A 112,923-nucleotide genomic window follows, 5' to 3' on the forward strand; every position below is an offset into this window, starting at 1 on the left:
TGCGGCCGAGGGAGAGGCGCTGCTGGCCGTCCGCCGGGCGATGCACCCCGCCATGGAGACGCTCGGGACGACGCTCATCGAAGACGTCTCGGTCCCCCGCAGCGTCCTGCCCGACATGTTCGACGAGATCGCCCGTATCGAGCAGCGATTCGGTCTCGTGATCCCCGCGGTCGCCCACGCCGGCGACGGCAACCTGCACCCGAACTTCGTGTTCGAGGGGCCCGAGGTGCCCGCGGTGGTCTGGGCGGCCGCCGAGGAGCTGTTCCGCGCGGCGCTCGCCCTGGGCGGCACGCTCACCGGCGAACACGGCATCGGAGTGCTCAAGCGCCGGTGGCTGGCCGACGAACTCGGCCACGACCAATGGCAGCTGCAACGCGACATCGCGCGCGTGTTCGATCCGCTCGGCATCCTGAACCCGGGCAAGGTCTTCGCGCCCTGACCGCGTCGCGGGGTCGGCGGCGGTGCGCGGGGCCCGTGGCCCGGTGCGGCCGGTGGCGGTGCGCGGGCCCCTCGCTGCCCGGCGGGCCGGCGGCGCGGGCCCTTCGTCGCCCGACAAACCGACTGCGGTGCGCGGGGCCCGTGGCCCGGTGCGGCCGGCAGCGCACGGCCCGGTGTGACCAGACCGTGACATGCCCTCCCGGTGAATGCGCAGCACGGTCTAATAACATTGGAAGACTGACTACCGGGGGGTTTCACTCATGACCGACGGCACCGACGGCGCGACCTACGCCTGGGCTCCGGCCGAGCCGAAGAGGCGCAAGAACCGTTCCGGCCTGTGGATCGGCATCCCCGCCGGAGCCACGGCCGTGGCGCTCATCGCCGCCTCGCTCGTGCTGATCGCGCCCGGCGCCTCCGTCGCCGGTGTGCAGATCGGCGGTCTGACCGCCGGCGCTGCGGCACAGGCCATCGAGACCCGTCTCGCCGAGACCCGAGTCACCGTCGACAGCCCCGCCGGCGAGATCACCGTCACCGGCGCCGACCTCGGTGCGACGGTCGACGCCGCCGCCCTCGCCGACAAAGCGTTCTCCGACAACCCGATGTGGAAGCCCGCGTCGTGGTTCCCCGAGGGCACCGGCGTCTCGATCGAGGTCGACGCCGCCGAGGCGGCCGCGGCCCTGAGCGAGCGCTCCCCCGGTGCGTTCCGCGCCCCCGTCGACGCCTCGCTCGCCTACGACGCCGGCGCGGAGGCCTACGTGACGACGCCCGCCGAGGCGGGCGAGGGCATCGACGTCGCCGCGGTCACGGCCGCGCTGCAGTCCGCATTCGACGCCGGCACCCCCTCGACCACCGTGCAAGCGGGTCTCGTTCCCGTCGACCCGCCCGTCAGCACCGAAGAGGCCGATGCTGCCGTCGCGAAGCTCAACGGCATCCTCGACGCCGCCGGCTTCTACATCGGCGACGAGCGGACCGTGCCCGTCGACCGCGCGACAGCGGCATCCTGGATCACCGTGACGCCCGACGGCACGGGTGAGTTCGCCATCACCGCCGACGAGGCGGCCATCCAGAAGGCGGTCAGCGGCCTCGCCGGCAGCGTCGACCGCAGCGCCGTCAACGCCGACGTCATCGTCGACAGCGGCGGAGAGGTCATCAAGGCCCTCACCGAAGGTCAGACGGGCCGCACCCTCGGCGACACCAGCGGCATCGCCGCCGCCTTCGCGTCGCAGCTCGCCGACGGCGACGCGCGCTACGCCCTGACGGTAGCTGAGACGCCCTTCGACACAAAGAAGACCGAGCGTCGCATCGACGTCAACCTCAGCGCGCAGACGGTGACCCTCTACGAGAACGACCAGGTCTACCGGAACTGGTCGATGTCGTCGGGCAAGAGCGGCTGGGAGACCCACACGGGCAACTACCGCATCGGTTGGAAGACCTCCATGCAAGACATGGGCTGCGTGCCGGGTTACGACTGGTGCACCAAAGACGTCCCGTGGGTCGCGTACTTCAACGGTGACGAGGCGTTCCACGGCACCTACTGGCACAACAACTTCGGGACGCCGATGAGCCACGGCTGCGTCAACCTCACGGTCAGCAACGCCAAGGAGCTCTACGACTGGGCGTACAAGGGCACCGAGGTCTCGGTCCACTACTGAGGCCGGTTCTGACAGAGGGGCGGATGCCATGGCATCCGCCCCTCTGTCGTCTCCGCGCGTCCGCCGACCCCGCACCGCCCCTCGGAGCTGATCCGCACCACGCTTGCCCCCCCTCACTCGCCCGTCGCTGACTTGCGCCCTGTGCTCGCCTCCCCCGTGACTTTCGCCCTGTGCACGCCGGACACCCGCCCCAGCGCGCGAACGCCGCGACTCACGGGCTGAACACGAGCACGAGCGCCTCTCCCCTCCCCCGTGACTTGCGCAATGCGTACGCCTTCCCGGTGACTTGCGCCCTGTGCTCGCCGAACACCCACACCAGCGCGCGAACGCCGCAAGTCAACGTCGGCGAGGTCGCACGCCACCGGCGACGGGGCAGGAGCATGGGCCCTCGCGGCTGGACGCGCGCACGGGCCTCGCACGCCGGCACCACCACCGGGCGCACACGAAAGAAGGGCGGATGCCGTGTGGCATCCGCCCTTCTCGGGAGTCGCGTGTCAGCGCAGGCCGTCGACCACCGCGTTCAGCGTGGCCGAGGGGCGCATGACCTTCTCGACCAGCTCGGTGTCGGGGCGGTAGTACCCGCCGATCTCGGCGTGGTGGCCCTGGACAGCGTTGAGCTCGGCGACGATCGTGTTCTCCTCGGCCGCCAGCTTCTCGGCGACAGGGGCGAAGACGGCGGCCAGCTCAGCATCCGTCGTCTGCTGCGCCAGCTCCTGCGCCCAGTACAGCGCGAGGTAGAAGTGGCTGCCGCGGTTGTCGATCGTGCCGAGGGCGCGGCCGGGCGACTTGTCGTTCTCGAGGAACGTGCCGGTCGCGGCATCCAGGGTCTGTGCGAGCACGCGGGCACGGTCGTTGCCGGTCGTGTCGGCGAGGTGCTCGAGCGACGCCGCGAGGGCGAAGAACTCACCCAGCGAATCCCAGCGGAGGTAGTCCTCTTCGACGAGCTGCTGCACGTGCTTGGGAGCCGAGCCGCCGGCGCCGGTCTCGAACAGGCCGCCGCCCGCGAGCAGGGGCACGATCGAGAGCATCTTGGCGCTCGTGCCGACCTCGAGGATCGGGAACAGGTCGGTGAGGTAATCGCGCAGCACGTTGCCGGTGACCGAGATGGTGTCCTCACCGCGGCGGATGCGCTCGAGCGAGTAGGTCGTGGCCTCGGCGGGGGCGAGGATCTCGATGGTGAGGCCCTCGGTGTCGTGGTCGGCCAGGTACTCGTTGACCTTGGCGATGAGGTTGCGGTCGTGGGCGCGGCTCTCGTCGAGCCAGAAGACAGCCGGAACGCCGGTGGCGCGGGCGCGCGTGACGGCGAGCTTCACCCAGTCGCGGACGGCCACGTCTTTGGTCTGCGTCGCGCGCCAGATGTCGCCCGCGTTGACCTCGTGCTCGAGCAGGACGTCGCCGTTCGACGCGACGACCTGCACGCGGCCGGCGGCCGGGATCTCGAACGTCTTGTCGTGGCTGCCGTACTCCTCGGCCGCCTGCGCCATGAGGCCGACGTTCGGCACCGAGCCGATGGTGGCCGGGTCGAGGGGGCCATGAGCGATGACGTCGTCGATGGTCGCCTGGTAGACACCGGCGTACGAGGAGTCGGGGATGACGGCGAGGGTGTCGGCCTCTCCCCCGTCGACGCCCCACAGCTTCCCGCCGTTGCGGATGAGCGCGGGCATCGACGCGTCGACGATCACGTCGGAGGGCACGTGCAGGTTCGTGATGCCCTTGTCGCTGTTGACGTACGACAGACGCGGGCCGTTCTGCAGCGCCTCGTTGATCTCGGCGGCGATCGTCTCGCCGCCCTCGACGTTCGACAGACCCGCGAGGATCGAGCCGAGACCGTCGTTCGGGGTGAGGCCGGCGGCGGCGAGCGCGTCGCCGTGACGATCGAACACATCGGCGAAGAAGGCCTTCACGACGTGACCGAAGATGATCGGGTCGCTGACCTTCATCATCGTCGCCTTGAGGTGCACCGAGTAGAGCACGTCGTCGGCCTTCGCCTCGGCCAGCGTGTCGGCGAGGAACGCGTCGAGGGCCGCGGCAGAGAGGAAGGTGGCATCCACGATCTCGCCCTGGAGGACCTTCAGGCCCTCCTTCAGCGTCTTCGTGGCGCCGTCGGCGGCCACGTGCTGGATGGTGAGCACGTCGTCGTCGGCGATGACGACCGACTTCTCGTTCGAGCGGAAGTCGTCGTGGCCGAGGGTCGCCACGCGGGTCTTCGAGCCGTCGGCGAACGCCTTGTTGCGGTGCGGGTGCTTCTTGGCATAGTTCTTCACCGCGAGCGGGGCGCGGCGGTCGCTGTTGCCCTCGCGCAGGACGGGGTTCACGGCGGAACCCTTGATGCGGTCGTAGCGGGCGCGGACGTCTTTTTCTTCGACGCTCGCAGCCTCATCGGGGTAGTCGGGGACGTCGTAGCCCTGCGACTGCAGTTCGGCGATCGCGGCCTTGAGCTGCGGGATGGATGCCGAGATGTTCGGCAGCTTGATGATGTTGGCCTCGGGCAGCGTCGCGAGGCCGCCGAGTTCGGCGAGGGCGTCGCCCACCTGCTGCTCGGGGGTGAGACGCTCGGGGAAGGCCGCGAGGATGCGGCCGGCGAGCGAGATGTCGCGGGTCTCGACGTCGACACCCGCCTGCTTCGTGACGGCCTGCACGATGGGCAGGAACGACGCGGTGGCAAGTGCCGGCGCCTCGTCGGTGTACGTGTAGATGATGGTGGAATCGGGCACGTCAGATCTCTCCGTAGAGGCGGCCAGGGTGGTTCCCCAGCCTATCGCACCGCGGCAAAGTCTCTTGATGTCGAGATAGTTCCGGGGTCCTTCCCGCTGCGCGTTCGCAGCGGTGGCGGGGGTGAACGCGCGGCGGCGCGATGGCGACGTGCAGGTGACGCCGAACGCATGCTCGGGCATGCGATCTTGGGACTGAGGGGGCGTGCCGCTAGCCTGGGCGCATGGCTGACCTGCGTCTCGTCGAACTGTCCGCCGCCACGATCGTGGCCGTGAACACCCTGTCGCTCAAGCCCGGGCAAGAGCAGTTCCTCGCGCCCGTCAGCTACGGCATCGCCGCGACGGTGAGCAATCCGCAGACCTCGTGGCAGCGCGTGGTGCTCGACGGCGACGAGGTGGTCGGGTTCGTCAGCGCCAACTTCGACCCCGACGCGCACGAGGAGCACTTCCGCTCCGTCCTGTGGCGCATCAACGTCGACGCCGACGAACAGGGCCGCGGTGTCGGCAGCTTCGCCCTCGCCGCTGTGCTCGACGAAGCCCGCAACCGCGGCATGGACCACGTCGACGTCATCTACGAACCGGGCGTCGGCGGTCCCGAGGCCTTCTTCGAGCGCGTCGGCTTCACGGCGGTCGGCGAGACCGAGTACGGCGAGGTCATCGCGCGCATCGGCGTCTGACAGCCGGCGCAGCGCGGGCGCGGGCGCGGGCGCGGGCGCGGCACGCGGCACGCGGTGGTACGGCCGGGGCCGCGGAACCGGAAAGGGGCGTCGGATCCGGACGGATTCGACGTGTACGTCCGGATCTGCAGCACATGACCGGATCTGATGCACGGGTCTTGCTGCCCTGCACGCTTCTCCACAGCCGGTTGATTCGTCACCGAGACCACATCTCGAGAGCAGCTGCCGGAAGAGAGACCTGCCGCCGGGGCATATTTGCGCCATGGACATCGCGTCGTGGGTGGCGGCCCGGGGCGGCATCGTGCACCGCCAGCAGATTCTGGACGAAGGGGTCTCTCCCCGAGCCTTGCGTGCAGCACTGGCCCGGGGCGACGCTGAGCGAATCCGACGTTACTGGGTGGCGACCGCGTCGGCTCCGCCTCCACTCGTCGCCGCCGCGCGCGCGTCCGGGCGACTGGCGTGCGTAAGCGCCGCCGCACATCGGGGGTGGTGGATGCCGGAAGGCACCACGGAGACGCTTCACCTCACCGTCCGACAGGATGCGAAACTGCCGGGCGGGACGAACGCGATCGTGCACTGGTCGAGGCCGCTCGTTCCGCAGCCGCCGCACCGTCTGATCGAATCCGTGCCGGACACGCTGGAGCACATTGCCGGATGCCTGCCTCACGAGCAGGCGCTCGTCGTCTGGGAATCAGCCTGCGCAATGGATCGGCTGCATCCCGAGGTACTCGCGCGCATCGCATGGCGGACGACGAGGGCCCGCCGGCTGACATCCGCCGCACAGAATCAATCGGATTCCGGCCTCGAGACGTTGTTCGTCGTACGCCTCACCCCGTGGGGTGTCGTCATCCGGCAACAAGTGTCGATCGCGGGTCACGATGTGGACGTTCTGATCGGCGATCGCCTTGTCGTGCAGCTCGACGGCTTCGCCTTCCACTCCACCCCAGCCGACCGCCAGCGAGATCTCGCTCATGACCGAGAGCTGCGGGCGCGCGGGTACACGGTGCTCCGTTTCACCTACCGCGACGTCGTCACGGACTGGGCACACGTGGAGGCGGTCATCACACGACACCTAGCTCAAAGGAATCACCTCGCCCCCTGACGAGTCCAACCGGCGTCGTCAGGGGGAAATGGATCCGGAGATGGGCAGCAGGTCCGGATGGTCTCGGCGCTTTCTTCCGGATCAGTTACCTCTTTCCGGATCCACAAGGTGTTGCGCGCGGGCAGCCCGCACGGACACCACCCTCGACGGCAGCGGGGGCCGCGGGTTCCTGCTCGCCACCTTGGGACTCGGCGGCGCGGGCTGCCGGCTCGAAGCGGGCCCGAGCTGCCGGCTCGGCCAGCGGGGCCCGCTTGGGAGGTGGATGCCGCGCCACCTCACACAGGAGGGCGTGGCATCCGGATGATCAGACGAGCGACTCCTGCCAGGCGGCGTGCAGCTGCGCGAACTTGCCCGTGGCGGCGATGAGCGTGGCGGGGGTGTCGTCCTCGATGATGCGACCGTGCTCCATCACCAGCACCCGGTCGGCGATCGCCACCGTCGAGAGGCGGTGGGCGATGATGATGGCCGTGCGGTCGGCGAGCAGGGTCTGTAGAGCGTCTTGGATGAGGCGCTCGCTCGGGATGTCGAGCGACGCGGTCGCCTCGTCGAGGATCAGCACCGACGGATCGGCGAGGAACGCGCGGGCGAACGAGATCAGCTGGCGCTGGCCCGCCGAGACGCGACCGCCGCGCTTGTTCACGTCGGTGTCGTAGCCGTCCGGCAGCTTCGAGATGAAGCCGTCGGCACCAACGGCGCGGGCGGCCGCGCGGATCTCGTCCATCGTGGCATCCGGCTTGCCGAGCGCGATGTTGTCGGCGACCGTCCCGCTGAACAAGTACGCCTCCTGCGTCACCATGACGATCGCCCGACGGAGGTCCTTCGGGTGCAAGCGGCGCAGGTCGACGTCGTCGAGGGTCACCGCTCCCCGCGTGGGGTCGTAGAAGCGCGACACGAGTTTGGCGAGCGTCGACTTGCCGGCGCCGGTCGTGCCCACGAGGGCGATCGTCTGTCCCGCGGGGATGTCGAGGGAGAAGTGCGGCAGGATGACGCGTTCGTCGGAGTAGCCGAAGGTGACGTCGTCGAAGCGCACGTGGCCCTTCGCCGTCCACAAGTCGACCGGCTCGGTGGGGTCGGGCACCGTCGGTTCCTCTTCGAGGACGCCCGACACCTTCTCGAGCGCTGCCGTCGCCGACTGGTAGGAATTGAGGAAGAACGCCACCTCCTGCAGCGGCGAGAAGAAGTTGCGCACGTACAGCACCGCCGCCGTGAGCACACCGATCTCGAGCGGGCCGGCGATGACGCGTCCTCCGCCCCACAGCAGCACGACCGCCACCGAGACGGCGGCGACGGCCATGATGCCCGGCTCGAAGGTGCCGAACAGTTTGATCGAGCGCATGTTGACGTCGCGGTAGCTGGCGGCGAGGGAGCCGAACTCCTCGTCGTTGCGGGGCTCCTTGCGGAATGCCTTGACCGCGCGGATACCCGTCATCGTCTCGACGAACTTCACGATGACCTGGGCGCTGACGACGCGCGACTCGCGGTAGATCACCTGGGAGCGCATGTAGAACCACCGCATCAGCAGGTACATCGGGATTCCCATGACGGTGAGGATCACACCCGACTGCCAGTCGATGAGGAACAGCGCGATCAGGGTGAACAGCCCGTACAGCACGCCCGAGACGAGCTCGTTGAGCCCCCCGTCGAGCAGTTCGCGGATGGTGTCGAGGTCGCTCGTCTGACGCGAGATGATGCGGCCCGAGGTGTACGACTCGTGGAACTCGAGGCTGAGCCGCTGCGTGTGCAGGAAGATGCGCTTGCGCAGGTCGAGCATGACCGCCTGCGTCAGGCGCGCGGCGACGACGACGTACCAGCCGATCAGCACGGCACCGCCGATGCCCGCGAGCAGATAGATGCCGACGACGCCGATGGTCGGCATCCAGTCGCTGCGCTCGATCACGGCGGGCAGCGCGTTGTCGATGCCGTAGGCGATGAGGGCGGGTCCGGCGACGCGAAGCGCCGTCGACACCACGAGCACGGATGCCGCGAGCACGAGCTGCAAGCGCAGGGGCGACACGAGGGAACCGAGCAGACGCAGCGAGCGCTGACGGATCGCGCGGCTCTCCTCCCGCGTGTAGTCGGAGCGGTCCTCGCCGCTGGTTCCGGAGACGGTCGCGGTGGTCATCGGGGCGTCTCCTTCTGGGTGCGAGCGTCGGAGCGGTCGTTGGACGCGGCGGCATCCGGGGTGCCGTCGTCAGTCGAGCGGATAACGGGGATGGCGCCGGTGCGCGCTTCGCGCTCGGCCTCTTCGAGACTCGAGATGACGTAGCGGTAGTGCTCGCTCTCACGCAGGAGGTCGGAATGCGTACCGACGGCCGTCACCCGACCGTTCTCGAGCAGGGCGACGCGGTCGGCGAGGGTCACGGTCGAGGGGCGGTGTGCGACGACGAGGGCGGTGGTCTCGCTCAGCACCTCGCGCAGAGCGTCTTCGACCAGGGCCTCGGTGTCGACGTCGAGGGCCGACAGCGGGTCGTCGAGCACGAGCACAGCCGGTCGCGCAGCGACCGCGCGAGCGAGGGCGAGGCGTTGACGCTGACCGCCGGAGAGGCTGAGGCCCCTCCTCGCCGATGACCGTGTCGAGCCCGTCGGGAAGGTCGTAGACGAACTGCGCCTGCGCCACCTGCAGCGCCTCACGCAGGATCTCCTCGGCCTCGGGCGAGCCCGCGGCGAGGTCTTCGCGTCCGAGCAGCACGTTGTCGCGCACCGTCTGCGAGAACAGCGTGGCGTCTTCGAAAGCCATGCCGACGTGGCGACGCAGCTCGGCCAGGGTGAGCTCGCGCACGTCAACGCCGTCGAGCAGCACGCGTCCGCCCGTGACGTCGTAGAGGCGTCCGGGCAGGGTGGTGAGCGTCGTCTTGCCCGAACCGGTGAGCCCGACGAGGGCCACTGTCTCACCGGGGCGCAGCACGAGGTCGACCCCGTCGAGCAGGTCGGGCTCGGTGTCGGCGGCATCCTGATACCGGAAATGCGCGTTCTCGAAGGCGAGCTCGCCGCGGGGGGCGTCGATGGTGCGCGGACGCTCCGGGTCGACGATCGTGTTCTCTTCGTCGAACACCTCGAAGATGCGGTCCGTGGCGGTGCGCGCGTCGAGGAGGAAGGAGAAGAGGAAGCCGATCGACTCCATCGGCCATCGCAGCACGGTGGCCATCGCGAAGAAGGCCACGAGCTCGGCGACCTGCAACTGCCCCAGTTGCGTGAGCACGATGCCCGCGCCCAGGCACACGGCGAACGCGATGTCGGGGAGCAGGACGAGCCAGAACCAGATCCACCCGATGGCGCGCGCTTTGTCGATCTCGGTCTCGCGCAGCGACTCGGCCTGGCGCGTGAATTTCTGCAGCGCGTGCTTTCCGCGCCCGAAGGCCTTCAATACGCGGATGCCGTGGACGCTCTCCTCCACCGAGGTGGCGAGGTCGCCGGCTTGGTCTTGGCTCTGACGCGTCAACGCCCCGTAGCGCTTCTCGAACCGGAAGCCGACGTAGATGACGGGCGCCGAGGTCACCAGGAACAGCGCCCCGAGCAACCAGTGCCAGCGGAACAGCAGCACGGCGCCGATCACGATCGTGAGCATGTTGACGACGAGCAGGATGACGCCGAACGCGAGCCAGCGGCGCAGCATGCTGATGTCTTGCATCATGCGCGACAGCAGCTGCCCCGACTGCCAACGGTCGTGGAATGCGACGGGCAGGCGTTGCAGCCGCGAGTAGAACGACTGACGCAGGTCGTACTCGACCTTCGTGGCCGGCGCGAGCACGAGCCACCGGCGCAGCCACACCATCGCGGCTTCGGCGAGACCGAGACCGAGGACGGCGAGAGAACCCCAGACCAGCGCTGCGGGGTCGAGGGAGGCGATGGGGCCGGCGACGATCTGCTCGAGCACGAGCGGGATGGCGAGCGCCAGCAGGCTCGCGACGAGCGCGGTGGCGGCGCCAGCGATCAGGCGTGGCAGCACCGGACGCGCGATGGGCAGCAGACGCGCGAGCGCGCGCGGTGTCGAAAGGCGGGGTGGCGGCGAAGCGGTGGTCATGATCCTCGTGGGGTCGAAGCGGAGGCCGGGATGAGGCGCGGAGAAGGATGCCGGAGGCGCGGCGAAGATCGTCGGTCGGGGCGATGCGACTGCGCCGGAGCGCGACGCGCGGCCCTACGAGCGTCGGACGGGGCGCGCCGCGTGGGAGGACGCGGCGACCAGAGCGACGAGGGCGTCGGTTCGGTGCATGGCATCCTCCTTCATCGTGTGGAGCTTCCGCCGGGGGGACGGCAGCCCTCCAGAGTATCCCCGACCGAACGGCCGCGGCAAGAGTACCTTTGCTTCTCGCCCAGATCAGACGGCGGATTCGCGCGCCAGCAGACTCCGCTTCACCCCCGTTCCCCACGCGAACCCGCCCATCGTTCCGTCGCCGCGCAGCACGCGATGACACGGAACGAACAGCGCCACCGCATTGCGTGCGCAGATGGATGCCGCCGCGCGAACGGCGGTCGGCGACCCCAGGGCGCTCGCGAATCCCGCGTACGTCAGCGGGGAGCCCGGACGGATGCCGCGAAGCGCGTTCCAGCCGGCGAGCTGAAGCGTCGTTCCGCTCTGGGCGACGGCGACGGCGTCGATCGCGGCGACATCTCCGGCGTAGTACGCCCGCACGGCGTCGGCGGCGGACGTCTCCCCCGCCGTGACGTCGATGGGACGCCGGTCGGGACGTAGACGCGCCAGCACCGCTTCGGCGTCGGCGGTCCACCCCGACACGATGACGCGATCGGCGTCATCGGCGAGGATGGCGAACGGGCCGTCGGGGGTGTCGACGAACTGCAGGGTCGCGTGGGTCATGGGGCGGTCTCGCTCTCTGTGTCGGAAACGGGGGATGCCGCGGCAGCGGCGCGCGAGCCGCGAGGAACAGCGGCGGCGGCGCGGGAACCGGCGGGAACGGCGGCGGCGCGCGAATCGCGAGGAACGGCGGCGCCGGGAGAACCGGCGGGAACGGCGGCGACGGCCGCGGGATGCGCGCGCGAACCGTCGACCGCGGGCGCCGCACCGGGACCGGCGGCGTCGGAAACTGCAGCCCCTGCAGCGGCGCGCTCGACCGTCACCTCGCTCGCGACGACGTCGACGGGGGCCGCATCCGATCGCCGCCGCCGTTCGGGAACTGTCGCAGCCGCCGCGGTCTCGGCCGGAGAACGCCACGCCTGGGTCACGGGCGCGGCGTACCAGTAGTGCGCCATGGCATAGCTGCGCCACGGCGCCAGTCGCTCCGACCACGCGGTGAAGCCCGCGGGGTCGGACGGCAGACCGAGGGCGGCCGCCCCCGCGCGCGCCGCGACGTCTCCGGGCAGCAGCACGTCGGGGTCGCCGAGGACCCTCATCCGCACGTAATCGGCGGTCCACGGGCCGATCCCCCGCATCGCGAGAAGGCGCTCCCGCTGGGCGGCGCCATCGTCGCCTGGACTCAGGTCGAGCGACCCGTCGGCGAGCGCCGCCGCGGCCTCCACGATCGCCCGCATGCGCGCGGCGGGACCGCGAAGCACCTCGAGTCCCCGCTCGGCGATCACCGCAGGCTTGGGGAAGAGCATCATGGGCTCGGGTCCGACCTCGACCGTCTGCCCCAGCTCGGCCGCCAGCCGCCCCTGCATGGTGCGCGCGGACGCGACGCTGATCTGCTGCCCGATCATCGCGCGCAGCAGCATCTCGTGCGCGTCGATGGCTCCCGGCACGCGGACGCCCGGGATCGCCGCGACAGCGGGCGCGAGCTCGGGGTGTCGGGACAACGCCTCATCGACAGCGAGCGGGTCGGCGTCGAGGTCGAACAGCCGCCGGACGCGCGCGATGAGCGTGCCCAGATCGGCGAGGGCCGTCAACCGGGCACGAAGGCGCAGGCGGCCGTCGTCGGCCAGACGCACCTCGAACCACGCGGGCCCGCCGGGAAGGCGGACGACCCGAGCGAACGAACGGTCGTCGCCGACTTCGACCCCGGGGATCGCGTGCGCGCGCATCCAGCCGAACAGTCCGATCGTGTCGATCGGGCCGCGAACCGGAAGCGCCAGGTCGATCTCACCGGCGGACGCCTCCACTCCCGCGGCCCGCGAGCGGCGCGCGCGCAGGTCGCGCGGCGGCATCCCGAACACCTCGCCGATGGTGTCGGTGAACTGGCGGATGCTGGAGAAGCCCGCCGAGAAGGCCACGTCGGCCGACGACAGATCGGTGCCGACCAGAAGGGCTCGCGCCGTGTGCGCGCGGTGCGCTCGGGCGAGGGCGAGCGGTCCCGCGCCGAGCTCGGCGTGGAGCAGTCGCGTCAGGTGCCGCGACGAATAGCCGAGGCGGCGCGACAGACCGGGCACGCCCTCGCGGTCGACGACGCCGTCGGCGATCAGTCTCATCGCCCGCGCCGCGACGTCACCGCGGACGTCCCACAGCGGGGAACCGGGGGCGGCTTCGGGGAGGCAGCGTTTGCATGCGCGGTAGCCCGCCTCGTGCGCGGCGGCGGAGGTTGCATAGAAGGAGACGTTCTCTTGCTTCGGGGTGCGTGCGGGGCAGCTGGGTCGGCAGTAGACGCCCGTCGACCGCACGGCCGTGACGAACTGCCCGTCGAAGCGGCGGTCACGCGACTGGATGACGCGGTACCGTTCGGCGAATGCCGGGGAGTCGGCGGTGGTGAGGGTCATGGCATCCACCCTGCCATCGACCTCCGACATCGACCGGCGGAAATCGGACACGGCCGTGCGCGCATGCTCGCGCCCTCGCGAGACGCACGACGGCGGCGCCGATCGGACCCCCCACGGTCCGACCGACGCCCGTCATCACCGCCGGGGAGCGGGTCTCACCCCTCCGCGATGGCGAACCCGCCGGCGGGGATGACCACCGACACCGCGCCGTCTGTCGACGTCGCCCGCACGAGCGAACCGGCGGTGTCGTACACCTTGACCGAAGAGCGCACCTTGTCGGTGCCGATGATGGAGAGCTGCGGCGCGATCGCGCTCGAAAGGACGAGCTCGCCGTACGCGTCGCCGCCCAGCACGAGACGCGAGATCCACGGCCGCACGATGAGGCCGTCGAGGGTGAGGTCTCCGCGCAGCGCCGTGACGCGGAGATCCGACGCCGCTACCGCGGCGGGAAGGCCGTACGGCAGCAGCGCGCCAGGGGCGGGCGAGATGCCCTGCTGCGGGCCGGTGATGCTCAGCACCCCGCCGCCGCGCCAGACCGACTGCGTTGCGACGCCGGGCACCGTCGACACGACCGGTTCGATCCACCGTCGGGTGTCCGACGGCCCGAGGTCCCACGTCGCGCTCTGTCGCGGCGTCAAGGTGAGCCCGTCGCCCGACCAGCGGGACTCCCCCGTCCACAACGACTCCGGTGCGAACACGGTGCCGTCAGTGCTCGTGGCATCTTCGGCCTCGACGTACTCGAGACCCACCCGGTTCTCGACGCTCGACAGAGCCGTGGCCCGCGCCGCGACGGCGGGGTGCGCGTCGAGAGCGATCGCCGTCAGCACGCCGTGAATGGTCGACTCGGCGCCGCTGTCGCGGTCGACGGTGCCGTCGGGCTGCAGACCGTCATAGGTGACGCCGGTCGCCGGGTCGTACATCTGCGCGCCGGCGTGGTTCGCGCCGAAGAACCACGCCGCGTGCAACCCGGCGAGCTGGGCGAAGGACTCGGCACCGGTGGTGTCGGCGAGCGCGAGCAGCGACTGCACGCGCGAACCCGCGCCGGAGGCGATCTGCACGCGGTCGGTCGGGCTGGGGTACCACCCGATGTCGGGACCGCCCGCGGTGAGCAGCGTCGTGGTGAAGCCGGTGGCATCCGCGATCGCCGGTTCGACCAGCGCGTCGTCGTCGAAGATGTCACCGGCAGCGGCGAGCGCCGCGGGCGTCTGCGATCCCTGCGCGTGCCACATGGCGGGCGACTGCGCCCGCGGGAGAAGCGCGCCGTACGGCCACTGGCGGGTGGATCCGGATGCCATGGCCGCCACGCCCTCGGCGAGCTGACGCGCCGCGGTGGCCGAGCTGTCGTCGCCCGCTCTCACGGCGGCCGTGAGCCCGAGGACGGCCTCGGCCGCGGCATCCGCGCCGTCGGCGACGAGCCAGGCCGGCACCTCGACCCCGTCGGACTCGACGTACTGTCCGTACGACGTCAGTACGTCGCGCTCGATCGCGCCGCGCGAGAGGGCGAGCCGGTCTTTGAGGAACGCCGCGAACGCCGGGTCGTCGTCGACGAAGGCCGCGTAGCCCTCGCCGAGCGCCCATACCGTCCGCGCCGTCCAGGAGCCGGGTCGGGAATCGGAGGGGCCGGGCAGCTCCATCGGCTCGGCGGAGGGGTTGAGGTCTCCGTCGGGCTGCATCCACCGCACGACCTCGCCCGCCGAGGGACCCTCGGTCGTCTGGTGGTAGGCGACCGTGCGCAGCAGTTCGTAGGCCTTCCGACGGCTCTCGGCGTCGCCGGTCTGCTCCCAATCGCGGATGTACACCACGGCCGCCCGGGTGGTGTCGTCGGCGGTGAACGCGCCCTGCCCCCAGTCTCCGGTCGCCGGATCGAGCGGACCACCGCCCATGCGCTCGAAGGTGCCGCCGTCGCGGGCGTCGGCGGAGGTCCACGGGGCCAGGAGCGTGGGCTCCTGGGCCTGCCGGTAGGTCGAGTGCCCGGTGACACCGACGGGCGGGGTCGCCTGGTCGAGCAAGAAGTCGAGGTGGTCGAGGTTCGTCAGCGTGCCGGCCGAGGGGACGGCGGCGGCGGCCGGGACGGCCGTCAGCGACACGACGAGGGCGGCGGCGCCCAGCACCGCCGGGATGCGCGCACGTCGTCGTGCGTTCATGGGGGATCCTTCCGATCGAATACAGGATGCAGGAGATATGGGCCCCGCAGAAGGGCGGATCACGGAATTCCGCGGTGAGCGGATGCCGTGGGAGGGCATCCACTGCGTCGACTTCGTCCTGTTCGTTCGGCGGTGGCCTTCGTCGCCCGCCGGATCGTGCCCGCTCCGCGCTCGCAGCCGCGGTCGGGCCGCAGCACCACGCCCTCGCACTCGACGACGACGGGCGTGCCGTCTTCGAGCGCCACGCGGGCCGGGCACAGGCGCGAGCCGACCGCGCAACCCCCGCGTGATGTCGGTGGCCGTCGCTAGCGTGACAGCATGAGCGAACGCGAATACGACCTCATCGTCATCGGCGCCGGCCCCGTGGGTGAGAACGTCGCCGACCGCGCCGTGCAGGCCGGACTCACCGCCGTGATCGTCGAGTCCGAACTCGTCGGCGGCGAGTGCTCGTACTGGGCGTGCATGCCCTCCAAAGCCCTTCTGCGCAGTGGCGCAGCCCTTCGCGCCGCGCGCGACGTCGACGGCGCGAAGCAGGCGGTCACCGGCGACCTCGATGTCGCCGCCGTCCTGCGCCGCCGCGACACGATGACGAGCGACTGGAACGATTCCGGCCAGGTCGAATGGCTGCAGGGCGCGGGAATCGACCTCGTGCGCGGCCACGGGCGCCTCACGGGCGAGAAGACCGTACGAGTCACCGCCGACGACGGCACCACCACCGATCTGCGAGCGCGCCACGCGGTCGCCGTGTGCACCGGTTCGGCGGCGCTGCTCCCCGACATCCCCGGCCTGGCCGACATCTCGCCGTGGACCAGCCGTGAGGCCACCGCGGTCGAGCGCATCCCGGACTCCCTCGCGATCATCGGCGGCGGCGTCGTGGGGGCCGAGATGGCCACCGCATTCGCGAGCCTCGGCGCCGCGGTGACGATCATCGCGCGCTCGGGACTGCTCGGCGGCAACGAGCCGTTCGCCGGCGAACTCGTCGCGACGTCGCTCCGCGACCGCGGGGTCACCGTCAAGACGGGGGCGGATGCCACGGCCGCGCGCCGCGACGATGACGCGCGAGTGGTGCTCGAGCTCTCCGACGGCACCACCGTCACCGCCGATGAGGTCCTCGTCGCCACGGGCCGCGTACCCCGCACGGGCGATCTGGGGCTGGAGGCCGTCGGTCTTCAGGCCGGCGAGTGGCTCGACGTCGACGACACCCTGCGTGTTCGCGGGTCGGACTGGCTGTACGCCGTCGGCGACGTCAATCACCGCGCCTTGCTGACCCATCAGGGCAAGTACCAGGCGCGGGCCGCGGGAGACGTCATCGCCGCCCGCGCCCAGGGCGAGGAGATCGACGATGCGCCGTGGGGCGCGCACGTCGCCACCGCCGATCACGACGCGGTGCCGCAGGTGACGTTCACCGACCCCGAGGTCGCGTCGGTGGGGCTCACCGCCGCGAAGGCCGAGGAGAAGGGCCTGAACGTGAAGGTGGTCGACTACGACCTGGCGAATGTCGCCGGATCGAGCGAGCAGTCCGACGCCTATACCGGGCGCGCCCGCGCCATCGTCGATCTCGACCGCGGTGTGCTCGTCGGCGCGACCTTCGTCGGCCCCGACATCGCGGAGCTGCTGCACTCCGCCACCATCGCGATCGTCGGCGAGGTCCCCGTGAAGCGGCTCTGGCACGCGGTGCCGTCGTATCCCACGGTCAGCGAGGTCTGGCTGCGGCTGCTCGAGACGCTCGGCCGCGACAGCGCCTGAGCGACTCTCGCACACGGTGTCGTCGCATCCCGGGGTCAGCGAGGTCTGGTCTCGCGTGCTCTAACACTCGCCCGTGACGGCGGCTGAGTGGCTGCATCCGTCCACGCACCCGCCGGCAGGCCCGAGAACCGCGCCGCTGCACACGCGCGGCTCCGCGAACGCGTAGCCTCACACGCATGCCCCGCTCCGTCGCCCTCATCCGCGGCGTCGGCGGCCCCACCGCCCTGAGGATGCCCGCGTTGCGGGAGGTTCTGGCATCCGCGGGATTCGGCGAGGTCGTGACGCTTCAGGTCGCGGGCAATGTGGTCCTCGATGCCGGCTCCCGCTCCCCCGACGAGATCGCCGCCACGGTGCGCGCGGCCGTCGGCAGCGCGTTCGGCTTCGACCTGCCCGTCGTCGTGCGCTCGCACGCCGAGCTCGCTGACGCGGTGGCCCGCAACCCCTATGCCGGCGCCCCCGAGGGGCGTTGGGTGCAGACCGTCTTCCTGGACACGACGCCGACCGCGACGCTCACGCTGCCCGATGGCATCCCCGAGGTGGCGGTGCTCGACGGACGCGAGGTGTTCGTCCGGTACCCCGAGGGCATCGGCGGGTCGAAGCTGCACGCGGGCTGGTTCGAGAAACGCCTCGGGGTCACGGGCACCGCCCGCAACGCCAACACGATCGCGAAACTCGTCGCACTCAGCGCCTGACGCGCGGCGCGGCGGCGCGCGCAGCGGAAGAGCGCACCGCGGCAGAGCGCGCGGCGACGGGCCGAGCCGTGGCAGGCCCGCGGCTCCAGAGCGCGCGGCAACGGGCCGCCGCGACAGAACGCCCGGCGACGGCCGCGGCGACAGGCCCGCGGCAGCGGAGCGCGCGGCGACGGGCCGCTGCGACAGAGCGCGCAGCGACGGGCCGTGCCGCGGCAGGCCCGCGGCTGCAGAGCGCGCGGCGACGGGCCGCTGCGACAGAGCGCGCGGCGACGGGCCGTGCCGCGGCAAGCCCGCCGCGGCAGAGCGCGCGGCCACCGAGCCCGCCCCTACACAGCGATAAACGCCCCGGCGAGTGAGACACGCCACCGCGCGGCGTTTCTCACTCGAAACAGCGTTTCTCGCCAAGGAACCGGCACCCACCCCCACAGCAAACGGCGTTTCTCACTTGAAACAGCGTTTCTCGCCAAGGAACCCGCGCCCACCCCCGCAGCAAAGGGCGTTCCTCACCCGAACCGCGTTCGCATCCGAACAACGGCCGGCCACACGGCACCGCAGGGCGCTCGCATGCACCTCACACGACGGCGCCGCCACGACCGAAGCCGCGGCGGCGCCGCACCCGCGCGCGAGACACGGCGCGTCCGCGGCGGCGCCGCACACGCGCGCGGGACACGGCGCGTCAGTGGAAGAAGTGGCGCTCCCCCGTGAAGAACATCGTCACACCCGCGGCGCGCGCGGCGTCGATGACCTCGGCATCCCGCACCGAACCGCCGGGCTGGATGATCGCCGAGATCCCCGCGTCGATCAGCACCTGCGGACCGTCGGCGAAGGGGAAAGAACGCATCGGATGCCGCGATCGAGCCGCGCGCGCGGTCACCGGCGCGCTCCACGGCGAGACGGCACGAGTCGACGCGGTTGACCTGGCCCATGCCGATGCCGACGGTGGCCGAGCCCTGGGCGAGCACGATCGCGTTGGACTTCACGGCGCGGCACGACTTCCACGCGAAGATCAGGCTCTCCATGTCGGCGTCGGCGGGGCGCTCGCCCGAGACGAGCTCCCAGTTCTTCGCGACCGACTCGATGTCGTCGGGGAAGCGGTCGGCGTCCTGCAGCAGCAGGCCGCCCGAGACCAGGCGCACGTCCATGCGCTCCTGCTGCCAGTCGGTGGGCAGCTGCAGCACGCGGAGGTTCTTCTTCAGCTTGAACACCTCGAGCGCCTCGGGCTCGAAGTCCGGGGCGATGATGACCTCGGTGAAGATGTCGCGCAGGTTCTCGGCCATCTTCAGCGTCACCGTGCGGTTGGCCGCGATCACGCCACCGAACGCCGAGACGGGGTCGCACTCGTGCGCGCGCAGGTGCGCCGAGGCGATCGGGTCGAGCGCGTTGGGGGCGGCGACGGCGATGCCGCACGGGTTCGCGTGCTTGATGATCGCCACCGCGGGCTTCACCATGTCGAACGCCGCGCGAAGAGCCGCGTCGGCGTCGACGTAGTTGTTGTACGACATCTCCTTGCCCTGCAGCTGCGTGGCCTGGGCGATGCCGTGGCCGCCGACGCGGGAGTAGATGGCGGCGCGCTGGTGCGAGTTCTCGCCGTAGCGCAGCGTCGACAGGCGCTCGGCCTGGATCGTCAGGTGGGCGGGCAGGTCGATGTCGTCGCCGAGGGTGCCCTCGGCGAACCACGTCGACACGGCGGTGTCGTACGCGGCGGTGTGCGCGAAAGCGCGTGCGGCCAGCTCACGACGCTGCGCGAGCGAGGTGCCGCCCTGCGTCTGCAGAGCCTCGATGATCGCCGGGTACGACTCGGGCGAGACGACGATGGCGACGTTGGCGTGGTTCTTCGCCGACGCGCGCACCATGGCGGGGCCGCCGATGTCGATCTGCTCGACGACATCGTCGCCCTCGGCACCGGATGCCACGGTCTCGACGAACGGGTAGAGGTTCACGACCACGAGCTCGAAGGGGCGGATGCCGAGTTCGTCGAGCTGCGACTCGTGCGAGGCGAGGCGAAGATCGGCGAGGAGCCCCGCGTGCACCTTCGGGTGCAGGGTCTTCACGCGACCGTCGAGCGACTCGGGGAAGCCGGTGACGGCGGAGACATCGGTGACCTCGTACCCGGCGTCGCGCAGCAGCGTGGCCGAGCCACCGGTCGAGACGATCTCGACACCGGCCGCGGCGAGGGCTGCGCCGAGTTCGAGCAGACCGGTCTTGTCGCTCACCGACACCAGCGCGCGGCGGAGGGGAACGATGTCGCGGGGACGGTAGTCGGCGGGGTCGTGGCGGGGTCCGGCCATGGCGTACGGCTCCTGTGTCTCGAGTCGGGTTCGGGTGCGAGACGGGCCGACGCCCGCCTCGCGGGTCAGGCGGTTCGGGATGCCGCGGCGGCGAGGTCGAGCTCGCCCTCGGCGATGCGCCGCACGACGTCGATCAGCAGACGTCGTTCGACGGGCTTGATGCGCTCGTGCAGGGCGTGTTCGTCGTCACCGGGGAGCACGGGAATGCGCTCCTGCGCGAGGATCGGCCCGGTGTCGACACCTGAGTCGACGACGATGACGCTCGCGCCGGTCTGCTCGACGCCCGCGGCGAGGGCGTCTCGCACCCCGTGCGCTCCGGGGAACTCGGGCAGGTACGCCGGGTGGGTGTTGATGATGCGCGGTTCCCACGCGGCGACGAGGTCGGCGGGCAGCAGGCGCATCATGCCGCTGAGCACGACGAGGTCGGGGTTCCACACCGCGAGCTGTGCGCCCAGTTCGGCGCCCCACTCCTCGCGCGAGGCGAAGGCGCTGAACGGCACGAGGAAGGTCGGGATGCCGAAGTGCTCGGCGTGGGCGAAGCCGTCGGCCTCGCGATCCGCACCGACCGCGACCACGCGCGCCGGGAAGTCGGGGGCGGCAGCCGCCTCGAGCAGGGCGCGGAGGTTGGAGCCGGTGCCGGAGATGAGAACGGCGACCGTGAGCACGGAGGTCAGTCTACGCAGGTGCGTCGGACGCCGCCGAGCCGCGCCCTCGTCGATCGGCGCACGGCGACGTCGTTCGTGGCATCCTGCCGCGGGGAAGAAGCGGGCGCCCGCCGCCGAGACGGTGTCGTCCGAGGCCGATGGGGCGACGACGCGTTGCCGTGCGGCGCGCTCCGGGTCAGCGACCGGAGTTGGGGTCCTCGTCCTCCCGCTCGTCCCACGCAGCGCGGATCCGCGCGCGCACCTCGTCGTCGCTGAGGTCGTCGCCGACGGAGCGGTCCGCTGTCGCCGGGGCCGCGGCCCCGTCGCGACGCTCCGTCGCGGGGCGGTCGTCGGTGGCGCGACCCGCCGTCGCGGGGGCCGCGGACTGCTCGAAGCGATCGGCGGAGGAGTCGGAGTCCCCCGGGGCGGGGGCGGCACTCCCCCGCACGCCGAGCGCGGTGTCTCTCTCCCCGGCATCCGGATCGGTGAGAGTGGACGACCACTCGTCGAGCGGAACGCGGGAACCGAACGGTGCGCCCGTCGGCCCCACCCCGGCCACGTGCTCGTCCCGGTCGAACGCGAGGCGCTCGTGACGGGAGGACGGGTGCTCTTCGAACCGATCCTCATCGTCGGTCTCGCCGAAACGCGGGCTCAGCAGCAGGATCGCGAGCCCCACGAGCACCTCGAGTCCCAGAGCGAGGGCGAGGGGGCCGGGCTCGGGGCCCGTGTCGGCCAGACGCCCGGGTCCGATCGATCCGCTCGACGCGAGCGCCGCGAGCGCCCCCGCACCGCCGGTCAGCACGGCGACGGCGAGCGCCACCACCAGTCGCGGACCGAACGGTTCGGGGCCGGTGGTGCGCGGCATCCGGGATCGCAGCATCCATCCCGTCAGCGCGCCGACGCCGACGGGCAGCAACGCGAGAAGCAGCAGCCACGACGACGTCGTGTCGGGCACGGCTCCGAGCACCGGGATGCCGGGGAGCGCCCCGACCTGCGTCGCCGCCGGGGTGATGGCGGTGTCAGTGCCGAGGGCGAAGCCGGGCCCGGCGGTGAACGCCACGGCCCACAGCACCAGGGTCGGCAGGTACATGAGCTGGCCGAGGGCGATGACGCTCGCCCCGATGGCATCGGCGTTGCTCGCCTGGTAGAGCCCGATCACCTGCCCGGAGCCGGCGACGAGACCGGCCACGACCACGACGGCGCCGACCGCGACCAGTCCGAGGGTCGTGAGGGCCAGGCCGCGCACGATGAGGGCGGGCACGTCGCTCCAGGAGTGGGGAAGGCGTTCGATCCGCGCGCGCAGGGCGTCGACCGGTCCGTCGTCGCCCACCCGCCACGAGCCCACGAAGGCGCCGATGAACGACGGCACGAAGAAGATCAGAGAGGGCAGCAGGATGGCCAGCCACACCTCGGATGCCACCAGCTCGGCGTTGGCGCTCACCCCCACCAGCGCGGTCAGCCCCGTGAACACCGCCGAGCCCGACAGCCAGCCGGTGACGGCGGCTCCCGCCTCCGCCGCGCGCGCACCGGATCGGGCGGCGAAGAGGGCGGTGAAGGCCGCGAGGGCCAACGGCGCGAGGGAGAGCGTGAAGGTCGCGAGGGCCGGGTCGATGCCGGTCGCGGCGAGGTAGGTGTCGGGGAGGGTGACGGTCACCGGCACGAAGTGACCCAGGTGCCATACGGCGGCGGATGCCGGCCAGAGGGCGCCCCAGTCGGGGTCTCCCACGCCGAACACCCAGAGCAGGGCGAGGGGCGCGAGGATCACCGCGATGCCGCCCGCGGCGGCCAGCACGGCGTCGAGGGCGGCGAGGAGGGCGACGAGAAGGCGATGCATGGGCGAGAGGAACCCTACCCGCGCCGTCTCAGCCCGACTCTCAGGCGCGGCGGCGTCACCCCCGTTCGGCGGGGCGGTCGAGCACGCCCGCGGCGGCGACGATGACGCCGATCAGGAACACCAGCGCCGCCACCTGCATGACGGCGGCGTCTCCGGGGAGCATGGCGCACCCCACCGAGGTGTCCTCGCCCTCGCACGAACGCCAGGGCTGGAAGAAGAACGTGACCGCCACGACGGCACCGACCAGGCAGAGCGCCGCTCCGACGAGCACTCGCCTCGAATGCCGGTGCGGCGAAGCGGCGGTCGTCACCGTCGGCCCGGGACGAGGGCTCGCAGCCGGCCGAACAGGGCGCGAGCGAGAGCCCCTGGGCTCGTCGACGGGTCAGGGCCCTTCGCAGACGGAGAAGTCTCGACAGGCTCAGCCACCTCGGTCGGCGCTGCACCGGTGGATCCAACGGCCGGAGTCGTCGCGGCAGCAACCGTCGGGGCGCCGACCGGCGCCTCGACCTCCCCCGCAGCGTCCTCGACGGGCGCAGTCTCCGGGCGGGGGTCGACCTCCGCCGCCGCGGCCTCCGCGGGCGCGGCGGCCGGGCGGGCCGCGACAGAAGCCACGGCCGGAGCGGCCTCGACGGTCCCGGCCGCCCCACCGGCGCCGAACGAGCAGCTCGAATCGCACCCCGCACACCGCACGCTCGCTCCGCGGGCGCAGCGCCAGCGCTCCCACACCACCGCGGCCAGGCGCGGGTCGGCGCCGATCGGCTCCGACGTGAGGTCGGCCTCGGCTCTCTCGATCACGCGCGAGAAGTGCCCGGGCGCCAGCACGTAGCTCGCGGCCACCGTGCGCTTGCCCGCGGAGCGCGCGGCGTTCACGGCATCCGGGATCGTGGGTTCGGATGCCGCGGCGTACGCCGTCACGATGGGCGCTGTCACTCCCGCATCCGCCATCAGCTCGGCCATGCGCTCGACGTCGACGACGGCGCCGGGGCGTGTCGAACCGGCCGCGGCGAGCACGACCGTGTCGGTCGCGGCGGCGCCGGTGGCGCGCACCCGGTCGGCGAGGATCTCGGCGAGCACGGGGTGCGGTCCGAGCGCCCGGGCGATCGGCAGACCGCCGGCGGCCTCCACCAGGTCGACCTCGGTGTGGTAGCCGGTCGACAGCAGCAACGGCACGATGACGACGTCGTCGGTGCTCTCCCGCGCCGCGGCGACCACGTCGGTGACGTACGGCCCGTGCACGTCGACGTACGCCTCGTGCACCTCGACGCCCTCGGGCGCCGTCTCGCGCAGCACGTCGAGCAGGGCGCGCACCACGACGCGCCCCTCTTCGAAGCGGGTGCCGTGGGCGCAGGCGATGAGTACGGCGGTCATCAGTCCTCCTCGTCGATGACGTCGAGCCGGTAGCCGCGCTTGTAGACCGTGCGGATCAGGTCGATGCCGCCGAGCGCTTCGCGCGTGCGGGCGACGGCGACCTCGACGGCGTGTCCGCTGGCCTCGGCGCTCGACAGCGCGGCGACCAGGTCGGCGCGCGACACGACCGCCCCGGGGTTGCGCGCGAGCGCCCGGAGGATCTCGACACCGGTGCGCGGCAGGGCCGTGAACTCCCCGTCGAGCACGATGCCCGACGAGCGGATGCCGAGACGCCCGACGGTCGTGCGGATCACGGGTGCGTCCGGCCCGCCGTAGTGCGTGACGACGGCGCGGACGAGTGCGCCGAGGCGGCCGCGGTCGGGCACGAGCGGATCCATACCGGCATCCCGCAGGGGGCCGGCGGTGATGGGACCGACGGCGGCGACGAGCACCCTTCCGTCACGGGCGCGGGATGCCACGCCCTCGAGCGCGTCGGCGCGTTCGGCGGCGACGATCCACTCGCGGGCCGCCGGAGCCGAGGTGAAGAGCACCGCGTCGACCTCGCCGCGGGCGACCTGGCGGGTGGAGGCGGCGACGACCTCGGGGTCGGCCGGTGGCCCCCAGCGGTAGATGGTGAGGCTGGTGACGCGGGCTCCCGCCGCCTCGAACGCCTCGTCGAGGCCGTCGGCGCCCGAACCGTGGTGCTGCACCGCGACGTGCAGGCCCTCGACGCCCTCGGCCACGAGGAAGTCGCGCAGCTCGGCCGCCGTCTCGCTCTCGGCGACCCAGTCGGCCTCGAACCCGGCCTGCTGGATCGCACCGCGCGCCTTGGGACCGCGGGCGACGATGCGCGCCCGCTGCAGCACCGCGCTGAGGTCGTCGTGCAGCCCCGCCTCGTCGGCGGTCTCCATCCACGCGCGGAAACCCACGCCCGTCGTGGCGACGACGACGTCGGGCGGATCGTCGACGAGGCGACCCGTCTGTGCGATGAGTTCCTCGTCGTCGACGTGCGGGATGATCGTCAACGCCGGTGCGACACGGACGCGCGCGCCGTGACGCTCGAGCGCGGCCGACAGCTCCCCCGATCGCCGGTCGACGGGAAGCAGCACGGTGCACCCCTGGAGCACCGTGCTGATCGTCCGCGGGGGTGTGGTCACCCGACCCCCTCGCCCTGCAGCGCCGCGACCGGCAGCAGCAGGTCGGCGCGGGCGACCTCGCCGAACACAAGCACCGCGGGGTTCGCGAGGCGGTGGGTCTCGGCATCCTGGATCGCGGTACCGAGGGTGGTGCGGATAGTGCGTTGGGCGGGCGTGTGCCCGTTCTCGACGAAGGCGACGGGGCGCGTATCGGGGGCACCCGCGGCGCGGGCGGCGGAGACGAAACGCGGCAGCGCACTCACGCCCATCAGCGCGACCACCGTTGCGGTGTCGTCGCGGAGGGCGGCGAGGGTGGCCTCGGTGGGCGCGTCCTGACCGTTCACAACGTGCAGAGTACCGGCCACGCCCCGGTGCGTGACGGGGACACCCGCCGCCGACGGCACCGCGATGGCGCTGGAGATGCCCGGAACGACCTCGACGGGGATGCCGGCGGCCCGGCACGCGATGACCTCTTCGCCGCCGCGACCGTAGACGAACGGGTCTCCGCCCTTGAGCCGCACGACCCGCAGGCCCCGGGCGGCACGGTCGACGATGATCGCGTTGATCTCATCCTGCGGCACGGGGTGGTGCTGGGGACGCTTGCCCACGTCGATGAGCTCGACGTCGTCACCGAGCTCGGCGAGGACGCCGGTGGGTCCGAGCCGGTCGTGCACGACGACGTCGGCCTCGGCCAGCAGCGCGCGGGCTCGCACGGTCAGCAGGTCGATCGGGCCAGGGCCGCCGCCGACGAGCGCGACACCCCCCACGGGTGTGCGACGTCGGCGGCGGAGCGGAAGGGCGCCTTCGGCGAGGCGCTGGGCGATGGCGTCGCGCACGGCGACGCTGCGGCGCGGGTCGGCACCCGCGGTCGAGACGACGCCGACCATGACATCGCCGCTGGTGGTCTCGGCGGCCAGGCGCGCGGTGCCCTTGCCTCCGTGACCCGCGTTGACGCACCACACGCGGCGCGCCTCGGCGGCGTCGACGACGAGGGCGTCGACGGATGCCGCACCGGTCGCGGTGTGACAGAACCAGGCGTCGTCGAGGTCTTCGGGCACGAACGCTCGGGCGTGCCATTCGATGTCGCCGGAGGCGGCGAGGGCTGCCAGCCCCGCCGTCGCCTCGGGGGCGACCACGCGAACGCGGGCCCCGGCGGCCCGGAGGCGCTCGATGCGGCGCTCGGCGACGGAGCCTCCGCCGACGCAGACGACGAGACGGTCGGTGAGGTCGAGGCCGGCGAGAGCGATCATCGGGCGTCTCCTGGCAGCTTGACGAGCACGACCCCGTCATCGACCGCCACCGGGTACACCCCGATGGACTGCGGGTCCTTGCCCTGCGTGTCGAGGCACGTGCCGGTCCGCAGGTCGAAGACCTGCTTGTACATGGGGGATGCCACGGTGGGCACGCCCGCGCGATCACCGACGATGCCACGCGACATGATCGCCGCGCCGCTGAACGGGTCGATCTGGTCGGTGGCGTACAGGCGTCCGTCGTAGGTGCGGAACAGGGCGATCTGACGGTCGCCGATGAGGGCGGCTGCTCCCCGCTCGACGAGCAGGTCGTCGACGCGGCAGACGGGAACCCAGCCGGAGGCGGATGCCCCGACGGGTGCGGGAGGTGCGGGCTCGGCCGACTGCGGGGCGGCCGCGACGGCAGGCGCTTTCTCGACCGGCGCCGGAGCGGGGGCCGCGGGCACCGCCGCGGAGACGGCGGGCGCGGCGTCGCTCGCGGCCGACGGCGTCGACAGGGTGGTGGCGTCAGGTGTCATGGCATCCGTCCTCGTGGCATCCACGATCGTCATGAGCGCACCGCCAGCGTGGTGCCGCCGATGAAGACGGCGCCCGAGGAGCGCTCCTCCGCCGTCGCGGGGCGCGGCTGCCCGCGCTCGGCGACGTACGCGAGCGTGGGGTCGGCCTTGTCGGGGGCGTTGACGAAGCTCTGGAAGCGCTTGAGCTTCTCGGGGTCGGCGAGGGTGGCGGCCCACTCGTCTTCGTAGTTGTCGATGTGGGCGGCCATGGCGCGGTCGAGATCCTCGGCGATGCCGAGCGTGTCGTCGAACACCACACCCTTCAGCGCCTCGATGCCGCCCTCGTAGTCCTCCATCCAGGGAGCCGTGCGCTGCAGCCGGTCGGCGGTGCGGATGTAGAACATCAGGAAGCGGTCGATGGCCTGCAGCAGGCCGTCGTCGTCGAGACCCTCGGCGAAGAGCACCGCGTGGCGCGGCGTGAAGCCGCCGTTGCCGCCGACGTACATGTTCCAGCCGGCCTCGGTCGCGATGACGCCCACGTCTTTGCCGCGGGCCTCGGCGCACTCGCGCGCGCAGCCCGAGACGCCGAACTTGATCTTGTGCGGCGAGCGCAGACCCCGGTAGCGCAGCTCGAGCTGCACGGCCATGCCGACCGAGTCCTGCACGCCGTAGCGGCACCACGTCTGCCCGACGCACGACTTCACCGTGCGCAGCGACTTGCCGTAGGCCTGACCCGATTCGAAGCCGGCGTCGACGAGGCGCTTCCAGATCGCGGGCAGCTGCTCGAGACGCGCGCCGAACATGTCGATGCGCTGGCCGCCGGTGATCTTCGTGTAAAGCCCGAAGTCGCGGGCGACCTCGCCGATGACGACGAGCCCCTCGGGCGTGATCTCGCCACCCGCGATGCGCGGGACGACGCTGTACGTGCCGTCGCGCTGGATGTTCGCCATGACGTGGTCGTTGGTGTCCTGCATCGTCGCGAGCTCACCGTCGAGCACGTGCTCCGAGTACAGGCTCGCCAGGATGCTCGCGAGCGCCGGCTTGCAGATGTCGCAGCCGCGGCCGGTGCCGAAGCGCTCCACGATCGAGGTGAAGGTGCGCAGCTCCGAGATGCGCACGGCGTCGAAGAGCTGCGCGCGGGTGAAGGCGAAGTGCTCGCACAGGCCGTTCGAGACCTCTTTTCCGGATGCCGCGAGCTCGGTCGCCACGAGCTTCTTCACGAGCGTGAAGCACGAGCCGCACGCGGCGCCCGCCTTGGTGCAGGCCTTCACCTCGGCGGCATCCGCGCAGTCGTGCTCGGTGACGGCTCCGCGGACGGTGCCGGCGGTGACGCCGTTGCACGAGCAGACGATCGCGTCGTCGGGGAGGTCGCCTTGAGGCGCCGGAGCGAGGTCGGACGGCATCAGGTACGCGGCCGGGTCGCCCCCGAGCGCGCGGCCGACGAGGGGGCGCAGCGACGTGTACGCCGAGGCGTCGCCGACGAGGATGCCACCGAGCAGCGTCTGCGCGTCGTCGCTCAGCACGAGCTTCTTGTAGACGCCCGAGATGGGGTCGGCGTAGGTGACGTCGAGGGCGTTGGGCGTCTCGGCGAACGCGTCACCGAAGCTCGCGACCTCGACACCCGAGAGCTTGAGCTTGGCCGAGGTGTCGAAGCCGTCGAATGCGGCCTCGCCTCCCAACAGGCGGGTCGCGGCGACCTCGGCCATGGCGTAACCGGGGGCCACCAGGCCGATGCACTGGCCGTCGAAGCTGGCGACCTCTCCGATCGCGAGGATCGAGGGGTCGGAGGTGTCGCAGCCGGCGTCGATGACGACGCCGCCGCGGGCGTCGACGGCGAGGTCCGCCGTGCGAGCGAGCTCGTCGCGAGGGCGCACACCGACGGTGAAGACGACGATGTCGACGGCCTCCCACGTGCCGTCGCGCAGCTCGAGGCCGCACACAGCACCGGACTTGTCGGCATCCACTCGGGTCGTCACCGACTGCGTGCGCACCTCGATGCCGCGCGCCTCGATGAGCCGCTGCAGCGCCTTCGCGCCGCCCAAGTCGAGCTGCGCCGACATGAGCCGCTCGTTGGACTGCAGCACGAAGGGCGAGACGCCCTCGGCCTGCAGCGCTCCCGCGGCCTCGAGGCCGAGCAGCCCGCCGCCGACCACGGCACCGCGCAGGGGCCGGCCGAGCTGCGCCGAGCGCTTCGCGACCCATTCGCGCATGCCGGCGACGTCGTCGAGCGTGCGGTAGACGAAGCATCCGCGGTGGTCGAAGCCGTCGAGCGCGAGACGCGCGGCGTACGAGCCCGTGGCGAGCACGAGACGGTCGTAGTCGTAGGTGGAACCCGCCGCCGTGGTGACGGTGCGCTTCGCGCGGTCGATCTTGGTGACGCGCGCGTCGGTGCGCACCGTCACCCGCTCGTGCTCGAGCACGGCCGGGTCGAGGGCGAGGTCGTCGGGCGTCTTGCCGCTGAAGATGCCGGTGAGCCCGACGCGGTCGTAGGGGCCGCGCGACTCGTCGCCGAGCACCGTGATCGACCAGCGGCCGTCGGTGTCGCGGCTGGTCAGGCTCTCGACGAAGCGGTGCGCCACCATGCCGGCGCCGACGACGACGACGGAGCCGGATGACGCGGGGTGGAGCATTCCGTCACGGTACGCGGCGGACTTTGCGTCGGCGTCAGCAGCACGTTTCGTGCCGGTTGCGGTGTGTGATCGGGCCATGCCCCGACGCTAAGCAGCCGAGGTTTCCCCCGCCGTCGCTTCGGCGTTACCCGCCGCGAACGTTTCTCTCACGCGACGGGGCCATCCGTGTGAGGTTTCGCGGGGCCCGGCCCCTTCGACAAGCTCAGGGCCCTCCGCCGAGGCGGCTGAGCCCCTCGAGGTGGCTGAGCCCGTCGAAGCCGCCGGAACCCGACACACCCGGTCCCTCGACAAGCTCAGGAACCTCGACCGAGGGTGGCTGAGCCCGTCGAAGCCACCGGAACCCGTCAGCGGACGGGGTCGAGCACGAACAGCTCGATGCGGCGCTCGGTCTTCTTCTGGTACTCGTCGTAGTCGGGCCAGACCGCGACGGCGCGGGCCCACCACTCGTCGCGCTCCGTGCCCTCGGCCTGGTGCGCGTCGTACTCCTTCTTCACGTCACCGTCCTGCAGCGCGACGCGGGGGTTCTTCACGAGGTTGTAGAACCACGCGGGGTGCTCGGGAGCGCCCCCCTTGGATGCCACGACCGCGTATTGGCCTTCGTGCTCAACGCGCATGAGGGCCGTCTTGCGCAGGCCGCCCGTTTTGGCGCCGACGGTGGTGAGGACGATGATGGGTACGCCCCGCAGCTCGGCGGACTCCTGGCCTCCCGAGGCCTCGAACGTCTCGGCCTGCTGACGGGCCCACTCGCTGGTGCTGGGCAGATACTCTCCTGTGAGCGACATGTCTCCCACGATACGTCGGCGTCATCCCCCATCGCCCCGCTTTCCTGGAGCCCCCATGAGCCGTTCCGCTCCCGAGACCACCGCCGCCCCCACACCGAAGAACCGCCTCGATCGGTTCTTCGAGATCACCGCGCGCGGCTCGACCGTCGGCGCCGAAGTGCGCGGCGGCGTGGTCACGTTCGTGACGATGGCGTACATCGTCATCCTGAACCCGATCATCCTGTCGGGCACCCCCGACGTCGCCGGTAACGCCCTCGGCTTCCCGCAGGTCGCGGCCGTCACCGCCCTCACCGCCGGCGTCATGACGATGCTGTTCGGTCTGGTCACGCGCCTGCCGTTCGCGTTCGCCGCGGGCCTCGGCATCAACTCGTTCCTCGCGGTCGGCATCGTCGGCGGCGTCACCTGGCCCGAGGCGATGGGACTGCGTCGTCATCAACGGCCTCATCATCGTGCTGCTGGCCGTCACCGGCCTCCGCCGCATGATCTTCGAGGCCGTGCCCCTGGCGCTCAAGACCGCCATCACCGTCGGCATCGGCCTGTTCATCGCCTTCATCGGGTTCGTCGACAGCGGCCTGGTCACCTCGACCGGCCTCAACTCTCCCCCGGTCGGCCTCGGTGTGGGCGGGTCGATCGCCACGATCCCGACCGCCCTGTTCGTGCTGACCCTCGTCATCACCGCCGTGCTGCTGGTGCGCAAGGTCAAGGCGGCCCTGCTGATCGGCCTGTTGTCGGGCACCGTCATCGCGGTCATCGTCGAGGCCGTCGCGCACCTCGGCTCCCGCGCCGACGGCAACGCCGGCGGGTGGGGCCTCAGCGTTCCGACGCTGCCCGCGCAGCTGGTGAGCCTTCCCGACCTCTCGCTCGTCGGCCAGGTCGACCTGGTCGGCTCGTTCGGCCGCATCGGCGTGCTCGCGGCCCTCATGCTCGTCTTCACGCTCGTGTTCACAAACTTCTTCGACGCGATGGGCACCATGACCGGCCTCTCCCGCGAGGCCGGTCTCGCCGCCCCCGACGGAACCTTCCCGCGCCTGCGCTCGGCGCTGGTGATCGAGGGCATCGGCGCCGTCGCCGGCGGTGCCACCTCGGCATCGTCGAACACCGTCTTCATCGAGTCGGGCTCCGGTATCGGCGAGGGCGCCCGCACGGGCCTCGCGAACGTGGTGACCGGCGGCCTGTTCCTGCTGGCGATGTTCTTCACGCCGCTCACGAGCATCGTTCCCACCGAGATCGCCGCCGCCGCGCTGGTGATCGTCGGCGCGCTCATGATGGGCCAGATCCGCCACGTCGACCTCAGCGACCTGTCGGTGCTCATCCCGGTCTTCCTCACGGTCACCGTGATGCCCCTGACCTACTCGATCGCCAACGGCATCGGCGCGGGCTTCGTCAGCTGGGTGCTGATCCAGGCCCTGTCCGGCCGTGCGCGCCGCGTCAGCCCGCTGCTGTGGATCGTCGCCGCCGGCTTCGTCGTCTTCTTCGCCCGCGGTCCGGTGGAGGCGCTGCTCGGCTGACCCTGAGGTGTGGAGGGGCCGGGATGCCATGGCATCCGGGCCCCTTCTTCGTTGCTGCCACGGCTGGCCCTGCGGTCGGCCGGTCGACGGGCGGCGGGCGGACGGCGTCGAGGACGTCCTCGCGGCCACGGCAACGCCACCCTGCCGAGATGACCGCCGGTCACCTCGCACGTCCCGGGTCATCCTCGCTGACGGGAGCGGCGCCGAGGACGTACCCGTTTGTCGATGACGCACCCGTTCGTCATCGAATGAGTGCGTCCTCGACGAGGGAGTGCGTCCTCGCAGGCACGCAACGCCGCCCCACAGCCCCGCGCACGCGTGAGGGCCCGGATGCCATGGCATCCGGGCCCTCACGAACGAAACGTCAGAGCGCCTCGATGATCTCGCGCATCAGGGCGGCGGTTTCGGACGGCGTCTTGCCGACCTTCACGCCGGCGGCCTCGAGGGCCTCCTTCTTCGCCTGGGCGGTACCGGCGGAGCCGGAGACGATGGCGCCGGCGTGGCCCATGGTCTTGCCCTCGGGGGCGGTGAAGCCCGCGACGTAGCCGACGACGGGCTTGGTGACGTTGGCCTCGATGAAGGCGGCGGCGCGCTCTTCCGCGTCGCCACCGATCTCACCGATCATGACGATGGCCTTGGTCTCGGGGTCGGCCTCGAACGCCGCGAGGGCGTCGATGTGGGTCGTGCCGATGACCGGGTCGCCGCCGATGCCGATGGCGGTCGAGAAGCCGAGGTCGCGCAGCTCGAACATCATCTGGTAGGTCAGGGTGCCCGACTTCGACACGAGGCCGATGGGGCCCTTGCCGGTGATGTTCGCGGGGGTGATGCCCACGAGCGCCTCGCCGGGGGTGATGATGCCGGGGCAGTTCGGGCCGATGATGCGGGTCTTCTCGCCCTTCGACTTCGCGTACGCCCACGCCTCGGCGGTGTCGCCGACGGGCACGCCCTCGGTGATCACGACGAGGAGCGGAATCTCGGCGTCGATGGCCTCGACCATCGCGTCCTTCGTGAAGGCCGGGGGCACGAACGCGATCGACACGTCGGCGCCGGTCTCGCGGATGGCCTCTTCGACCGACGCGAAGACGGGCAGTTCGACGTCGTTGCCGTCGGCATCCTTGTGCGAGACCGTGGTGCCGGCCTTGCGGGCGTTCACGCCGCCGACGACCTGGGTGCCGGCCTTGAGCATGAGGGCGGTGTGCTTGGTGCCCTCACCGCCGGTGATGCCCTGCACGATGACCTTGGAGTCCTTGTTGAGGTAGATCGACATGGTTCTGTTTCCCTATCCCTTACGCGTTGGCCAGTTCGGCGGCCTTGTCGGCGCCCTCGTCCATACCGGCGGCGAGGGTGACGAGCGGGTGGTTGGCGGCGGCGAGGATCTCGCGACCCTCTTCGACCTGGTTGCCGTCGAGGCGCACGACCAGCGGCTTGGTGGCGGTGTCGCCCAGGATCTCGAGGGCCTTCACGATGCCCTCGGCGACGGCGACGCAAGAGGTGATGCCGCCGAAGACGTTGACGAAGACGCTCTTGACCTGCTCGTCGCCGAGGATGACGTCGAGACCGGCGGCCATGACGGTCGCCGAGGCGCCGCCGCCGATGTCGAGGAAGTTGGCGGGCTTGACGCCGTTGTGCTTCTCACCGGCGTACGCGACGACGTCGAGGGTCGACATGACCAGGCCCGCGCCGTTTCCGATGATGCCGACCTGGCCGTCGAGCTTGACGTAGTTCAGGTCGTGCTGCTTCGCCTTCGCCTCGAGGGGGTCGGCGGCATCCTTGTCTTCGAGCGCCTCGTGGTCGGGGTGGCGGAAGCCGGCGTTCTCGTCGATCGAGACCTTGCCGTCGAGGGCGATGATGTCGCCGTCTTCGCTCTGGATGAGGGGGTTCACCTCGACGAGCGTGGCGTCTTCGCCCTTGTAGACGTTGAAGAGCTTGACGAAGACGTCGGCGACCTTGGGGGCCAGTTCGTCGTCGAACTTCGCGGCCTTGGCGATCTCGAGGGCCTTCTCGGGCGTGATGCCCTCGATCGGGTCGACCTCGATGCGCGCCAGCGCCTCGGGACGCTCGACGGCGAGCTCCTCGATCTCCATGCCGCCTTCGACACTCGAAAGCGAGAGGTAGGAGCGGTTGGCGCGGTCGAGCAGCACCGAGAAGTAGAACTCCTTGGCGATGCGAGCACCGGCGGCGACCATGACGCGCTTGACGACGTGGCCCTTGATGTCGAGACCGAGGATGGCCTGAGCCGCCTCGAACGCCTCGTCGGGGGTCTTGGCGACCTTCACGCCGCCGGCCTTGCCGCGACCTCCGGTCTTGACCTGAGCCTTGACGACGACGACACCACCGAGCTTCTCTGCGGCCGCCTTCGCCTCCTCAGGGGTGTCGGCGATGATACCGGCGAGCACCGGCACCTCGTACTTTTCGAACAGATCACGTGCCTGGTACTCGTAGAGATCCACGGACAATCCTTCGCTGGGCGATCGGTGGTGGGAGGAGGCGAAAGTCTCTCGATATCAAGAGATCTGCGCCAATCGTCCACCCTACCCGACGGGGCTGGAACCCCCCGCCCCTTACCCCTTCGAACGGAGGGATGCCAGCACCTCGCGCACCGGGAAGCGATGCGCCGCGGCCCGCCCGGGACTAGCCTCTCCCCCACCGACGATGGGAGCCACCGTGCACGCGTGGCTGCACGGGTGAGCGACCGCTGGCCGATCGAGGGCACGAGCATGCCGAGGATGGGGCCGGCGATCATGCCGACGACGACGCCGATGATGATGTAGCGCGTGAGTCCTGCGTCTTCTGTCGCCTTCTCGCCCATGCGGTGACCCTAGGGAGGGGGCATTGCCCTCCGCCATCGTTTGGGGATGGGGAACGCCAGCCGGCGGCGGTCTCCCGTACCGCCGACCCGCTCCGCGAGTACATAACGTCTCGCTAGGCTCGGGAGCCCGCCACGGAAGGTCTCGTCGATGCCGTCTGCCGTCACCCTCGTCCGCTCCCGCACCCTCGCTGCGAGCGCGGAGTACGCCTACGCCGCCACCGCACCGGCGAACGCCCGCCTCATCTTCCTCGCGGGGTCCTGTCCGCTCGACGCAGACGGCGCGACGGTCGGCGTCGGCGACTACGCGGCGCAGGCGGCCATGTGCGTGGAGAACATGCGCATCGCACTGGCGGAAGCTGGCGCCGAGATCACCGACGTCATCAGTACGCGCGTGCTCGTCGCCTCAACGCGACAGGCCGACCTCGTCGCCGCGTGGGGAGTCGTGCGCGAGGCATTCGGTGCGCATGATGTGCCGAGCACCCTGCTCGGCGTGACCGTCCTCGGATACGACGACCAGCTGGTCGAGATCGAGGCTGTGGCCGCGGTCGTCGACTGAGCGCGCCGCCTGGGTGTCCGCCGCGGAAGCGAAAGGCCTCGGCGCCGACAGTCCCAACGACCTCGCGTCAGCGGATGCGGTGAGCGAGCGCCCGCGCACCGAGCGCGGCGAAGACGACGAACACCACGACGAGCACCATGACGGCGAACGAGGGAGTGATCTCCACGGCACCGACATGTGCCGAGATCCCGTAGAACGCCTTCACCGCATCCACCGCCGGACCCTCGCCGCCGGCCAGCGCCTCCAACGCCTGCGCGGTCATCGGCCCGCGGATCAACATCGCCGACTGCGCGAAGGGGAGTGCGTTGATGCCGTTCACGATGCCGTCCGGGAGAGTCCCGACAGGGATGTACGCCCCGGCGAGGAAGCCGATGATCGTCCCGACCACGGTGGACAGTGCTGCGAAGGCGCCGGAGCTGCGCAGGAAGGTGACCACGAAGCTCGACACCGCGGCGAAGGCCACGCTCGACAGGGTGACGTAGCCGAGCGTCTCTCCTGCTTCGCTCGCGGTCATGACCGAACTGCCCTGCGACAGCAGGTACACCTGCCCCACGACGAGGATGACGAGCGTCATCGTGAGCGAGATGACGAAACTCGACAAGAGGTAGCCCAGGATGAGCTCGACGCGGCGAATCGGCGAGACCAGGAAATCGCTGAAACGTCCGCTGGCCCGATCGTCGACGAAGACCGCCAGGGCCGCCAGCGAGGTCGTCAGGGTCGTGATCATGGTGATCCCTGCGAAGACCCACGCGTTCACGAACCAGTGGATGTCGCTGCTCTCGGCGTTCGGAAAGCGCTCGGTCAGGTTGTCGACCTGCAGGTTTCCGAGAAACAGCGCGTACAGCGCGATGAGAATCAGCGCCGACAGAAGGGAGAAGAACACCCCGGCACGGTCCCGAAAGAAGAGGCGGAGGTTCCGCCCGGTGAGGATCGCGATCGATCTCATGCTGCGCGGCCTCCCGTCACGTTGAGGAAGACGTCGTCCATTGTTCCGTGGCGGAACTCGAAGTCTGTGATCTGTGGGGCGAGAAGGATCGTTCTCGCCTGCTCGATGTCGTCTACAGCTACTCGCACGACATCGCCGACGTGTTCCGCCTCGAAACCTTGCGCTTGACACTGCGCGAGAAGGGACGTCAGGTCTGCTGCGCGGACGGTGAGCACGCTGCGGCTGAACGAAGAACGGAGCTGCGCCGGAGTCCCCTCGGCGACGATCGTCCCCCGGGCGATGATGCACACCTGATCGGCTCGCTCGGTCTCTTCCATGTAGTGCGTGGTCAGGAAGACCGTCGTCGCGCGCGTCTCACGAAGCAGCCCGATCGCCGACCAGATCTGTTCGCGCGACTGCGGATCGAGACCCGCAGTGGGTTCGTCGAGGAAGACGACGCTCGGGCGGTGGACGATCGCGCGGGCGATGTCAGCCCGGCGCTTCTGTCCTCCGGAGAGAACACCGTAGCGACGGTCGAGGAAGTCGCCGAGGCCGACGAGCTCGGAGAGTTCTTCGATCCGCTCGGTCGCCTCCCGACGTCGCAACCCGTAGAAGCCGGCGCGTGTCGCCAGATTCTCTCGAACCGTGAGGAGCGGATCTAGAAGCGACTGCTGGAAGACGGCGCCGATGACCTCGCGCACCCCGTTCGGGTCGTCGACGACGTCGCGGCCTTGCACGCGGATCGTGCCCGACGTGGGTCGCAGAATCGTGGTGATGCAGCCGATCGTCGTGCTCTTGCCCGCCCCGTTGGCACCGAGGAAGGCGAAGAGCGACCCCGTAGGGACCTCGAACGACAGATCGCGGACGGCCTCGAAGGAGCCGTAACTTTTTCGGAGATGCTTCACGTCAACGGCCATGGTTGTCCCTCTCGTTCTCAGTGGGGAGATTGGCGGACGGTTCAGACGCTCGCGTGGTCGTCCCCGCGGAGAGGGTGCGCGAGCCGAACCATGCGAACGCCATCAAGACGAGCGCACCGCCCGACAGCAGACCGTCGAAGATCCCTGCCGGAAGCAGGAAGATCATGAGCACGAGCGTCACCCCGCACATCAGGGCTGTCACGGCGAGACCCCACAGGCGGTCGCGCAAAATGCCGACGCCCCCGAGAACCCGAAGGACGCCGAAGATCCCGCTCATGATCATGAGCAGGTACAGGTTGTCCTGAAAGTACGGCAGCGCAAAGCGGAAGTGTGCGCCCACATCGCCCGGCTCGACGCGCAGAAGCATGAGAACAGGAAGCGCGAAGAATGCGCTCATCTCCATGACTGCGCCCTGTGTGATCACGAGCCATGCCGCGACGCGGTACCGCACGTCCACCCGGTGCCCCCGGCTCGCTGCCCCCGACGGACGACCGCCTAGTCGAGGCTTGCGCGCGGGGGTGGTGGGCATGTCCGCATGTTACCGACCGGTCCCGTCGCTCCGGTCGACGCACAAGCGAGACCCGCGATTCCTAGAGGTTTCCGCGGCTCGGCTTCGCCCGTGGGTGAAGCGGGGCGAGAATTCTCGTCGCCTTCAACGTCGCCCCGACGAGTGCGCCGCCCCGGACCCGCTCTCTAGATCCACCCCCGCTCACGCGCATGGATCGTCGCCTGCTGCCGACTCGCCAGCCCGAGCTTGCCGAGTACCGACGAGACGTGGTTGCGCACGGTCCCGGCCGACAGGTGCAGGGCCGCGGCGATCTCGGCGACCGTCTCCCCGCGCGCACCGGCGCGCAGCACGTCGAGCTCCCGGTCGGTGAGCGGACTCCGCTCGTCGCTCAGCGCGTCGGCGGCGATCTCGGGGTCGACGTAGCGGCGCCCGGCGGCGACTTCGCGGATCACTGCGGCCACGTCATCCGCGGGTCGGGACTTGGGCAGAAAGCCGTCGACGCCTGCACCGAGCGCCCGTCGCAGCACGCCCGGCCGGGCGTGGCGCGTGACGATGACGCAGCGCGAGGGCACGCGCCGGAGGATGCGCGCGGCGGTGTCGACGCCGTCGAGACCGGGCATCTCGAGGTCGAGCAGGCACACGTCGGGGCGCAGGCGCTCGGCCTCGGCGAGCGCGCTCTCGCCGTCGCGGCACTCGGCGACGACGTCGAGGTCGTCTTCGAGCCGCAGCAGGGCGGCGAGCGCCGTGCGGATCATGTCTTCGTCGTCGGCGATGAGCACGCGGATCATGCCGTCACCCCCTCGGGCACGTGGACGGTGAGTCGGAACCGGTCGCCGAGGCGGGTGGCATCCATCGTTCCTCCGACGGCGCCGACGCGCTCGACGATGCCCAAGAGCCCCGCGCCGTCGCCCACCGGCGAGGCCGCGCCGCGCGCGTCGTTCTCGACCGTCAGCACCCACGCTCCTCGATGGCGGGCGAGCGAGAGGGATGCCGAACCCCCGCCGCCGTGTTTGAGCACGTTCGTCGTCGACTCGCGGACCACCGGGCCGAGCACGTCGGCGGGCGCCCGCCCGGCCTCGGCGTCGACGAGCAGGTCGACGGTCAAGCCCGCGGCGCGCAGCAGGTCGGCGGCGTTGGCGAGTTCGTCGGGCAGGGGCACGCCGCGGAACCGCGCGGCGAGATCGCGCGTGCCCCGGCGTGCCTCGTCGACGCTGGCGCGGGCCGCGCGCACCTGTTCGGCCGCGGCATCCGGATCGCGCCCCATCATCTTCTCGGCGAGCTCGAGCTGCAGGGCGATCACCTGGAGGTGGTGACCCTGCAGGTCGTGCAGGTCGCTCGCGAGGCGCAGGCGCTCCTGCGCGGCGGCCAACCGTCCCTCGGCGCGGCGCGCGCGATCGAGTTCGCGCACGATGTCCCACCACCACAGCGACGTCGCCGACAGCGGCGGAAGCATCGCCACGAACAGCGCGAGCCCGAACACGGCGGCGACGTAGCCATCGGGGTTGAGGCGGGTGGCATCCATGATCCACGCGGCGACGATCACCACGATCAGCAGCACGACCAGGCGCAGGCGGATGCCGTTGCGCCAGCGCACCAGACACAGGGCCTGCGCGGCGAGGGCGACGGCGAACAGCAGGGAGCCGACGGCGGCACCGGCGAGGGTCCCGAACGCGACGCCGAGCCCGACCAGCGGCCAGACGGGGTGACGGGCGTCGCCGTCGTCGAGCGGCTCGCGGCGGTAGCGCAGAAGAAGAAGGACTGCGGATGCCGTCGACCCGGCCCCGCCGACCAGGTACAGCACGATGGCCAGCGGAGCGTCGTTCACGATGACGGCCACGGCCCAGATCGCGAGTCCGAACACCTGCAGCGACAGGACGGAGGCGACGGTGTACCACCACGTGACGCGCACGTCGCGGGCGTAGGTGGCGGCGGAGGGAGTGCTCACCCCGGCCATCGTACGGCCGTGACATTCGTCACGGTCAGGGGCTGTGCAGAACCGTGGCGTACAGCAGCATGTCGCGCCGCTGTCCGCCGATGCGGTGGTAGCTGCGCAGCAGTCCCTCGCGCTCGTACCCGGCGCGTTCGGCGGTGCGGATCGAGGGGGCGTTCCACGGCTCGATGTACAGCGCGATGCGATGCAGGCCCGGCACGGTCGCTCCGAAGGCGGTCAGGGCGGCGAGCGCGTCGGCCGCGTGTCCCCGTCCGCGGGCGGAGGGGGCGACGACGTAGCCCGCGGTCGCCCGACCCTCGCCGAGCTCGGCGAGCCACAGCCCGCAGTGGCCGACGGCGGCGCCGGTCATGGCATCCGTCATCGCGAACGAGAAGCCGACGCCCTCGCCGTGGCGGCCGCGCTGGCGCTCGATCCACACCTGCGCGTGCGCCTCCGTGGCGTCGGGCGGCAGCGTGCCCGTCTGCGCGATATACGGGTCGGTCGACAGCTCGCGCACCATCGCCATGTCGCGGTCGTCGACCTCTCGCAACCGGATGCCACCGTGCGCGGGCGGCGTGGTCGGCCAGGGCGGGAGGGGTCTGGGCGGCATCGGTCGGGTCGGGGATCAGCTCGGGAACGGGCGGTCGCGGTGGCTGTCGGGGAGGTCCGTCGGTGCGCGGTCCCAGAACTCGCTGGTCTCGGTGGAACGGTCCATCGGTGCGGCATCCATCGACCGGGGCGGGGTCCACCCGTACGCCGCGGACTGGGCGGCGCCGGCGCCCATGACGGGTGCGAGGGCGGAGCGCACGGCATCCTTCCGACGGCCCGTGCGACGGCGGAACAGCGCGATCGACAGGCGGACCAGGATGCCGACGGCCAGCACGCCCCAGAAGGCGGACTCGATCCAGACGAAGGCGGGGGGCATGTCATATCTCCCTTCCGTCGCAACCGTTGCGGGTGAGCGACGCTACCCGGTCTGCGCGCCCTGCGGTAGCGCGGGGACCGTGGCGGCGGCGGGAGCATCAGGCCGGGAGGCCCATCCGCCCGGCTGCGGCCCGGCGACGCGAGGGGATCTGCGCTGCGGAGGAGAATCCCGCGCGGTGGGGCCCTCCCCTCCCGCGAAACTCCTCCCCTTCGCGAACCTCCTGCGCACCCGGCGCCCGCGGCATCCACCCGCCCGTGACATTCGTCATGCACGCTCCCGCGCATCCTCCCGCGCGGCCGTGACACCGCGACACTGCCGCCGAAGGGCCCGAATCGGTGGGATGGAATCACCGCGGAACACGCCGCGACCGATCCCCCAGGAGCAGTCATGTCGAACCCCATCAGCGATCTCGTCCTCGGCTTCCAGGGCCTCGTCGCCGACGTGCCCGACCTCGTGCAGCCGCTCATCGTCGCCCTCGCCGGCGCGGTGCCGTTCATCGAGGGCGAGGGCGCCGCGGCCATCGGCATCATCGGCGGCATCACCCCCGTCGTCGCCGCCGTCGCCGGCGCGGTCGGCAACCTCATCTGCGTCGCGATCGTCGTGCTGGCGACCTCGCGGGTGCGCACCGCCGTCACGACCCGCCGCGGGGCGCCCGAAAAGCCCGTCACCGCCCGCCGCCAGAAGTTCGAGCGGGCGTACCACCGCTACGGCACCCCCGGCGTGAGCCTGCTCGGCCCGCTGCTGCTGCCCACCCAGTTCACCGCCGCCGCCCTCACCTCGACCGGGGTTTCCCCGGCGCGCGTGATCGCGTGGCAGGCCGCCGCGATCGTGCTGTGGACGACCGTGATCACGTTGATCATCGCCGGCGTTATCCGGTTCGCCGCGTGACGGCATCCGGCCCGGGCGCCCATCGCATCAGCAGAGCACCGCGTCGCGACCGCCGCCTCCCCGGCGGTCGCGACGCGGCGTCATGAGGTCTTCGGTGCGAGCGGAGGTGCGGCGCGAGCGAAGCTGCGTGCGGCACAGAGCTCGCGGCGCGGGCAGCGCTGCGGCAAGGGCCTGAGAGTCAGACGGTGGTGCGGCGCAGGCTCCCGTCCCGCGAGCGGCCCGGGCGTCCGGCGCCCGCTCGCCGGCTCCCACAGAAAGCCTCCCTTCGCCAGCCCCGCCGACCCTGTCAACGCCCGAGCGCTGCATCCGCTCCGCGACATAACGTGCCGCCATGGCAGTGACGCGACTCTTGCTCATCCGACACGGCGAAAGCGAAGGCAACGTGGCCGCGTCGGAGGCCGAGCGGGCCGGTTCCCCCGTGATCGCGCTCGACATCCGCGATGCCGACGTGGAGCTCTCCCCCGTCGGCCGCGAGCAGGCCGAAGCCCTCGGCACGTGGCTCCGCTCCGTCGCGGACGACGTCGACGAGTACTGGGTGTCGCCCTACCGCCGCGCACGGCAGACCCTCGCGATCGCGCTGAACGACGTGCCCGCGGCATCCCAGGCGCTCGTCGATGAGCGGCTGCGCGACCGGGAGCTCGGCATCCTGGATCTGCTCACCTGGCAGGGCGTGCAGGAACTGCACCCCGAAGAGGCCGCGCGCCGGCGCCACCTCGGCAAGTTCTCCCACCGGCCGCCGGGCGGGGAGTCGTGGGCCGATGTCGCGCTGCGGCTGCGGTCGTTCTTCCGCGATGCGCTCGAGCGGCCGTCGCCGACCGTGGTGGTCGTCGCGCACGACGCCGTGATCATGCTGATCCTCTACATCCTGCTGCACCTCGATGAGGCGAAACTGCTCGCCTTCGCCTCCAGCCACACTGTGTGCAACGCCTCGGTGACCGAGCTCGTCCGCGACGACGAGGGCTGGAAGCTCGTCACCTTCTCGGCCGTCGACCACCTCGAGAGTCAGGGCGCCGACGTCACCGTGCACTCCGGAGAAGACGATGTCTGAACCCGTCACCCTGCAGCTGCTGCGCGAGTGGGGCCTGCCCGATGCCGGCGGCTCGAAGAAGTCACGCGGACAGGTCGTCGTCGTGGGCGGTTCGCCCCGCTCCCCCGGCGCGGTGCTGCTGTCGGCCGAGGCGACCCTGCGAGTCGGCGCGGGCCGGGTCGGTCTCGCAGTTCCCGCCGCGCTCGCGCCGAGCCTCGGCCCCGCCATGCCGGAAGCGGGCGTGTACGAGCTGCCGACCGGGTCGGGCCCGCTCGACGAGGCTCTGCGCTCGGGTCTGGAGTCGGCGGATGCCGTGCTCCTCGGCCCGGGTTTCGATGATCCGGATGCCACCCGCGCGGCGCTGCAGACCGTGGCCGGCGCCGACATCGACCGCCTCGTGCTCGATGCGTTCGCGCTCGGCATCCTGCCGTCGTTCGATCGCGGCATCCTGCCCTCCGACCTGCTCATCAACGCGAACGAAGAGGAGGCGGCTCTCCTGCTCGAACGCGACCTGGGCGATGATCGCGAGGCCGACATCACCGAGATCGCTCGCCGTTACGACGCCGTCGTGCACTGCTTCGGTACCGTCGCTCACCCCGACGGGCGGTGCTGGCAGGCCCAGCCGGGCGGGTCGGGCCTCGGCACCGCCGGCAGCGGCGACGTGCTCTCGGGCGCCATCGCGGGGTTCGCCGCCCTCGGCATGGAGCCGGAGCGCGCGGCCGTCTGGGGCGGGTGGACGCACGCCCGCGCCGGCGACCGGCTCACCGAGCGGGTGGGTGTGGGCTTTCTCGCGCGGGACCTGCTGCCGGAGCTGACCGCCGTCGTGCACGAGAGCTGAACGCACGGATCCGCTCCGCCGTCTCGCTCGGTGCGGTGAAGTGGGCGAGGTGCCGGTGGCCTTCGATCACGGCGACCTCGGCGATCGGCGCGCGTGCGGCGAGCCACTCCACCCACTCCTGCGAGGCGATCGGGTCGTTCGACCCGCGCATGAGAAGCAGCGGCACCGCGAGGCCTGACATTCGCTCCTCGATCGGGTACCGCAGCATGTGCACCGCCTGCCGCGCGTACCAGACGGGTCCGCACCGCAGGTAGTCGCCGACGACGATGCCGTTCAGCCGCGGCGGCTCGAGGGCGGAGTCCCGGGCAAGCAGCCATCCCTGCGTGAGCGCGTTGCGGCGCGCACTATCGGTGACCGGCCCGAGCGCGACGACGCCCCGCGCCAGGTCGGGTCGCAGACGGGCGAGCTCGACCACCCACTGCGATCCCATCGACTGCCCGACGAGCACGGCGTCACGCACTCGCAGCTCGTCGAGCACACGGCCGAGGGCGTCGGCGGTCTCGCGGATGCCGGGCGACCGGCCCGGTGTCGGTACCCCGCCGAAGCCGGGAAGGTCGACGGCGTGCACCTCGGCATCCGTCGCCAGCTCGTGGTGCAGGGGCCGGAAGTAGCGGTGCGACATGCCGATGCCGTGCACGAACACGTAGGCCGGAGTCCCCGGCCGCCGCGTCGAGAAGGAGCGGAAGCCGAGGTCGGTCACGGAGTGGTGCTGCGTGGTCACGCCGGTCACCGTAGGCGCCACCAACGGGCGGGCGTCCGGGGGTTGCCGCGGGAGATTTCCCGGGTGCGGAAGCGGCGGGGCGCCATCCCGATCCGACACGACGCCCCGCCCGGGATCACGACAGCTCGTTCAGCAGCTGCTCCATCTCGGCGATCTCGGCCGTCTGCGTCTCGACGATGCTCTCCGCGAGCGCGACGGCATCGGCGTTCGAGCCGTCGTCGATCTCGTCGTGCGCCATCTCCACCGCACCACGGTGGTGCTCGACCATCTGCGACAGGAAGAGTCGGGCGGCCTCACTGCCCGACGCGGTGTCGAGCGCCTGCATGTCGTCTTCGCTCATCATGCCGCCGCCGTGGTGCATGCCGTCACCGTCGGTCAGCGCGGCGCCCCAGTCGCTCAGCCATCCCTGCATCGTGTCGATCTCGGGTTGCTGCGCGGCCTTGATCTCGGTCGCGAGAGCGGTGACGCGCTCGTCGATGCCGTCCTTCGCCAGCAGCGTGTCCGCCATCTCGATGGCCTGCTGGTGGTGCGGGATCATCATGCTTGTGAACATGACGTCAGCCTCGGTGGCGTCGGACTGGGGAGCGGCGTCGTCGGAGGAGGATGCCGTGGCGCCGCCGCCGTGGTCCATGCCGGGCATGCTGTCGGATCCGCCGCCGCTGCACCCGGCGAGCAGGAGCAGGGCGGTGAGGGTGAGTGCGGCAATCGCCGCAGATCGGTTCTTCATTGTGTGTTCTCCAGGGTCGGTGATGAGGCCCGAGGGTGATCGGGCGGTTCGCGCTGCCCGCGCGGAGCGGGCCGGCGCATCTTCACGTGCGATGGATGCAGAGAACGGTGAGTGAGGGCGGTGGGAGTGCGTGCGCCACGACCGACCACGAGAACGGTCGTGTCCGGCTCAGGAGCCCGCGCAGGCTCTCGGAGCGCAGCCCCGCCGCGGCGACGAACGCGATCACCGCGGCGAGCAGCGCCAGAACGCACGTCATCCAGGCCATCGTGTGCTCGCCCGACGGCGCGTGACCGTCGTGGGCGGCCCGGGGCGGCGTCGCATTCTGGCCCGCAGATGCGATCTCGGATGCCGTGGGCTCACCGCCGTGAGCGTGAGCGGTGGCCCGTCCCATGTGTGACACGGCGGAGTCGGTCGCGGCGCCGTGGGCGGCCGTCATCCCCTCGTGCGACGCGGCGGAGTCGAGCTCGGCAGCTCGGGCGACCATGATCCCCTTGTGCGACGCGGCGGAGTCGGACGCCGCACCGGGGGCGATCGTCGCAACGTGCGCGGTGGCCATGGCGTGACCCGCGGCCGTGCTGTGGGTGTTGAGTGCGTGCATCGCCAGCAGCCCGGCGATGACGATGACGCTCAGGAGCGCGAGATGGAGGAGTCTGCGCGGATCACGAAGGTGTGCGGCCACCGCGATGAGCGACATGCGCACCTCCCTCCGTCGACACCAGGGTAGGCGGTGGCTGCGGCCGGAGGGGCCGCGCCGCTCACCGCCGGCGTCGCGGCGGACCTGGCTGCCGAACGGAACCGTCTGACCTGTCGGCAGCGTTCACCGCCCGACGCATGCCAGAGTGACGACGTGAAACTGTATTCCGACTTCGCCGCGCGACGTGCGCGCCAGCTGACGGCCGACATCATCGCCCTCGCCCTCATCGTGGTGAGCATCGCGACGGGTGTCGTCGTCTTCTCCACGGTGAACCAGCTCGCGCAGTTCGGACGACAGATGCAGACCGCGGGCGCCGACTTCCGCACGTCGATGACCGACGTCGGCGACCGGCTGAGCGGAGTCCCCCTCATCGGCGACGGAATCAGCGCACCGTTCGACTCGGCGAGCGCCGCGGGCGACACCCTCGCCGCCGCCGGACAGACGCAGCAAGACCTGGTGCTGCACGCGGCCATCGTTCTCGGAATCGGCGTGGCCGCGCTGCCGATCCTGCTCGTGCTGCTGGTGTGGCTCGTCCCCCGCCTGCGGTTCATCAAGAGGGCATCGCGCACGAAGGCGCTCCTGCGAAGCGGTCCCGACACCACGGATCTGCTCGCGCTCCGCGCCCTGACGAATCAGAAGGTGGCCGTGATCGCGAAGGTCGCCCCTGATGCGCTCAGCGCCTGGCGCCGCGGCGACCCCGAGGTGATGCGGCAGCTCGCCGATCTCGAGCTGCGGTCGCTCGGTATCCGCCTGCCGTAGGCCGACGGCGTCCAGCCTCAGACGCGACTGTCGCTCAGCGCCGGCTCCTCCACCGCGGATTCGCCGTCGGGCTCCCACCGCAGCAGGTCGCCGGGCTGACAGTCGAGCACCTCGCACAGCGCGCTGAGGGTTGAGAACCGCACCGCCTTGGCGCGCCCGTTCTTCAGAACGGCGAGGTTGGCGGGGGTGATGCCGATGCGGTCGGCCAGCTCTCCGACGCCCATCTTGCGACGCGCGATCATCACGTCGATGTCGATGACAATCGGCACCTCAGATCACCTCGCCGAGTTCGGCGCGCAGCCCCATGACCTCGCGCTCGCGGGCGATGGCCTGCCGCAGCAGCCCTTTCATCACGCGCACGAGCAGCGCGACACCGCCGATGACCACCGCGGCGCCGCCGATCAGCCCGACCACCCCGGGTGCGACGTCGCCCGGTGCGAGCAGCAGCCCGATCGCCACGAGCACCGCGGCGACGGCGACGAGCGACCACGTGATGACGTCGACGTCGCGAAAGGCCCCCTCGGCGAACACGCTCCCGGTCCGCACCTTCGACAGCAGCCGCCACACGCACACCGCGAAGACTTGAAGGGCCAGGATGCCGAGCCCCAGCAGCGCCACGAACGTCACTCTCGCCGCCGGATGCGCGTCGGCGAGATCCCGGTAGATCGCCGGCAGGATCATCGCCTGCACGACCACCGATCCGAGCAGCGCGACGGCGATCGCCGCCTGCGCGATGCGGGTGAGGAGAGGGCTCATGGCGGCATCCATTCATCGAGGAACGATACCAATCTACCGTTTATCAATAGATTCGTGAAGACGCCCCGCGCTGAGCCGGTTCGCCCGGGCTCCTGGGTGACACCGTACACACCATCACACCGACGCCGCCAGCACCGCCGCCAACCCCTCCCGCAGGTCGCGCACGAAGGCATCGGGCATCTCCAGCGCCGGAAAGTGCCCGCCCGCACTCGGCGCCCGCCACCGCACGATGTTCGAGAACCGCACCTCGGCCCACGGCCGCGGGTGCTTCTCGATGTCGTATGGATACGTCGTCAACGCCGCCGGCACCGCCACCCGCAGGTCGGGATCGAGCGACTGGTGACTCTCGAAGTAGATGCGCGCCGCCGACGCCCCGGTCGCGGTCAGCCAGTACAGCGTGACGTTGTCGAGCAGGCGGTCGCGCGAGATGGTCTCGAAACGGGACGTCGACCGTGTCGCTCCATTCGGCGAACTTCTCGGCGATCCACGCGAGCAGCCCGACCGGCGAGTCGACGAGGGAGTAGCCGATTGTCTGCGGCGAGGTCGCCATGACCCTCGCGTACGCGAGGCGGTTCCGCTCGAACGCCCGCGTGTGCTCGACCCACTCCCGCTCCGCGGCGTCGAGCACGTCGAGACCGAGCCCGGGCGGCGCGACCGGCGTCGTGGTGTGGATGCCGATGACGTGCTCCGGAAACCGACCACCGAGCGCGATGGTGATCGGCCCGCCCCAGTCCCCGCCGTGGGCGAGGAAGCGGTCGTACCCGAGGCCACCCATGAGACGCACCCACGCAGCCGCGATGCGTTCGGTCCCCCACCCCTCCTCCGTCGGCCTGTCGGAGTACCCGAAACCCGGTAGCGACGGGGCGACCACGTGGAAGGCGGGGGTCTCGGCATCCTGAGGCTCGGCGAGCTCGTCGATGACGTCGACGAACTCGGCGATGCTTCCGGGCCAGCCGTGCGTCATCACGAGCGGGGTGGCATCCGGTCGCGGGGAACGTCGATGAAGGAGGTGGATGCCGAGACCGTCGACGACCGTGCGGAACTGCCCGATCTCGGTCAGACGCCGTTCGAACGCGCGCCAGTCGTATCCCGTTCGCCAGTACTCGACGAGGTCGACCATGTCAGCCAGGGGAACGCCCTGGCTCCACCGCTCGCGGCCGGATGCACCCGCCCGCGTCGTCTCGCGTTCCGGAAAGCGGGCGGATGCCAGGCGCTCCCGGAGGGCCGCAAGCTCCTCATCGGTTGCATGCTTCTCGAACGGCTCGATGTGGTCGTCGATCATGGGGCCTCCCTGTGCGAACCGGCTATGACGGTTCTAGCACCGAAGCAACGACGATGGAACCATCTATGCTGGTTCCATGCCTGACCGTGCCCCGGAGTTCCGCGTCGGCTCCGTGCTCGCCACCTCCTTCACCGGGACGCTCACGGAGCGCCGTGGCACGCCGGTCGAACGCATTCCGACGCCCGAGCGCCTGGCCGATTGGCTGACCGAGCGGGACCTCGCCGTCGACAGGTGCTCCCCCGCCGACCTCACGGCCGCGGTCGAGCTGCGCGAGGCGATCCACGCCGCCGCCACGGCCGGAGCCCTCGATCAACCGCACCCGCAGGATGCCGTCGAGGTCATCAACCGGTTCGCCGCTCACGGGGGTGCGGTGCCGGCGCTCTTGGACGATGGCCGCCGCCACTGGCGCCTCGGAGAGCCGGCGACCGTCGCGGCAGCCCTCAGCGTCGTCGCCGCCGACGCGATCGAGATGCTGGCCGGCGTTCGTCCCGGCACGCTCGCGCTGTGCGCCTCGCCCACCTGCCGCGCCGCCTTCTTCGACACCAGCCGCGGTCGCACCCGGCGCTGGTGCGACATGAACACGTGCGGCAATCACGAGAAGAAGGCGCGCCTGAAGGCTCGCCGCGGGTGACCGCCACCCAAACCCGAGCCGGACGATCACATCCGCGAGCGACTCGGTCGATCGGACCGGACCGCGGGCACCTCGCCGAGGACTCCGGCGAGCGCGCCTACGCTTGTCCCCGCGCGCAGGAGAGAAAGCAGGAGATTTCCGTTGCCCCACTCGGTCCAAATCGCCTCTCACGGCGCTATGACGACCGTGGACGAAGCGGGTCTGCGGCGTCTGTTCGATGACGAGTATCTGCACGAGTTCGGCCCGTGGGAGCCCTCGCAGCCGTACGGGTACGCCCCGCAGGACGTGAGGGTGCTCGCCCGGTCCGCAGGCATCATCGTCGGTCACGCCGGTTGGCGACGCCGATCGATCTCGGTCGGCGACGCCGAAGTGACGGTCGCCGGTGTCGGTGGCGTTCTCGTCTCCCCGAACGCACGGGGCGAAAACATCGGACGACGCATGATGGAGCGCGTCGCGGAATCGTTGCTCGAGGCGGGAGACATCGAGTTCGGATTTCTCGGATGCCGCGAGCAGGTCGTTCCGTTCTATCTGGCGTGCGGTTGGACGCGCATCACCGCATCCGAGCGTTCCGTGGGACGTGACGGCACCCTCGCGACGCACCCACCCGGGCCGCCGCTGCTCATCCTTCCCGTCGGCCGCGATGTCGAGTCGTGGCCCGAGGGAATGATCGATCTCCGGGGTCGCGCGTGGTGACGACCCGTCAGGAGGGTTCGCCCGCGAGGCGCGAAACCGCATCGGCGAGGCGGTCCACTGGCATCCGCGAATCCATCTCGACGGTCGCACCCCGTCTGAGCAGCGGCTCGACGTCGGCGAGGTGCTGACGGATCTGTCCGCATCGGCGCTAGCGCCCCATCCCGAGTCGAGCCCCCATGGCATACTCGGCACCTGGTTGCGTCGACGCGGTGCGCGACGATTCGGCTTCTACGCGAAGGGACGGTCGCATGACCATCGAGCCCGGCATCTACGAGCACTTCAAGGGCCAGCGCTACGAGGTGTTCGGCACGGCCCGGCACTCCGAGACCGAAGAGGTCTTCGTCTCGTACCGCAAGCTCTACGGCGACTACTCCTCCTGGGTGCGTCCGATCGAGATGTTCACGGGCACGGTCGAGCGCGACGGATACTCGGGGCCGAGGTTCCGCCGCATCGCGTGAAGCGCCGGCTCACGAGGTCGTTGATCATCGCGGCGACAGCGCCGACGATGTGTTGATGGACTACGAGGAACAGGTCACCGCGATCACCGGCGGCTCGCGCGGAATCGGTGCGGCCGTCGCCCGTCGACTCGCGGCTGACGGTCACGCCGTCCTCATCGGGTACCGAAGCGACCAGGAAGCCGCACGCAGCGTCGCCGCTGACATCATCGATCGCGGCGAAGTGGCATCCATTGCTCCCGTCGATGTGACAGATGCCACCTCACTCGCGGCCTTTTTCGATACCGCTGCCGCGATGGGACCGCTTATGGGAGTCGTCGCCTCGGCAGGTGCGGTGCGAGCCGTCGGAAGCCTCCGCGAACTCGATCCCGATGACCTGCGTCGCGACATCGACGTCAACCTGCTGGGCGCGGTACTCACCGCGCGGGCGTCGATCGCGCACCTCGAGAAGACCCGCGGATCCATCGTGTTCATCGGTTCCGCGGCGGCGACCCTCGGAAGTCCCCACACCTACGTGCACTACGCGGCCGCGAAAGCCGGCGTGAGCGCGCTGAGCCTCGGGCTGTCGAAAGAGCTCGCCCCGCTGGGGGTGCGCGTGAACTGCGTCGAGCCGGGCATCATCCGAACCGATTTCCACCTCGACCCCGACCGGCCGGACAAGCTGGCGTCGACGATCCCCCTGGGGCGTCCCGGTGAACCCGCCGAGGTGACCGGCGCCGTCGCGTGGCTCCTCTCGGCGGATGCCGGTTACGTCACAGGCGCCACCATCCGGGTCGCCGGAGGACGCTGAAAAGCACGCCCACGAGCGGTCGACGCATTCAGGATCGCGGCCAGTCCGGTGATCGCCGCGATCATGTGCGGGATGACGCCGAGGGTGCACCCGAACGCGGCGACAATGCCGGCCTTCGTGCCGCGGGAGAGCCCGGCGGCGATAGAGTACACGGCACCGGTGCCGGGAGTCGCGACCACGACGAAGGTGGTCAGCAGAAAGGCAATGCTCACCGTGGTTTCCTCCGAGAGTCGTTGCTTCCGCACAGCGTTCTGGGTGCGCCCGGTGGGGATACTCACCGATACCGTCGACCGCGACGGTTACTCGGGGCCGCGGTTCCGGCGCATCGACTAGACCGAACGGCGGTGCCGCAGCCGGGCATCGCACGTTCCCTCAGATGCCCGAGTCGCCCCCTCGCCGTGGCTAGCCATCAGCTCAGCCCTCCTTACCGGATGCTTCGTGCCGCCGTGGACGTCATCGGGCACTCGAACGGGTCGCGGGCGGCCAGGCCCACGCGGTTCAGGTACTGGATGACGATGCCGTACGACTGCAGCAGCGTCGTCTCGACGTAGGGCACGTTCAGCGTGGCGCTCTGCTCCTTGACGATGGCACGGGCCTTGCTCAGGTGCGGGCGAGGCATGTTCGGGAACAGGTGGTGCTCGATCTGGTAGTTCAGACCGCCCATCAACCAGGTGGCCCACCATCCGCCGGTGATGTTGCGCGAGGTGCGCACCTGCTTGCTGAAGAAGTCGAGCTTGGCATCCGGGGCGATGACGGCCATGCCCTTGTGGTTCGGGGCGAACGAGGCGCCCATGTACACGCCGAACACGGCGAGCTGCACACCCAGGAAGGCGAAGGCCATTCCGAGCGGCAAGAAGACGAACACCGGGGCGACGAAGATCGCGAAGCGCAGGGCGATCAGTGACAGTTCGGTCCAGCGGCCCTTGACGGGCTCGCGTGAGAGCAGGTGACGCAGGCCGATGGCGTGCAGGTTGGCGCCCTCGAGGGTGAGCAGCGGGAAGAACGCCCACCCTTGACGCTGGGTGATCCAGCGCTGGATGCCGCGTGCCTTGGCGGCGTCTTCGTCGAGGAACGAGATCGTGTCGATCTCGATGTCGGGGTCTTTGCCGACGCGGTTCGGGTTGGCGTGGTGACGCGTGTGCTTCGCGCTCCACCACGACACGCTCATGCCCACGACGCCGGCGGCGAGCCACAGCGCGAGGCGCTCGTTGGCCTTGCCCGAGGTGAAGATCTGCTTGTGCGCCGCTTCGTGAGCGAGGAACGCCACCTGGGTGAACAGGATGCCGAGAGCGGCGGCGATGAGCAGCTGGAACCAGCTGTCGCCCAGCAGCACGAACCCGGTGATCGCTCCGCCGAAACCGAGAGCGAGGACGGTCCCGACCAGGGCGTAGAAGCGGCGCGCTCGCGCGAGCAGTCCTGTCTCGCGTACGACCTGCGACAGTTCGGTGTACGCCTTCGCCATCGGCGGGAAGTCGGTCGTCCCCTTGTAGGTCTGACGGATCGGTCCCAGCCGGGACTCGATGACGGGTGCAGCCATTGCATGCTCCTCGGATGGGGGTGACCGTATGGGCCCGAAGCCGAAGGCGGATGCCAGGGACTATTCTTCGAGGCTACGCCCCGTATATTCACGTGATTGCATATTGGTGTGACCGAAGTGCCGTGAACCCGCGATTTCGCCATCCTGTGGGCCGCTTTTCCACGGGCTTTTGCCAGTTTGAGAGACTTTTCAAACCATTCCCAGGATCGGCGCATCCCCCGCGACCTCACACATTCTGCGCAGAATATTCCCCGAACAAAATCATGGATTGTGCAAATCGTCTTCTGATCTCGCAATCCGGCGCCCGGCCGCTCCGGACGGGTGTCGGGGCTCTGCACGATTCTGACCATTGCGCAACGCCGTCGGCGATCCCCGCTCCGCGAACGTAGCGTGCGCCGCATGACTTCCGATGATCGTGCCAGTGACACGTCCCGAGCCCCGGGTCGTCCCCGCACCGCACGTGGCGACACCGCCTCTGCGCCGGAGGCTTCCCCCGCCGCGAAGACGCTTCGCGACGACGTGTTGGCCCGCGAGAAAGAGACGTTCGGCGGCTTCAAGTTCGGTGCGGCCTTCTTCGGCTGGCTGACCGCCACCGGCGCGGCGGTCCTTCTCACCGCCCTCGCCGCCGCTCTGGGCGCGGCGATCGGTTTGAGCCAGGCCGAGTCCGTCGACGACGCGGCGAATACCGCCTCGGACAACGCGGATACCGTCGGTGTCATCAGCGTGATCGTGGTCGGTGTCGTGCTGCTCGTGGCCTACTTCGCCGGCGGTTACGTGGCCGGGCGGATGGCACGCTTCAGCGGGCTCAAGCAGGGCCTGGCCGTCTGGCTGTGGGCTGTTGCCATCGCGCTCATCGTGGCGGTCGTCACCGCTATCGCGGGGAGCCAGTGGGACGTCCTGGGTGATCTGAACAGCTTCCCGCGCATCCCGGTCACACCCGAGACCGCCACCCTGACGGGCATTCTGACCGCGCTCGGCGCGGCCGTCATCACTCTGATCGGAGCAACACTCGGCGGTATGGCGGGCATGCGTTACCACCGCAAGGTCGATCGCGTGGGCCTCGGGCGGTAGTGGCGATCGGCACCCCGCGAGAAAACTCAGCGCATTCGGATGAAGCCCAGACGGTGGCACCGCACCTGTAGCGAGGCAATTCGGCTCCAAATACATAGCCGTTAATCGTCGCGCCGTCTGAGATCTTCGCCAGGTCCGATATCTTCGCGCGAAATCACATCCCGGCGAACTGCTGAATGCGGCCGGCGAGATCGGCGGCCGCGGTGGAATGCGCGAGGTGCCGCTGACCGGCGATGACGCCGACATCCGCGTCGCGCGCCGAGGCTTGCAGGTGCGCACACCAGCGTTGACCGGCGATGACGTCGTCGCTGCCGCGGATGATGAGCAGCGGCATCCGGAGGCGGGTGACGTTCTCGTCGAGGCGATAGCGGAGCATATGCCGAACCTGCTTGGCGTACCAGATCGGTCCGCACCGCAGGTAATCGCCGAACACCACGACGTTGAGGGCGACAGGCTCGCGGAGGAAGTCCGCCCCGAGCAAGAGCAGCTGGCGAACCAGGGTGCAGTGTCGACGGTCGGTGACGGGACCGCACACCACGACCGCAGACACGAGGTCGGGGCGTTGCACGGCGAGCTCGACCGACCACTGCGCCCCCATGGAGTGCCCGACGAGGATGCCGCCCGACACGCCGAGCTGCTCGAGGAATGTCGCGAGGGCACCGGAGATCTGAGCGACATCCGGCGCCCCGGGGGGCTTAGGGAGCCCCCCGAAGCCAGGTAGATCGATGGAGTGCACGTCGCCGTATGCGGACAGTTCGTGGTGCAGCGCCGCGAAGTAGCGGTGGGAGGTGCCGAGCCCGTGGACGAGAACGTAGGTGCGTGCGCCGGACTGGCGTCGGCGCGTGGAGATCGCGCGGAAGGTGAGACCGTTCACCGTCTGCTCCGTCGTCGAAGACCCCGGAGGGGGGTCCGACGTCGCCCTCACCCGTGTGCGGCGCGAAGCGGCGCGGCACGTCACTCGGTGGCCGCGGTCGTGGGAACGCGGATGGTGAGGGCTGCCGGCTCGATCCAGGCGCGGAAGGCGGTGGCTTCGCCGAAGGCATCGCCGTCCAGCTCGATGTTCTCGGGGCGCGAGAGGCGGGCGGTGAAGTGGGTGCCCGTCTCGTAGTGCAGATCCGCGTCGTTGCGACGTTCGCCGGCGATCGTTCGGCCGGCCGCGGTGCGGCGGACGATCCCATTGATCCAGGCGACCTTCCACCACACGCGGAGCCAGCCGAGTGCTCCACCGGGGCGCATCAGGAGGAGATCGAAGAGGCCGTCGTCCACGACCGCGTCGGGCAGAAGCAGGATGTTCGAGGGGAGCGATCCGCAATTACCGAGGATGACGGTGTGCACGGTCGCACGCTGGGGTTTGCGGTCGTCCAAGCGGAACCGCAGGTGCAGTTCGTCGGAGTCTCGCAGCGAGACGATGATCGCCCGCAGGTAGGCGACCCACCCGGCCTTCTTCTTCAGATCGTCGTCGGTGTTCTCGATCATCTTCGCGTCCAGGACGGCGCTCCCCCGGACGGCTTCCGCGACGGCGCGGACGGTGCCATCACCGCCGGCTGCGATGACCAGATCGACGCCGGCCTCGAGCGCCTGGGCGGCGACGCCCTGACCGACGTCGTCGACGGAGGTCTCGTACCAGGAGGTCTCCGCCCACCCGGCCGCCGTCGCCGCGGCGCTGATGGCGGCGTGGAGGACGGCGATGTCGACCTTTGTGGGGTTGTACACGACGGCGGCTGTCTTCGACGCTGTGGGAGACGAGCCCGCGTGCGTGTTGTCAGGACTCGTCAATGACCGCGTCCTCGGCCGTGTCCATTGCGGCTTGACCTTCTGCCTGAGACTCCGACCCGGCGGATGCGGCGGAATCGTCCGACACCACGGTGGTGCCGGTGGTGCCGGGAGGGCGAGGAGGGGTGCCCTGGCCTTCGGGTGACCCGTTCATCGGAGGCCGATCGAGTGAAGCAGACCTGCGGCGGGGCGTTGTTGCTCGCCCTGCTGGGCGCCGAGGATGACGAGTACGCCGGTGAGGGCGGGGATGACCCACTGCACGATGCGCTGTTGGGTCTGCGCGGACGCCAGAGCGGTGGACGCGCCTTCGGTGGGCTCCGTGGCGCCGTCTCCGCCTTCGTCGGAGTGTCGCCAGATCTGAGCCCCCAGGACCCCCGCATACACGCTGGCCGCCGCGGCGAGTCCCGTGACGACCGACTTGATGACGGTGTTGTGACGTGCTTCAGGCTGCCCGGCAAGGCGGGTCTTGTTGCCGAGGATGAGTCCCACTCCCCCGATACCGTGCACGACGATCGCCGTCACCTGGACGGGTGCCCATCGGGCCCATCCGGCGGACGACAGGCTGAGGCGTTCCTTCGGGTCGTCGGCGAGGGATGCCGCACCGTTGAGTCCGACTGCTCCCATGAGGGAACCACCGAACCACGCGGCCAGACCGACGTCGTGCATGCTGCGGACTATCGTGTTGCGAGCCGACATTGGGGCCGCCCTTCGTGTTGTGAACTCTGACAACACACCCGCCGAGATGGAACGGGCACGAGGGTTGCCACAGCGCCGAAACCGTGCAGGCGCCGAACACTCGGAGGCAGTCGGTGCACCACCGCGGCTGCTTTCACCGTCCGCGGTACCCGAGTCGGCATCCGGGGACCCTACGCCTCGATGGATGCCGAGATGCCGGCCGGCTCGCGCCCGCCGGACTCGCCACGTTGCGAAGCGCGGGGTTCGGGCAGCAGAGATAAGCCCTGGGGGGAGTTGGCCGCGCGAGTGAGTGCGTTCAGCCAGAGGGGGTTGAGCGCGGGCGTACGAGCGGTGTCGTAGGCGAACGAGATGGTCGAACGCGCGTTGAGATACACGCTGGTTCGTCCACCGCCAAGACTCACGTCGTCTTTCCACCCGAGACAGAACCCCTCCCCCCGCCGCACCTTCGCGAGGATCACCGCCTGCAGATGAGCCAGCGCACGATCCTCGAAACCGGTGCTGATGCTTGAGTCGTAGGTGAACTTACCCATCAGATCTCCTCGTGCTGGATGCCGCAGCCGCACCGGGGGGCATACCTCCCGCCGTGCGAGTCGCTGTGCGAATGAGTTCGGCCTTTATGGCATGACGGAGAGGACGACGACCCCCATCGTCAAAAGCCCTGCCGCAACCGCACCGACGACGATGGCGAGGACGGGGCCCCAGCGGTCGAAACGTGACGCGTCGCTTCCGTCGGCAGCGCGGAGAATGGAGAGTTGGGCGGCGCGGAGAGTCTGGTGACGACCCAGAGGCGTCGACTTTCCGTCGAAAGCGATGAAGGATCCATCGGGCACCATCACGACGTGTCCCCGGGTCGACTCCCCGATCTTCACGATGTGGTGCCCCTCTTCCTGCAGGGTCCACACGGCGCGAACCCGGCCCGGCATCTGATGCATCATTTGGATGGTCATCAGACGGACCGGGCCGTTACAGCCAGCGGCGCGATGGTTCGTCCGTCGAGCGCGACGACATCGATGAGGATGCCGGCCGCGGAATGCGCGGCCGGCGCGAAGCGACGGAGAGTCTCCCTGTCCGGGGCGATCTCTGCGTCGGCATCGGAAACGAAGTGCAATGGAAACGCTGTGCGCATTTCTTACCCCATTCGACGCGGCGACGAGAAAGTCAGCCGGGGTCTAGGGCATCTACGGACAGGATAAAGGCGCGCACCCTATAACGCAAGATTCGACGATCGACCGTGCGACTGATCTTTCCGACGCGGTAGACGTAGAATGTGGCCAGGCGTCCCCTGGACCTAGGCCGCTGTGTTCGACTAGGTCAGGAGTTTCATGACACCCGATGGTGCGTCTGCCTCCTCTCTGTGTCCCGCGTTGATTCGTTCGCTCCCGGTTCATCACGTCGGTATTTCATCGCTGGGCGCACCCTTCGAGGTCGAGACGATCTGCGCGAGCGATGCTGTCGCCGCGGAGCTCGACGAGACGCAGCTCGATTCCGGAGTGGGGCCGTGCTGGCGAGCGCGGGCAACCGCCGCGCCCGTCCTCCTTCCGGATCTGCGGAACGGTGTGGTCTCCGCGTGGCCGCTGTTCCTGGCGACAGCCACGCGACATGGCATCTCTTCGGTGTACGCCTTTCCGATGGTGGTGGGTCTGCTGGAGGTGGGGGTCGTGAATCTCTACGCCACCCGCGCCCACGCCTTGTCGGCCGGACAGGTCGGTGAGGCCGCCCTGTTGGCGAACTCCGCGGGTCAGCAGATCTTGCGGTCTGCCCTCGACTCCGTCGACGACGATGTCTCCGCGAACGTCTCCCCTCGACGGTTCGTCCATCAGGCCACCGGCATGGTCGTGGCGCAGCTGCGCGTGGCACCCGACGACGCGTTGCTCATCATCCGCGCGCACGCGTTCGCCTCGGGACGGACCGTGCGCGAGGTGGCGGAGGCGATCATCTCGCGCGACATCGACTTTTCGGTGTGAAAGTGAACGGACGGAAGTAGGTTGCACTCATGACGAGCACATCGCGGGAGAAAGACCTGGTCGATACTTTCGTCGAGCTCGCCGACACCATGGTCAGCGGGTACGACATCGTCGACCTGCTCTACCTGTTGGTCAGCCGGTGCGCCGAGACCTTCGGTGCCGCCGACGCCGGCATCCTGCTTCCCGACGCGCAGGGATCGCTCGAGGTCGTCGCGTCGACGAGCGAGCGCAGACAGCTCATCTCGCTCCTGCAGCTCGACGCGGAGCAGGGCCCCTGCCTCGATGCCTACCACTCCGGCCAGCCGGTCACCGTCGACGACTTCGCCGCGATTCACGAGCGGTGGCCGCGGTTCGCGGACGCCGTCGGTGAGTTGGGGTATCAGTGGATGCACGCGATCCCCCTCCGACTCCGCGAGGAGGTCATCGGTTCGCTGAACCTCTTCGGCGACACCCCCGACGCGCTCTCCGCCGAAGACGCCCTCGCCGCGCGAGGTCTCGCGGACATCGCGACGATCGGCATCCTTCACGAACGGGCGTTCCGCGAGTCCGACCTCGCTCGCACGCAGCTGCAGCACGCCCTGGACAGCCGTGTCGTGATCGAGCAGGCGAAGGGCGTCCTGTCTCACTCGCATGGCGTCGACATGGAGGAGGCGTTCCGCCTTCTTCGAGAACAGGCTCGCAGCACTCAGCGGAAGCTCGCCGACGTCGCCCGCGACGTCATCGCCGACGCCATCCGCTGACGAAGCCCGGGCATCATCGCACGTCCTCGATCATCTGATGAAGCTCCTTTGCGCACTGTCGGCGGACGTCGTCGCGGGCGTAGCATCGCCGATACGCCGGAGTCCCTCCGCGGCATCCGGTCCCTCCGTCACGACGAGCACACGGGAGAAGCAATGGACACGATGGCCATGATGAAGTCGATGGACATGGGCGAGATGACCATGAACATGGATGCCATGCAGGAATGCATGCAGTCGCTGAACGCCTGCGCGATGGCTGCGGCGATGTGCGCCGGTAGCGACATGATGCACGGCCCCGAGATGGCCACGTGCTGCGCGATGTGCTCGAACATGGTCGAGATGGCGCAGGCGACGATGCACATGATGATGCGTCCGGCCGGGATGAACATGGACGTGATGAGCGCCATGATGACCGCCTGCATGACCATGGGCAAGGCCTGCGCCGCAGAATGCCGCGCCCACGCCGACATGGACGAGATGTGCCGCTACTGCGCCATGGCCTGCGACGACATGGTCATGACGTGCGAGGCGATGATGGCCTCGATGTCTTCCTGACTCACGCCGGGTCGAAGACCGTCGCAAGTACTCCGGACGTCACCACGACGATCACTGCGAGGACCACCACAACGAGGATGACGACCAGGACGGCGGGAGAACGCTCTCGCTCGTCCTGAGTCATTCCGTTTACTCCGAGATCAGGCCGCGCGTGCGGTAGTCAGAATCGCTGACGCGCTGAGCAGTTCTGCGACCGGGTGAAAAGCCACCGGCTCCCCCACCGCGATGTCGACGGCCGGGCCGACGATCCGCAGTTCCGTCGTCGAGCCGTTCAGCAGAGCGACGGTCACCGACGCGCCGTCGGCGGCGATCACGAGGCCGTCCCACCACGCGGAGGGGTTCGAGGCTGCCATGCAGCGCTGGATCGGGTGGACTGTCGACGAGATCGTGCGGGACATGGCTTCACCTGCCTTCGAGGGGTTCGTGTGACACGACGATACGAGGTGCGGGGCCGATGACAGGCGGATGCCGTAGCGGGACGTAACAGCACGGGCGGCTTGCACCACGAGTGACACCGATCCAGCCGCCGTGGGCGCGTGAATAGCCGTTCTCATCCCTTCATATCCCCGCATTACGCAGGGAGACGCCCCATTGCGAAACCCTTTCGACCGCACGATCGCCTGGTCATAGTTACTGCCGTTGGCACTTGCCATCGCCCTGCACCTCCAAGAAAGGCAGTCCGATGACACCTTCCGCTTCTCCCGACCCCGCCGCGGCCGAGCACGAGACTCCGGCCGCTCGGCGGCGCTCCTGGGTCACTCCCGTCGCCTTCGCCGCGGTCGCCGTGCTCGGCGTGACCGCCGGCGTGATCGGCGCGAACAGCCTGCGCGCCCCCTCGACCACCGCCGCGACCACGGCCGACACCGCCACGGCGCAGGCCGCGAGTCTGAACGTCCAGTACGGGGAGTCGCGCGGGTTCGACGACGTACGCCAAGACGAGGTGCTCGTGAGCACCGAGTGGCTCGACGAGAACCTCGACGACCCGAACGTGGTGGTGATCGAGGTGAGCGAGGGCCGGCAGTCGAGCGCCCTCACGCGCTACGAGGCCGGACACATCCCCGGCGCGGTCGAGTTCGTCTGGTACCGCGACTTCGTCGAGCAGATCGAGCGCGACCTCGTCAGCCAAGACCACTTCACCGCCCTCGCGCAGTCCGCGGGCGTGAACCCCGACAGCACCGTCGTGCTCTACGGCGACGCGAACAACTGGTTCGCCTCGTACGGCGCGTGGGTGTTCAAGCTCTACGGCCACGACGACGTGCGCCTGCTCGACGGTGGCCGCGCCGCGTGGGAGGCCCAGGGCCGTGAGCTCTCGCCGGCAGCCCCGACCCCGGCGACCGGAACGTGGGAGGCCGAAGCACCCAACTCCGACATCCGCGCGTTCCAGTCCGAGGTGCTCGCGGTGTCGCAGGGCGAGAAGGACGGCGTGCTCATCGACATCCGCGGACCGCAGGAGTTCGCGGGCGAGATCGGCGTCGCCGAGGGCTTCGGCGGAGAGGCTGCGGCGAAGTGAGGCCACATCCCCGGTGCCATCAACGCGCCGTGGGGGAAGATCGTCAATCAGCAGGCCGACGGCGGCGACGGCACGTTCAAAGACATCGAGGCGATTCGCGAGCACTATGCCGCGCTGGGTGTCGACGGCACCAAGCCCGTCTACGTCTACTGCCGCATCGGCGAGCGCGCCAGCCACACGTGGTACGCGCTGAGCCAGATCCTGGGATACGACGTCAAGCTATACGACGGTTCATGGACGGAGTGGGGCAACTCGGTCGGCGTTCCGGTCGCCAACCCGACCCTCGAGGCGAGCGGTGGATACAGCGGCCTCTGGGGCGGGCAGTGACCCTGGCGCACGAGTCAGCGACGGTCGCCGGCGTTCCTTCTGAGAAGGGCGCCGGCGACCGCCGCGTGCTCGGGTGGACGCGCGGCGACACCGTCCGCACGATCGTCGCCCTCGCGATCGCGGCGGCACTGCTCACCACGGCGGCTCTGCTCGACGCCGGTCGGGGCGCCGGCCAAGGGCCGACCGCAGCGTTCGCCCTGCTGACGGGCACGGCTCTCGGCATCCTGTTCGAGAGGGGGCGCTTCTGCTTCTTCTGCATCTTCCGCGACCTTTTCGAGAAGCGGAACAGCCGCGGCGCGTATGCGATCCTCACTGCTTTAGCCGTGGGCCTCGTCGGGTACGCGGTCGTCTTCGCGCTGCGGGTGCCCGTCCCGGTGCCGGGCACGTCCGCACCCGGAGCGCACGTCGGGCCGGTCAGTGTCGCACTGGTATTCGCGGGCATCGCCTTCGGCCTCGGCGTCGTGATCTCGGGAGGCTGCATCGGCGGCCACCTGTATCGCCTCGGCGAAGGGAGCCTGCGAGCCTTTCCCGCCCTGGCGGGATCGATCCTCGGCTTCGGCCTCGGGTTCCTCACCTGGAATCCCCTCGCATCCACCTTCATCCTGGGCGCCCCCGCGCCCTGGCTTCCGGCTGCGGCGGGCTACGGTGTCGCCGTCGCCTTCCAGCTCGCCGTGATCGTGGCGATCGGCATCTGGCTGTTGAAGTGGAACCCGCCGGTCGACGCTCGTCCCGCGTACCGGGTGGATGCCACCGAGCTGCGCCGCGTGCTGTTCTTCCGCCGGTGGCCGGCGCTGCTCACGGGGGCGCTGGTCGGTCTCGCGAGCGTTGTCTATTACCTGCGGGTGGGCCCCCTCGGGGTGACGAGCCAGCTCTCGAGCCTCACCCGAACCGCTCTCGAGACGAACGGCCTCATGCCCGACACGTTGATCGGACTCGATGCGTCGCTGGGCGGATGCGTCGCGTTCGTCGTCGAGACCATCACCGAAAATGGCTGGCTGCTCATCGGCATCTTCGCTGGTTCGCTCGCCGCCGCTCTGCCGGGGCGGCGCTTCCGCCTCGAGCGGCTGACGGTGCGCGGAACCGGCACGGCGCTGATCGGCGGCATCCTCCTCGGCTGGGGCGCGATCCTCGGGCTCGGCTGCACGATCGGCGTGTTCTTGTCGGGGATTCAGGCGTCATCGGCATCGGGATGGATCTTCGCCGCATCGGTCGTGCTGGCCCTGGGGATCGGCTGTCGAGCGGGACTCCACCGCGGCACGTGACCGCGTCGTGCAGCGCTGGACGTGCACCCGCACCGCCTCGACCATCTCGTGCCGAAGACCGTCGAGAACGGCGCGGATCGTCGCCCCGTCGCGGCGAGGGGTGCGCGCGATGGCCGCGATCTCGCGGAAGGCGGTCTCATCCGCCAGCGGCACGGCGACAGTCTGCGGCGGGAGGGGTCCTCGACCGAGTCGGGGAAGGGCCGCGATCGCCAACCCTCTCTCGACGAAGGCGAGAAGCGACTGGAACTCCGCGGCCTCGTACACCGTTCCGGCGCTCCGGCCGAGTCCGGTCGTCGACTCCAGCCACCGGCGGTAGGGGTCGTCGTCGGGGGTCACGGCCCAGCTCTCGTCGACGAGGTCGACCCAGGTCAGGCGCGAACGGCCCCCGAGCGGGTGGTCGGCGGGAAGGATGACGTCGACGGCGTCGTGCCCGAGCACCTCCCGGTGCAGGTCGGGCTCGGCGTGCCCGGTCGGCGCGGCCCCCCACGACTTCACGACGGCGACGTCGGCGAGCCCGAGGCGCACCTGGCGGGTGGCATCCGCGGGTTCGCGCTCGACCGGCTCGATGCGCACCGCCGGACACGTGTCGCGCAGCGTGGCGATGAGCGGCACGACCAGTCCGCGCAAGGCGGTCGGAAAGGCGGCGACCCGCACGCGACCGGCGGGGCGATCGGATGCCACGACCTCGGCGAGGTCGTGAAGGCGAAGCACCGCCGGGCGACCTTCGTCGACGAGCCGGCGGGCGAGCTCGGTCAAGACGACTCCGCGTCCCACCCGCTCGAGCAACGGCGCACCGACCGCATGCTCCAGCCGTTGCACGCGCTGGGTGACGTTCGAGGGGGTGTAGTGCAGCAGGGCGGCGGCCGCGGTCACCGACCCCGCGTCGGCGACGGCGATGAGCGCGCGGAGACCCTGCACATCGATCATTCACTGATCGTAAATCGTGAGACGCCATTCTGCTCGATTGTGGTTCACATTGCGCCCCGCGACCATCGAAAGGTGACACAGACGACGCCCCTCATCACCGGCATCCCCTCGCCGCGAAACCCGCGCACGCGCGCCAGCGTGCTGCTGGCACTCGCGATGGCCGGGTGGGGCACGATCGGCCTGTTCAGCATCCAGGCGGGCACCGACGCGATCACGACGACCGCCTGGCGCTGCGTGTTCGGCGCAGCGACACTGCTGGTGCTGTCGCTCGCGACGCGGTCGTTCCAAATGTCGATCTGGACGCGGCGCGCGGTCATCCTGACCGTCCCTGGGGGTCTCGCGCTGGTCGCGAACTGGGCGTTCCTCTTCTTCTCGTTCAGCCAGACGACGATCACCATCACGACGGTGGCCTACCACTTCGAGCCGTTCTTCCTCGTCGCGCTCGGCGCCATCGCCAGTCGCACGGCACCGCGGCGGGGCGATGTGGCGTGGCTGCTCGCCGCATTCGGCGGACTGCTGCTCGCGACGCAGTTCGTCGGTGCTCGCGGCATCCAACCGCTCGACGCAGCGCAGCTGCTGGGCATCGGGGCGGCGCTCGCCGCCGGCGCGCTCTACGCCGTCGCCACCTTCGCGGCGCAGCACACCAGCGGCATCCGCCCCTATCCGATGACGCTCATCCAGTGCGTCGTCGGCGCCGTGATCCTGCTCCCCTTCGCCCACTCGCTCGACTGGAGTGGCTCGTCGTGGGGGTGGATCGCCGTCATGGGCATCGTCCACACCGGACTGCTGTACTCCATCCTCTACAGCACCGCCCGCGTGCTGTCGACGATCACGCTCGCCGCCCTGTCGTTCGTGAACCCCGCCGTCGCGGTCTTCGTCGACGTCATGGTCTACGGGCGCCTGCCCGACGCCCTGCAACTGGTGGGCATCGCGATCATCGCCGCGGCGACCTTGGCGATGACGTTGCGCAATCGCTGAGCGCCCCTGCTTTCAGTGTTCGCTGGTGTCCACGACGCAGAACCGGTTGCCCTCGGGGTCTTTGAGGATGACGTAGTCCGCGTCGGCCGGTCGCCCGCTCCACTCCACCTCGCGGGCGCCGAGCTCCATCAGCCGCGCGACCTCTGCCGCCCGATCGTCGGCGTACAGGTCGAGGTGGATGCGCGGCGGCAGCACCCGCGACGACCGCATGGCGATGCTTCCCCTGTCGCGGGTGTGGGGCCACGCGTCAACACCTCTGCGCACCAGCTCCTGCGGGGGGGCCGGGTTCGGGGCGTGTTTCTCCGTTCGGGGCACGAATACAGCGCCCCAAACGGAAAACCGCGCCCCGAACGAGACGTCACGCCCCCTACCCCGGAGGGCCTCAGCGAGCAGACGACGCCGGGTCGTCGCCGCGGCGCAGTGCCTCATCGACACGCGCGAGCAGGGCGGCCGCTGCCTGAACCCCGGCATCGTCGCCGTCGAGCGCGACACGCAGGCGGTCGGCCCAGTAGGCGTGGAGCTTGCGCACGCTCTCCTCCGCCAGAGCGGTGGGCTGCAAGCGCACCGCGCGGGCGTCATCCGGAGCGGTCTGACGCTCGACGAGACCCTTCGCGACCAGTGAGCGCAGCGCGACACTGCAGTTGCTGCGCTGCAGTGCGGTGGCTTTGGCGACCGCGCTCGGCGAGGCGCCGGGATTGTGGTGCACCCACCTCATGACGAGTGCTTCCGTTCCCGTCAGCGGAATGATGTCAGGCGCCTGGGGGCCGTTCGGATCGATCTCGCGCGCGACGCGCATCAGGACGTCGGCGAACTCGGCGAGAGCATCGTCGGAGATCGCGGGGGGCACGCGGCGACTGTACCAGCCGCACATAATAAGTTATGCTTTCATAACTATGACGACCGACACCGACTCCGTGCGCACGCAACCGGCATCCCGCTCCCACGACATCACGACGCCGCTCCTGCTGGTGCTCGGCCTTCTGAGCGCGGTCGCACCCTTCGCCACCGACCTGTACCTGCCGGCGTTCCCGCGGATGACGGTCGACCTGGCGACCTCAGCCACGACCGTGCAACTCACGCTGACGGCGTTCCTCATCGGCGTGACCGCCGGACAGCTCGTGTTCGGTCCCCTCTCCGACCGGTTCGGGCGCGTCCCGCCCCTCATCGCCGGAGCCGCGCTGTGCGTACTCGCGAGCGCCGTCGCGGTGTTCGCGCCGAACGTCGCCGTGCTCGTCGTCGCGCGTCTCCTGCAGGGCCTGGGCGGAGCTGCCGGAATGGTGATCGGCCGCGCGGTCATCTCCGATCTCGCGACCGGAAAGGCCGCCGCGCGTGCCTTCTCGCTCATGATGATCGTCGGTGGCGTCGCCCCGGTCGTCGCCCCGCTCCTCGGCGGCCTGCTGACCGGACCCATCGGCTGGCGCGGGCTGCTGGCGATCGTTCTGGGGCTGTCGGTGGCCATGCTCGTCGCCGTGCTCGTCGTGGTGCGGGAGACGCACCTGCGCGCCCGCCGCGACGCGCTGCGCGCCGAGCGGGTGGCATCCGGGTCTCCCCTGCGGGCACTGTGGTCTCGGACCTTCATCGGCTACACGACGGTGTTCGCCTTCGGCTTCGCCGTGATGATGGCGTACATCTCCGCTTCTCCGTTCCTGTACCAGAACATGCTCGGGCTCGACACGGTCGGCTACGGAATGATGTTCGGCCTGAACGCGCTCGCGCTGGTGTTCGTGAGCGGGCTGGCACCGAAGCTCACCGCCACCCGTTCGGTCGAGAGCGTCCTGACCCTCGGCATCGCGATCGTGACCGCGTCGACCATCGCCTTCGCGCTTCTCGTCTTCTCGGGAGCACCGGCGTTCTGGCTCGCGGTGCCGCTGTTCACGGCCGTCGGGTCACTGGGTCTGGTGTTCGGAAACGCGACCGCGCTGGCTCTCGGCGCCGTCCCCCGCATCGCCGGGAGCGCCTCGGCCGTGCTGGGAGCCGCGCAGTTCGGGCTCGCCGCGGTGGTCTCGCCGCTGGTCAGCCTGGGCGGCGAGGGCACCGCCGCTCCCCTGGCCGTCGTCATGCTCGCGTCTGCGGCGATCGCCGCCGTCGCCCTCGCGGTCACGCGCCGCGCGGAGGCCAGGGCGGAGGCGCGCGGCGCGGCGGGTCACTGACACCGCGGGGCCGCGGCTGCCGAGGCTTGGGATCTCTTCTCAGCAAAAAGCATTGAAGCGACGAGCGTGGATGCCAGTCCCCTCGGTTCTGGGATCGTCGCCGTTCACCTGAACCACGACTCTGGACGCGCGTCTTGCAAGAAAGGTCGTTACGCACAGAGATCGGGCCTGGATCTTCGAGCACTTCACAGGCCAACGCTTTGGGGTTTTCGGAACGGCGAGGTAGTCCGAGACCGAGGAGGTCTCCGCCTCGCACCGCAAGCTCGACCACTGCTCGTACTGGGTGCGCCCGGTGGAGATGTTCACGGGACGGTCGAGCGGGACGCTTCTCTGGGCGGCGATCTCGGCGGATTGCCGAGTCTCCGGTTCTCGCGACGATGGCTCGTTCCCTCTCAACGGAGGTGCTGCATCCGTCCAAGGGGGCCGGGCGAGACGTCAGGCTCCAGCCGACGGGGTGACGCTGACGAGTGCGTCCTCCGACGCGAGCCACGCGGTCACAATACGAGCTGCCCGGTCGATGTCCGACTTGCTCGAATGCGAGGCGTAGAGCACTTTTGTGCGTCCCGTCTTCAGATGCACGCGGAGAGCGTAGAAAACGGTCGTAGGACTGTTCATGAGGATGCCGAGCATCCAGTCCGCGAGACCCGAAACTCGAGAGGATCGGACACTCTCGATCTCGCTGCGCCGGTAACGGCGGGTCAGAAGGAAGCCGCGGACAATCAGCCGGTCCCCTCGCATCTCGGCTCCCCACAGAGGGAGTCGCGCCGCGAAGTACGCGCCCAGTACGACGGCGATGGCAATTGCCGGTAACGCGGGATCATTCATCCCCCCGGGCACGAGAGAGGAGGGAACGCCGGCCAGCGCGCCGAGCACGGGTCCGCTCAGCATCACGAGGAGCAGACCGAGAATGGGCGCGGCGATCACGTTCCAGAACCGGAAGCGTCGCCCCAGCGACCAAATGACGAGCGGTTGGGACACCCCGCCCCGCTCGTGTGCGAGTGCAGAGTCCGGCGGACTCAGGAACGCCCAGACTCCCACCCCCCACGCCACGAGGATGATGCCGAGAAGCGGTATGTCAGCGCCGAAGGCGTACTCACTGCTCGACGAGACCAAGATGACCCGGACGAGGAAGATCCCGCCCGCCGCCGCACCGAGCAGGGAGAGAAGGGGCGAGCACCTGAAGAGCGCCCTCCATACCAGAGCCGACACCCATCGGTTTTCTTTCCGCTGACGCGGCCGGTCGCGGCGAAGTGACATGATGCGAACCTATCTTCCGTAGGCCAACAGGTCTGGCTCCGGGGATGGAGGGCATGCCGCTCGCCCGAGGTGGCCGCGGAAGCCGTCGTAGCGTTCGCCGCCCGCATTGCAAGCCGCTGCACGCCCCACCTCGAACTCTCCGGCCAGCCCCCACTCCGCATCCAGCGGGGCATGCCGCCTTCCGGCCGCGACAGGCACAAGAGATGCTAGGCGAGCTCGGGCGCAGCTCTGAAGAGGGCAGTCTTGCGGCCGGCATCGACGGCGCGACCCGGGACTCGAGCACAATCACGCTCACACCCCTCAATCTGACTTCGCCAACACCGCCGCCAACCCCTCCCTCAGATCGCGCACGAACTCCCCCGACATCTCCAGCGCCGGAAAGTGTCCGCCCGCCTCGGGCGCCCGTCATCGCACGATGTGGCCGAACCTTTTCTCCGCCCAGGGCCGCGGATGCTTCTGGATGTCGTGCGGATAGGTGGTGAGGGCCGCGGGCACCGTTACCCGCAGGTCGGGGTCGAGTGACTGATGACTCTCGAGGGAGATGCGTGCGGCTGACGCCCCGGTCGCGGTGAGCCAGTAGAGGGTCACGTTGTCGAGGAAGCGGTCGCGCGAGATGGTCTCGAACGGCGAGTCGACCGTGTCGCTCCACTCGAAGAACTTCTCGAGGATCCACGCAAGCAGCCCGACGGGCGAGTCGACCAGGGAGTACCCGATCGTCTGCGGCGCGGTCGCCATGACCCTCGCGTAGGCGAGACGGTTCCTCTCGAAAGCGCGAGTGTGCTCGACCCACTGCCGTTCGGTGGCGTCCAGCCCGCCAAGACTGAGCCCGCGCGGCGCACTCGGCATCGTCGTGTGGATGCCGATGACCTGCGCCGGAAACCGGCCACCGAGCGCGATGGTGATCGGCCCGCCCCAATCGCCCCCGTGGGCGAGGAAGCGGTCGTACCCGAGCCTGCTCATGAGCTGGACCCACGCGGCCGCGATGCGTTCCGCGCCCCACCCCTCTGCGGCGGGCTTGTCGGAGTAGCCGTACCCCGGAAGCGACGGCACGACGACATGGAACGCCGGGGTCTCGGCATCCCGAGGCTCGGCGAGCTCGTCGATGACGTCGACGAACTCGGCGACGCTCCCCGGCCAGCCGTGGGTCAGGACGAGCGGAGTGGCATCGGCCGCGGCGAACAGCGGTGGAGGAAATGGATGCCGAGCCCGTCGACGACCGTGCGGAACTGGCCGATCTCGTTCAGTCGACGCTCGAACGGACGCCAGTCATAGGTGGTGCGCCAGTACTCGATCAGCTCGACGATGTCGGCGAGGGGCGGGCCTTGCTCCCACCGATCGCGGCCTCGCGCGCCGTGAGGCGTTGTTGCGCGTTCGGGGAGTCGCGTCGATGTCAGGCGTGCGCGCAGCGCGGCGAGGTCCTCGTCGGTGGCGTGCGGCTCGAAGCGCTCGATCAGGTCCGTCGTCATCTGGTCGCTCATCGATGCTCCTCGTCCACCGGCGGATGGAACCGGCTATGACGGTTCTAACACCTCCACCGACGAGGGGGAACCACCTATGCTGGTTCCATGACTGCTCGGGACCCGAAGTTCCGTCTCGGTTCCGTGCTCGCCACCACCTTCACGGGGACGCTCACGGAACGGTTCGGCGCACCCGTGGAACGCATCCCGACACCCGCTCGCCTCGCGGATTGGCTGCGGGAGGTGGACCTCGCAGTCGACCCATGCTCGCCCGACGACCTCGCCGCCGCGGTGGAGCTGCGCGAGGCGATCCATATCGCGGCGTCCGCTCAGGCCGCCGGGCAGCCGCGCCCTCACGACGCCGTCGCGATCATCAACGAATTCAGCACACGCGGCGGCGCCGTGGCGGTGCTCGCCAAGGACGGCCACCGGCGGTGGTTCCTTGGGCAGCACGCGACCGTCGCGGCAGCCCTCGGAGTCGTGGCCGCCGACGCGATCGAGATCCTCGCCGGCGTGCGCCCCGGCGCCCTCGCGCTCTGCGCATCCCCGACGTGCCGAGCGGCGTTCTTCGACACCAGCCGTGGCCGCACGCGCCGGTGGTGCGACATGAACACGTGCGGGAACCACGAGAAGAAGGCGCGGTTGCGGGCGCGGCGAGCGTGAGGAGCCTCACCGCGACCCATCCCGTGCGCTTCCCGGCGGGGGGCTCGAGGTCACTGACGCCTCAGGCCCGTTGCGGGCCGAGTCCCGCGGACCGGTGATGTCCCGGGATTTACGAGGCCTTGAGAAACCACCGACTCTTTCGCGCAACCCCGGGACAGGGGCCGACTGCGGCCTTTTGCCCTGCTGACGAGCGCGTCTCTCGGCATCCTGTCTGACATGGGGCGCTTCTGCTCTGCATCTATCGCGACCTCTACGCGAAGCGTTCGCCCATGTCGGTCCGGTTCGCCCTCGAGACGGCAGGCGAGGCCTGATCAACGGGCAACCGGACAAACGAGCCCCAGCGATCGACGTCAATAGTCCAGCCCCTACCAGTCAATTGGTGCCCCGATATTCAACGGTTGTGTCACGTCCTGTCTGCGTCGCCTGCCTCTGCCTGAGTGAGCAGGCTCGTAGCCGTGCGGTCATCTCGATGCTGATTCCGGGGGCCGTCCGCGCAGCGCTGGCGCAGATCGAGTTGGGCCGTGATCAGGCCGTCCGCGGTGAGCGCACCGCCGCCGCCACCGAGTTCACTCAGGCGACGTTGGCGGTGCGGGAAGTTGGCCGCCTCGACGCGCGCGCCGCGGCTGCGCAGCTCGGGTCGGGCGCTGGTGCCGGCGTGAACGGCGACCGTTCGGCCGACTCATCCCGCGTCGATGAGGCCGCCCGCCTCGAGCTGCAAGCGCGTGAGTACAAACTGCTCGCCACCCAGAGCGGCGTGCCCGAGCAGAGCCCCGCGCAGCTGATGGAACTGGCCTCCGACGCCCGCTCGCAAGCGCAGCTGCATCGCGACGTCGACCAGGGCCGCGAGAGCGCCCCGGCGGTGTCTGTGGGCGCTGACCAGGGCCGCGCGAGTGTGGAGCGCCGTGAGGGGCCGGGTGCAGTACGACAGCGCCGCACGCCGCGAGGCAACGGCGAAGGAGCTGGCATCGCACGGCATCCCCAGGAATCCATCGACGGGCGCATGCGCGCCTACATCGCTCAAGGACGGCCGGCAAGTGAAGCCGCAGCACACACCACCCGGGTAAAACGTCCCCAAGACGAACGCGGCCGCGGCGCGACTCGCTCCGTGGGCCGGGCAGACCGTAGTCGCTGATCTATCCCCTCGGGCAAACCGAACCGGCCGTTCATCCTGATGACGATGCACGAAGCCTGGGTGAAGGCGCGCCGGGAAAAACCTCAGCTGCGGCCATTAGTGCTTGTGTAGGTAATGACTTTCTCGGCGTCAACGCGGAAGTCGACTAGTGCATCGAGAAAATTGTCGATCTCTGGGGCTCGATGCGCTGCGATGTCGGAGACAAAATGCGGCGTGATAAGGCGGACGAGCTCGCCGTTACGCTCCGCTTCGATGACCCGGGCGCGAAGTACCCCCTGATCGGGGGCCCTTTCATCCGCTAGCTTGGGATCTAAGTCGCTAGGACTGATGAGCACCCGCACTGCCGTCCCCTCCGCCGCCTGTGGTGGCTGAACTTTGGTAGCAAGAATGCCGTCGAGAAGGTGTATTTTGCCGTCACGGAGGACCCCTTCGAGGAGGTTGGTTCCGCCGAACTGTGCTCCAAATGCGGACAGTGGCCTACCGAAGACGGTGCAGGGCGGGCCTTGTTCTACGATTTTCCCCTCGTCGAGCACGATGACCTGGTCGGCCAACGCGCGAACATCGGCGGCATCGTGGCTCACCAAGATAGTCGTCAGAGATCCGGCCGACCGTCGGAGCTGAGATCTCATGCGCGACGCCATGCCGATGTCGAGCGCGGCGAACGGCTCGTCGAGCAGCAGGAGCCGGGGCCGAGCGACGAGGGCCCTCACAAGGGCTACCCGTTGCGCCTGACCTCCAGACAATTCCGCCGGGAGGCGATCGATGAGGTTATGTGCGTCGGCGCCCGCCAGCGCTGCTTCAGCGCGCTCGTATGCGAGCCTGCGAGGAGTGCCCGTGCTGCGTAGGCCGAAGGCGACATTCTTCAGCACGGTGAAGTGAGGGAAAAGAGAGGGCTCCTGCGCCAAGAGTCCGACGCCCCGACGGTGAGCGGGTAGGCGACGGCGTCCATTGAAAAGGACGGTCTCACCGATGGCCGCTCGGCCCTTGTCGGTATGGAGAAGGCCGGCGAGGAGCGCGAGGACCGACGACTTGCCGGCGCCGTTCGGCCCAACGATGGCGAGCGTCTCCCCACCGGCGACGGCGAATCTCAGATCCAGCCCTCGACGTGGGAGTTGCGCTTCGAACTCGAGTCTCATCGTGCTCTCGGTACGAGCTTGCCGACGGCACCCGCGATCGAGACAACAAGGATTGCGATGACGACGAGAACCAGTGAGAGCGAAACGGCGACGTCTGGATCGGTTTCGCGCTGCAGATAGATCTCCAACGGAAGCGTCCGAGTAACTCCCTGAAGACTTCCGGCGAACGTCAAGGTGGCACCGAACTCGCCCAGAGCTCGAGCGTAGGAGAGGATCGCCCCCGAGAGCAGCCCCGGCAGCATCATCGGCAGGCTCACCCGCAGGAGGACCGTCGTGGGGCGCGCTCCGAGGGTTGCGGCTACGGCCTCGTGCCTGTTTCCGATAGAACGCAGGGTGCCCTCGAGCGTGATGATGAGATACGGCAGTGCGACAAAGGATTGCGCGATCACCACGGCGGTTGTGGAGAACGCAATGCTGACTCCCACCTGGTTCAAGGGTGGGCCGAGAAGCCCGAGCCGGCCGAAGGTGTAGAGAAGCGCGATACCGCTGACGACGGGAGGCAGGACCAGCGGCAACAGCACGAGGGCGCGAAGGACGCGTACCCCCGGTCCCGTGGTGCGGGCGAGCACGAGCGCGACCGGCACCCCAAGTACCACACACACCGCCGTCGAGACAGCGGAGGTGCGCAGGCTGAGCAGAATCGCATCGACGGATGATGCCGAGGTGATGAGAGGCCAGAATGTTGCCCAGTCGACCCGCAGCACCATTGCGATTAAGGGCAGGATCACGAATGCTGCTCCGAACATCGCCACGGCGATTGCCCACCGGGGCATCGATGCCGCCGGAATCACGGTGCCCCAAACCCCGCTGCGTCGAGGATGCCGTCAGGGTCCTGCCGCACGAAATCGGCGAACCGTGCCGCGACGGCGGGATTGTCGCTCGCCTGGAGCAACCCGAGGGGATAGTCGTTGACTACGGCATCCGCCTGAGCGGTAGGGATGCCCTGGACGTCGGAGCCCGCGGCGCGAATGTCCGTGGTGTACACCAAACCCGCGTCGGCCTCGCCCGAGATGATCTTCCCCAGCACATCGGTGACGGAAGACTCTTCCGATACCGGGCTGACTATAACACCTGCCGCGGTGAGGACTTTTTCCGCTGCCGCACCGCAAGGTACCTGCGGAGCGCAGATCACGACGCGCGTTCCCTCGCGACCGAGGTCTGAGAGCGATGTGATTCCCGCGGGGTTGGCCGGCGGCGTCGCTATTTCCAGGTGGTTTGTTGCGAAGACGGTCGCGTCTGCCGCGAGCAGGCCTGCGTCGGAGACGAGTGTCATCGTCTTCAGGTCAGCGGAGGCGAAGACGTCGGCAGGTGCCCCGTTGATGATCTGCGTGGCGAGGTCGGCGGAGCCCGCAAAGCTGAGCTCGACGGTGACACCGGGGTGTCGGTGTTCGAACGCATCGGCGAGCTCGGTGAAACTCGTGCGCAGAGATGCGGCGGCGAAGACCACGATCGAACCGGTGAGGTCGTCCGGACCCGTATCGGGAGCAGCAGGCGCGGAGACGCAGCCGGACGTCATGAGGATCGCGCCGATCGCGAGGCTCGCTGAGGTAATGCGGTGCGGTGAAGCGGTCATGAGGTTCCGTTCTCGTCGTGGGTGCGCCCTCAGGAGTGAGTCGTTCAGCTGATCGCGTTGACCCACTCCGTATGCCCTCCGACGAAGACCTGCTCCTTCCAAATCGGCACCCGTTCTTTTACGAGATCGACAAGCTCAGAACACGCGGCGAAGGCTTCACGGCGGTGAGCGGAAGAGACCACGCACGCCAGCGCGCAATCTCCGACAACGAGGTCCCCCGTTCGGTGCGTGACAGCCAGGGTCACGTCGGGGAATCTCGCTGCGATGTCCTGCGCGACGGCACGGATCACCTCGCCGGCCGTCGGATGCGCGCTGTAATGCAGCGCCACGACGCCCCGTCCTTCGTCATGGTCGCGAACACGACCGTCGAAAGTCACGACCGCTCCGGCGGCCGGCGGTCGGGTCTGTGTCATCAGCATTTCGACGGTGATGGGCTCGGCGCTGACGTCAGCACGAACAACGCGATCGCCCTTACCGTTGGGCATGGTCTCAGAGGTCATTCGTCTCTTCCTTCCTCACGGGGTGACATGATCGCCACCGGCCAGCTGGCTGATGATGTGCTCGATGACATCGTCGAGAACTGCTATTCCGTCGGCGACCCCCGAGGGAGATCCCGGCAGGTTCACGATGACGCTACGACCAGCGATGCCGGCCACACCCCGACTGAGGACGGCAAGGGGCGTGCTCGACATCCCGCGAGCACGGATAGCTTCACCGATACCCGGCAGCACTTGATCCAAGAGCGGGAGCGTCTGTTCAGGGGTGCGGTCGGTCGGGTTGATGCCGGTTCCCCCGGTCGTCACGATCAGTTCGACGTTCTGCTCGAGCGCCCGGCGCAGGGCGTCTCCAACCGGATCGCCGTCTGCGACCACGAGATGATCGGTCGACCATCCGCGGCCGCGCAACCACTCCACGATCACCGGTCCCGTACGGTCCACCGCCCGCCCCGCCGCGCACCGTGTGGAGGCGACGAGGACGACGACGCGTTTCACGTTTGCACCCAGTGGCCGGAGCGGCCACCTTCTTTCTCGATCACAGCGATGTCGGTGATTCGCGCGGCGCGGTCGACGGCCTTGATCATGTCGTACAGCGTCAACGCCGTGACCGAGGCAGCGGTCAGCGCCTCCATCTCGACACCGGTGCGCCCGCGTGTGGACACTGTCGCAACGATGTCCACCCGGTCGGTACCGACGGTCAAGACGACGTCTGCACTCGTGATCGGCAGCGGATGGCACAGGGGGATGAGGGTACTGGCGGCCTTGGCAGCCATGATGCCCGCAAGCCGGGCGGTTCCGAGAGCTTCGCCCTTAGGCAAGGTGCCATCGGAGACGAGCTGGATCACATCGGGGCGGGTGATCAGCGTGGCGGTGGCGACGCCGCGACGCCGCGTAATCTCTTTCTCACCCACGTCAACCATGTGAGCCGCGCCGTCCGGCCTCAGGTGCGTCAATCCCTCCGTCTGTTCAGCCATTGATCCTCCAAGCTCGTACAACGTCTCCGGCTTCGACTCTCTCGACGTTCTCCGGCAGCATCACCAGGAGGTCGGAGCGTGCAAACGCGCTTAGGAGGTGCGATCCCGCACCACCGACTAGCTCGATCCGACCGTCAGCGGTGCTCCGCGCTCGGCGGAACTGCAACCGACCGGCTGGAGACGTGGTCGCTTCGGTGATGGGTGCTTCCACCACCGGACGTTCCGGCCACCATCCGCCGGCAGCGAGGATGGCTGGCCGCAGGAACACCTCCGCGCTGACCAGCGCGCTGACCGGATTACCCGGGAGCGCGACCACGGGGACATCGGTTCCGTGCACGCGTACGCGACCGACGCCTTGCGGGCCTCCGGGCTGCATCGATACAGAGCCGAAGGCCACCCCCCGATCAGCGAGGGCCTCACGAACCACTTCATGGGCGCCGGCGCTGACACCGCCGGCAGTGACAATCAGGTCAATACCGCTGCCGCCAGCATCGATTGCGTCAAGAAGCTCCGCCGGATGGTCGTGCACCAAGCCCGGAGTCATGACGCGCACACCGATTCCGGTCAGGAGGGCGGTCAGGCCGGGAGTGTTTGCATCGAGGATGCTGCCTGGGCGCTCAGTGTCGTCGATCCGGCGCAACTCCGAGCCCGTTGCGATCAGCAGAACGGTGAACGGGCGCCATACGGCGACGCGTCGCACTCCCGCAGAGGCGAGGGCACCGATGAGTGCTGGGGTCAGCGCCGCGCCTGCCGATGCGATCACGCTGCCCGCCTGCACGTCCGACCCTGCTCTCCTTACGAAAGCATCATTCGCTGGGACCGTCGCGACGCTTAGCGTCGCTTTCTCGCCGGGAGAGGGAAAGGCGCTCATCCCGGAGGCCTCGATCGGCACGACGGCGTCCGCCCCGGACGGGAGGGGCGCGCCGGTCATGACCGCCCACGCCTCGCCGCGTGGCAAAGGACCCGATTCGTCTCCCGCCGCCACATGACCGGTAATCGGCAGCCGCGCGGGCGTGTCCCCACGAGGGTTGAAGAAGTCGGCGCGGTGGACCGCGAAGCCATCCATCTGGCTGTTGTCGAACGGGGGGAGGTCTATCGGCGAAAGAACGTCTTCCGCCAGGGTGCGGAAGTGGTCCGCTTCCAGCGTGCCGAGGCTGAGCACCTCCGACTGCCGGTCCACGGCCGAGATCATCTCGCAGATAGCGCGCGCGTGTTCTTCCACGCTCCGCCGCGCGAAGATCGGGGCGCCTTCAGAGGTCATCGCTCAGCCACCGATCGCGCTCATGGTCCGCTCGGGCTGCACGTAGTCGGAACTTGAAAGGCCGACGGTGTCTGAGCCGTGAGCGCGAGGCTTGCCCCACATCGCTTCGCGCCACCGTTGCGCAATCTCCCGGTCACTCGCTCCGTCGCGGACAATCTCCAAGAGGTCCGTTTCTTCGTGTGAGAAGAGACAGGAGCGGATGCGCCCTTCCGCCGTGATACGTGTGCGTGTGCACGCGGCGCAGAAAGGCTCGGTCACTGATGAGATCAGCCCGACGCGGCCCAGCGGGGGTGAACCGAAGTTGCTTCCTGGTCGGCGTACCTCGTACCGCTCCGCCGGCGAGCCCAAGCGCTCCTGAGGATCGGGACTGAGAACGAACTTCTCGGTGATCAACGCACGCACCTCCTCGGCGGTGATGACCTTCTCCTTCTTCCAGGAGTGGTCGCCGTCAAGGGGCATGTGCTCGATGAACCGCAGCTCGTACCCGTGCTCGAGGGACCACTCCAGCAGGTCCGCGGCCTCGTGCGCATTCACCCCTCGCAAGAGGACGGCGTTGATCTTGATCGGCCCGAGCCCCGCCTCGTCTGCTGCCCGGACGCCGGCGAGCACCTTGTCCAGCATCGGCCGTCGCGTCAACGCGGCGAACGTCTCGGGGTGGATGGAGTCGAGCGAGATATTGATGCGCGAGAGGCCCGCGTCCCGAAGTGCACGGGCCCGCACGTCCAAACCGATTGCGTTGGTGGTCATCGAGATGGGGAGCTCCGGACACGCCGCCCGGATGGAGCCGATGACAAACTCGAGATCCTTCCGGACGAGCGGCTCGCCACCCGTGAGCCGGAGCTCCTCGACGCCAAGCATTTCCACGCCGACACGCACGATACGCACGATCTCATCTGCCGTCATCAGCATCCGTTGCGGCAGCCACGCCATTCCGTCCGCCGGCATGCAATAAGTGCAGCGCAGGTTGCACTTGTCGATCAGCGACAGACGCATGTCGGTTGCGGTGCGTCCGTACCGGTCTGTGAGGCCGCCGGATAGCGGCGCCGCAGGGGGAGGAACACGAAGTTGCGGAATTCCGAGGCTCTGGGCCATGAGGGCGTCCTTCAGGGTTTCGGGTACGACGGGGCAACGATGGCCGCAGTACGGCCGTCGCAGGCGGGAACGATTCGGTCAGTAGCGCGGAAGCGTGGGATCTATGTCTGTCGCCCACGCGTTGATACCCCCGCGAAGCACAGACACGTCCTCTCGGCCGGCCAGCATGGCGCGCGCGCGCCGCGCTCGGGTGTCGTAGTGGCAGTGGAAAATGAGCGGTCCTGCTGGCAGCGCGGCGTCGCTCAGTGAGGTCAGCGGAACGGACACTGAGTCGGGTATCACCGCGATGTCGCGCTCCCACGGCTCGCGAACGTCGATGAGAGTGGCTCCGCTGTCGAGCCTGTCGCGTAGCTGCGCTGGCTCGACCCAGGTGATCCCAAGGGCCGGGCGCGGGGGAGGGGAGTCGCCCCTGGCAGTGAACGCCACTTCCGCGCTCGTTCCGTCCCGCCCGTCGATGACCAGAAGTCGACCAAAAAGCGGTGCGCCGAATCCCACGATGAGCTTCATTGCCTCGACCGCCATCCAGGAGGCCACGACCCCGCAAAGCGGGCCGATGACTCCTGCGCGCGCGCAGCTCGCACCTTCTTCTTCCGGCGGTTCGGGGTAGAGATCGCGCAAACCCACGCCGCCACCGGGAGCGCCGGTCCAGAACGTCGACAGCTGTCCGTCCGTCTCGAGCACGGTCCCCCAGACGCAGGGTTTGGCGAGCCGCTGACAGGTATCGGCGATCAGATAGCGCGTGCTGTAATCGTCCGTCCCGTCGATGACCAGGTCATACGACGAGAACAGGAGTTCCGCGTTTCCGGCGCCCAGCATGTCGTTGTGCTCGATCGCCCGCACGTACGGGTTGGCCGCGCGCACGGCATCCCCCGCCGACTCGACCTTGGCACGCCCGATGGCGCGGTCTCCGTGGATGATCTGCCGATGCAGGTTCGACCTAGCGACGGTGTCGTGATCGATGATGCCGATCGTTCCGACACCCGCCCGCGCCAAATAGGCGATGACCGGCGAGCCAAGGCCGCCCGCGCCGACCACCAGCACACGAGCACGCTTCAGGCGTGACTGACCGGTCCGGCCGATGTCGACCATGGTGATCTGCCGTGAGTACCGTGCGAGTTCTTCCGGTTCGAAGGATGGATCCGACGCAGCGGCCAGAGGGATCGCTCCCGGCTTCGTGGTGGTTCCCGAGACGACCATCACTCACCCTCCTGCAAAGGGGGGAAGCACGTCGAGCACGTCCCCAGACGTAAGTGAATGGGAGCGCGACGCGGACCGTCCGTTGAGGAGGAAGGAGCTACGGGCGAAGACAGGGCTGTCTCCGAAGCCGAACCGGCGCACGGCCTCTTCGATGGTGCACCCGGCAGTGATCGACCATTGCGCTTCTGCCTGTCCGGCCTCGGCCTTCGCTGCGGCGAAGAAGCGCACGGTGATACCGGTAGCGGTGTCCGGATCGACGGTGGGGGCTGCAAGTGATTGAGAAGACATGTCAGAGGTCCAGAGTGAGGGTCGCGGTTAGGGAACGTGAGACGCAGACGTACATGCAGTCGCCGCTGATGAGCTCCTCGTCCGTCAGGATCGAGTCGCGGTGGTCGGGCACTCCGTCGAGAACGACGACTTCGCAGGACCCGCAGGTGCCCTCCCCGCAGGAGTTGCGCACACGAACTCCGGCCTCCAGCAGCGCTGATAGAGCTGTCTGCTCCGGCAGGACAGGAACGAGCTGACCACTCGATTCGACAACGATCGTGAATGCGCTGTTCTCCCCGTCGGCGATCACTCCGCGGGGGGTGAAGCGCTCGAGGCTGAGGCGGGTTGGCCCGGACGCTCGCACCGCCTGCTCGAGGTCGTCAAGTAGCGACTCGGGTCCGCACGCGTAGAAGTGCGCGTCCGTGTTTTCCCTCACGAGGGAGCCGATGTTGACACGCCCCTGGGTTGATGTCTCGACGATGGTGACCCTGTCGGCAAATGCGGAGAGATCGTCGAGGAACGGCATCGAGTCGAGGTGACGACCGATGTACAGGAGGTGCCAATCCGCTCCGCTCTGCTGAGCGGACTCGATCATTGGGAGGATCGGTGTGATTCCGATGCCGGCAGCAACGAAGTAGGGGCGGCTAGGGCGTGTCTCCTAAATGGCGGGTCCAGGCGATGACGGCGTTGAGGACGGCTGCTGAGCGGTAGACGGTGGCGAGTTTGTCGTAGCGGGTGGCGAGGCCTCGCCATTGTTTGAGGGTGGCGAAGCGGCGTTCGATGACGTTGCGGTTTCGGTAGTCGTCGCGGTCGTAGGTGATGGGTCGTCCGCCGTGTGAGCCGCGTCGGACGCGGTGGCCGATCTGATCCGATGGCTGCGGGATGACGGCCTGGATGCTGCGGTCACGCAGGTGCTGTCGGATTGCCCGGGACGAGTACGCCTTGTCGCCTCGGAGCCGGTCGGGTCGGGTGCGGGGGCGACCGATCGGGCGGGCGACGCGCAGCTGCTGCAGCAACGGGATCAGCATGGGCGAGTCCCCGGACTGGCCCGGCGTGACCGCGATCACCAGTGGCAGGCCGCGACCGTCGACCAGGTGGTGGAGCTTGGTGGAGAGTCCGCCTCGGGAGCGGCCGAACCCGTGATCAGGCGGCTCGATCAGCGGATTGTTGTAGTTCGACGAAGCCCCCCGTGACCCGGGTGATGTTCGTCGCGTGCTGATGGGCGCGAGCGATCGTGGAGTCCACCGACACGGACCAATCGAGCTTGCCGGTCGCGTCGGCGCGAGCCAGCAGCGCCGCGTGGACACGATCCCAGGTTCCATCGCCGGCCATCCGACGGTGCCACTTCCACACCGTCTGCCACGGGCCGAACACCTCCGGCAGATCCCGCCACGCGATCCCTGTCCGATAGCGATACGCGATCGCCTCGACCATCGTTCGCGCGTCCGAGAAGGGGCGGCCCTTACGGCCGGTCGGACCGGGCAAGAACCCGCTGATCAGATCCCACTGAGTATCCGAAAGCAACTGGAACCGCGACACGTCTCTAGCATCACCGACTCACCCCACCCATTTGGGAGACACGCCCTAGCTGGCTCGAACGGGAAGAGGTTGCCGATGCGCACGACCTCGACGACGGCGTCTGAGCGCAGTCGGGCATGGACGTAGTCGGATCCCCCGCGACTCAGTTCTGCTCGGCGCACGGCGATTCGCCAGACGCTGCGGTTCGCGGGTGAGCTGCAAAGCGAGTACTCGCGGACGATGTCGTCCGACCCGAGGCGGAGTGCGATGTGGGCGCCGGGCTTCCATTCGGGCAGGTTCTCCCCGTGGGGGTGACGCAGTTCGAGGACGGCGACATCGCGGCCTTCGGTCCGATAGTCGCTAACGACAAGAGACATTGGCTCATCGTTGAATGTGGTGTGTGTGGGCATGATGCGCTCCCTGGAAGAAAGATGACTGCGCGGTGCGCGGGGAGAGCGAGGGGGAGGGGGTCCCCGCGCACCGACAGTCAGTACGTCGCCTTGATCTCGATCTCGATTCGCATCCCGGGGAACGCGAGGGCGGGCACGGCGATTGCGGTCCATACCGGATACCGCTCGGGGAGATGGGCTGCGAAGCTATTGAGAATTGCCCCGATCGCTTCACCGGGAATGGAATCGGCACCCACCGGGACGACGTGGTAGGTCCGCACGCTGAAGACGTTGCTCCAGCTCATCTCCGCGGCCTCAAGGGTGGCCGTGATGTTGGCGAACGCGGTGGCGATCTCCTCCTCCAGCTGTTCGGGAAGGGAGAGGTCGGCGCGATGTCCGGTGTGACCCGACAGCTCGATGATGTCTCCGACGCGGTGAGCGGCGGCGTAATGGAACTGGTCGCGTAGGACTCGACCTGTGCTGCCTTCGGGAAGGACAACCTCGCTGATGGACATGACAACCTGCTTTCAGAAAGAGAATGGGCTCGCTGAACGCGGGGCATACCCGCAGCCAACGAGAAGGATCCGTCGGGGAGGTTTAGGCGGACGTCTCTTCGCCGTCTTCTTCCGTGACGACTGCGTCGGAGACGGCCGTCACGGAACCGATCTCGACGCGACCCGGAGCGGTGATGTTCGCGTAGACCCCGATGCAGGCCCAATCGCCGAACGGCTCCACGACTCGGCTGTTGTGCTTCACCAGTGAGCGCAACGTGCCGCGGTCCAGCGGCAACTCCTCGCGAGGCAGGGTTGTCATGATGCAGCGGACGGTGTTCATGACGACCGTCGATGAAGCGTCGCCGATGTGAAGGTTCTTTCCCACCCACTCAGCCTCGACGAACCCATCATCGTCCGTGTCGATGAGGAAGTTGGGCCGGTAGCGGCGCACGTCGAAGGTCGCGTCGGGGCTGAGGGTCTTCATGAACTCGAGAGCAGACGTGGTCATCACGTGGAGGTCGCCCAGGTCGTAGGAGCGTCCCGGCTTTCCGAAGAGATCGAAAACAATCTCGTGCTCGCCATGTTCGTTGGTCGAGCCGAGCTTGGAGAAGTTGTTCTCCCCCAGGATGTCGCCCAGCCAGGTCATCTCCGCGGCGGTGGCCTCGGTCTTGTCCATCGTTGCCAGGTGCACCTCGGCGCCGACCGACTTGCTGATGAGTTCGTCGACGTCCGGCTGGTCGCTGCGCACGACTGTGCCGTCGGGGAATGTGATGGCAATCGGCGGAATCGGTCCACCAGCGGTCGGCTCCTCCACGTACGCCGCGGAGTAATTGAGGAGGTGGCCCCACTTGCGGGGGTTCTTGGCGTTTGCGAGCTTGCCTGTCGCAACCTCGACGAGAGCCCAGAGATGGTCTCCAACCACTCCCGACTCATTGATCTCACACGAAGTGAGCTCCTCTCCCGTCATCGACTTCACGGGATAGCGGAAGATGCGCTGCACCTTGCCGACGGAGACAACCTCTGGTGCTTCTGCAACGGTCAAATCAGACATGACGTACCTTCTCTTGAGCGAACGCAGCCGCGCAGATGACTCCTAACGCCCCACTTCACGAAGGGAAGGATTCACCCGAACGATTCGCGTTCAGACATGAATGAGCAAGATGCTTAACCACGAAACCGTGGCCCTTCCCTCGACAAGCGATCGGCGCTGCGAGAGGTACGAGAACAGGATCACAGCCGGTTATTTCCGCTACGTTTCGCTGAGGCGAAGAATAGATTTGGCGTGTCTGAGCGTCTACCGTCCTTGGCCGTCCCTCGCGCTAGCTGGTGCGATCCGGTCCCATCCGGCGGCCGTGACGCTCGACCTAGTGAGCTAGCTCGACACTGCGAAGCCGATGATGCTCATATGTCAGCCGCCGCTGCCCATCGTCCCGTATCCTCCCGGCTCCACCCCCATGTAACGCCCACGTAAACTCCCCCTCTCCCCCACCCCCTCCGCGGGTGAAACAACCGTTACGTCCCCGCCCCCGACGAAGCAGTCCCGGGTAACGCCTCCTCCCTACGCTGGCGGCACGCCCAGCCCATGCGGGGCGCTGCACCTCCCCACATCGCCCATGGAGGAACCCGTGACCGTCACCGACCCGCGCCCCGAAGCCGCCGCCGCGCCGCCCGCCTCCCCAACCGCCGCGGAAGCCTCTGCCCTAGAACACCGCCCCGGCCGCTGGATCGACGGCTGGAACCCCGAGAACGCCACGCAGTGGGCCAAGGAAGGCAAGGCCATCGCCTCCCGCAACCTGCGGTGGTCGATCTTCGCCGAGTTCCTGGGCTTCGTCGTCTGGCAGCTGTGGTCTGTCGTCGTCGTCTCGCTGCCGGCGGCGGGATTCCAGCTCGACACGGGCCAGATCTTCTGGCTCATCTCCATGCCGAGCCTCGTCGGCGCGACGCTGCGCATCCCCTACACGTTCATGGTTCCCCGCTTCGGCGGTCGCAACTGGACCATCGTCTCGGCGGCCCTGCTGCTCATCCCGAGCATCGGCCTCGCCATCGCCGTGTCGAACCCCGCCACGCCGTTCGGCCTGCTGCTCCTCATCGCCGCGTTCGCCGGCTTCGGCGGCGGCAACTTCGCCAGCTCCATGGCGAACATCACCTTCTTCTACCCGGCCGCGCAGAAGGGCTACGCCCTCGGACTCAACGCCGCCGGCGGCAACCTCGGCGCCTCGGTCGCGCAGTTCGTCGTCCCGATCGTCATCACGGTCGGCGCCGCGGCGACCCTCAACCTGCCGCTCGCGGGTCTCATCTGGGTGCCGCTCATCATCGTCGCGATGGTCGGCGCGTACTTCCGCATGGACAACCTCTCCAACGCGAAGTCCGACATCACGGCATCCCTCGCCGCTCTGAAGGAGCCGCACCTGTGGATCATGGCCGTGCTCTACATCGGCACCTTCGGCTCGTTCATCGGCTTCGCCGGCGTCTTCCCGAAGCTGCTGGCCGACACGTTCCCCGACTTCAAGGGCATCGCGATCGGCACCGCCACCGTCACCCTCGCGTTCATGGGTGCGCTCGTCGGCTCGCTCGCCCGCCCCTACGGCGGCAAGCTCGCCGACCGCTTCGGCGGCACCGTCATCACGATGGGCGCCTTCACGGTGATGGGTCTCGGCATCCTGAGCGTCATCCTGACCCTGCCGCTTCAGAACTTCGCCGTCTTCCTCGCGTGCTTCCTGGTGCTGTTCGCCGCGGCGGGCATCGGCAACGGCTCGACCTACCGCATGATCCCGACGATCTTCACCCTCAAGGCCAACGGCGGCATCGGCGCGCAGCGCAAGGCGGCCGCGGCCCTCGGCCTCATCTCGGCGATCGGCGCGTACGGCGGCTTCTTCATCCCGCAGCTGCTCGGCTTCTCGAAGACGACGTTCGGCTCGTACACCCCCGCCCTCGGCTGGTTCGCCCTGGCGTACGTCGCCTTCCTCGCCATCACCGCCAGCGTTTACCTGACGCTGTCGAAGAAGAGCGGCACCCGCATCTGATGACCGCCATGAGCTCCGCCGACACCCACTGCCCCTACTGCGCGCTGCAGTGCGCCATGACCGTCCTCCACGACACGGAGACGGCGGTCACCGGCCGCGACTTCCCCACCAACCGGGGAGGACTCTGCGCCAAGGGCTGGACGTCGGCGGAGCTCCTGGCATCCCCCCACAGACTCCGGATGCCGCTGATGCGGCGATCTGACGGCACCCTCGCCGAGACCACCTGGGATGAGGCACTGGATGCCGTGGCCGCGGCCTTCCGCGACACGAAAGCCACCCACGGACCCGACGCCAACGCCATCTTCGGCGGCGGCGGACTCACCAACGAGAAGGCGTACCAGCTCGGCAAGTTCGCCCGCGTCGCCCTCGGCACCTCGCGCATCGACTACAACGGCCGCTTCTGCATGTCGTCGGCGGCCGCAGCATCCAATCGGGCCTTCGGCATGGACCGGGGCCTCCCCTTCCCCGTCACCGACCTCGACGACGCGCGGACGATCCTGCTGCTCGGCTCCAACGTCGCCGCGACCATGCCGCCGTTCCTCGCGCACCTCGCCGGTGCCCGCGCCGCGGGCGGCCTGATCGTCGTCGACCCGCGCCGCTCCGCCACCGCGCGCCTCACCGAAGACGGCGCCGGCACTCACCTGCAGCCCGCACCCGGCACCGACCTGCCGCTGCTGCTCGGGCTCACCCACATCGTCATCGCCGAGGGCCTCGCCGACCGCGCCTATATAGAGGAGCGCACGAGCGGGTTCGACAGCCTGCGGCGCTCCGTCGCGCAGTGGTGGCCCGAGCGCACCTCGTCGACCACCGGCATCCCCGTCGCCCAACTGCGCGAGACCGCCCGGCGCCTCGCCGCGGGCGGCGCCTACATCCTCACCGGACGCGGCGTCGAACAACACGTCGACGGCACCGCCACCGCGACCGCCGCGATCAACCTCGCGCTCGTGCTCGGCCTCGTCGGCCGCGAAGGATCGGGCTACGGCACCCTCACCGGTCAGGGCAACGGCCAGGGCGGACGCGAGCACGGCCAGAAGGCCGACCAGCTGCCCGGCTACCGCTCCATCCGCGACCCCGAAGCGCGCCGGCACGTCGCCGGGGTGTGGGGCGTCGACCCGGACGAGCTTCCGGACGCCGGCATCCCGGCCACCGCGCTACTCGGCGAACTGGGCGGGCCGGTGAAGACGCTGCTGGTCGCCGGCTCCAACGTCGTCGTCTCGGCGCCCGACGTCGACGCGCTGCGCGATCGGCTCCAGGCCCTCGACACGCTCGTCGTGTGCGACTTCTTCCTCAGCGAGACCGCGGAACTCGCGGACATCGTGCTTCCCGTGCTGCAGTGGGCCGAGGAGGAGGGCACGATGACCTCGCTCGAGGGCCGGGTCATCCGCCGCCGCCGCGCGCTGGCCGCACCCGACGGAGCTCGCAGCGAGCTGTGGATCATGTCGGAGATCGCGCGGCGCCTGGGCGCGGCATCCACCTGGTCGACGGATCCGGCCGAGGTGTTCGACGAGCTCGCCCGCGCGTCGGAGGGCGGCATCGCAGATTACTCCGGCCTGTCGCACGAGCTGCTCGACACCGGCGTCGAGGCGTACTGGCCGTACCGCTCCGCGAGCACCCCGCGTCCGTTCACCGACCGCTTCGCCCACGCCGACGGCCGTGCCAAGCTCGTGCCCGTGGATGCCACTCCCCCCGCTCCCACCGACCACGGCGGCGAGCTGACCCTCGTCACCGGCCGCTACCTGCAGCAGTACCAGTCGGGCACGCAGACGCGACGGGTGGCCGAGCTGAACGGCGCGCGCCCCGAGGCGCGGCTCGAGATCCATCCCGCGACGGCGTCGCGTCTCGGCATCCGCGAAGACGCGCTCGTCGCCGTCTCGAACGAGCGCGGCACCGTGAAGGCGCGGGCGACGGTGACGACGGACATCCGTCACGACACCGTCTTCCTGCCGTTCCACTACGGCGGCGATGAGTGCGCGAACCGCCTGACCGAGGCGATCGTCGACCCGACCTCGGCGATGCCCGAGTTCAAGCGCACGCGGGTGCGGCTGGCTCCGGATGCCGCGGTGCCCGCCGGTGCGGCTGCGGAGCACGGGCCCGTTGTGGTGTCGGAGCATCCCGGCGTCGAACGGGAGGGGGCCGGGCACATGGCATCCGGCGTCTCCGTCGCGGGCGGACCCGTCGGGCCTGACATGCCGGCCGGAGTCTCGGTCGCGGGCGGACCCGCGCCGACCGGCGTCTCCGTCGCGGGCGGGCCCATCGGGCCTGACGTGCCGGCCGGAGTCTCGGTCGCAGGCGGACCCGCGCCGACCGGCGCCTCCGTCGCGGGCGGGCCCATCGAGCGCGGGGCGGGCACCCCCACCGAGGAGGAGATCCATGTCTGAGCGTGTGGTGCTGGTGGGCTACGGCCCCGTCGGAGCGCGGCTGATCGAGGGCCTGCTGCCCGCCGTGCGCGACGGGCGCATCGACCTCACGGTCATCGGGGCCGAGACGCACGACGTCTACAACCGCGTGCTGCTCGCCGAGTACGCCGTCGGACGCACCGACCGCGAAGGCCTCGACATGGGCGACCGGCTCGTCGCCGAAGAGGCCGGCGTGACCTTCGCGCTCGGGATGACGGTGGTCGGCGTCGACCGCGACCGTCAGGTGGTGCGGTTGCACGATGGCATCCGGGTTCCGTACGACCGACTCGTGCTGGCCACCGGCGCCCGCGCCAACGTGCCGACGCTCGCCGGGCTCGAGAAGGCCCAGCGGCACCGCGCGACGCGACCGGGCGTTCCGGCGGAGCTCGACCGGGGCTCGGCGCCGCTCCCCCGCGGCGTCGTCGCCCTGCGCGACCTCGCCGACGCCGAGCACGTGCGCGCTGCCGTGTCGGCCGGGCAGCGCATCGTCGTGCTCGGCGCGGGCGTGCTCGGCATGGAGCTGGCCCTGGCCGCCGCCGAAGCCGGCGCCGAGGTCGTGGTGGCGTACCACTCCGCCGCTCCCATGAACCGCACGCTCGACGAGAACGGCGGACGCGTGCTCGCCGCCGCAGCCACCGCCGTGGGCGTCGAGATGATGCACCACGCCCGCGCCGAGAGCATCGTGCAGCGCTACGACGACCACGGCCAGGCCTGGTTCGACGGCCTGGTCTGCGCCGACGGCAAAGTGCTCGCGGGCGACCTGCTCGTGCTCTCGTGCGGCGTCGCGGCGCGCACCGAGGTGGCGTCCATCGCCGGGCTCGCCACCTCCACCGGCGTGCTCGTCGACGGCGCGTCGCGCTCGTGGACCGACCCCCACGTCTTCGCCATCGGCGACTGCGCGCACGTCGCCGACCCCGCCGATGCCGGCGACGACGGTCGCGTGCCCGGCGGCCCGAGCGGACTGGTCGGACCGGGCTGGCGGCAGGCCGACCGGCTCGCGGCGCTGCTGGCTGCCGGGGACGGTTCCGCTGCGGCATCCGCGAGCCCGGCCCTCGTCGCGGGCGCAGCGGCATCCGCGAGCCCGGCCCTCGCCGCGGGCGCCGCGGCATCCGCGAGCCCGGCCCTCGCCGCGAGCGCGGCGGCATCCGTCGCCCCGGCCCTCGCCGCGGGCGCGGCGGCATCCGTCGCCCCGGTCCCCGTGGAGCGCCCCGGCGTCGTGATGCTGAAGGCCGAGGGCATCGACGTCGTCGCCGGAGGGGCGGTCGACGCCGACCCCTTCTCGCACGCGCCCGGATGCCACGGTCCCCAGGTCACCCTCTGGGCCGACCCCGCCCGCGGCGCGTACGTCAAGCTCGTCACGGTCGACGGCGTGCTGACCGGCTTCGTCTCGGTCGGGATGCCACGCACCGGCGCCGAGCTCACCCTGCTGTTCGAACGCGGATCGGAGCTGCCCGCTGACCGCTCGTCGCTGCTGCGCCTCGACGCGCCCGACGCCGGCATGGCCGTCGTCGCCGACCCCTTCGCCGCGGATGCCACCGTCTGCTGGTGCAACGGTGTGAGCGCCGGGGCGATCCGCGAGGCGGTGTCGGCCGGTGAGCCCACCGTCGCGTGCGTGAAGGCCTCGACCCGCGCCGGCACCGGCTGCGGCGGATGCGTCGGCCGCATCAGCGAGCTGCTCGCGCGCGAGGCCGTGCCCGCGTAGCGCTCGTCTTCACCCGCGCGTGAGGGGTCAGTCTTTGTCGCTTGGGCGTCTCCTGGGCGACAAGGATTGACCCCTCACGCGCCGCGCTCGCGCCGCGGGGCCAAGGCGTCCGTCGCTCTTTCGCGCGAGGGGTCAGTATGTGTCGCCTGGACGTCTCCCAGGCGACACAAATTGACCCCTCACACGCCGCGCTCGCGCCGCGGGGCAAAGGCGTCCACGACTCTCGCGTGAGGGGTCAGTTTTTGTCGCCTGGACGCCTCCTAGGCGACACAAATTGACCCCTCACGCGCCGCGCTTCGCGCCGCGGGGCAAAGGCGTCCACGACTCTCGCGTGAGGGGTCAGTTTTTGTCGCCTGGACGCCTCCTAGGCGACACAGATTGACCCCTCACGCGCCGCACGCGCCGCTCACGCGCCTCGACGCCGGAGCGCCGGGGCGCCTCGGCGCCGGGGCGCAAGGACCTGGGGCCGCCGGGACGCCGGGGCGCTCGGAACGGCGGCGAAACATGACCGCAGTACGCTGCACGGATGCCACCGATCGAGAACCTCGTGGCCTTCGTCGCGGCGTCGGTCGTCATCATCGTCATCCCGGGTCCGAGTGTGCTGTTCGTCATCGGACGCTCGATCGCCCTCGGCCGCCGCGCGGGCGTGCTCAGCGTCGTCGGCAACGCCCTCGGCACCGTGCCCGCGGTGCTCGCCGTCGCGTTCGGAGTCGGCGCGATCGTGGCATCCTCGATCATCGCCTTCACGGTGCTGAAGATCGTCGGGGCGATCTACCTCGTGTGGCTCGGCATCCAGGCGATCCGCCACCGGCACGCGCACGTCACCGGCGCGGCCGTCCGGCCCACTTCGTCGTGGACGCTGCTACGCCAAGGATTCGTCGTGGGCCTGACCAACCCCAAGACCATCGCCTTCTTCGTGGCGGTTCTGCCCCAGTTCGTCGACCCGCACGCCGGTGCCGCCTGGCTGCAGCTGCTGACGCTCGGACTGCTCTTCCAGGTGATGGCGCTGACCTGCGACAGCGTCTGGGCCCTCGCCGCCGGCACCGCCCGCACCTGGTTCGCCCGCTCACCGAAGCGCATTTCGACACTGTCGGGCACGGGCGGCGTCATGATGATCGGCCTCGGCGGCGCGCTGGCGTTCACGGGTGCGAAGAGCTGACGCGGGGTCTACATCCCCTCCTGACCCCCGGACGCTGCTCACCGCTCCGTCCGTCCGATGGAGCTCGGCGCCGACTGTTCCCACGTGCCCCGGCACAACTCCTGCAGATGCGTCGCGAGCGAGCGCGAGTCCCGGCCCTCCCGACGGCTTGCAGGAGATGTGCGCGCCTCAGCCCGCCGAGCGCAGATCCGTGGATGCCGCGCCCTCGAGCCGCACCCCATCGGGGGCATAGCGCGAGCCGTCGACGAGGCTGTCCCACGAGCGCTCGGCGTCGTTCCAGGTCAGCGGGGTCGGGGCGGCCAGCGTGCGCGTCTGCCCGTCGACCGTCGAGACGGCGGCGGTGCGCCCACCACGCCGGGCGAGCGTTCCCGCACCCTCGGCGGGCGGTGCGACGGGGGCCGTCGACGCCGTCTTCAGGGCCGCTGCCGACACCCACGCGCGCCGCGCGGCCTCGCCGATTCCGCGGCCGAGGTCGGCGGGCACGGTCATGCGGGTGCCGATCGTGCGCATCCACTGCGGCCGGTCGCCGCGCGAGACGCCGCGGATCTCGTCGCTCAACCGCATCGCCGCCGCCGGCGCGTTGGTCATGCCCCACCCGGCGTATCCGGTGGCGAAGCGCAGGCGGCCGAGACCGCGCGGCATCCCCCCGATGAACGGCACGAGGTTGTGCGACTGGTAGTCCTGGCCCGACCAGCGCGCGATCTCGGCGCCGACCGGGAGCGTGCGCCGCGCCCACGCGGCGAGCGCCTCGGCGAGCGCGATCTCCGACGACGCCGAGCCCACCGGATGCCGTGCCCCGGTCACGATGAGCGCCGGACGCCCGAACGACGACGGTGCCGCCACGACGCTGCGCCCGTCGGCGCCGACCTCGCTCCACATGCCGCCGGGGGCTTCGGCATCCCCCTCTACCTCGAACGCGATCGCCCACGACCGCAGCGCGCGCATCTTCAGGTCGTACAGGCCGCGGCGGGTGAGGGGCGTACCCGTGGCGAGCACGACCGTGTCGCCGAACATCGTGCCGCGGTCGGTGTCGATCCGGCCGCTGGGGAGGACCCGCACGTCCGACACCCGCACGCCGGTGTGGATCACCGCACCCGCCTCGACGGCCGCACGGGCGAGCGTCGTCGCCAGCAGAACGGGGTCGAGGGCGAGCTGATCGTCGAGGGCGATGGCCCGCACGGCCGTGCGCCCGCCGAAATCGCCGGGGGCGTCCTCACGCACCGGCAGGCCGGCCTCTCTCGCCGCATCTCGGACGGCGTCGAGGGTCACGTCGGTGTCGAGGCCGCGTCCGAACGTGAACGCCGTGCGGCGATCGGCGGCGGCGCCTGCCCGGTCGGCGAGCCAGTCCTGGCCGGCACGGTTGGCATCCACATAAGCCCGTACGAGACTCGCCGGGTGATGCCGCCGCAGCGACGCGAGCGTCGTGCCCTGAAGCAGGGATGCCATACCCACCGACGCCGCGGTCGCCCCCTGTCCCACCTCGCCGGCGTCGACCACGGCGACATCGACGCCCGCTTCGGCCAGCATCACCGCCGTCGACAGGCCGCTGATCCCCGCGCCGACGATGACGACGTCGTGCCGCGCGTCGGGCTCGAACGGCGTCGCGACGGAGGTCTGGTTCCGGTTCCACAGGGGGGTGCTCATGCGTCCATCCCACCGCGGGGGCCGGGGACTCGGCATCCGCTTGCCCCCGTGGGTGGGATCGTCTAGCGCGGTGCGTGCTCGCGATGCGTGCTCGCGCTAAGTGCTCGCGCTGTGTGGTCGCGGTGCGTGCTCGCGCTGTGTGCTCGTTGGGCGAGAAACGGCATCCGCAGCGACACAGCCCCGCCGAGGTGTTTCCGTCCGCCGATCGCGTTTCTCACCGTGCCGCCCGGCCCGTGCCGCCGCCGCACCCCGCCCGCGCCGCCGCCGCACCCCGCATGCGCGAGAAACGGCATCCGCCGCAAAACACGCCGCCCCACAGCGTTTCCAGCCGCCGATGGCGTTTCTCACCGTGCGGCCCGACCCGTGCCGCCGCCGCACCCCGCCCAAGCCGCACACCCGCACCTCCCGCCGCCCCACCCGGACGCGCGAGAAACGGCATCCGCCGCAGAACACGCCGCCCCACAACGTTTCCACCCGCAGATTGCGTTTCTCACCTCCGCGCGCGCACGCGCCGCCGCACCCACACCTCCTGCCGCCGCCCCCGCACCTGCCGCCGCCGCGCCCGCACGCTCCTGCCGCCGCCCCCGCACGCGCGAGAAACGGCATCCACCGCGACACACGCCGCGTCACAGCGTTTCCAGCCGCCGATCGCGTTTCTCACCGCCTCGCGCACGCGCCGCCGTGCCCCGCTGCACGCTCCTGCCGCCGCACCCGCACGCGCAAGAAACGGCATCGCCAGCGACACACGCCGCCCCGCACCGTTTCCACCCGCCGATCGCGTTTCTCACCGCCTCGCGCACGCGCCGCCGCGCCCCGCCGCACGCTCCGGCCCCGCACCCGCACGCGCAAGAAACGGCATCGCCAGCGACACACGCCGCCCTACAGCGTTTAGACCCGCCGATCGCGTTTCTCACAGCCTCGCGCACCCGCACCACCGCCCCGCGCACGCGCCCCCGCCCCACGCCACCGCCCCACGCACCCTTCCCGCCGCCGCCCGCGCCCCGCGGATATGCTCGGCACGTGACCGACAGCGCCGCCCCGTCCAGCCGCACCGCGGTGGTGGCCGCTGCGATCGACCTGTTCGTCGCGAACGGCTACGACCAGACCTCCGTGGAGCAGATCGCGCAGGCGGCGGGGGTTTCGCGCTCGACGTTCTTCCGGCAGTTCGGCGGCAAAGAAGACGTCGTCTTCGCCGACCACGAGGTGCTGCTCGCCGAGACGCGCGCGTTCCTCGCGCAGTCGCATCCCGACCCCTGGGCGGCCGTGTGCGAGGCGTCGGTGCGCGTGTTCCGGCACTTCGCCGCCGACCCCGAACTCGCGCGGCGTCGGTACAAGATCGTGCGCGAGGTTCCCGGCCTGCGCGACCGCGAGATCGTCACGGTCTTCCGCTACGAGCGCCTCTTCGACCAGTACTTGCGCGATGCGCTCCCCGGCCTCGACCCCCTGGATGCCGTCGGCTTCGCCGCTCTCGTCACGGCGGTGCACAATCATGTGCTGCGCCGGCTGATGAGGGGAGCCCGGGTGCCGGCATCCGTTCTGCGTCGCGCTCTCGACGACGCGCTCCGGCGCTACGGCGTGGGGCCCGACGCCGGCGACGCCGCGGGAGACGACCTCATCGTCGCGGCCTTCCCGCGCCGCATGCCCGCCGCGGAGGTCACTCGGCGCCTGCGCGCGTCGCTCGGAGACTGAGCCTCACGGCTTCGACACACGGCCGCCACGCCCTCCGAACGCCCGATCCTGCGGTCACCGCCGTCACGCGATCGGCTTCGCCAGCCCCTCGATCACCTCCGCCCCGGGCAGGGATGCCAGCACCTCGCCGGGCAGGAACAGCTTCGCGCCACGGGTCCCGGCGCCCACCACGGCCCGCGGCAGCGCCGCCACGCGCGCGTCGACGAGGAGCCGCCAGTCGGACGGGATGCCGAGAGGGGTGATCCCGCCGTATTCCATCCCCGTGGTCGACACCGCGGCATCCATCGGCGCGAAGGTCGCCTTCCGCGCGTCGAGCAGTTTGCGCACGACACCGTTGACGTCGAGCCGGGTCGTGGCGAGGGCGAGGCAGGCGGCGGTGCGCGTCTCAGCGCCACGCGTACCCTGCACGACGATGCAGTTGGCGGAGATGTCGAGACTCTGACCGTACGCCGCGCAGAACGCCGCGGTGTCGGCGAGCGCCGGGTCGACCTCGGCCACCTCGATGCGCGCGGCGGTCTCGGGGTCGAGGGTCAGCAGAGCGGCAGCGACCGGTTCGGCCAGCAGGTGCGGGTTGTCGAGCGCAGGGAGGAAGGTCAGCGAGGTCACGCCCGCGACCCTACCGCGCGGCCCTCGCCGAGCGTTCGCCGCACGTCGACGCGATGTGTGACACCTAGTACCACTGTGAGCGATACTGGGAACCATGACCATCGACGCCGATGCCCGCACGCTCCCCGGCGAGCGTGTCGCCCGCTACGACCTCCTGGGCCGACGCGACACCGACTACTACGCGGTCTTCGCCGACATCCCCGACGCCGACCGCGCCGTGTGGGACCGCGCCAAGGCATTCACCGACGAGGTCGGCACGCGCATGCAGGGCGAGTGGGATGCCGCGACCTACCCCGTCGAGCTCGTTCAGCGCATGGGCGAGCTCGAGCTCTTCACCGACGGCATCGAGCACCCCGATCTTCCGCACACCTCGCCGCTGGCGGCGGGTCTGGTGAACATGGAGGTCTCGCGCCACGACGGCTCGCTCGCGACCGCCCTCGCCGTGCAGGGCGGGCTGGCCCTACGGACCCTCGCCCTCTTCGGCTCCCCCGAGCAGCAGCGGCGCTGGCTGCGGCCCCTCGCCGACGGCACGGTGCTCGGCGCCTTCGCGCTGACCGAGCCCGACCACGGCTCCGACTCCGTCTCGCTCGAGACCACCGCCACGCGCACCGCCGACGGATGGTCGCTCAGCGGAACGAAGAAGTGGATCGGCAACGGCGCCTCCGGCGGCATCACCTTCGTCTGGGCCCGCGTCGCGAACGAGGGCGGCGACGACCATGGCAACGTGCGCTGCTTCCTCGTCGAGCAGGACACCCCGGGCTACATCGGCACCGTCATCACCGGGAAGGTGTCGCTGCGCGGCATCCATCAGGCTCACATCGCGATGGACGACGTGCGTCTTTCCGCGGATGCCGTGCTGCCCGGGTCGCACACCTTCAAAGACGCCTCGCGCGTGCTGTATGCCACCCGTTCGGGCGTGGCGTGGTCGGCACTGGGTCACGCGACCGCCTGCTACGAGATCGCGCGGACGTATGCCGCCGAGCGCATGCAATTCGGCAAGCCCCTCGCCGCCTTCCAGATGGTGCAGGAGCGCCTGGCGCAGATGCTCGACGAGCTGACGGCGATGCAGTTGTACTGCCGCCGCCTCGCCGACCTCGAGGCCTCCGGCGGGCTGCGCCCCACCCAGGCGTCGTTGGCGAAGTACCACAACACGCGGGCCGCACGTCGGGTGGCCGCGATCGCGCGCGACCTGCTCGGCGGCAATGGCATCCTGCTCGAGAACGGCGTCATGCAGCACATGGCCGACATCGAGGCGATCCACACGTACGAGGGCACCGAGAGCGTGCAGGCGCTGCTGCTCGGCCGCGACATCACGGGTGTGAGCGCGTTCGTCTGACGGCCCCGGACGCCGGGGCGCGCAGCCCGTGCCGGAGGTGTACCCGCTGCTCACCACGACGTGGGTGGTCCTGCCTCGCAGATGCCGCGTGACGGAACGGCCGACATTCTCGCGGCCTAATCCCCGCCCTCGCCGGCGCGCAACCCGCGCGCCCGATGTCGGAGGCCGCCGCTAACGTCATCCCATGAGCTTGTTCTCTCGCCGTCCCGAGCCGCGCACCGTCGTCGCCCCCGCCGTCGTGTCGGCCGATCCGGGTCCGCCGCGTACCCTCTGGGCCGACGGTTTCGGCCGCCTCGCGGTGCGCGGCGTGCAGATCATCGTGGTGGTCGTACTCGTTGCGGGGCTCATCTGGGGCATCCGGCAGCTGACGCTGGTGATCATCCCGCTGATCCTCGCGCTCATCTTCGCGTCCGCCTTCGGGCCCGTCACCATGTGGATGAGGCGCAAGGGCGTACCGGCGGTTCTGGCCACCCTGCTCACACTGCTCGCCGTGGTCGCCGTACTCGGCGCGCTCGGTTGGCTGGTCGCGAATGCCGTGATCAACCAGTGGGATTACCTGAGCTCGCAAGCGGTCGAGGGTTTCCAGCGGGCGCAGGACTGGTATCACACGCTGCCCTTCGCGATCTCACCCGAGCAGGTGAATCAGGCGGTTCAGGGCATCCAGAGCTTCGTGACCAGCTCCGAGTTCGGCACCGGCGCCCTGGCCGGGGTCAGCGCGATCGCCTCGTTCGTCACGGGCCTGGTGCTGATGGTCGTCATCCTGTTCTTCTTCCTCAAAGACGGCCCGCGCATGTGGGAGTTCGTGCTGCGACCCTTCCGCGGTGCCGACTACGACCGTGCCCGCCGCATCGGCGACAAGACGGTGACCGTGCTCGGATCGTACGTGCGCGGCACCGCCTCGGTCGCGGCCGTCGATGCGGTCGGGATCGGCATCGGCCTCGCCATCCTGCAGGTGCCGCTCGCGCTCCCGCTCGCGGTGCTGGTGTTCCTGCTCGCGTTCATCCCGATCGTCGGTGCCGTCACCGCCGGCATCCTCGCCGCGCTCGTCGCCCTCGTGACCAACGGCCCGATCGTGGCCCTCATCGTCGTGGGCATCGTCGTGGCGGTCAACCAGCTCGAGGGCAACTTCCTCCAACCCGTGCTCATGGGTCGCTCGATGAAGCTGCACTCGTTCGTCGTGCTCGTCGTGCTCGCCGGTGGCACGGCGATCGGCGGCATTTTGGGGACGCTGCTCGCCGTTCCGCTGACGGCCGTGGCGTGGGGCATCGTCACCGTCTGGAACGGTCCCGATCAGCCTGCGGAGTGGGCTCGTCCGAAGAAGCGCCGTGACCCGGTACCGTTCGCCGACACCAACGACGCGGACGAGAAGAAAAAGAAGACGAAGAGCAAGGCCTGACCGTGCCGTACGACATTCCCGCCCCGATGCTGGCGAAGTCGGTGCCCGACGTGCCCGAGCACTCCAAGGTCTCCGGCGGGTTCAGCTACGAACCCAAATGGGACGGATTCCGGGCACTGGTGTCGTGGGACGGCACTGATGTCGAGATCGGCAGCCGCGGCGCCAAGCCGCTCACCCGGTATTTCCCCGAGCTCGTCGCGGCCTTCGCCGACATCCTCCCCGAGCCGTGCCTCATCGACGGCGAGGTCGTGGTCGCGCGGGGTGAGCCGGGCGCGCAGCGCCTCGACTGGGAGGCCCTGTCGCAGCGCATCCACCCCGCGGCATCCCGCGTGAACATGCTCGCGCAGGAGACGCCGGCGATGTTCATCGCGTTCGACCTGCTCGCCCGCGGTGACCGCGATCTGCAGCACGAGCCGTTCTCGGAGCGCCGCGCGCAGCTCGAAGACCTGCTCGGAGGCGTCCCCCACCCGGTGCACGTCACGCGCACCACCGACGACCCCGAGTTGGCCCGCCGCTGGCTCGCCGAGTTCGAGGGCGCCGGGCTCGACGGTGTCGTCGCGAAGCCCCTCGCGCAGCCCTACGCACCGAACAAGCGCACGATGTTCAAGATCAAGCACGCACGCACCGCCGACGTGGTGGCCCTGGGCTATCGCATCCACAAGTCGGGCGAAGGCGTCGGTTCCCTGCTCGTGGGCCTCTACGACGACGACGGTCGGCTGCACGGCGTGGGCGGCGTGTCGGCCTGGACCGACAAGAAGCGGCGCGAACTGATCGACGAGCTCGCGCCCCTCGTCGAGCGGGATGCCGAGGGCGAGGCCGTCGTCGGCGAGACCGACCGCTCGCGCTTCTCGGCGTCGAAAGACGTGTCGTTCGTGCGCCTGCGCCCCGAGCTCGTGCTCGAGGTGCGCTACGACCAGCTCGAAGGGATGCGGTTCCGCCACACCGTGCAGTTCGACCGGTGGCGCCCCGATCGCGACGCCCGCTCCTGCACGTTCGCGCAACTCGAGACGGTTACCTCCTACGACCTCGGCGACGTGCTCGACTGAGGCTCGCGCGTTCGACCCGCGAAATGGCGCCCGGTGTTCCGGGCCGCGTTCGGCAGGGTTGGGGCGCGTCAGCCGGGTGGGGCGTTCGGCCCGGTGTCGGATTCATTCAGCCGTTCCGGAACGCGATTGGGTGGGCTCGAGGAACGAACCGCCGGACTCCGGAGCGAGAACGGCCGGACGCCAGCCGCGATCGCCCGGGCTCGAGGCGCTCTCGGCCGGTTCGGGGCGGGAAATGTGCACCGGGGCGGGTGTTGTCCGCCCCGGTGTACATTCCGAGCCCCGATCCCACATCCCCGCCGGTTTGGGGCGGATTTCGCACGTTCCCGCCCCAAACCGACCTCCGTCACCCCCAGCCCTACCCGCCGCACCACGAACACGCCCGCAGCCCCACCTGCAACACCGGGATCCGAGCCCCACCCGCCGCGCCAGGACCGCAACGCCCCGCCGGGACCGCGACCTCCCGCCAGGCCCGCAACGCCCCGCCAGGCCCGCAACGCCCCGCCAGGACCGCAACGCCGCGCCAGGACCGCAACGCGCCGCCAGGACCGCAACCTCCCCGCCAGGACCGCAACCTCCCCGCCGGGGCCTGTCGTCGCCCGCGCCTACCGAACCTCCGCCTCCACCCGCTCGGCGGCGGGGGCGTCGGCGTCCGCTGACGCCATGGCATCCGTTCTCCGACGCGCGCGCCGCCGCGCCACGGTCGTCGCCCCGATCGCCCCCACCGCCAGCAGCAGGGCAGCGACGCCCGTCCACGACACCGCCGGCGTCGCGAACCCCTCCTCGACGGGGGCAGGGGCCGTGACGGCGTCGTCGCCGAGGACGACAGGACGTACGGTGCTCGTGCCGAACAGCGCGAAGACGGGCCAGGCGCTCGTCTCGGTCACGACGGTGGTCGTGTCGCCCGGCAGCAGCTCGGCCGGGTCGCCCGCGAGCGCAGCGGCATCGAGGCCCGCCCCAGAGACGGCAGCGAGCGCACCCAGGCGCACGTTGCCGGTGTTCTCGACCCGGGTCTCGACGCGCAGCGTCCCGGGCGCGAAAGGTACGAGCGCCGGTGTGAACGTCGCGGTGACGTCACCCGCTTCCAGCGCCGGGACGATGTCTCCAGCCACCTGCAGGTGCACGCGCACCCCGACGCGGTTGGTGACCGCGACGCCGTCACTCGAACGGGTGACCCCGACGACGATGCCGGCGGGGTGATCGCCCGGAGTGGCCTCGGCGGGCACATCGATGCGAACGGGGAGCACGCGGGTCTCCCCCGGCGCCACGGTCACCGTGCCGACATCCAGTCCGTCGACGGTGATCCAGGCACCCGACTCCTGCGGGTCGCCCGCGGCGATGTCGAAGGCACCGCTGTCGCCCAGGATGCCATCGCCCGGGGCGACGACGTAGGTCGCGGGTGCGGAGCCGAGGTTGGAGACGGCGATGGCGTCGTCGACGCCCGTGCCCGGGTCGACGGTGTGGCGCAGCGAGATGCGACCGTCGGGGCCGGCAGACGACGCCGGTGCGACCGACCACTGCGCGGCGGAAGCGGAGGAGGGCGCCGGGTCGACGGTGACGGCGGCGGCGGGAGCGGCGGAGAGAAGCAGCACCGCGGCGGCGATGGCCGCGGCGAGAGCGGAGGTGCGGGGGAACACGGGATACCTCGGGTCGTGAAGGGATGAACGAGAAGCGGGGTCGTGCGGCGATCGAACACCCCAGCGGAGCGCCGACGACGCGGACGGAGCCGGTGCGCCCCCGATCGGGGAGCGCACCGGCCGAAGGGTGTCAGTCCTTCGCGAACAGCGTGAGGGTGATCTCGCTGCCGTAACGGCCGCTCTCGGCGGTCGCGGGGATGGTCAGCGCCAGGTCGGCGGCGACGACGGTCTCACCCACGCGCTCGACGCGACCGGCGTCGGCGAGGGTAGCGGGCTTGTCGAGCGTTGCGGTGCCACCGGCGGCGGCACCCGCGGCCGTGCGCACGACCTTCGGCGTCCAGCTGAGGTTGTCGGCACCGAACGAGCGGTTACCGGCGACGAACGCGGATGCCGAACCCGACAGCGTCCAGCCGCGACCCTGGGCCTGCGCCTCGTTGCGGGAGTCGTTCACGACGACCTCGGGCAGCTCGGCCCGCTGCGCCGAGGCGTCGCCGGCGAAGGTGACCGGCCCGTCGGTGGCGGGCAGGGCGAGGCTCAGCTGACCAGCCTGGGCCGGCAGGGGCACCGAGGCTTCGACGCCGACGGCGTCACCCTCGGCATCCGCGTGCCCGAGGGCGTCGAAGATCGTCTTGCCGAGGTCGGTGTTGTCGAGGTACGCACCGCGGACGAAGTCCCATTTGGTGGCACGGGCGGTGAGCACCTCGGCGCCGGCGCCCTTCGCGTAGAGCGGCACGAGCGCGTTGGTGTGGCCACCCGAGTGCCACGACACGTTCGGCAGCTGACCCGCGGTGCCGGTCAGGGCGGTCCACCCCTTCTCGGTGCCGGCGCCGGGGCCGGCGAGGTAGCCGGTCTCGTGGTCGGCGGTGACGATGACGAGCGTCTCGTCCCAGCTGGAGTTGTTCTCGACCCAGTCGGTGACGGCGTCGACGGAGTCGTTGAACGACAGCTGCTCCTCGACGATGCGCGTGGTCTGGTTGGCGTGACCGGCCCAGTCGACCGCACCGCTCTCGACCATGAGGAAGAAGCCGTCCTCGTCCTTCTCGAGCACGTTCAGCGCAGCCTTCGCCGACGTGGCGAGCGAGGGGACGTCGACATTCGCCGCGTCGGTGAAGGGCAGTACCGTGCTGTTGGCGAGGCCGGGGCGGTTGTACTGGAACGTCTCGGCGACGCGAGCGAGGCCGAACAGCTTGTCGGGCACGTTCTGCCCGTCGGCGACGCGCTCGAAGTCGGCCTTGCTCTCGATGTACGAGAAGGGCGTCTGCCCTTGCGTGACGCGCGTGAAGTCGGCCTGCGAGATCCACGACCCCGCACCGAAGTGCGATGCGCGCGAGGTGCCTGCATCCGTGTAGTTCGGGTGCCCGCCGCCGATGAGCACGTCGACGCCCGAGTCGATCATCTCGGTGGCGAGACCGTGGTAGTCGTTGCGGCTCTTGTTGTGCGCGATGAAGCCGGCGGGGGTGGCGTGGTTGAAGGGCACGCTCGTGACCAGGCCCACCTTCTTGCCGACCTCCATGGCCTGCTCGCCGACGGTCAGCAGACGCGTGCCGTCGGGGGCGAAGCCGAGGGTGCCGTTGGTGGTCTTCACACCGGTGCCGAGCGCGGTGCCGGCGGCGGCGGAGTCGGTCGCACCCGATGCCACCCAGCTGAAGTCGCCCCACGCCTGCTCGGGCGTGTAAGCCGCGCGACCGCCCGCGGAGTAGTGCGACTGTGCGATCTGCACGGGGAAGTCGTCGTAGACCTCGCTCTTGGTGCCGGGGATCTTCGTGGCCGTGCCGGAGTTCGGCGCGACCTCGACCTGCTGGTAGCTCGTGCCGTTCTCGTACAGGCGGGCGGCGTCGAACTGGTTGTAGCCGCCGCCGTCCGAGATGAGGACGATGACGTTGCGGGGGGCGGGGGTGTCCGTGGTCTCCGCCGAGGCGACGACGCTGGGGGTGGCACCGAGGGCGACGCCCGCGACGGTGCTCAGGACGATCAGACGACGCGTGCGTCCGGTCGTGCGCTTGTTCATGTGTTCGTTTCCGTTTCGTATGAGGTTCACCGACCGCCGGGGGCCGGTCGAACTCCACGCTGACGGAAGGTCCTCTCGTGAGAACGAATCTCAGGTCACCCGTGGGTGAACGTTCACCCCGCGTCCTCACCGTTGGGTGAACACTCGGGTGTGCGGTGGCGACCGCTCCGCGAAAATGCGACCATGCCGGATCAGTCCGCCGCCGGCGTCTTCGCCCGCGACGGCTGCACGCGGGGCGGCTCGCCCGGCATCTTCGGAAACTCCGGCGGGAACGGCAGCTCGCCGAGGCCGTCGTCGAGGTCGCGCTGCCACCACTGCAAGAGCGTGTCGATGCGCCCGGGCTTGTTGCCGAATCCGGCCCAGGGGTCGCCGATGGATGCCAGGCGCGCGGGGATCGAACGCACGGTGAAGGCGAGGGGGTCGAGACCGTCGAGTTCGTCCCAGGTCACCGGCGTCGACACGGTCGCGGTCGGGAGGGCCCGGGGCGAGTACGCACCCGCCATCGTGCGGTCGCGATTCGCCTGATTGAAGTCCACGAAGATGCGCTCGCCCCGCTCTTCCTTCCACCAGCTGGTGGTCACGGCATCCGGCATCCGTCTCTCCAGCTCGCGCGCCGCGGCGATGACCGCGTGCCGCACGTCGAGGAACTCGTGCGTCGGCTCGATGGGGCAGAACACGTGCAGGCCGCGGTTGCCGCTGGTCTTGATCCACGGCTCCAGGCCCGCCTCGCGCAGCACCGCGCGCAACTCGTGGGCCGCCGCGACCGCCTCGGCGATCCCCGTGCCCGGCTGCGGATCGAGGTCTATGCGCAGCTCGACGGGGTGGTCGGCGTCGCTCGCGAGCGACGCCCACGGGTGGAACACGATGGTGTTCATCTGCGCCGCCCACACCGCCGACGCGATCTCGCCGAGGAAGAGCTGCGGATGCCGGCGCCCGCTGTTGTATGTCACCGTCACGGCCTCGACGAAGGCCGGCGCGCCTTTCGGCGGGTTCTTCGAGAAGAACGCCTCACCGCCGACGCCCTCCGGGAAGCGCTCGAGCGACACCGGCCGATGCCCGTTCGCCGCGATGAACGGGTCGGCGACGGCGATCAGGTACTCGGCGAGCTCCCGCTTGGTGATGCCCACCTCGGGCCAGAGCACGCGATCGGGGTTCGAGATACCGACCTCGCGATCGCCCTCGGGGCCCGGCACGGTCAGCGTGATGCGGGGGGATGCCATGTCCCGACGCTAGTGCGCGGATCGGGGCCGTGTCTGCCCGTTGCGTTCTGGACCACGCGCCCGTGTGCCGGGCGTCCGCGCCGCCGCGTGCGAGGCCGGCGCGATTCTGCAACGGATCCGGTTCGGAGCGTCGGATCCGGATCGAACTCACCGTGGCATCCGGATCCGGTGCAGCCTTCCGGTTCCGTTGACTCCCTCGCACGCGCCGCCGCGTGCGTGGCCGCCGCGCGCGCGGCCGGCGCGATTCTGCAACGGATCCGGTTCGGAGCGTCGGATCCGGATCGAACTCGCCGTGGCATCCGGATCCGGTGCAGCCTTCCGGTTCCGTCGACTCTCTCGCGACCCCGGCGGTGACCGGGCCACCGCAGCCGGTGTCCAGCCCGGGCCGCGGCTCCCGGCATCCGCCTACGCTCGACCTATGACCAGCGCCGCCGCCCGCACCGCCCTCGACGTCGCCGACTGGCGCCGCCGCGTCTTCGCCCTGTACGACGCCGTGCGCGAGGCCGACGACCCCGAAGAGGCCCACGAGCTGTGGCGGATCGAGCGCGACGCACTGTTCGCCCACCACCCGGCCACTCCCCTGCTTGCGGAGCAGCGCGAAGGCTTCACCGGCTTGCCGCTGGCGCCCTACGACGCCGCCTGGCGCTTCGAGGTGCCCCTGCTCGACGCCGACGAGGCGTCGTTCGTCGCCACGACCGGCACCGACGGGGAGGTCGGCTTCGAGCGCATCGGCCGCGTCGAGCTGCCCGACACGGGGTCACTCGATGTGTGGCGGCTGACGTCGTACGGTGGTGGCCTGTTCGTTCCCGTTCGGGATGCCGCGGCCGGCCGTCCCGGTGGCACCTACGGTGGCGGGCGCTACCTGCTCGACACGATCAAGGGCGCCGACCTGGGCCGAGGCGCGACGCCCGACAGCCTCGTGATCGACTTCAACTTCGCGTACAACCCGTCGTGCGCGTACGACCCGATGTGGGCGTGCCCCCTGGCACCGGCGGGCAACGTTCTGCCCGTGGCGGTGCCGGTCGGCGAGCTCTACGGCGCCTGACGCGCAACGCTGACGCAGAGACGGGCCGCTCCCGAGGGGAACGGCCCGTCGTCGGACGTCAGGCGGTCGGCGCCGCCGGTTCGTCGGCGAGGGCGATGACCGGGGCGAGCTCGTCGCGGTCGAGACGGATCCACGGACCCGCCGCGTCGATCAGGATGCCGGTGAGCCCGGCATCCTGCGCCAGAGCCTTGGCCAACTGGATCTTGCGGATCGGCAGCGGCTGGTCACCGCGGCCGAGGGCGAGCAGCTCGAGCGGGTGCGAGAACACCTCGAGGAAGCGCTCGCCCGTCGCGGCACGCGACTCGGCGACTCCCATGGGGCCGCCCTCTTCGGTCTGGTTGACGGCGATCCACATCGGCGCATCGTCGACGATGGCGTCGACGACGGTCGAAGCCGTGGCATCCGTCCGCTCGTCGCACAGGGCCGTCTTGATGCGCAGCTGCGGGTCGACCTCGGCCACCATCCGCTCGAGCAGCGCCTTGGGCAGCACCGCTCGCCCGTTCGCCGCGGCGGGGTTGAGCACGATGCCGGCATAGGGGCCGTCGATGATGTGGCGCAGCAGCGCGAGCACGGGCTGCGCCATCGCCGAGGTGTCGAGGTCGCCGTCGGCGTCGACGCTGGCCCGCAGGGCCATGCCGCCGCTGTAGCCGAGCACGAGCTGTTCGTCGCCGTTGTTGGCGACGGCGAGAGGCAGGTCTTTCCCCTCTTCCATCAGGGCACGGGCGTTGCCCTTCACGCGGAGGAAGACGTGGCCCTGCAGCAGCTGGCGCGCGACGTTGAGCAGCTGCGCGGGCTCGGCCGTGCCCTCGATCTCGGCGAGGGCGTTGCCGAGCAGCACGTTGTCGCGCAGACCGGGCATCGTCTCGGGCGCTTCGGGGGCGACCATCGCGCCGGGCTGGCGCGCCGACGGACGCGCCGCCACCGGCGGAGCCGAGGCTTCGGCGGGAGTTTCGGGTGCGGCGCCGACACCGCGGAACGACGACATCGAGATGCCGACCGTCGGGGTCGCCTCCGCGGCTTCGGGTGACGCGCCCGCGTCGGCGGAGGAGGCCTGCGCGGTCGGAGCGGCGTCGCTCGGTCCGGCGGGGTCGACGGGCTGCTCGCCCGGTTCGATCGTGGTGTCGGGCCGGTCGAACGATGCGTCGTCGGAGTCGGACTTCTTGCGGCGCGAGAACAGAGCCATTGGTCAAGCCTAGCCGGGGCGTTTCACCCGACCGGCCGGAAGAGCCTCAGAGCTTCGCGATCGGTGCGATCTTGACCAGCAGCTTCTTCGGCCCGACCGTGTCGAAACGCACGTGCGCCACGCGTTTCGCGCCCTCGCCCGTCACGGCATCCACGCGCCCCTCGCCGAAGTCGTCGTGGCGGATGCGGTCGCCCGACGCGAGCACCATGTCGCCGTTGTCGCGCACCTTCGCGGGGATGCGGTTGGGGAACTTGCTCGGGTCGGCCGGCGCGCGCTTGGGCAGCGGCACGAGGTCGTCGCCGTAGCGGTTGCCGCCGCCCCCGGGTTGTCCGGGGCGTCGAGCACGCGCATTCAGTGCCCGTGATTGCGACCCACCGCGACCGTTGACGTCGCCCGGCGACTGCCGCCAGTCGATGAGGTCGGCGGGGATCTCTTGCAGGAAGCGGCTCGGCATGGCGACGGTGACCTCGCCGAACTGCGCACGGGTCATGGCGAGCGAGACGTGCAGTCGCTTGCGAGCGCGGGTGATGCCGACGTAGAACAGGCGACGCTCTTCTTGCGGGCCGCCCGGCTCGTTCGCCGAGATGCGGTGCGGCAGCAGGTCTTCTTCGACACCGGTGAGGAACACCGCGTCGTACTCGAGGCCCTTGGCGGTGTGCAGGGTCATGAGCGACACCGAACCGGATGCATCGTCGAGGTCGTCGGCATCCGCCACGAGGGTCACCTCGGTGAGGAAGTCGATGATCGTTCCCTCGGGGTTGTTGCGCGCGAACTCGCGGGTCACGGCGACGAGCTCGTCGAGGTTTTCGAGACGCGCTTCGTCTTGCGGGTCTTTGCTCGCGCGCAGGGCGTCGAAGTAGCCGCTCTTGTTCAGCAGCAGCGTGAGGCCCTCGGTGACCGACGTGGAGGGAGCGAGCTCTCCGGATGCCGGGAGCATGACGGCCGTGGCCTCGGTGAGCACCGCGTCGAGCTGGTCGATGGCCTTCTGCAGCTTGGGGCCCACGCCGAGCTGCGCCGAGTTGGCGAGGGCGTCGCGGAAGGTGATGCCGTGCTCGGCGGCGTAGCGGGCGATGGCGGTCTCGGTGACGTCGCCGATACCGCGGCGCGGGGGCGGTTCAGGATGCGACGCACGGCCATGCCGTCGGCGGGGTTGGCGACGGCGACGAGGTAGGCGAGGGCGTCTTTGATCTCGGCGCGCTCGTAGAACTTGGTGCCGCCCATGATCTTGTAGGGCACGGCCGATCGGATGAAGATCTCTTCCAGCGCACGCGACTGCGAGTTGGTGCGGTAGAACACCGCGACGCCGGAGTAGTCAACACCGTTCTTGTGCAGCGCCTCGATCTCGTCGGCCACGAACTGTGCCTCGTCGTGCTGCGAGTAGCCGGTGAAGCCGATGATGGGGTCGCCCGCACCGACGTCGGTCCACAGCTTCTTGTCTTTGCGGTCGAAGTTGTTCGAGATGACCGCGTTGGCCGCCGAGAGGATGTTCTGCGTGGAGCGGTAGTTCTGCTCGAGCAGCACCACCTTTGCGCCCGGGTAGTCGCGCTCGAACTCGCTGATGTTGCGGATGTCGGCACCGCGGAACGCGTAGATCGACTGATCGGAGTCGCCGACGACGGTGAGGGATGCCGCTTGCTCGCCGCTGGGCTCGGCTTCGAAGATCATCATCCCGCCGGAGGAGAACGGCTCGGCGTCGGAGCCGACGGGCCGCGTCAGCTCGTGGATGAGCGCGTACTGGGCGTGATTGGTGTCCTGGTACTCGTCGACCAGGATGTGCCGGAACCTCTTGCGGTACACGTCGGCCACCTGGGGGAACGCGCGGAACAGATAGACGGTCTGGGCGATGAGGTCGTCGAAGTCGAAGGCGTTCGCCCGCTGCAGCTCACGCTGGTACGAGGAGAAGATCTCGACGAAGACGCGCTCGGCCGGGTCGCTCATGTTCGCCGACCGGGCGTAGGACTCGGCGTCGGCGAGCTCGTTCTTGAGCTTCGAGATGCGGCTCTGGGTGCCGGCGGGGGTGAGACCGAACGAGTCACCCTCGTGCTCTTTGACGAGCCGCTTGATCAGTGCGCGCGAGTCGCCCGAGTCGTAGATCGTGAACGCCTTGGTGAACCCGAACTGCTCGGCCTCGCGCCGCAGGATGCGCACGCAGGCGGAGTGGAACGTGGAGATCCACATGCCGTCGGCCTTCTGCCCGATGAGCTGGTGCACGCGCTCGCGCATTTCGCCCGCGGCCTTGTTGGTGAAGGTGATGGCGAGGATCTGGCTCGGGTACGCCTCGCGCGTGCGCAGCAGCGAAGCGATGCGTCGCGTCAGCACGCTGGTCTTTCCCGACCCCGCGCCCGCGACGATGAGTAGAGCCTGCCCGCGGTAGGTGACGGCCTCGCGCTGGGGACCGTTCAGACCCTGCAGGAGGTCGACGTCGGGGCGGGCGTCCGACGGTGCGGGACCGCCGACGATGAGGGGCGTGAAGGCGTCGGTCATGGCGGGTCAAGTCTAAGCGGGGCCTCCGACATCGGCCCCGGCCGAATCCCGCCGTGCCGATCGCTAGGCGCGCGCTTCGCCCGCCGCGCCCGACGACAGCAGCGACTGCGCGCGGGAGAAGTGCTCGGCATCCACCGTCACGTCCCACCGCTCGGCCTCGAATCCCTGCACCGACGAGAAGTCGCGACGGCCGCCCGTGAAGGCGTGGCCGATGAAACCGAAGACGGCTCCCCACACCGCGCCCAGCACGAGACCCAGCAGCAGCAGGCCGAGGAAGCCGCCCGGGCTCAGCAGGCCGAGCAGCACGCCGATCATGAGGCCGAACCAGGCTCCCGAGGCGGCGCCGAGCCCGGCGGCGCGGACCCGGGTCAGGCGCCCGGTCACCTGCTCGACGATGCGCACGCCGTGCCCGACGATGGCGGTGTGCTCGACGGGGAACCCGGCGTCGGAGAGACGGTCGACAGCGGCCTGAGCGCCCGTGTAATCGCTGAAGCTCGACAGGATGCGGCGTTCCGGCGTGGCGCGGGTGACGTCAGACATGGGGTTCCCTTCCCTCGATGGCTCCACGCTAAACCGCACGGGGCGACACGCGAGGGGCGCTTGCGCGGGCCGTCTCACCCGGTTAGGCGGACCCTGTCAAACCATGGATGCCACTCAGCCGCGGACGCGAAGATGGACCCATGCGCCTCATCCTCAACATCCTGTGGCTGATCCTGTCGGGCTTCTGGCTCTTCCTCGGCTACCTCGCCGCGGGTGTGGTGCTCTGCATCCTGATCATCACGATCCCGTGGGGCATCGCGTCGTTCCGCATCGGCGTCTACGCCCTGTGGCCGTTCGGTCGCGAGACGGTGTCGAAGCCCACCGCCGGCCTCGGTTCGCTCCTCGGCAACATCGTCTGGGTCGTGCTCGCCGGCTGGTGGCTGGCGCTGGGGCACATCTTCACGGGGTTCCTGCTGTGCGTCACGATCATCGGCATCCCGCTCGGCATCGCGAATTTCAAGCTCGTGCCGGTGTCGCTCATGCCGCTGGGCACCGAGGTGCGCGAGATCCGCCGCGGCGGGCCGTTCGACAAGACGCTCACGCGCTGAACGTCGTCGCCCGGAACGCCGGCCCCGCAGCCTCGGCGACGGCGCGGGGGAACCGCGTCAGCGCACCCGGTCGGCAGTGCGCTTCGGCAGGGCGAGCAGGATGCCGGCGAGGGTGACCACCGCGCCGATCGCCGCCGTGGTGGCGACGACCTCGACGGGGAAAGCGCCCTCGCGCACGCCGGTGAGGCGGGCGAGGTCCCACGGCAGCACGCCGACCTGCTCGTTCCAGGAACGCAGCGCATCGCGGGCACCCATGACGGCGATCGTCGCGGCCGGCAGCGCGTAGGCCGCCCCCATTCCGGCGAGCGCGACGCCCGCGGCGCGACGGGGTCCGAGCTGCGCGCCGAGCGACCACCCGGCGACGACGAAGACCCACGCGACCAGCGCGAACGCCACCGTCACGTAGAGGATGCGCAGGGCCGACGACGACCACAGCTCCGGCCAGACGCCGTCGAGCCCCGAGAGCGACACGGCGATCAGCGCCACCACGCAGCGCAGCACGATGGCGCCGCCGACCGCGGCGATGATCGGCCACGGCGAGCGTCGCCCGAGCAGCAGACGCACGGCGACGGCGAACACGAGCCACCCCAGGATCGCGAATGCGACGCTCCAGAGCCCGTCGCGTGGAGCCTGCACGATGCGTGTGGCGACGAGAATGCCCCCCGGGACGAGCATCATGAGCCAGCGGTCGAGGGGAAGCAGGCCGAGACTCGACTCCCGCGCCCGCCACGGCCTCGTCGACGCGATCCAGCTGGCGCGTGCCGCCGCGGCTCCGGGGCGGCGCACGAGCCGCGTACGCGCGGCCACCATGCCGATGCCGACCCAGGTCACCCCGAGCACGAGCAGGACCCGCGCCGACCACTCGGTCGCGGGGTCGACCGTCATCGGCTCGCGGGTGAACGGATCGACCACCACGGCGAGGATCGCGCCCGAGACGACAAGGATGCCAATGACGCCCAGGGCCAGAATGCCTCGCCCCGTCGTCGTCGCCATGCATCTACGTTACCCGCCGCCTTCCGGCCTCCACGTCATGCGAGATTGTGTAACAATCCATCCATGCTTCCCGCGCTGGCCGTTCTCGCCGCGGCCCTGTGCTTCTCGACGACCGGCACCGCGCAGGCGCTCGCGGGGGTCGACGCCTCTCCGCTCGCGGTCGGCGCCGCGCGGATCGTCGTGGGCGGCGGCATCCTGGGCCTCATCGCCCTGGCCCGGCGTTCCTCCGTGCGTGCGGCGGGCGGCTCGCGCGCGTCGACGTCGGCGCTCATCGCCATCGGCGCGATCGGCGTGCTCGCCTACCAGCCCCTCTTCTTCCTCGGCACGCGCGAGAACGGCGTCGCCATCGGCACGGTGGTCGCGCTGGGTTCGGCCCCGATCGCGACGGGGATCGTGGATGCCGTGCGCCTGCGCCGCGCACCCTCCTCACGATGGATGCTCGCCACCGCCATCGCCCTGGCGGGCGTCGTGCTCGTGTCGGGCGTGACCGGCGGCTCGGTGACTCTCGGCCCCGGCGGCCTGCTCGCCTCGGCCGGGGCGGGGATGTCGTACGCCCTCTATACGGTGTGCGGCAAGGCGCTGATCGAGAGGGGGTGGGACTCCACACGCGTCATGGGCACCGTCTTCGGGGTCGCCGCCGTCGCCAGCGTCCCGGTGCTGCTGATCGCCGGGTCATCGTGGCTGGTCACCCCGAACGGCCTCGCCCTGGCGGTCTGGCTCGGAGTGGTGACGACCGCGATCGCGTACCTGCTGTTCGGCTGGGGCCTGACGCGCCTGACCGCGGTGACGGTGTCGACCCTGACCCTCGCCGAGCCGCTCGCTGCCACCCTGCTGGGGCTGTTCGTGCTGCACGAGCAGCTCACCCCGCTGGGCGCTCTCGGCCTCGCGCTCATCGCGGTAGGCCTCGCCGTGGTGTCGGTTCCGTCGCGTCGACGGGAGGGGATCGCGGATGCCACGGCCCGAGCGTGACGCGAACGAGGGCGCCGCTGCGGTGTCGCGTCCCGAGCTCCACCCGGCCGCCGTAACGGACGGCGCAGGCGGTTCCGCGGCGGTGCCCCCTCCCCCGGTCGGGAAAAGTTCCCGCACGGCCCCCGTGATCCCCCCGCCTCGCCGGACGACAGCCGCCCCGGGCCCGCGCACCGCCGACGCGGTCGCCGACGCCGTGCGCGCCGGCATCCTGTCGGGCGACCTCGCCCCCGGCACCCCGCTTCGGGAGGAGGAACTGAGCACCGCGCACGGCGTCTCCCGTCATACCGCGCGCACCGCGCTCGCGAAACTCACCGCCGACCACCTCGCCACCGCCGAGCCGTACCGCGGCGTGCGCGTCTCGTCGCTCGACGACGACGCCCTGGTGGCCCTGCAGCAGCTGCGGTGCGCCCTCGAGACCGAGGCGCTGCGGATCGTCCGCGACCGCGGCATCCATCCTCCCGGCGTCGACGCGGCGCTCGACGACCTCGCCGCGGCCGAGGAAACCGGCGACTGGCCGGCGACGCTCGCCGCGCACGCGCGCGTGCACCTCGCGCTGGTCGAGGCGGCGGGCTCGCCACGGATCGCGCAGGAGTACCGGCGCCTCGACTCCGAGATGCACCTGCTGCTCACGCACGTGCGGCCGGCGTACGCGCCCGGCTCGCTCACCGCCGAGCATCGCGCCTACGTCGCGCTGGCCCTGGCCGACCCCGAGCGAGCGGTGCGCGCTCATCTCGAGCACTCCACGCGGGCGATCATCGACGGCCGCCGCGCCGGCTGAGCGCCACACGGCGACATATCGCGTCACGTCTCGCAACGCTTCTTCAGTCCCTCCCGCACCTCGGGTTAGCGTTGAGGTCACATCGCGGCGATCCGGGCGGTCCCGGGCCTCGGCTCATAACCGAAGGCGTGGCGGGTTCGACTCCCGCCGTCGCGTCCACTTCCGCTCGACGAATCGCTTGGCCTTCACCCGAGCACGGCACCGTCGCCTGCAGGGCGTGCCGCGCTCGGCTGCGATGCGATGTCCCTCGCCGCCCGGCCGGCCATGAACGCCTCACCGAGACGGCCGCGATCGGCTGCCGTACGATATACCACGGAGGTATACCGTGAGCGTACGGTTCGACCGCTACCGCGCACCTCAGCTCGTGCGCGCTGCACGCATCGATCGAGGGATGTCTCAGGCCGAGCTGGCGCGCGCCGCCGGAATGAGTCAGCCGAATGTCGCGGCGATCGAGACAGGATTGCGAACCCCCAGCGAGGACGCCTTGATGCGCCTCCTCCGGGCGGCTGACTACCGCCCGAGTCTGGCGGTGGAGGAGCATGCCGGGGCGATCGTCGACGCGGGAGCGCGATATGGACTTCGCGACATCCGAGTGTTCGGTTCTGTCGCAACGGGGGCCGATCACTTCACATCTGACATCGATCTCCTCGCCCGCGTCGACAGCGGCCGCGGATACTTCGACATCGCCGCGTTCACGAACTCCGTCGAGGAGCTCACGGGCTTCCCAATCGATGTGATCGTCGACGACGAGCGGCGCCCTGCGTTCCTGGCATCCACACCGACGGTGGCGCTGTGACGGGTCCAGAACCGGCGGCCGCACGTTTCACGCGTGCGCCGCGGGCGGAGAACTCGTCGAAAGACGTGGCTCGGGAGAATTTCCTCGACAGCCTCGACGCCATCGACGCGTTCGTTCTCCACGCGACGAGCGGTGGCAGAAGTGACCTGTGCCGCAACTCACCCGCCTATGCGTCGGGCTCGATGGCCGTGATCCGTGCGGCAGCCCTCTTCGAGGTCGATGACTTCGCGGACTTCCTGACAGGCACCCCGGACGAGGTGGTGCGGGCCCTCCGGACGATGCGCAACATCGCGTCGCACTCCGGGTATCGCGCCATGAACGACGAGTTCTTATGGGTGTCTCTGACCGTCGAGTTGCCGCCGTTCGTCGCGCAGTGGAGGCGTGCGGCGCAAGCGACGGATCCGGAATGAGCTGCGGCGTCGACCCGACTGTCATGCTGGAGGCATGACCTCCCCCGCACCCCAGGACGTCCCCGTCGGCAGCGAGATGATCCGCCTCGGCTCGTTCATGAAGTACGCCGGCATGCTCGACTCCGGCGGTGACGTGAAAGAGGCGATCATCGACGGCTACGTGAAGGTGAACGGCGAGATCGATCGCCGCCGCGGTCGGCAGCTGCAGGTCGGCGACGTCGTGACGTTCGAGGGGCGCTCCTTCCGCGTCCAGGCCTGAGCGGGCACGGGTTCCGAGCCGCCGGAGGCTGCGCTCCGCGGGTGTCGGAGACGGCGGGTCTTCGCGCGGAGAAAGCGGCGGATTGTCACTCGGACGTAAATGGTTGCCGCCGATGAGCCCTCGGCGTAAATGGTTGGGGTCGGTTTCGTAAGAGCCTCGTCACCGCCCCGGGACGCGCGAAAATCGACCATTAGCGTCGTGCCGACCCACCCGACCGACGGCGTGGGAGGAGGAGCTGAGACCCATGACCGACACGCCCTTGACGGCTGAGAGAGGAACGACGGCGGGCCGCACGCGCACCGTTCGGCACTGGCAGGTGCGCATCTTCGCGATCACCTGGATCGCCTACGCCGCGTTCTACGTGACCCGACAGGCGATGTCGGCGGCGAAGCTCGGCATCCTCGACGACCCGTCGGCCAGCGAATTCCTCACCCGAGAGATGCTCGGCAACCTCGACGCCGCCTACCTCATCGCCTACGCCGTGGGGCAGTTCGTGTGGGGGAGCATCGCCAACCGTTGGGGAGCACGTGTCGTGATCATCGGCGGTCTGATCAGCTCGGCCGCCGCGGCCCTGCTGATGGGCGTCGTGCCGGCGCTCGTGCTCTTCCTGCCGCTGGTGATCGTCCAGGGCCTCGCGCAGTCGTCGGGGTGGGGACCCCTGCTGAAGAACGTGTCGCAGTTCTTCTCCCCCGCCACGCGCGGGCGCGTCATCGGGTTCTGGTCGACGACGTACGTCTTCGGCGGACTCGTCGGCGCACCCCTGGCCGGGTGGTTCGCGTACTCCGTGTTCGACTCGTGGCGGGCCGCCTTCATCGCGGCGGCGCTCATCGTGGCGGCGGTCGCCGTGCTGTTCGCGATCTTCCAGCGCAACGCCCCCGAGGACGCCGGGCTCGTTCGTGAGAGCGCCGTCGACACCACCGGCGACGCGGTCGCCGCTCCCCGGCGCACCCGCTCCACCTTCCAAGCCCTTCGCGACGCGCTGCGCAACCGCGACGTCGTGCGCCTCGGGGCGGTGTACTTCCTTCTCAAGCCCGCCCGGTACGCGATCCTGCTGTGGGGCCCGATCATCGCGGTCGAACGCATCCCCGATCTCGACTTCCTGTCGGCCATC

The 112,923-nt window shown here is 70.0% G+C and carries 109 protein-coding genes, 1 tRNA gene and 4 pseudogenes (2 of these 114 running past the window's edge); 45 read left to right on the forward strand and 69 right to left on the reverse strand.

The features are described 5' to 3' along the window. Together QE410_RS12560 and QE410_RS12565 are read left to right on the forward strand one after the other, a co-directional pair. Positions 1 to 439, forward strand: the 3' portion of a protein-coding gene (locus QE410_RS12560; protein WP_307332527.1) for an FAD-binding oxidoreductase. The gene continues 926 nt to the left of window position 1, outside the view; 439 of the gene's 1,365 nt are visible here — the last part of the coding sequence; the start codon falls outside the window, past its left edge; the stop codon is at positions 437 to 439. A gap of 259 nt (positions 440 to 698) precedes the next feature. Beyond that, entirely contained in the window at positions 699 to 2,090 is a 1,392-nt protein-coding gene (locus QE410_RS12565; protein ID WP_307332531.1) for a L,D-transpeptidase family protein, read from the forward strand. A gap of 494 nt (positions 2,091 to 2,584) precedes the next feature. Here QE410_RS12565 and QE410_RS12570 read toward each other — a convergent pair whose 3' ends face one another. Continuing rightward, positions 2,585 to 4,804: an NADP-dependent isocitrate dehydrogenase gene (locus QE410_RS12570; RefSeq protein ID WP_307332534.1), complete on the reverse strand. Its 2,220-nt coding sequence runs from the start codon at positions 4,802 to 4,804 to the stop codon at positions 2,585 to 2,587. Between the two features lie 221 nt (positions 4,805 to 5,025). On the opposite strand from QE410_RS12570, the gene QE410_RS12575 reads away from it, so the two are divergent. Together QE410_RS12575 and QE410_RS12580 are read left to right on the forward strand one after the other, a co-directional pair. Then, positions 5,026 to 5,478, forward strand: coding sequence for a GNAT family N-acetyltransferase (locus tag QE410_RS12575; protein WP_058231074.1), 453 nt, complete (start codon positions 5,026 to 5,028; stop codon positions 5,476 to 5,478). Positions 5,479 to 5,740: 262 nt separating this feature from the next. Then, positions 5,741 to 6,580 (forward strand): type IV toxin-antitoxin system AbiEi family antitoxin domain-containing protein, encoded by an 840-nt coding sequence (locus QE410_RS12580; RefSeq protein ID WP_307332540.1) that lies wholly within the window; start codon positions 5,741 to 5,743, stop codon positions 6,578 to 6,580. A gap of 304 nt (positions 6,581 to 6,884) precedes the next feature. Here the strand turns inward: QE410_RS12580 and QE410_RS12585 are convergent, their stop codons facing one another. The 5 genes and pseudogenes from QE410_RS12585 to QE410_RS12610 form a co-directional block, all read right to left on the reverse strand. Further along, positions 6,885 to 8,702, reverse strand: a complete 1,818-nt coding sequence (locus QE410_RS12585; RefSeq protein WP_307332543.1) for an ABC transporter ATP-binding protein — start codon at positions 8,700 to 8,702, stop codon at positions 6,885 to 6,887. Then, positions 8,699 to 10,601, reverse strand: a pseudogene (locus tag QE410_RS12595) (ABC transporter ATP-binding protein). Before QE410_RS12595 ends, QE410_RS12585 begins: the two are co-directional and overlap by 4 nt. Before the next feature lie 294 nt (positions 10,602 to 10,895). Further along, positions 10,896 to 11,393, reverse strand: a complete 498-nt coding sequence (locus QE410_RS12600) for a methylated-DNA--[protein]-cysteine S-methyltransferase (protein WP_307332551.1) — start codon at positions 11,391 to 11,393, stop codon at positions 10,896 to 10,898. Then, positions 11,390 to 13,222 (reverse strand): DNA-3-methyladenine glycosylase 2 family protein, encoded by a 1,833-nt coding sequence (locus QE410_RS12605; protein ID WP_307332557.1) that lies wholly within the window; start codon positions 13,220 to 13,222, stop codon positions 11,390 to 11,392. The genes QE410_RS12600 and QE410_RS12605 overlap by 4 nt, the downstream gene beginning before the upstream one ends. A gap of 155 nt (positions 13,223 to 13,377) precedes the next feature. Continuing rightward, positions 13,378 to 15,366, reverse strand: a complete 1,989-nt coding sequence (locus QE410_RS12610; RefSeq protein ID WP_307332560.1) for a hypothetical protein — start codon at positions 15,364 to 15,366, stop codon at positions 13,378 to 13,380. 318 nt (positions 15,367 to 15,684) lie between these two features. On the opposite strand from QE410_RS12610, the gene QE410_RS12615 reads away from it, so the two are divergent. After that, positions 15,685 to 17,112 (forward strand): NAD(P)/FAD-dependent oxidoreductase, encoded by a 1,428-nt coding sequence (locus QE410_RS12615; protein ID WP_307332562.1) that lies wholly within the window; start codon positions 15,685 to 15,687, stop codon positions 17,110 to 17,112. A 176-nt stretch (positions 17,113 to 17,288) separates the two neighbouring features. Further along, the gene (locus tag QE410_RS12620; RefSeq protein ID WP_307332565.1) at positions 17,289 to 17,804 is read left to right on the forward strand and encodes a DUF1697 domain-containing protein; all 516 of its coding nucleotides are present in this window, start codon (positions 17,289 to 17,291) and stop codon (positions 17,802 to 17,804) included. 676 nt (positions 17,805 to 18,480) lie between these two features. Here the strand turns inward: QE410_RS12620 and purH are convergent. From purH to QE410_RS12670, 10 genes and pseudogenes are all read right to left on the reverse strand, one after another. Continuing rightward, a pseudogene (gene purH, locus QE410_RS12625) lies at positions 18,481 to 20,092 on the reverse strand (bifunctional phosphoribosylaminoimidazolecarboxamide formyltransferase/IMP cyclohydrolase). 65 nt (positions 20,093 to 20,157) lie between these two features. Then, positions 20,158 to 20,757: a phosphoribosylglycinamide formyltransferase gene (gene purN, locus QE410_RS12630; protein ID WP_307332568.1), complete on the reverse strand. Its 600-nt coding sequence runs from the start codon at positions 20,755 to 20,757 to the stop codon at positions 20,158 to 20,160. Between the two features lie 175 nt (positions 20,758 to 20,932). Then, entirely contained in the window at positions 20,933 to 22,570 is a 1,638-nt protein-coding gene (locus tag QE410_RS12635) for a DUF6350 family protein (protein ID WP_307332571.1), read from the reverse strand. Between the two features lie 55 nt (positions 22,571 to 22,625). Then, complete coding sequence (locus QE410_RS12640) at positions 22,626 to 22,880, reverse strand: hypothetical protein (protein ID WP_307332573.1); 255 nt, start codon at positions 22,878 to 22,880, stop codon at positions 22,626 to 22,628. Further along, entirely contained in the window at positions 22,877 to 23,938 is a 1,062-nt protein-coding gene (locus tag QE410_RS12645) for a sirohydrochlorin chelatase (protein ID WP_307332576.1), read from the reverse strand. The genes QE410_RS12640 and QE410_RS12645 overlap by 4 nt, the downstream gene beginning before the upstream one ends. Then, on the reverse strand, positions 23,938 to 25,074 hold the full coding sequence (locus tag QE410_RS12650; RefSeq protein WP_307332578.1) for a uroporphyrinogen-III synthase: 1,137 nt from the start codon (positions 25,072 to 25,074) through the stop codon (positions 23,938 to 23,940). Before QE410_RS12650 ends, QE410_RS12645 begins: the two co-directional genes overlap by 1 nt. Beyond that, on the reverse strand, positions 25,071 to 26,303 hold the full coding sequence (cobA, locus tag QE410_RS12655; protein ID WP_307332580.1) for a uroporphyrinogen-III C-methyltransferase: 1,233 nt from the start codon (positions 26,301 to 26,303) through the stop codon (positions 25,071 to 25,073). Before cobA ends, QE410_RS12650 begins: the two co-directional genes overlap by 4 nt. Continuing rightward, entirely contained in the window at positions 26,300 to 26,821 is a 522-nt protein-coding gene (gene nirD / locus QE410_RS12660) for a nitrite reductase small subunit NirD (protein WP_307332583.1), read from the reverse strand. The genes cobA and nirD overlap by 4 nt, the downstream gene beginning before the upstream one ends. A 29-nt stretch (positions 26,822 to 26,850) precedes the next feature. Further along, positions 26,851 to 29,430 carry a nitrite reductase large subunit NirB gene (gene nirB, locus QE410_RS12665; RefSeq protein WP_307334519.1) on the reverse strand — a complete coding sequence of 860 codons (2,580 nt, stop codon included), beginning with the start codon at positions 29,428 to 29,430 and terminating at the stop codon, positions 26,851 to 26,853. 344 nt (positions 29,431 to 29,774) lie between these two features. Continuing rightward, the gene (locus tag QE410_RS12670; protein ID WP_307332585.1) at positions 29,775 to 30,212 is read right to left on the reverse strand and encodes a nitroreductase family deazaflavin-dependent oxidoreductase; all 438 of its coding nucleotides are present in this window, start codon (positions 30,210 to 30,212) and stop codon (positions 29,775 to 29,777) included. Positions 30,213 to 30,267: 55 nt separating this feature from the next. Between QE410_RS12670 and QE410_RS12675 the strand changes: the two are divergent. After that, positions 30,268 to 31,720: pseudogene (locus QE410_RS12675) on the forward strand (NCS2 family permease). Positions 31,721 to 32,084: 364 nt separating this feature from the next. Here the strand turns inward: QE410_RS12675 and sucD are convergent. Beyond that, positions 32,085 to 32,987, reverse strand: coding sequence for a succinate--CoA ligase subunit alpha (gene sucD, locus QE410_RS12680; RefSeq protein ID WP_307332588.1), 903 nt, complete (start codon positions 32,985 to 32,987; stop codon positions 32,085 to 32,087). A 19-nt stretch (positions 32,988 to 33,006) separates the two neighbouring features. Continuing rightward, positions 33,007 to 34,170 (reverse strand): ADP-forming succinate--CoA ligase subunit beta, encoded by a 1,164-nt coding sequence (sucC, locus tag QE410_RS12685; RefSeq protein ID WP_058231057.1) that lies wholly within the window; start codon positions 34,168 to 34,170, stop codon positions 33,007 to 33,009. A 245-nt stretch (positions 34,171 to 34,415) separates the two neighbouring features. Between sucC and QE410_RS17140 the strand changes: the two genes are divergently transcribed. Further along, positions 34,416 to 34,646 (forward strand): DUF2946 family protein, encoded by a 231-nt coding sequence (locus QE410_RS17140; protein ID WP_373459377.1) that lies wholly within the window; start codon positions 34,416 to 34,418, stop codon positions 34,644 to 34,646. Positions 34,647 to 34,677: 31 nt separating this feature from the next. Continuing rightward, a complete protein-coding gene (locus QE410_RS12690) occupies positions 34,678 to 35,085 on the forward strand; it encodes a RidA family protein (protein ID WP_307332591.1) in 408 nt (135 codons plus the stop codon). A gap of 67 nt (positions 35,086 to 35,152) precedes the next feature. Here QE410_RS12690 and QE410_RS12695 read toward each other — a convergent pair whose 3' ends face one another. The 7 genes from QE410_RS12695 to QE410_RS12725 all read right to left on the reverse strand — a co-directional run bounded on the left by QE410_RS12695 (position 35,153) and on the right by QE410_RS12725 (position 40,290). Continuing rightward, complete coding sequence (locus tag QE410_RS12695) at positions 35,153 to 36,031, reverse strand: ABC transporter permease (protein ID WP_307332595.1); 879 nt, start codon at positions 36,029 to 36,031, stop codon at positions 35,153 to 35,155. Beyond that, entirely contained in the window at positions 36,028 to 36,927 is a 900-nt protein-coding gene (locus tag QE410_RS12700; RefSeq protein WP_307332598.1) for an ABC transporter ATP-binding protein, read from the reverse strand. Before QE410_RS12700 ends, QE410_RS12695 begins: the two co-directional genes overlap by 4 nt. Then, positions 36,917 to 37,456: a hypothetical protein gene (locus QE410_RS12705; RefSeq protein WP_307332600.1), complete on the reverse strand. Its 540-nt coding sequence runs from the start codon at positions 37,454 to 37,456 to the stop codon at positions 36,917 to 36,919. The genes QE410_RS12700 and QE410_RS12705 overlap by 11 nt, the downstream gene beginning before the upstream one ends. A gap of 164 nt (positions 37,457 to 37,620) precedes the next feature. After that, complete coding sequence (locus QE410_RS12710) at positions 37,621 to 38,223, reverse strand: DNA-binding response regulator (protein ID WP_154921485.1); 603 nt, start codon at positions 38,221 to 38,223, stop codon at positions 37,621 to 37,623. Further along, the gene (locus tag QE410_RS12715) at positions 38,220 to 39,380 is read right to left on the reverse strand and encodes a sensor histidine kinase (RefSeq protein WP_307332605.1); all 1,161 of its coding nucleotides are present in this window, start codon (positions 39,378 to 39,380) and stop codon (positions 38,220 to 38,222) included. The genes QE410_RS12710 and QE410_RS12715 overlap by 4 nt, the downstream gene beginning before the upstream one ends. 34 nt (positions 39,381 to 39,414) lie before the next feature. Then, on the reverse strand, positions 39,415 to 39,975 hold the full coding sequence (locus tag QE410_RS12720) for a GNAT family N-acetyltransferase (RefSeq protein WP_307332608.1): 561 nt from the start codon (positions 39,973 to 39,975) through the stop codon (positions 39,415 to 39,417). Between the two features lie 15 nt (positions 39,976 to 39,990). After that, complete coding sequence (locus QE410_RS12725) at positions 39,991 to 40,290, reverse strand: hypothetical protein (protein ID WP_307332612.1); 300 nt, start codon at positions 40,288 to 40,290, stop codon at positions 39,991 to 39,993. A 387-nt stretch (positions 40,291 to 40,677) separates the two neighbouring features. On the opposite strand from QE410_RS12725, the gene QE410_RS12730 reads away from it, so the two are divergent. From QE410_RS12730 to QE410_RS12740, 3 genes are all read left to right on the forward strand, one after another. Further along, positions 40,678 to 41,178, forward strand: a complete 501-nt coding sequence (locus tag QE410_RS12730) for a small multidrug efflux protein (RefSeq protein WP_307332616.1) — start codon at positions 40,678 to 40,680, stop codon at positions 41,176 to 41,178. Positions 41,179 to 41,509: 331 nt separating this feature from the next. Then, the gene (locus QE410_RS12735; RefSeq protein WP_307332618.1) at positions 41,510 to 42,226 is read left to right on the forward strand and encodes a histidine phosphatase family protein; all 717 of its coding nucleotides are present in this window, start codon (positions 41,510 to 41,512) and stop codon (positions 42,224 to 42,226) included. After that, positions 42,219 to 43,043, forward strand: coding sequence for an ADP/ATP-dependent (S)-NAD(P)H-hydrate dehydratase (locus QE410_RS12740; RefSeq protein ID WP_307332621.1), 825 nt, complete (start codon positions 42,219 to 42,221; stop codon positions 43,041 to 43,043). The genes QE410_RS12735 and QE410_RS12740 overlap by 8 nt, the downstream gene beginning before the upstream one ends. Here the strand turns inward: QE410_RS12740 and QE410_RS12745 are convergent. The 3 genes from QE410_RS12745 to QE410_RS12755 form a co-directional block, all read right to left on the reverse strand. Continuing rightward, positions 42,967 to 43,764, reverse strand: a complete 798-nt coding sequence (locus tag QE410_RS12745; RefSeq protein WP_307332624.1) for an alpha/beta fold hydrolase — start codon at positions 43,762 to 43,764, stop codon at positions 42,967 to 42,969. The two genes, QE410_RS12740 and QE410_RS12745, sit on opposite strands and share 77 nt — an antisense overlap. A 115-nt stretch (positions 43,765 to 43,879) precedes the next feature. Continuing rightward, on the reverse strand, positions 43,880 to 44,491 hold the full coding sequence (locus QE410_RS12750; RefSeq protein ID WP_307332626.1) for a DUF305 domain-containing protein: 612 nt from the start codon (positions 44,489 to 44,491) through the stop codon (positions 43,880 to 43,882). Between the two features lie 82 nt (positions 44,492 to 44,573). Then, positions 44,574 to 45,185, reverse strand: coding sequence for a hypothetical protein (locus QE410_RS12755; protein ID WP_307332630.1), 612 nt, complete (start codon positions 45,183 to 45,185; stop codon positions 44,574 to 44,576). A 153-nt stretch (positions 45,186 to 45,338) separates the two neighbouring features. On the opposite strand from QE410_RS12755, the gene QE410_RS12760 reads away from it, so the two are divergent. Then, positions 45,339 to 45,944, forward strand: coding sequence for a hypothetical protein (locus QE410_RS12760; RefSeq protein ID WP_307332633.1), 606 nt, complete (start codon positions 45,339 to 45,341; stop codon positions 45,942 to 45,944). A gap of 17 nt (positions 45,945 to 45,961) precedes the next feature. Here the strand turns inward: QE410_RS12760 and QE410_RS12765 are convergent, their stop codons facing one another. From QE410_RS12765 to QE410_RS12775, 3 genes are read right to left on the reverse strand one after another with little or no spacing between them, the layout of a single operon-like run. Next, positions 45,962 to 46,213 carry a helix-turn-helix transcriptional regulator gene (locus QE410_RS12765; RefSeq protein WP_154921495.1) on the reverse strand — a complete coding sequence of 84 codons (252 nt, stop codon included), beginning with the start codon at positions 46,211 to 46,213 and terminating at the stop codon, positions 45,962 to 45,964. 1 nt (position 46,214) lies between these two features. Next, positions 46,215 to 46,700 (reverse strand): DUF2975 domain-containing protein, encoded by a 486-nt coding sequence (locus QE410_RS12770; RefSeq protein ID WP_307332638.1) that lies wholly within the window; start codon positions 46,698 to 46,700, stop codon positions 46,215 to 46,217. 43 nt (positions 46,701 to 46,743) lie between these two features. After that, entirely contained in the window at positions 46,744 to 47,982 is a 1,239-nt protein-coding gene (locus tag QE410_RS12775) for an epoxide hydrolase family protein (RefSeq protein WP_307332640.1), read from the reverse strand. Positions 47,983 to 48,058: 76 nt separating this feature from the next. Between QE410_RS12775 and QE410_RS12780 the strand changes: the two genes are divergently transcribed. The 4 genes from QE410_RS12780 (at position 48,059) to QE410_RS12795 (ending at position 50,551) form a co-directional block, all read left to right on the forward strand. Next, positions 48,059 to 48,613 carry a CGNR zinc finger domain-containing protein gene (locus tag QE410_RS12780; RefSeq protein WP_307332645.1) on the forward strand — a complete coding sequence of 185 codons (555 nt, stop codon included), beginning with the start codon at positions 48,059 to 48,061 and terminating at the stop codon, positions 48,611 to 48,613. Positions 48,614 to 48,790: 177 nt separating this feature from the next. Next, on the forward strand, positions 48,791 to 49,306 hold the full coding sequence (locus QE410_RS12785; RefSeq protein ID WP_307332649.1) for a GNAT family N-acetyltransferase: 516 nt from the start codon (positions 48,791 to 48,793) through the stop codon (positions 49,304 to 49,306). Positions 49,307 to 49,554: 248 nt separating this feature from the next. Continuing rightward, positions 49,555 to 49,764, forward strand: a complete 210-nt coding sequence (locus QE410_RS12790; RefSeq protein ID WP_307332652.1) for a DUF1653 domain-containing protein — start codon at positions 49,555 to 49,557, stop codon at positions 49,762 to 49,764. Between the two features lie 55 nt (positions 49,765 to 49,819). Beyond that, positions 49,820 to 50,551, forward strand: a complete 732-nt coding sequence (locus QE410_RS12795) for an SDR family NAD(P)-dependent oxidoreductase (RefSeq protein ID WP_307332655.1) — start codon at positions 49,820 to 49,822, stop codon at positions 50,549 to 50,551. On the opposite strand, the gene QE410_RS12800 is transcribed toward QE410_RS12795, so the two are convergent. Both QE410_RS12800 and QE410_RS12805 read right to left on the reverse strand, forming a co-directional pair. Then, positions 50,509 to 50,763: a LysE family transporter gene (locus tag QE410_RS12800; protein WP_307332658.1), complete on the reverse strand. Its 255-nt coding sequence runs from the start codon at positions 50,761 to 50,763 to the stop codon at positions 50,509 to 50,511. The genes QE410_RS12795 and QE410_RS12800 overlap by 43 nt on opposite strands. 212 nt (positions 50,764 to 50,975) lie before the next feature. Beyond that, complete coding sequence (locus tag QE410_RS12805) at positions 50,976 to 52,088, reverse strand: acyl-CoA desaturase (RefSeq protein ID WP_307332661.1); 1,113 nt, start codon at positions 52,086 to 52,088, stop codon at positions 50,976 to 50,978. A 399-nt stretch (positions 52,089 to 52,487) separates the two neighbouring features. Between QE410_RS12805 and QE410_RS12810 the strand changes: the two genes are divergently transcribed. Further along, complete coding sequence (locus tag QE410_RS12810; RefSeq protein WP_307332664.1) at positions 52,488 to 53,159, forward strand: hypothetical protein; 672 nt, start codon at positions 52,488 to 52,490, stop codon at positions 53,157 to 53,159. A gap of 154 nt (positions 53,160 to 53,313) precedes the next feature. Here the strand turns inward: QE410_RS12810 and QE410_RS12815 are convergent, their stop codons facing one another. The 5 genes from QE410_RS12815 to QE410_RS12835 all read right to left on the reverse strand — a co-directional run bounded on the left by QE410_RS12815 (position 53,314) and on the right by QE410_RS12835 (position 56,551). Further along, positions 53,314 to 54,033 carry an alpha/beta fold hydrolase gene (locus tag QE410_RS12815; RefSeq protein WP_307332667.1) on the reverse strand — a complete coding sequence of 240 codons (720 nt, stop codon included), beginning with the start codon at positions 54,031 to 54,033 and terminating at the stop codon, positions 53,314 to 53,316. Between the two features lie 80 nt (positions 54,034 to 54,113). Further along, on the reverse strand, positions 54,114 to 54,935 hold the full coding sequence (locus QE410_RS12820; protein WP_307332670.1) for a diacylglycerol kinase family protein: 822 nt from the start codon (positions 54,933 to 54,935) through the stop codon (positions 54,114 to 54,116). A gap of 147 nt (positions 54,936 to 55,082) precedes the next feature. Further along, positions 55,083 to 55,598, reverse strand: coding sequence for a hypothetical protein (locus tag QE410_RS12825; RefSeq protein WP_307332673.1), 516 nt, complete (start codon positions 55,596 to 55,598; stop codon positions 55,083 to 55,085). A gap of 200 nt (positions 55,599 to 55,798) precedes the next feature. Continuing rightward, positions 55,799 to 56,158, reverse strand: a complete 360-nt coding sequence (locus QE410_RS12830) for an ATP-dependent DNA ligase (protein WP_307332676.1) — start codon at positions 56,156 to 56,158, stop codon at positions 55,799 to 55,801. Between the two features lie 84 nt (positions 56,159 to 56,242). Next, complete coding sequence (locus tag QE410_RS12835; RefSeq protein ID WP_307332679.1) at positions 56,243 to 56,551, reverse strand: hypothetical protein; 309 nt, start codon at positions 56,549 to 56,551, stop codon at positions 56,243 to 56,245. Positions 56,552 to 56,992: 441 nt separating this feature from the next. Between QE410_RS12835 and QE410_RS12840 the strand changes: the two genes are divergently transcribed. From QE410_RS12840 to QE410_RS12850, 3 genes are all read left to right on the forward strand, one after another. Then, a complete protein-coding gene (locus tag QE410_RS12840; protein WP_307332682.1) occupies positions 56,993 to 57,592 on the forward strand; it encodes an ANTAR domain-containing protein in 600 nt (199 codons plus the stop codon). 29 nt (positions 57,593 to 57,621) lie between these two features. Next, entirely contained in the window at positions 57,622 to 58,332 is a 711-nt protein-coding gene (locus tag QE410_RS12845) for a GAF and ANTAR domain-containing protein (RefSeq protein ID WP_307332684.1), read from the forward strand. A 153-nt stretch (positions 58,333 to 58,485) separates the two neighbouring features. Further along, a complete protein-coding gene (locus tag QE410_RS12850; RefSeq protein ID WP_307332687.1) occupies positions 58,486 to 58,887 on the forward strand; it encodes an aldehyde dehydrogenase in 402 nt (133 codons plus the stop codon). 1 nt (position 58,888) lies between these two features. On the opposite strand, the gene QE410_RS12855 is transcribed toward QE410_RS12850, so the two are convergent. Beyond that, positions 58,889 to 59,011, reverse strand: coding sequence for a hypothetical protein (locus tag QE410_RS12855; protein WP_279390911.1), 123 nt, complete (start codon positions 59,009 to 59,011; stop codon positions 58,889 to 58,891). Between the two features lie 16 nt (positions 59,012 to 59,027). Next, the gene (locus tag QE410_RS12860) at positions 59,028 to 59,285 is read right to left on the reverse strand and encodes a nuclease (RefSeq protein WP_307332691.1); all 258 of its coding nucleotides are present in this window, start codon (positions 59,283 to 59,285) and stop codon (positions 59,028 to 59,030) included. Between the two features lie 284 nt (positions 59,286 to 59,569). Between QE410_RS12860 and QE410_RS12865 the strand changes: the two genes are divergently transcribed. From QE410_RS12865 to QE410_RS12870, 3 genes are read left to right on the forward strand one after another with little or no spacing between them, the layout of a single operon-like run. Next, entirely contained in the window at positions 59,570 to 60,397 is an 828-nt protein-coding gene (locus QE410_RS12865; protein ID WP_307332694.1) for a sulfurtransferase, read from the forward strand. A 6-nt stretch (positions 60,398 to 60,403) separates the two neighbouring features. Next, positions 60,404 to 60,724 (forward strand): sulfurtransferase, encoded by a 321-nt coding sequence (locus QE410_RS17145; RefSeq protein WP_373459378.1) that lies wholly within the window; start codon positions 60,404 to 60,406, stop codon positions 60,722 to 60,724. Next, positions 60,721 to 61,986, forward strand: a complete 1,266-nt coding sequence (locus tag QE410_RS12870; RefSeq protein ID WP_307332697.1) for a YeeE/YedE family protein — start codon at positions 60,721 to 60,723, stop codon at positions 61,984 to 61,986. The genes QE410_RS17145 and QE410_RS12870 overlap by 4 nt, the downstream gene beginning before the upstream one ends. Here the strand turns inward: QE410_RS12870 and QE410_RS12875 are convergent. Next, a complete protein-coding gene (locus tag QE410_RS12875) occupies positions 61,900 to 62,913 on the reverse strand; it encodes a LysR family transcriptional regulator (protein ID WP_307332700.1) in 1,014 nt (337 codons plus the stop codon). The two genes, QE410_RS12870 and QE410_RS12875, sit on opposite strands and share 87 nt — an antisense overlap. 72 nt (positions 62,914 to 62,985) lie before the next feature. Between QE410_RS12875 and QE410_RS12880 the strand changes: the two genes are divergently transcribed. Beyond that, positions 62,986 to 63,891 carry a DMT family transporter gene (locus tag QE410_RS12880; protein WP_307332703.1) on the forward strand — a complete coding sequence of 302 codons (906 nt, stop codon included), beginning with the start codon at positions 62,986 to 62,988 and terminating at the stop codon, positions 63,889 to 63,891. 12 nt (positions 63,892 to 63,903) lie between these two features. On the opposite strand, the gene QE410_RS12885 is transcribed toward QE410_RS12880, so the two are convergent. Next, positions 63,904 to 64,362, reverse strand: coding sequence for a VOC family protein (locus QE410_RS12885; RefSeq protein ID WP_307332705.1), 459 nt, complete (start codon positions 64,360 to 64,362; stop codon positions 63,904 to 63,906). After that, positions 64,274 to 64,738 (reverse strand): MarR family winged helix-turn-helix transcriptional regulator, encoded by a 465-nt coding sequence (locus QE410_RS12890; RefSeq protein WP_307332708.1) that lies wholly within the window; start codon positions 64,736 to 64,738, stop codon positions 64,274 to 64,276. Before QE410_RS12890 ends, QE410_RS12885 begins: the two co-directional genes overlap by 89 nt. Positions 64,739 to 64,784: 46 nt before the next feature. On the opposite strand from QE410_RS12890, the gene QE410_RS12895 reads away from it, so the two are divergent. Beyond that, complete coding sequence (locus tag QE410_RS12895) at positions 64,785 to 66,041, forward strand: multidrug effflux MFS transporter (protein WP_307332711.1); 1,257 nt, start codon at positions 64,785 to 64,787, stop codon at positions 66,039 to 66,041. Between the two features lie 435 nt (positions 66,042 to 66,476). Here QE410_RS12895 and QE410_RS12900 read toward each other — a convergent pair whose 3' ends face one another. From QE410_RS12900 to QE410_RS12910, 3 genes are all read right to left on the reverse strand, one after another. Further along, entirely contained in the window at positions 66,477 to 67,019 is a 543-nt protein-coding gene (locus QE410_RS12900; protein ID WP_307332714.1) for a hypothetical protein, read from the reverse strand. 684 nt (positions 67,020 to 67,703) lie between these two features. Beyond that, positions 67,704 to 68,480, reverse strand: coding sequence for an alpha/beta fold hydrolase (locus QE410_RS12905; protein ID WP_307334524.1), 777 nt, complete (start codon positions 68,478 to 68,480; stop codon positions 67,704 to 67,706). Next, positions 68,444 to 68,776, reverse strand: coding sequence for an epoxide hydrolase N-terminal domain-containing protein (locus QE410_RS12910; RefSeq protein ID WP_307332717.1), 333 nt, complete (start codon positions 68,774 to 68,776; stop codon positions 68,444 to 68,446). Before QE410_RS12910 ends, QE410_RS12905 begins: the two co-directional genes overlap by 37 nt. Before the next feature lie 87 nt (positions 68,777 to 68,863). Between QE410_RS12910 and QE410_RS12915 the strand changes: the two genes are divergently transcribed. Together QE410_RS12915 and QE410_RS12920 are read left to right on the forward strand one after the other, a co-directional pair. Next, the gene (locus QE410_RS12915; protein WP_307332720.1) at positions 68,864 to 69,418 is read left to right on the forward strand and encodes a CGNR zinc finger domain-containing protein; all 555 of its coding nucleotides are present in this window, start codon (positions 68,864 to 68,866) and stop codon (positions 69,416 to 69,418) included. 400 nt (positions 69,419 to 69,818) lie between these two features. Further along, positions 69,819 to 70,550: a hypothetical protein gene (locus tag QE410_RS12920; RefSeq protein ID WP_307332723.1), complete on the forward strand. Its 732-nt coding sequence runs from the start codon at positions 69,819 to 69,821 to the stop codon at positions 70,548 to 70,550. Between the two features lie 83 nt (positions 70,551 to 70,633). Here QE410_RS12920 and QE410_RS12925 read toward each other — a convergent pair whose 3' ends face one another. The 14 genes from QE410_RS12925 to QE410_RS12990 form a co-directional block, all read right to left on the reverse strand. Beyond that, a complete protein-coding gene (locus QE410_RS12925) occupies positions 70,634 to 71,686 on the reverse strand; it encodes a sulfate/molybdate ABC transporter ATP-binding protein (protein ID WP_307332726.1) in 1,053 nt (350 codons plus the stop codon). After that, positions 71,683 to 72,459: an ABC transporter permease gene (locus tag QE410_RS12930; protein ID WP_373459379.1), complete on the reverse strand. Its 777-nt coding sequence runs from the start codon at positions 72,457 to 72,459 to the stop codon at positions 71,683 to 71,685. The genes QE410_RS12925 and QE410_RS12930 overlap by 4 nt, the downstream gene beginning before the upstream one ends. Before the next feature lie 14 nt (positions 72,460 to 72,473). Next, positions 72,474 to 73,133: a molybdate ABC transporter substrate-binding protein gene (gene modA, locus QE410_RS12935; RefSeq protein WP_307332729.1), complete on the reverse strand. Its 660-nt coding sequence runs from the start codon at positions 73,131 to 73,133 to the stop codon at positions 72,474 to 72,476. 170 nt (positions 73,134 to 73,303) lie between these two features. After that, complete coding sequence (locus QE410_RS12940; protein ID WP_307332732.1) at positions 73,304 to 73,759, reverse strand: molybdenum cofactor biosynthesis protein MoaE; 456 nt, start codon at positions 73,757 to 73,759, stop codon at positions 73,304 to 73,306. A 15-nt stretch (positions 73,760 to 73,774) separates the two neighbouring features. Beyond that, the gene (locus tag QE410_RS12945) at positions 73,775 to 74,251 is read right to left on the reverse strand and encodes a molybdenum cofactor biosynthesis protein B (protein WP_307332737.1); all 477 of its coding nucleotides are present in this window, start codon (positions 74,249 to 74,251) and stop codon (positions 73,775 to 73,777) included. Further along, positions 74,248 to 74,730, reverse strand: a complete 483-nt coding sequence (moaC, locus tag QE410_RS12950; RefSeq protein WP_307332739.1) for a cyclic pyranopterin monophosphate synthase MoaC — start codon at positions 74,728 to 74,730, stop codon at positions 74,248 to 74,250. The genes QE410_RS12945 and moaC overlap by 4 nt, the downstream gene beginning before the upstream one ends. Further along, positions 74,723 to 75,991 (reverse strand): gephyrin-like molybdotransferase Glp, encoded by a 1,269-nt coding sequence (glp, locus tag QE410_RS12955; RefSeq protein WP_307332742.1) that lies wholly within the window; start codon positions 75,989 to 75,991, stop codon positions 74,723 to 74,725. Before glp ends, moaC begins: the two co-directional genes overlap by 8 nt. Before the next feature lie 3 nt (positions 75,992 to 75,994). Continuing rightward, positions 75,995 to 77,083 (reverse strand): GTP 3',8-cyclase MoaA, encoded by a 1,089-nt coding sequence (moaA, locus tag QE410_RS12960; RefSeq protein WP_307332745.1) that lies wholly within the window; start codon positions 77,081 to 77,083, stop codon positions 75,995 to 75,997. Between the two features lie 78 nt (positions 77,084 to 77,161). Further along, complete coding sequence (locus QE410_RS12965) at positions 77,162 to 78,280, reverse strand: ThiF family adenylyltransferase (RefSeq protein WP_307332747.1); 1,119 nt, start codon at positions 78,278 to 78,280, stop codon at positions 77,162 to 77,164. 3 nt (positions 78,281 to 78,283) lie between these two features. Then, entirely contained in the window at positions 78,284 to 78,568 is a 285-nt protein-coding gene (locus tag QE410_RS12970) for a MoaD/ThiS family protein (protein ID WP_307332750.1), read from the reverse strand. A gap of 1 nt (position 78,569) precedes the next feature. Continuing rightward, complete coding sequence (locus tag QE410_RS12975; protein ID WP_307332753.1) at positions 78,570 to 79,073, reverse strand: flavin reductase family protein; 504 nt, start codon at positions 79,071 to 79,073, stop codon at positions 78,570 to 78,572. A 118-nt stretch (positions 79,074 to 79,191) separates the two neighbouring features. Further along, positions 79,192 to 80,086, reverse strand: a protein-coding gene (locus QE410_RS12980) for an IS5 family transposase (RefSeq protein ID WP_307327282.1) whose coding sequence is annotated in 2 segments (ribosomal slippage) — positions 79,192 to 79,734 and positions 79,736 to 80,086 — 894 coding nt in all. Because the reading frame shifts where the segments join, the coding sequence is not laid out codon by codon here. A 466-nt stretch (positions 80,087 to 80,552) separates the two neighbouring features. Further along, positions 80,553 to 80,969: a Rid family hydrolase gene (locus tag QE410_RS12985; protein WP_307332756.1), complete on the reverse strand. Its 417-nt coding sequence runs from the start codon at positions 80,967 to 80,969 to the stop codon at positions 80,553 to 80,555. 82 nt (positions 80,970 to 81,051) lie between these two features. Beyond that, positions 81,052 to 81,999, reverse strand: coding sequence for an MOSC N-terminal beta barrel domain-containing protein (locus tag QE410_RS12990; protein ID WP_307332760.1), 948 nt, complete (start codon positions 81,997 to 81,999; stop codon positions 81,052 to 81,054). 562 nt (positions 82,000 to 82,561) lie between these two features. On the opposite strand from QE410_RS12990, the gene QE410_RS12995 reads away from it, so the two are divergent. The 4 genes from QE410_RS12995 (at position 82,562) to QE410_RS13010 (ending at position 89,228) form a co-directional block, all read left to right on the forward strand. Continuing rightward, a complete protein-coding gene (locus QE410_RS12995) occupies positions 82,562 to 83,971 on the forward strand; it encodes an MFS transporter (RefSeq protein ID WP_373459345.1) in 1,410 nt (469 codons plus the stop codon). A gap of 8 nt (positions 83,972 to 83,979) precedes the next feature. Beyond that, positions 83,980 to 86,349, forward strand: a complete 2,370-nt coding sequence (locus QE410_RS13000; protein ID WP_307332766.1) for a molybdopterin oxidoreductase family protein — start codon at positions 83,980 to 83,982, stop codon at positions 86,347 to 86,349. Continuing rightward, positions 86,342 to 88,069: an FAD-dependent oxidoreductase gene (locus QE410_RS13005; protein WP_307332769.1), complete on the forward strand. Its 1,728-nt coding sequence runs from the start codon at positions 86,342 to 86,344 to the stop codon at positions 88,067 to 88,069. Before QE410_RS13000 ends, QE410_RS13005 begins: the two co-directional genes overlap by 8 nt. A gap of 526 nt (positions 88,070 to 88,595) precedes the next feature. Further along, positions 88,596 to 89,228 (forward strand): LysE family translocator, encoded by a 633-nt coding sequence (locus tag QE410_RS13010; RefSeq protein WP_307332772.1) that lies wholly within the window; start codon positions 88,596 to 88,598, stop codon positions 89,226 to 89,228. A 168-nt stretch (positions 89,229 to 89,396) separates the two neighbouring features. Here the strand turns inward: QE410_RS13010 and QE410_RS13015 are convergent, their stop codons facing one another. Beyond that, the gene (locus tag QE410_RS13015; RefSeq protein ID WP_307332775.1) at positions 89,397 to 90,872 is read right to left on the reverse strand and encodes an FAD-dependent oxidoreductase; all 1,476 of its coding nucleotides are present in this window, start codon (positions 90,870 to 90,872) and stop codon (positions 89,397 to 89,399) included. A 1,020-nt stretch (positions 90,873 to 91,892) separates the two neighbouring features. Between QE410_RS13015 and QE410_RS13020 the strand changes: the two genes are divergently transcribed. Next, the gene (locus tag QE410_RS13020; protein ID WP_307332780.1) at positions 91,893 to 92,561 is read left to right on the forward strand and encodes a TetR/AcrR family transcriptional regulator; all 669 of its coding nucleotides are present in this window, start codon (positions 91,893 to 91,895) and stop codon (positions 92,559 to 92,561) included. Between the two features lie 63 nt (positions 92,562 to 92,624). On the opposite strand, the gene QE410_RS13025 is transcribed toward QE410_RS13020, so the two are convergent. Beyond that, on the reverse strand, positions 92,625 to 93,167 hold the full coding sequence (locus QE410_RS13025; RefSeq protein WP_307332783.1) for a YbaK/EbsC family protein: 543 nt from the start codon (positions 93,165 to 93,167) through the stop codon (positions 92,625 to 92,627). A gap of 94 nt (positions 93,168 to 93,261) precedes the next feature. On the opposite strand from QE410_RS13025, the gene QE410_RS13030 reads away from it, so the two are divergent. From QE410_RS13030 to QE410_RS13040, 3 genes are all read left to right on the forward strand, one after another. Next, entirely contained in the window at positions 93,262 to 94,503 is a 1,242-nt protein-coding gene (locus tag QE410_RS13030) for an acyl-CoA dehydrogenase family protein (RefSeq protein ID WP_307332787.1), read from the forward strand. A gap of 184 nt (positions 94,504 to 94,687) precedes the next feature. Next, positions 94,688 to 95,899, forward strand: a complete 1,212-nt coding sequence (locus QE410_RS13035; protein ID WP_307332790.1) for an AI-2E family transporter — start codon at positions 94,688 to 94,690, stop codon at positions 95,897 to 95,899. 2 nt (positions 95,900 to 95,901) lie between these two features. Then, positions 95,902 to 96,945, forward strand: coding sequence for an ATP-dependent DNA ligase (locus QE410_RS13040; protein WP_307332793.1), 1,044 nt, complete (start codon positions 95,902 to 95,904; stop codon positions 96,943 to 96,945). A gap of 602 nt (positions 96,946 to 97,547) precedes the next feature. Here QE410_RS13040 and QE410_RS13045 read toward each other — a convergent pair. The 3 genes from QE410_RS13045 to ligD all read right to left on the reverse strand — a co-directional run bounded on the left by QE410_RS13045 (position 97,548) and on the right by ligD (position 101,807). Next, positions 97,548 to 98,579, reverse strand: a complete 1,032-nt coding sequence (locus QE410_RS13045; protein ID WP_307332796.1) for a hypothetical protein — start codon at positions 98,577 to 98,579, stop codon at positions 97,548 to 97,550. Positions 98,580 to 98,709: 130 nt separating this feature from the next. Continuing rightward, positions 98,710 to 100,587, reverse strand: coding sequence for an alkaline phosphatase (locus QE410_RS13050; protein ID WP_307332799.1), 1,878 nt, complete (start codon positions 100,585 to 100,587; stop codon positions 98,710 to 98,712). Between the two features lie 191 nt (positions 100,588 to 100,778). Beyond that, a complete protein-coding gene (ligD, locus tag QE410_RS13055) occupies positions 100,779 to 101,807 on the reverse strand; it encodes a non-homologous end-joining DNA ligase (RefSeq protein WP_307332802.1) in 1,029 nt (342 codons plus the stop codon). A gap of 418 nt (positions 101,808 to 102,225) precedes the next feature. Between ligD and QE410_RS13060 the strand changes: the two genes are divergently transcribed. Continuing rightward, on the forward strand, positions 102,226 to 102,852 hold the full coding sequence (locus tag QE410_RS13060) for a DUF1684 domain-containing protein (RefSeq protein ID WP_307332805.1): 627 nt from the start codon (positions 102,226 to 102,228) through the stop codon (positions 102,850 to 102,852). Between the two features lie 58 nt (positions 102,853 to 102,910). On the opposite strand, the gene QE410_RS13065 is transcribed toward QE410_RS13060, so the two are convergent. The 3 genes and pseudogenes from QE410_RS13065 to QE410_RS13075 all read right to left on the reverse strand — a co-directional run bounded on the left by QE410_RS13065 (position 102,911) and on the right by QE410_RS13075 (position 107,059). Next, entirely contained in the window at positions 102,911 to 104,035 is a 1,125-nt protein-coding gene (locus QE410_RS13065) for an SseB family protein (RefSeq protein ID WP_307332808.1), read from the reverse strand. 46 nt (positions 104,036 to 104,081) lie between these two features. Beyond that, a pseudogene (locus QE410_RS13070) lies at positions 104,082 to 106,519 on the reverse strand (ATP-dependent helicase). 63 nt (positions 106,520 to 106,582) lie between these two features. Then, the gene (locus tag QE410_RS13075; protein ID WP_307332811.1) at positions 106,583 to 107,059 is read right to left on the reverse strand and encodes a general stress protein; all 477 of its coding nucleotides are present in this window, start codon (positions 107,057 to 107,059) and stop codon (positions 106,583 to 106,585) included. Between the two features lie 140 nt (positions 107,060 to 107,199). Here QE410_RS13075 and QE410_RS13080 point away from each other — a divergent pair, with 140 nt between their 5' ends. Beyond that, entirely contained in the window at positions 107,200 to 107,607 is a 408-nt protein-coding gene (locus QE410_RS13080) for a YccF domain-containing protein (protein WP_307332814.1), read from the forward strand. 57 nt (positions 107,608 to 107,664) lie between these two features. Here the strand turns inward: QE410_RS13080 and QE410_RS13085 are convergent, their stop codons facing one another. After that, entirely contained in the window at positions 107,665 to 108,600 is a 936-nt protein-coding gene (locus QE410_RS13085; RefSeq protein ID WP_307332818.1) for a hypothetical protein, read from the reverse strand. A gap of 63 nt (positions 108,601 to 108,663) precedes the next feature. Between QE410_RS13085 and QE410_RS13090 the strand changes: the two genes are divergently transcribed. The 7 genes from QE410_RS13090 to QE410_RS13120 all read left to right on the forward strand — a co-directional run. Continuing rightward, positions 108,664 to 109,569, forward strand: a complete 906-nt coding sequence (locus QE410_RS13090) for a DMT family transporter (protein ID WP_307332820.1) — start codon at positions 108,664 to 108,666, stop codon at positions 109,567 to 109,569. A gap of 124 nt (positions 109,570 to 109,693) precedes the next feature. Continuing rightward, complete coding sequence (locus tag QE410_RS13095; RefSeq protein ID WP_307332823.1) at positions 109,694 to 110,347, forward strand: GntR family transcriptional regulator; 654 nt, start codon at positions 109,694 to 109,696, stop codon at positions 110,345 to 110,347. Between the two features lie 83 nt (positions 110,348 to 110,430). Further along, positions 110,431 to 110,506, forward strand: a tRNA-Met gene (locus tag QE410_RS13100). 166 nt (positions 110,507 to 110,672) lie between these two features. Next, positions 110,673 to 111,143, forward strand: coding sequence for an XRE family transcriptional regulator (locus tag QE410_RS13105; protein WP_307332826.1), 471 nt, complete (start codon positions 110,673 to 110,675; stop codon positions 111,141 to 111,143). Next, on the forward strand, positions 111,140 to 111,553 hold the full coding sequence (locus tag QE410_RS13110) for a hypothetical protein (protein ID WP_307332829.1): 414 nt from the start codon (positions 111,140 to 111,142) through the stop codon (positions 111,551 to 111,553). The genes QE410_RS13105 and QE410_RS13110 overlap by 4 nt, the downstream gene beginning before the upstream one ends. Before the next feature lie 34 nt (positions 111,554 to 111,587). Then, positions 111,588 to 111,812, forward strand: coding sequence for an RNA-binding S4 domain-containing protein (locus QE410_RS13115; protein ID WP_307332832.1), 225 nt, complete (start codon positions 111,588 to 111,590; stop codon positions 111,810 to 111,812). 244 nt (positions 111,813 to 112,056) lie between these two features. Further along, positions 112,057 to 112,923: the 5' portion of an MFS transporter gene (locus QE410_RS13120; protein ID WP_307332835.1), read on the forward strand. 483 nt of this gene lie beyond the right edge of the window; only the first 867 of its 1,350 coding nucleotides appear in the window; its start codon is at positions 112,057 to 112,059; its stop codon lies off the right edge, out of view.

Origin of the sequence: Microbacterium sp. SORGH_AS_1204 (genome assembly GCF_030818935.1) — a bacterium.
Classification (GTDB): Bacteria; Actinomycetota; Actinomycetes; order Actinomycetales; family Microbacteriaceae; genus Microbacterium.

Excerpts from the sequence above, each read along its gene's own strand:
- QE410_RS12565 (WP_307332531.1), top strand. The coding sequence starts at position 699 with ATGACCGACGGCACCGACGGCGCGACCTACGCCTGGGCTCCGGCCGAG.
- QE410_RS12575 (WP_058231074.1), top strand. The coding sequence starts at position 5,026 with ATGGCTGACCTGCGTCTCGTCGAACTGTCCGCCGCCACGATCGTGGCC.
- QE410_RS12580 (WP_307332540.1), top strand. The coding sequence starts at position 5,741 with ATGGACATCGCGTCGTGGGTGGCGGCCCGGGGCGGCATCGTGCACCGC.
- QE410_RS12585 (WP_307332543.1), bottom strand. The coding sequence starts at position 8,702 with ATGACCACCGCGACCGTCTCCGGAACCAGCGGCGAGGACCGCTCCGAC.
- QE410_RS12600 (WP_307332551.1), bottom strand. The coding sequence starts at position 11,393 with ATGACCCACGCGACCCTGCAGTTCGTCGACACCCCCGACGGCCCGTTC.
- QE410_RS12605 (WP_307332557.1), bottom strand. The coding sequence starts at position 13,222 with ATGACCCTCACCACCGCCGACTCCCCGGCATTCGCCGAACGGTACCGC.
- QE410_RS12610 (WP_307332560.1), bottom strand. The coding sequence starts at position 15,366 with ATGAACGCACGACGACGTGCGCGCATCCCGGCGGTGCTGGGCGCCGCC.
- QE410_RS12615 (WP_307332562.1), top strand. The coding sequence starts at position 15,685 with ATGAGCGAACGCGAATACGACCTCATCGTCATCGGCGCCGGCCCCGTG.
- QE410_RS12620 (WP_307332565.1), top strand. The coding sequence starts at position 17,289 with ATGCCCCGCTCCGTCGCCCTCATCCGCGGCGTCGGCGGCCCCACCGCC.
- QE410_RS12635 (WP_307332571.1), bottom strand. The coding sequence starts at position 22,570 with ATGCATCGCCTTCTCGTCGCCCTCCTCGCCGCCCTCGACGCCGTGCTG.
- QE410_RS12645 (WP_307332576.1), bottom strand. The coding sequence starts at position 23,938 with ATGACCGCCGTACTCATCGCCTGCGCCCACGGCACCCGCTTCGAAGAG.
- cobA (WP_307332580.1), bottom strand. The coding sequence starts at position 26,303 with ATGATCGCTCTCGCCGGCCTCGACCTCACCGACCGTCTCGTCGTCTGC.
- nirD (WP_307332583.1), bottom strand. The coding sequence starts at position 26,821 with ATGACACCTGACGCCACCACCCTGTCGACGCCGTCGGCCGCGAGCGAC.
- nirB (WP_307334519.1), bottom strand. The coding sequence starts at position 29,430 with ATGCTCCACCCCGCGTCATCCGGCTCCGTCGTCGTCGTCGGCGCCGGC.
- QE410_RS12670 (WP_307332585.1), bottom strand. The coding sequence starts at position 30,212 with ATGTCGCTCACAGGAGAGTATCTGCCCAGCACCAGCGAGTGGGCCCGT.
- sucD (WP_307332588.1), bottom strand. The coding sequence starts at position 32,987 with ATGTCGATCTACCTCAACAAGGACTCCAAGGTCATCGTGCAGGGCATC.
- QE410_RS12690 (WP_307332591.1), top strand. The coding sequence starts at position 34,678 with ATGCCGTCTGCCGTCACCCTCGTCCGCTCCCGCACCCTCGCTGCGAGC.
- QE410_RS12695 (WP_307332595.1), bottom strand. The coding sequence starts at position 36,031 with ATGAGATCGATCGCGATCCTCACCGGGCGGAACCTCCGCCTCTTCTTT.
- QE410_RS12700 (WP_307332598.1), bottom strand. The coding sequence starts at position 36,927 with ATGGCCGTTGACGTGAAGCATCTCCGAAAAAGTTACGGCTCCTTCGAG.
- QE410_RS12705 (WP_307332600.1), bottom strand. The coding sequence starts at position 37,456 with ATGCCCACCACCCCCGCGCGCAAGCCTCGACTAGGCGGTCGTCCGTCG.
- QE410_RS12710 (WP_154921485.1), bottom strand. The coding sequence starts at position 38,223 with ATGATCCGCGTGCTCATCGCCGACGACGAAGACATGATCCGCACGGCG.
- QE410_RS12720 (WP_307332608.1), bottom strand. The coding sequence starts at position 39,975 with ATGCCGCCCAGACCCCTCCCGCCCTGGCCGACCACGCCGCCCGCGCAC.
- QE410_RS12725 (WP_307332612.1), bottom strand. The coding sequence starts at position 40,290 with ATGCCCCCCGCCTTCGTCTGGATCGAGTCCGCCTTCTGGGGCGTGCTG.
- QE410_RS12730 (WP_307332616.1), top strand. The coding sequence starts at position 40,678 with ATGTCGAACCCCATCAGCGATCTCGTCCTCGGCTTCCAGGGCCTCGTC.
- QE410_RS12735 (WP_307332618.1), top strand. The coding sequence starts at position 41,510 with ATGGCAGTGACGCGACTCTTGCTCATCCGACACGGCGAAAGCGAAGGC.
- QE410_RS12740 (WP_307332621.1), top strand. The coding sequence starts at position 42,219 with ATGTCTGAACCCGTCACCCTGCAGCTGCTGCGCGAGTGGGGCCTGCCC.
- QE410_RS12750 (WP_307332626.1), bottom strand. The coding sequence starts at position 44,491 with ATGAAGAACCGATCTGCGGCGATTGCCGCACTCACCCTCACCGCCCTG.
- QE410_RS12755 (WP_307332630.1), bottom strand. The coding sequence starts at position 45,185 with ATGTCGCTCATCGCGGTGGCCGCACACCTTCGTGATCCGCGCAGACTC.
- QE410_RS12770 (WP_307332638.1), bottom strand. The coding sequence starts at position 46,700 with ATGAGCCCTCTCCTCACCCGCATCGCGCAGGCGGCGATCGCCGTCGCG.
- QE410_RS12775 (WP_307332640.1), bottom strand. The coding sequence starts at position 47,982 with ATGATCGACGACCACATCGAGCCGTTCGAGAAGCATGCAACCGATGAG.
- QE410_RS12780 (WP_307332645.1), top strand. The coding sequence starts at position 48,059 with ATGCCTGACCGTGCCCCGGAGTTCCGCGTCGGCTCCGTGCTCGCCACC.
- QE410_RS12785 (WP_307332649.1), top strand. The coding sequence starts at position 48,791 with ATGACGACCGTGGACGAAGCGGGTCTGCGGCGTCTGTTCGATGACGAG.
- QE410_RS12790 (WP_307332652.1), top strand. The coding sequence starts at position 49,555 with ATGACCATCGAGCCCGGCATCTACGAGCACTTCAAGGGCCAGCGCTAC.
- QE410_RS12795 (WP_307332655.1), top strand. The coding sequence starts at position 49,820 with ATGGACTACGAGGAACAGGTCACCGCGATCACCGGCGGCTCGCGCGGA.
- QE410_RS12805 (WP_307332661.1), bottom strand. The coding sequence starts at position 52,088 with ATGGCTGCACCCGTCATCGAGTCCCGGCTGGGACCGATCCGTCAGACC.
- QE410_RS12810 (WP_307332664.1), top strand. The coding sequence starts at position 52,488 with ATGACTTCCGATGATCGTGCCAGTGACACGTCCCGAGCCCCGGGTCGT.
- QE410_RS12825 (WP_307332673.1), bottom strand. The coding sequence starts at position 55,598 with ATGCACGACGTCGGTCTGGCCGCGTGGTTCGGTGGTTCCCTCATGGGA.
- QE410_RS12830 (WP_307332676.1), bottom strand. The coding sequence starts at position 56,158 with ATGGGTAAGTTCACCTACGACTCAAGCATCAGCACCGGTTTCGAGGAT.
- QE410_RS12835 (WP_307332679.1), bottom strand. The coding sequence starts at position 56,551 with ATGCCGGGCCGGGTTCGCGCCGTGTGGACCCTGCAGGAAGAGGGGCAC.
- QE410_RS12845 (WP_307332684.1), top strand. The coding sequence starts at position 57,622 with ATGACGAGCACATCGCGGGAGAAAGACCTGGTCGATACTTTCGTCGAG.
- QE410_RS12850 (WP_307332687.1), top strand. The coding sequence starts at position 58,486 with ATGGACACGATGGCCATGATGAAGTCGATGGACATGGGCGAGATGACC.
- QE410_RS12855 (WP_279390911.1), bottom strand. The coding sequence starts at position 59,011 with ATGACTCAGGACGAGCGAGAGCGTTCTCCCGCCGTCCTGGTCGTCATC.
- QE410_RS12860 (WP_307332691.1), bottom strand. The coding sequence starts at position 59,285 with ATGTCCCGCACGATCTCGTCGACAGTCCACCCGATCCAGCGCTGCATG.
- QE410_RS12865 (WP_307332694.1), top strand. The coding sequence starts at position 59,570 with ATGACACCTTCCGCTTCTCCCGACCCCGCCGCGGCCGAGCACGAGACT.
- QE410_RS12875 (WP_307332700.1), bottom strand. The coding sequence starts at position 62,913 with ATGATCGATGTGCAGGGTCTCCGCGCGCTCATCGCCGTCGCCGACGCG.
- QE410_RS12885 (WP_307332705.1), bottom strand. The coding sequence starts at position 64,362 with ATGCCGGGGTTCAGGCAGCGGCCGCCCTGCTCGCGCGTGTCGATGAGG.
- QE410_RS12895 (WP_307332711.1), top strand. The coding sequence starts at position 64,785 with ATGACGACCGACACCGACTCCGTGCGCACGCAACCGGCATCCCGCTCC.
- QE410_RS12910 (WP_307332717.1), bottom strand. The coding sequence starts at position 68,776 with ATGAGCGACCAGATGACGACGGACCTGATCGAGCGCTTCGAGCCGCAC.
- QE410_RS12915 (WP_307332720.1), top strand. The coding sequence starts at position 68,864 with ATGACTGCTCGGGACCCGAAGTTCCGTCTCGGTTCCGTGCTCGCCACC.
- QE410_RS12925 (WP_307332726.1), bottom strand. The coding sequence starts at position 71,686 with ATGAGACTCGAGTTCGAAGCGCAACTCCCACGTCGAGGGCTGGATCTG.
- QE410_RS12930 (WP_373459379.1), bottom strand. The coding sequence starts at position 72,459 with ATGCCCCGGTGGGCAATCGCCGTGGCGATGTTCGGAGCAGCATTCGTG.
- QE410_RS12940 (WP_307332732.1), bottom strand. The coding sequence starts at position 73,759 with ATGACCTCTGAGACCATGCCCAACGGTAAGGGCGATCGCGTTGTTCGT.
- moaC (WP_307332739.1), bottom strand. The coding sequence starts at position 74,730 with ATGGCTGAACAGACGGAGGGATTGACGCACCTGAGGCCGGACGGCGCG.
- glp (WP_307332742.1), bottom strand. The coding sequence starts at position 75,991 with ATGACCTCTGAAGGCGCCCCGATCTTCGCGCGGCGGAGCGTGGAAGAA.
- moaA (WP_307332745.1), bottom strand. The coding sequence starts at position 77,083 with ATGGCCCAGAGCCTCGGAATTCCGCAACTTCGTGTTCCTCCCCCTGCG.
- QE410_RS12965 (WP_307332747.1), bottom strand. The coding sequence starts at position 78,280 with ATGGTCGTCTCGGGAACCACCACGAAGCCGGGAGCGATCCCTCTGGCC.
- QE410_RS12970 (WP_307332750.1), bottom strand. The coding sequence starts at position 78,568 with ATGTCTTCTCAATCACTTGCAGCCCCCACCGTCGATCCGGACACCGCT.
- QE410_RS12975 (WP_307332753.1), bottom strand. The coding sequence starts at position 79,073 with ATGCCGTTCCTCGACGATCTCTCCGCATTTGCCGACAGGGTCACCATC.
- QE410_RS12985 (WP_307332756.1), bottom strand. The coding sequence starts at position 80,969 with ATGTCCATCAGCGAGGTTGTCCTTCCCGAAGGCAGCACAGGTCGAGTC.
- QE410_RS12990 (WP_307332760.1), bottom strand. The coding sequence starts at position 81,999 with ATGTCTGATTTGACCGTTGCAGAAGCACCAGAGGTTGTCTCCGTCGGC.
- QE410_RS12995 (WP_373459345.1), top strand. The coding sequence starts at position 82,562 with ATGGAGGAACCCGTGACCGTCACCGACCCGCGCCCCGAAGCCGCCGCC.
- QE410_RS13000 (WP_307332766.1), top strand. The coding sequence starts at position 83,980 with ATGAGCTCCGCCGACACCCACTGCCCCTACTGCGCGCTGCAGTGCGCC.
- QE410_RS13005 (WP_307332769.1), top strand. The coding sequence starts at position 86,342 with ATGTCTGAGCGTGTGGTGCTGGTGGGCTACGGCCCCGTCGGAGCGCGG.
- QE410_RS13010 (WP_307332772.1), top strand. The coding sequence starts at position 88,596 with ATGCCACCGATCGAGAACCTCGTGGCCTTCGTCGCGGCGTCGGTCGTC.
- QE410_RS13015 (WP_307332775.1), bottom strand. The coding sequence starts at position 90,872 with ATGAGCACCCCCCTGTGGAACCGGAACCAGACCTCCGTCGCGACGCCG.
- QE410_RS13030 (WP_307332787.1), top strand. The coding sequence starts at position 93,262 with ATGACCATCGACGCCGATGCCCGCACGCTCCCCGGCGAGCGTGTCGCC.
- QE410_RS13035 (WP_307332790.1), top strand. The coding sequence starts at position 94,688 with ATGAGCTTGTTCTCTCGCCGTCCCGAGCCGCGCACCGTCGTCGCCCCC.
- QE410_RS13050 (WP_307332799.1), bottom strand. The coding sequence starts at position 100,587 with ATGAACAAGCGCACGACCGGACGCACGCGTCGTCTGATCGTCCTGAGC.
- ligD (WP_307332802.1), bottom strand. The coding sequence starts at position 101,807 with ATGGCATCCCCCCGCATCACGCTGACCGTGCCGGGCCCCGAGGGCGAT.
- QE410_RS13060 (WP_307332805.1), top strand. The coding sequence starts at position 102,226 with ATGACCAGCGCCGCCGCCCGCACCGCCCTCGACGTCGCCGACTGGCGC.
- QE410_RS13065 (WP_307332808.1), bottom strand. The coding sequence starts at position 104,035 with ATGGCTCTGTTCTCGCGCCGCAAGAAGTCCGACTCCGACGACGCATCG.
- QE410_RS13075 (WP_307332811.1), bottom strand. The coding sequence starts at position 107,059 with ATGTCTGACGTCACCCGCGCCACGCCGGAACGCCGCATCCTGTCGAGC.
- QE410_RS13080 (WP_307332814.1), top strand. The coding sequence starts at position 107,200 with ATGCGCCTCATCCTCAACATCCTGTGGCTGATCCTGTCGGGCTTCTGG.
- QE410_RS13085 (WP_307332818.1), bottom strand. The coding sequence starts at position 108,600 with ATGGCGACGACGACGGGGCGAGGCATTCTGGCCCTGGGCGTCATTGGC.
- QE410_RS13090 (WP_307332820.1), top strand. The coding sequence starts at position 108,664 with ATGCTTCCCGCGCTGGCCGTTCTCGCCGCGGCCCTGTGCTTCTCGACG.
- QE410_RS13115 (WP_307332832.1), top strand. The coding sequence starts at position 111,588 with ATGACCTCCCCCGCACCCCAGGACGTCCCCGTCGGCAGCGAGATGATC.